Here is a 115343-nt window from a genome sequence, read left to right as displayed (position 1 = left end):
GTACGTCGTCGAACCCGCGGGTGAGCGCGACCTCTGCCAGGCACCGCGCCTCACCGGAATGCCCGCAGATCACCGGATCGGCCCGCACCACGAGGACCAGCCGGCGGCCGGGCGTGGACGGGACGGGTGTCTCGTCGACGGTCATACGTCACCTCCGGTGGTGTGCAGCGGGTCGGATGTGGACGGTGGCCTGATCCGGGTGCCCCAGCCGGAGGGCCGGGGGCCGAGTTCGACGTGCAGGGTGCGGAGCTGCCGCAGTTCGCGCCCGGAGATCCAGGGGCGTTCGAGGGTCCTGCCGTTCGCGGCGATCGACTGGACGTAGTTGACCGGTCCGCCGGCCTCGACCGGCTCGAATCCCGACGTACTGATCGACAGTTCGCCGTCAGGCAGTCGGAGCGTGGACTCCGCCACGGCCGGCGCACTGACCAGGAACAGGTTCTGCCCGGCCACCGGGAACAGCCCGAGCGTCGCCCACACGTACCACGCGGAGAGCCCGCCGGAGTCGTCGTTCCCCGGCAGCCCGCCCCGGCCGGTGCCGAACTGGTTGGCGACCGCGGCGTGCACCACCTCGGCGGTCCGGTCCGGCCGTCCGGCGTAGTGGTAGGCCCACGGCGCCTCGTAGTCGGGTTCGTTGTTCAGCCCTTCGAACCGGCGCAGGTCGTACCCGGCGTCCATCTCGGCCACCGTCGGTGCCACGCCCGGCTGGGTGACCGGTACGGCGTCGTACCCGAAGAACCGGTCGAGCAGCCGGACGAACGCCGTGTCGCCGCCGGCCAGGGCAATCCGGGCGCGCATGTCGTGGAGCAGCCGGAAGGAGTAGTTCCACCGGCCGCCCTCGTAGAACGTGGAGTCGTGCAGCAGACCCGTGCCCGGGTCGTACGCCGCGCGCCAGCCCTGCGCGAGGTCGCGCATCTGCCGGGCCAGCGGCAGGTCGTTGACCTTCTGGGCGATCGCCGCGGTGCAGTGGTAGGCATACGCCAGGTCGAGGGTGTGGCTGATCGGGTGCGCCACGCCGTGCACCAGGTAGTCCTCGCCGTACGTCCGGCGCAGGTCCATCTCCAGGTGCACCATCGCCCAGTCCCAGTCGATCCCGGGCAGATCCAGCTGGCACAGGTCGGCCAGGAAGGTGTGCGCGAGCGCGCTGCCCTGCCGGGAGAACCGGTCGGCGCCCTTGGCCATCCGGTAGCCGATCGGCAGGTTGCCCTCCTGCTCGCAGATCGACAGCATCGCGCCGGCCAGCGCGATCGATCGCTGCGGGAACAGCGTGGTCATCAGCGGCAGCTGGGTGCGGTAGATGTCCCACATCGTGCAGATGTCGAACGCGTACGGGCCGTCGGTGGTCCACGACGGGCTCTCGTCCGGGGCGAAGCACGGCTTGATCAGCGAGTGGTACAGCGCGGTGCCGAAGACGGTCGCCTGGTCGTTCGACCCGGTCCTGATCGCCACCTTGCCGAGGTGATCGCGCCAGGTGGCCGCCGTACGGTCGCAGCGGCCGGCGAAGGCGGTGCCGGTCCGGCCGACGTCGGTGTGCAGGTTGTCGCGGGCCGACGCACAGCCGCGCAGGGAGAACCCGAGCCGGACCTCCACGGTCTGCTCGGCGCGCGCCGGTCCGATGAAGATCAGCCCGAACGGCCGCAGCGTGGTCGGCCGGATGTAGTCGAAGTCGAGGCGGGTGCCGCCGGGCATCAGGCGCCGGTCGTACCACAGCAGCTGCCGCCAGCCGGGAGCGTCGACCTCCAGATGTACGGCCAGCGGCACACCCTCGACGTGGATCTCGCCCTGGGCGACGCCTGGCTCCAGCATCGCCAGGTGCGCCTTCAACGGCACGGTCCGGCTGTGCGGGATGGCCAGGCCGCCGGTCGAGGCGTCGACGACGATCCGGGCGGCGTCGTGCGCGGGGAAGGTGTACCGGTGGACGGCGGACTTCGGTCCGACCGTGAGTTCGCAGCGCACTCCGGAGCTGAGCGTCGCGGCGTAGTAGCCGGGCTCGGCGACCTCGTCGAGCAGACCCCACGTGGTGCCCAGGTCGTCCAGCGGGCCGAGCATCGGCGTGACCCGGAAGTAGTTGTAGTACTTGCGGATCGCGCCGGTGCCGGACTGCTGGAAGTGGGTGAACCCGGACGCGACGGGGCGGTCGTACAACAGGCCGGGCACGCCCTCGGTGTTGAAGTCGTAGAGCCCGTAGCCGGTCGGGTAGGCCCCGGAGTACGGGCAGGCCGAGACCATCCCGAACGGGTGTACGGCGCCGGGGTGGGTGTTGCCGACCTGCGGCTTCGGCCACCACCAGGTCGCGGCCAGGCCCTTGGGTGCGGGCAGGTCGGTGGCGCCGGTCCCGATGAACGGGTCGACGTGCTCGTACATCGGCCTCACCGCCTTCAGCGCGGCTGACGTGGACCCTCACCGTAGGCAGCGTGTGTTTCAGCTGTGTGATCGGACGCGACGCGCAGGTTACGTCGGCCCGCAGCAGAATGTGGTGTCCGGACCGCGCGCCCCCTCTAGGCTCCGAGACATGACTGAGCTCGCGGCGACGTTCCAGCAGGAGGCAGTGGCGCAGGCCTATCAGCATCGGCCGCCGTACCCGGACGAGGTCTTCGACCGGCTCCGGCAGCTGATCACCGACGAGCCGCGCCGGGTGCTCGACATCGGTGCGGGTGAGGGCGCGATCGCCCGGCCGCTCGCGCCGTCGGTCGATCAGGTCGACGCGGTCGACTTCTCGGCGGCGATGGTGGCGGCCGGGAAGCAGCGGCCCGGCGGCGATCGTCCGAACCTCCGCTGGCAGGTCAGCGCGATCGAGACCGCCGACCTCGACGGGCCGTACGCACTCGTCACGGCCGGGGCGAGCATCCACTGGATGCCGTGGGAGGAGACGTTCGCGCGGATCGTGCCACACCTGACGCCGAATGCCCAGCTCGTCGTCGTGGAGCACGGGCCGGTGGACATGCCGTGGTGGGGCGGCGTGGTCGAGGCGATCCAGCGGCATTCGCGGAAGCAGGACCACGACCCGAAGTACCGCGTCGTCGAAGCGATCCGCGAGCGCGGCCTGCTCGACCTGACCGCTACGGCGCGAACCGCACCGGTCACCTACCGCCAGAAGGTCGCCGACTACGTCGAGCAGTTCCACTCGACCTCGAGCCTCGCCCGCGACCTGATGACGGCCGACGAGGCCGCCGATTTCGATGCCCGGGTCGAGGACGCCGTCCGTCCGTACGCCGTCGACGGGTTCCTGCAGCTGACGATCGAAGCCGAACTCAGCTGGGGCCGCCCTGGAAGACTCGCAAACTAGCGGCGCGCGACTGCAGATAACGCTGCTCGGGAACGCTCTCGGTCAGCCGGGCCGCGCGTTCGTACTCTTGGCGCGCGCCGACAGCATCGCCGGACAGTTCGAGCAGGTGCGCACGAACGGCCGCCAGCCGATGGTGCTCGCGCAGCGCCGGATCCACATCCGCCAGCAACGCCAACCCGGCCGCCGGCCCGTGCACCATCGCGACGGCGACGATCCGGTTCAGCGTCACCATCGGCCCCGGTGCGACCGACTCGAGCAGTTCGTACAGCATGAGGATCTCGCGCCAGTCGGTCGCGTCCGCGGTGGCTGCCGCGTCGTGGACGGCGGCGATCGCGGCCTGCAGTTGGTACGGACCGACAGGCGCCGAGCGCAACGCCGCCTCGATCAGCGCGGTGCCCTCGGCGATCGCGGCCGCGTCCCACAGCGAACGGTCCTGCTCCGGCAACGGCACCAGGGCGCCGTCGTCCATCGTCCGTGCCGGCCGTCGCGCATCCGTCAGCAGCATCAACGCGAGCAGCCCGGCCACCTCACCATCCGCCGGCAGCGCTGCATGCAGTTGCCGGGTCAGCCGGATCGCCTCCGCGCTCAGCTCCTCCCGGTGTAGCGACGGACCGGACGATGCGGTGTACCCCTCGTTGAAGACGAGATACAGCACATGCAGTACGGCGGCCAGGCGCGCAGACTGCTCCGCGGCAGGCGGCAACGCGAACTCCGCGCCCCGTAGCTTCGCCTTCGCCCTGCTGATCCGCTGCCCGATCGTTGCCTCCGGCACCAAGAACGCGCGGGCGATCTCCGCGGTCGTCAGCCCGCCGACCGCGCGCAACGTCAGCGCGACCTGTGACTGCGGCGTCAGCTCCGGATGACAACACAGCATCAGCAACGTCAGCGAGTCGTCCTCGCCGGACGCCGGCTCCGGGGGAGTCCACGAGGCCACGGTCTCCTCACGCTGCGCGCGGGCCGCATTCCGCCGCAGTACCTCGATCAGCCGCCGCGACGCGACCGTGACGAGCCAGCCGCGCGGATTCGCCGGCACGCCGTCGGCCGGCCACTGCAGGTACGCCGCGAGCAGTGCCTCCTGTACGGCGTCCTCGCAGGCGTCGAAGTCGCCGTACCGGCGGACCAGCACCCCGAGCACCCGCGGAGCCTGCTCCCGGAGGAGTTCCTCGTAAGTCACATGAACGCGCCGAGGTCGCGGATCGGGCGGACCTCCACGACACTGAACGGCGCCTCCGGGATCTGCGTGGAGATCTCCACCGCACGGTCCATCGAGTCGCATTCCAGCAGATAGAAGCCGGCCAGCTGTTCCTTCACCTCGGCGAACGGTCCGTCCGTCGTCAGCGCCGTACCGTCCCGGACCAGCACCTGCTTGGTGAGCTCCGGGGCGTCCAGCGACTCGGACGCGATCAGTTCCCCGCGCGCGGCCAGCGCCTCGTGCAGCGCGGCGTACCCCGCCATGCCTTCCTTCTTCTGCTCGTCGCTGAGCGAGTCCCACACGGCCCGTGACTCCGGGTTGCCGTAGATCAGTACGAGGAACCTCATCTGCCCAGCGTAAGCAGCCCGCAGAGTCACCGGTCGATATCGATCGGATCACTGCTTCGTCGCAGGCGTAGCGGGCGGGGGATGGCTGCGTTCTCGTAACAGGATCCGGCCGATCGGGAAGGTCGGGGCCTGCCCCGGTACGGCCGGGCGCAAACCTGTCGACGCGCCCCAGTACAGTTACGACGGGTGTCCAGGGTGGAAAGAGGGAGGGGTCGCGTGCCGGACTTGGAAGTGTCCGACCGGGTGTGGACGATCCCGAACGCGCTCAGCTTCCTCAGGTTGCTGGGAGTGCCGCTTTTCCTGTGGCTCGTGCTCGGTCCCCAGGAGGACGGCTGGGCGCTGCTGGTGCTCGCCGTCTCGGGCTTCACCGATTGGGCAGACGGCCAGATCGCCCGGCGGATGAACCAGACGACCCGCCTCGGCCAGATGCTCGACCCGGTCGCCGACCGGCTGTACATCTTCGCCACGGTCCTCGGCCTGGCGTTGCGGGACATCATCCCGTGGTGGCTGGCGATCGCGCTGCCGTTGCGCGACCTGTTGCTCACCCTCACGCTGCCGGCTCTGCACCGGCGCGGCTTCAACGCGCTGCCGGTGCACTTCCTCGGCAAGTCCGCGACCTTCTGCTTGCTGTACGCGTTCCCGCTGCTGCTGCTCGGTGACGGCGACAGCACCCTCAACCTGCTCGCCCGCGTGTTCGGGTGGGCGTTCGCGATCTGGGGTACCGGTCTGTACTACTGGGCCGGCGCGCTGTACTTCGCCCAACTACGGCACCTGGTCCAGACGGTGAAACCGATCAAGGATTCGGCAGGGTGACCCAGCAAGCTCCTCAGCAGCCGTCTCAGCAGCCACCTCCACGGCGCGTCGACGCCTCGATGTCCCTGCTGAACAACCTGATGGCGCACCCGATCGACGAGGGGTACGCGGCCGCGGCGCGGACCCGGTCGACCTCCGGCGGCAAGCAGACCCGGTCCCGGCACCGGATCATGATGGTGGTGGCCGCCGCGGTGCTCGGCTTCCTGCTCGCCGTGGCCGCCGTGCAGAACTATCGCAGCGCCCCCGAGGCGGAGAAGCAGCGCAAGGAGCTGATCGCCCGCATCAACACCGCGGACGGCCGGCTGAACGACCTGCGCAACAACCAGTCGCGGCTCGCCGACGAGGTACGGCGGTTGCAGGCCAGCGGACTGAGCAGCGACAGCGCCGGTGCCGCCCTGCAGCAGAAGGTCGACGACCTGGAGCTGCAGACCGGGGCGATCGCGGTCACCGGCCCGGGGCTCAAGGTGGTGATTGACGACGCCAAGGACGCCGACGCCAAGGAAGGCCGGTTGCTCGACGTCGATCTGCAGCAGCTCGTCAACGGTCTGTGGACAGCCGGCGCGGAGGCGGTCTCGGTGAACGGCCGCCGGATCACCTCGCTGACCGCGATCCGCGGCGCGGGCAGTGCGATCACCGTCGACTACAGTTCGCTGACTCCGCCGTACACGGTGCTGGCGATCGGGGACACCGCGACCATGCCCGCCCGGTTCGCGCAGAGTTCCGGCGGGCAGTGGGTGCAGTACCTGGTGAGCAACTTCGGTGTCCGGATGACGATCACGACGGAGGATTCCTTGCTGGTGCCGGCCGATGCGACCATCGCGTTGCGCTACGCGAAGGTGCGAACGAGATGATCGCCGTACTCGGACTGGTGATCGGGGTCGTCGTCGGTCTGCTGGTCGCGCCCGACGTCCCGGACTGGGCGCAGCCGTACCTGCCGATCGCCGTGGTCGCCGCGCTGGACGCGGTGTTCGGTGCGCTGCGGGCGTTCCTGGACGGGATCTTCGACGACAAGGTGTTCGTTGTCTCGTTCGTGTCCAACGTCCTGATCGCGGCGCTGATCGTCTACCTGGGCGACCAGCTCGGGGTCGGGTCGCAGCTGTCCACCGGTGTGGTCGTCGTGCTCGGCATCCGCATCTTCACCAACATGGCCGCCATCCGGCGGCACATCTTCCGGGCCTGATCATGAGCGACGAGAAAACCCCACAACCGGCCGATCCGCCGGAGCGCCCGACGCCGATGCCGAACAAGCGCGTGCCGAACCCGGCGCTGCGCCGGCTGAAGGCCGGGTTCAAGCCGTCCCGCGGGCAGGCGATCGTCGCGGTCGTGCTCGCGTTGGTCGCCTGCGTCGCGGTCGTCCAGGTGCGGGTGAACCGAGCCGACGACGGCTACCAGAATGCCCGCCGCGAAGACCTGATCGCGATTCTCGACGGCCTCGGGCAGAACACCCGGCGACTGGAGAGCGAGATCGCCGACCTGGAGGAGCGGAAGAACTCGCTGTCCTCGAGCGCGGACAAGGCGCAGACCGCCCGCGAGCAGGCCGAGGCCCAGGTCCGCACACTCGGCATCCTGGCCGGCACGCTGCCCGCGCAGGGACCGGGGGTCCGGATCACGCTGAACGACCCGCAGGGCAAGATGACCTCGGGCAACCTGCTCGACGCGATCGAGGAGCTGCGCGACGCCGGCGCCGAGGCGATCCAGATCAACGGATCGGTCCGGGTGGTGGCCAGCACCGACTTCACCGACGACGCCCCGGGGATCCGGATCGACGGTCAGAAGGTGGTCTCGCCGTACGTGATCGAGGCGATCGGGGAGTCCCACAACCTGGCCGAGGCGGCCAACTTCCCGGGTGGTCTGGTCAGTGAGGTGACCGGTCCGCAGGTGGGCGGAACCGCCGAGGTCACCGAGCTGGAGACGGTCGCGATCACCGCCTTGCACGCTCCGGAAGAGCATCGTTACGCTCGCCCGGCGCCCAGCCCGACCAAGTAAGCCCCCCGTAGAGCTGTCCTTGAGCGAAAGAGGAACGAAGGTGTACCCCGAAGACCTGAAGTACACGGCCGAGCACGAGTGGGTGAAGGCCGGCGAGGACGGCCCGGTGCGGGTCGGTATCACCGACTTCGCGCAGGACCAGCTCGGTGACATCGTGTACGTGCAGCTCCCCGAGGTCGGCAGTACGGTCCGGGCCGGCGACGCCTGCGGCGAGCTGGAGTCGACCAAGAGCGTGAGCGACCTGTTCGCCCCGGTGAACGGCACCGTGACCGCCGTCAACGAGGCGCTCGCCGACCAGCCCGACCTGGTCAACAGCGACCCGTACGGCGAGGGCTGGTTGCTCGACATCGACGTGGAGGACGCCGACGAGGTGTCCGCGCTGATGGACGCCGAGGCGTACCAGGCCCAGCTCGACCAGGGCTGACCGCCGGCTGATAGCGTTACCGGCCTCAACCGCTGGTCGAGGGTTGAGGCCCTTGGCCACACTGTCAACACTGTCAACACGGGGTCTATCGAGACGTCGCCGGACCGCCGGCGAGCGGGAGGATCACAGTATGCCGTTCTGCAACCAGTGCGGGCACGAGAACTCCGAGGGCAGCCGGTTCTGCTCGCAGTGCGGAGCGATGCTGCCTGGCGCGGACCGCCCGGCGGCAGCCCCGGCGACCCCTCAGACGCCACCGACGCCCGGTGTCACCGACACCGCGATGCTCACCCCGATCGGGGCCGAGCCGGAGCCGGAGCAGACCGGTGAGCCGCTGTCGGCCGACGACGCCGCGGCGGTCGGCGCGCTGCCGGCCGGATCCGCCCTGCTGATCGTCCAGCGCGGGCCGAACGCGGGCAGCCGGTTCCTGCTCGACGTGGACGTGGTGACCGCCGGCCGGCACCCGGACAGCGACATTTTCCTGGACGACGTGACCGTGTCGCGCCGGCACGCGGAGTTCCGCCGCGACGCGCACGGCGTCAAGGTCCGCGACGTCGGTAGCCTGAACGGTACGTACGTGAACCGGGACCGGATCGACGAGGTGCAGCTGACCAACGGCGACGAGGTCCAGATCGGCAAGTACCGGCTGGTGTACTACGCCAGTGGCCAAGCCTGACCCCAGCGCCGACGCACCGGCGGGCGGCCGCGGCATCGGCGAGGTGCTGAAGCTGCTGCAGGACGAGTTCGCCGATGTCACGATCTCCAAGATCCGGTTCCTGGAGGCCGAGGGCCTGGTCTCGCCGGCCCGGACGCCGTCCGGTTACCGCAAGTTCAGCGCCGCCGATGTCGAGCGGCTGCGGTACGTGCTGGCGGCCCAGCGCGACCGGTACCTGCCGTTGAAGGTGATCAAGGAACACCTCGACGCGATCGACCGTGGCCTGCGGCCCTCCGCCGCGGGCCCGCCGGTCGCGCCGAGTACGCCGCAAACCCCCGGGCAGCCGGTCGCTGAGGACTTCGGCGCCGCCGCCACCGAGCTGCGGCTGACCCGCGAGGAACTCCGTACGGCGGCGGACGTGTCGCCCGAGCTGCTCGACGAGTTGGAGGGGCACGGTCTGGTCGTGGCCACTGGCAAGCATTATTCGGGCGATGCGATCGTGATCGCCCAGGTCGCCGCCGAGCTGGCGTCGTACGGCATCGAGCCGCGGCACCTGCGTGCCTTCCGGACCGCGGCGGATCGCGAGGTCGGCCTGATCGAGCAGGTCACCGGCCCGCGCCGGACCGAACAGACCGCCGAGCTGGCCGCGCTGACCGTCCGGCTGCACACCGCGCTGGTGCGGTCCAGGCTGCCGCGCCCGTAACCGCTCCACCTTCCGCGCGGAGTAGGCTGAAGACGTGCGCGAAGTCGACGTGGTCGGAGTCCGGGTGGAGATGCCCTCGAGTCAGCCGATCGTGCTGCTCAAGGAGGTCGGCGGGGAGCGGTATCTGCCGATCTGGATCGGCGCTGCCGAGGCGAGTGCGATCGCGTTCGCCCAGCAGGGCATGGAGCCGCCCCGGCCACTGACCCACGACCTGTTCGCGGAGACCATCCGGGTGCTCGGGCACACCCTCAGCCAGGTCCGGATCGTGAACCTGAACGACGGTGTGTTCGAGGCGATCCTGGTGTTCGACGACAAGACCGAGATCTCGGCGCGCCCGTCGGACTCGATCGCGATCGCGCTGCGCACCGGTACGCCGGTGTTCTGCGCCGACGAGATCCTCGCCGAGGCCGGTATCCCGGTCCCGGAGAGCGAGACGAACAGCACGGACGAGGTGCAGGAGGAAGAGGAGGTCGAGCGGTTCCGGGAGTTCCTCGACCAGGTGACTCCCGAGGACTTCGACAAGAGCTGACCTTCCCGGCGCGCCGCGTCGGGTGGCCGGCACAAGTGCGGCTAGGTAACGATTCGTACGGCGGTCGCGACACGCTCGCGGCTCGGTGCGGTTGTCGTTGACCCGCCTCGGGCGGCGGCTTACCGTGAAGGAGTCGTGGGGTGCTGTCACTCCACGCAGATGACTCGTTTCGGTCGGTATCGTTCCAGTCGGTATCCAGGGAGGCTCAGGCGTGACACGCACCGGGGACACGGATCTGACGGCGCAGTCGACGTCCGACGCGCACGCAGAGGCTGTGGCAGCCGCTACCGCCACTGCCGGCGTCCAGGGTCTGCTGTTCGACGACGACCTGCGGCCGATGCCGGAGGACGTCGGTTTCCGGGGGCCGACGGCGTGCGCTGCCGCCGGGATCACCTACCGCCAGCTCGACTACTGGGCCCGCACCGGCCTGGTCTCACCGTCGGTGCGTCCCGCGACCGGCTCCGGCACCCAGCGGTTGTACGGGTTCCGTGACGTTCTGTTGCTGAAGGTGATCAAGCGGCTGCTCGACGCCGGGATCTCGCTGCAGCAGATCCGGACCGCGATCGCGCACCTGAGCAAGCGCGGGTTCGACGACCTGACCCAGATCACGCTGATGAGCGACGGCGCCTCGGTGTACATGTGCACCTCGCCGGACGAGGTCATCGATCTGCTGGCCGGCGGCCAGGGCGTTTTCGGCATCGCGCTCGGCGGTGTCTGGCGTGAGGTCGAGGGTTCGCTGTCCGAGCTGCCGACCGAGCGCGCCGACGGTCACGACGACGAGGACGCCGACCCGCACGCGAACGACGAGCTCGCCGCCCGTCGCCGCGCCCGGATGACCGGCTGACCTGCCGGGCACCTGCAGGCACAGCTCCGGCTTCGTTGCTGGTAGCCTCGTGACAGCCGTTCACAGCACTCGGGAGAGACCCGTGTCATCGGGCGCCGAAGGGGCAATTCCTCCCCGGAACCTCTCAGGCCCAGGGACCGAGTGTCGCAGGCGACTCTGAAGCGTGCAGGGTGCGTGACAGAGGGGGAGGCCACCGGCAGCACAGCCAGCAACGGAGCCTCTTGATGACAACCGAACTCTCTGCGATCTTTGCGGACCGCCACATCGGACCGCGACCCGACGAGGTCGCCCGGATGGTGCAAGTCCTCGGGTACGACGACGTCGACGCGCTCGTGGATGCCGCGGTCCCCGCGTCCATCCGCTCCGCCGAGGCGCTGCGGCTGCCCGAGCCGGCGTCCGAGGTGGACGCGCTCACCGAGCTGCGTCAGCTCGCGGCGCGCAACACCGTCGCTACGTCGATGATCGGCCAGGGGTACTACGGCACGTTCACGCCGTCGGTGATCGTCCGCCGCCTGGTCGAGAACCCGGCGTGGTACACCGCGTACACGCCGTACCAGCCGGAGATCTCCCAGGGCCGGCTCGAGGCGCTGCTGAACTTCCAGACCGTGGTGTCCGACCTGACCGGGTTGCCGACCGCGAACGCGTCGCTGCTGGACGAGGGGACCGCAGCGGCCGAGGCGATGACGCTGGCACACCGCTCGAACAAGAAGAGCAAGTCCGACCGCTTCCTCGTCGACGCCGACTGCTTCGCGCAGACCATCGCCGTGGTGCGCACCCGCGCGGAGGCACTCGGGATCGAGGTTGTCGTCGCCGACACGACCGGCGGTCTGCCCGAGGGCGATTTCTTCGGGTTCCTGGTGCAGTACCCGGGCTCGAGCGGTGTCGTTCGCGACCTGAAGCCGCTGATCGCGGCGGCGCACGACCGCGACACCCTGGTCGCGGTGGCCTCCGACCTGCTCGCGCTGACCGTGCTCGAGGCTCCGGGCGAGGCCGGCGCCGACATTGTGATCGGCTCGTCGCAGCGCTTCGGCGTACCGCTGTTCTACGGCGGTCCGCACGCCGGGTTCATGTCCGTACGCTCCGGTCTCGAGCGGTCGTTGCCCGGTCGCCTTGTCGGCGTCTCGGTCGACGCCGACGGCGCCCCGGCGTACCGGCTGGCGCTGCAGACGCGGGAGCAGCACATCCGGCGCGAGAAGGCGACGTCGAACATCTGTACGGCGCAGGTCCTGCTCGCGGTCGTCGCGTCGATGTACGCCGTCTACCACGGGCCCGACGGACTGCGCGCGATCGCGGAGCGGGTGCACGCGTATGCCGGCAAGCTCGCCGCGTCGCTGCGTGCGGGCGGGGTCGAGGTCGTGCACGACGAGTTCTTCGACACCGTGCTCGCCCGGGTTCCGGGCCGGGCCGCGGACGTGGTCGACGCCGCCCGGCAGAACGGGATCTGGCTGCGGCTCGTCGACGCTGACCAGGTCGGCATCTCCTGCGACGAGAAGACCGACGTCGCCACGTTGACCCGGGTCTGCCAGTCCTTCGGCGTGCAGTACGACGACACGCTCGAGGCCGCGGCGATCGCGGTTCCGCGCATGACGGAGTACCTGACGCACCCGGTCTTCAACACGCACCGGTCCGAGACCAAGATGCTGCGGTACCTGCGCAAGCTGTCCGACAAGGACTACGCGCTGGACCGCGGGATGATCCCGCTCGGCTCGTGCACGATGAAGCTGAACGCGACCACCGAGATGGAGCCGGTCACCTGGCCGGAGTTCGCCGACCTGCACCCGTTCGCGCCGGTCGAGGACGCGGCCGGGTACGTGAAGCTGATCGGTCAGCTGGAGCGCTGGCTGGCCGAGGTGACCGGGTACGCGAAGGTCTCGATCCAGCCGAACGCGGGCTCGCAGGGTGAGCTGGCCGGTCTGCTCGCGATCCGCGGCTACCACCACGCGCGGGGCGACGAGGGCCGCAACGTCTGCCTGATCCCGGCCAGCGCGCACGGCACCAACGCCGCGTCCGCGGTGATGGCCGGCATGAAGGTTGTCGTTGTCAAGGGCAACGACGACGGCACGATCGACCTGGCGGACCTGCGCGCGAAGGCGGCCGAGCACGCCGAGCGGCTGGCCGCGATCATGATCACGTACCCGTCGACGCACGGCGTGTACGAGGAGAGCGTCCGCGAGGTCTGCCAGATCGTCCACGACCACGGCGGTCAGGTGTACGTCGACGGCGCCAACCTGAACGCGCTGCTCGGGCTGGCGAAGCCGGGCGAGTTCGGCGGCGACGTCAGCCACCTGAACCTGCACAAGACGTTCTGCATCCCGCACGGCGGTGGCGGCCCGGGGGTCGGTCCGGTCGCGGTCGCCGCGCACCTGGCGCCGTACCTGCCGAACCACCCGCTGCTCGACCAGGCCGGGCCGGAGTCGGGCGTCGGACCGATCAGCGCGGCGCCGTTCGGATCCGCCGGTGTGCTGGCGATCTCGTGGGCGTACATCCGGATGATGGGCGCGGAGGGCCTGACCGCGGCGACCAAGGCCGCCGTGCTGACCGCGAACTACGTGGCGAAGCGGCTCGAGGGCGCGTTCCCGGTGCTGTACACCGGTGAGAACGGCCTGGTCGCGCACGAGTGCATCCTGGACCTGCGGCCGATGACCAAGGAGACCGGCATCAGCGTCGACGACGTCGCCAAGCGGCTGATCGACTACGGGTTCCACGCCCCGACGATGTCGTTCCCGGTGGCCGGCACGCTGATGGTCGAGCCGACCGAGTCCGAGGACCTCGGCGAGCTGGACCGCTTCTGCGACGCGATGATCGCGATCCGGCACGAGATCGACCGGGTCGCGGCCGGGGAGTGGCCGGCGAACGACAACCCGCTGGTGAACGCGCCGCACACCGCCGAGTCGGTCGTCAACGACAAGTGGGAGCACCCGTACACCCGCGAGGAGGCCGCGTTCCCGCGCTCGGTCGACCGCACCTCGAAGTACTGGCCGCCGGTCCGCCGCATCGACGGCGCGTACGGCGACCGCAACCTGGTCTGCTCCTGCCCGTCCCCGGAGGCCTTTGAGTGACATCCGTACGTCCTGACACCGCCGCAGCGCTCTTCGCCGAGGTTGCGGCGGCGCAGGGGGAGACGAAGGTGCCGTCGCTGGCTGCCGGGGTGGTGCGGGACGGTTCGCTGGTGTGGACCGGGACGCGCGGGCGGTTCGCGACGGCGGACGGGGCGCTACCGGGGACCGACGTGCAGTACCGGATCGGGTCGATCACGAAGACGCTGACCGCGATCCTGGTGCTGCAGTGCCGCGACGAGGGGCTGCTGTCGCTGAACGATGCTGTGGGCAAGCATCTGCCCGGGATCGCCTTCGGGGACAGGACGATCCGGCAGCTGCTCGCGCACAGCGGCGGGATGAACGCCGAACCCGACGGGCCGTGGTGGGAACGCAATCCGGGGGTCTCGTTCGACGAGCTGACCGCGGCGATGAGTGACGCGCACGCGGTCGGCCCGGCGGATCGGCGGCACCACTACTCGAACCTCGGGTATGGCCTGCTCGGCGAGATCGTCGCGCGGCTGCGCGGGCAGTCGTGGAGCGACCTGGTCCAGTCGCGGATCCTGGATCCGTTGCAGATGACGCGGACGACGTACTTCCCGTCGGCTCCCGCGGCCGAGGGGTTCTCGGTGCATCCGTTCAGCGGGCAGCTCGAGCCGGAACCGTCGTACGACTCCCGTGCGATGGCGCCGGCGGGCCAGTTGTGGAGCACGATCGAGGACCTGGCGCGGTACGCCGCGTTCTGGATCGACCCGGTGCACGAGGTGCTGAGCCGCGAGTCGGTCGAGGAGATGGCCACGCCGGTGGCGTCGGATCCGCGCGAGGGGCTGAACGCGTCGTACGGGCTCGGGCTGCGGCTGATCGCGGACGATCCGCATCTGCTCGTCGGGCACACCGGGTCGATGCCTGGTTTCCTGGCCGGTCTGTTCGTGGATCGTGTCCGGCGGGTCGGGGCGGTGACGCTCGGGAACGGTACGTACGGGCGGGTGTCGTCGCTGGCTCCTGAGTTGGTGCGGGTGCTGATGAAGCACGAGCCGCCGGTCACCCAGGAATGGGTCCCTGAGCCGCCGCTGTCGCAGGGCGCCGAACTCCTCGGTCACTGGTACTGGGGCAACACCCCGCTGACCATCACAGCCACCGCCGGCATTCTCCAACTCACCGGCGGCCTCACCACCCGCCTCACCCCGCTCGCGCCCGACCTCTACCAAGGCCGCGACGGCTACCTGGCCGGCGAAAAACTCCACGTGGTCCGCCAAGGCACCACGATCACCCACCTGAACGTCGCCACCTTCGTCCTCACCAGAACCCCCTACGGCCGCTGACCGGCGTGGGGGGGCGTTTTCCCGCAGTCCGCCGTACAGGTGCGCGCGACCGTGACGCGTCCGCGATCGTGAGGATGTTCACGGACTGGGTGGTGGAGTTGACACGGTGAGTGAGGCGGATGGAAAGTTAGGGCTGCCTTAGTAAGGCTTGCCTTACTCGACAACTTTCCGGGAGATCTGGATGTCGCAGCCCGCGCGTCTGACCGCGCTGCCCGCACCCGTTCGTGATCCGTTCGCCGCTCGGTGGCAGCTGGCCTCGACGGTGTCGGACACCGAGCGTGGACCGTTACCGCACGGTTCGCCGGGGGCGGTGCTGCGGCGTACGGCGGAGGTGCTGGGGGAGCCGCGGGTGCCGTCGACCGGGATGGGGGAGTCCGCGGCGCTCGACCTGATCGCGGGGCTGCTGGACGAGTGGGGGATCGACCTCAGCCACCCGCACGCCGCGGCGCACCTGCAGCCGCCGGTGTTGCAGGTCGCGGTGGACGCGGACGCGCTGGCCTCGGCGTCGAACGCGTCGATGGACACCTACGACTCGGGTCCGGCGACGCTGGCGATCGAGCAGTGGGTGGTGAAGGCGCTGGCCGGTCTGGCCGGGTTCGGCCCGCAGGCGGACGGCGTACTGACACCGGGCGGTTCGATCTCGAACCTGCTCGCGGTCCTGATCGCGCGTGACAGTGTGGCCGCGGCCGCCGGGATCGACGTCCGGCGCAACGGCCTGCAGGGCCTCGAGCAGCCGGTCGTGTTCTGCTCCGAGCTCGCGCACTTCTCGGTACAGCGGGCCTGCGCGGCGCTCGGGCTGGGGGAGCAGGCCGCGATCACGATCGGCTCCGACGACAACTTCCGGATGCGGCCCGACCTGCTCGCGGACGAGCTCGCGAAGCCCGGGCGTACACCGGTCGCGGTGATCGCGACGGCCGGTACGACGGACTTCGGATCGGTGGACCCGATCGCGCCGATCGCCGAGCTGGCCCGGCAGTACGGCGCTTGGCTGCACGTCGACGCGGCGTACGGGTTCGGCGCGCTGTTCTCCGATCGGTTGGCGCCGCTGCTGGCGGATGTCGCGCTCGCGGATTCGGTCACGCTGGATCTGCACAAGATTGGCTGGCAGCCGGCCGCGACGAGCGTGCTGCTGGTGGCCGACCGGACGCGGTTCGCGGCGTTCGACCGCTCGGTCGACTACCTGAACCCGTCCGACGACATCGACTCCGGCTTGGACGGGCTGCTCGGGCGCAGCCTGCAGACGACCCGCCGTCCGGATGCGGTGAAGGTCGCGACCACGCTGGCGGCGTACGGGCGGGCCGGACTCGGCGCGATGCTCGACACCTGTCACGAACTCGCGCACGCCGCCGCGGCTCGGGTTGTTGCCGACAGCAACCTCGAACTGCTGGCGCCGGTGACCCTGACGACCGTGCTGTTCCGAGTCGCTGGGCAAGGCCCTGTCGATGCACTCCAAGGTGAGGTACGGCGGCGCCTGCTGGCCTCGGGCCGGGTCCTGATCGGCCGGACGAAGGTCCCGGCACGCAACGGCCGCCCGGCAGCTGTCGCGCTGAAACTCACGCTGCTGAACCCGAACGCGACCGTGGCCGACATCGAGAACCTGCTCGACCAGGTCGTCGAGGTCGGACGGGCAGTCGCCGCCGAAGGAGTCGACGCGCAATGACCGCCCCAGCCGTCGACGCACATCTCAACGCGATCCTGCGCTGCTTCACGCGCGAAACCGCCCTACCGGTCGAGGTCGGCCCGCTGAGCTTCTCCGTCGGCGACTCGACCGTGACCGCACGCGTCGAGCATGCCGCACGCACCGGGCTGCACCGGTTCACCGAGGTCCAGGTGGACGGCGTACCGCCGGCCCCGGAAGACCTCGTGCGGCTGCTGTCCAAAGACGCCGACCCGGCGGAGATCGACGACCTGGCGCAGCGTACGGCGGAGTCGGTGCGGAACGTCGCGCTGTTCGTGGACGAGGCCGGCGGTCCGCGCGGTCCGGGGCGTTTTCTCGAGTTCGAGCAGGCGTTGCTGTTCGGGCATCTGAACCACCCGGCGCCGAAGAGCCGGGACGGGCTGAGCGGTGCCGAGCTGGAGGCGTACTCGCCGGAGCTCGGCGGCAGCTTCGCTGTGCACTGGTTCGAAGCCGACGCCGAGCTGGTGTCGTCGGACCAGGTGGCCGGCGCGCCCTCGCTGCAGGGACTGGACGCTGTGCAGCTGATGGGCGCGCTGGCCGGTATCACTCCATCGGCGGGCCGGGTGCTGATCCCCGCCCACCCGTGGCAGGCAGCGTCGGTCGCGGAGCGGCCGCGGGTCGCGAAGCTGATCCGAGCGGGCCAGGTGAAGGACCTGGGACCGTCCGGTGCGCAGTGGTACCCGACGTCGAGCCTGCGGACGGTCTTTCATCCGGACCTGCCGGTGATGCTGAAGCTGTCGCTCGGCCTGCGGATCACGAACTCGCGGCGCGAGTCGACGCCGACCGAGCTGCGGCGTGGTCTGGAGATCAACCGGCTGCTCGACGCGGCGTACAACGCGGGTACGGCGACGGCGCACCCGCGCTTCACGATCGTCCGCGACCCTGCCTGGGTTGCGCTCGACGAAGGCGGTCCGACGCTGACAGGTCTCGACGTCGCCGTCCGTGAAGTGCCGCCGGACGTCAACAGCTACGCCTGCCTCGCCGGTCTCGTCGCGCCGCGTCCAGGCGGCGTGAGTCGGCTGAGCGAGTTCGCCGCGGACGATCCGGCCGAGTGGGTCGCGGACTACATCGACAACGTCCTGATCCCGATGTTGCACCTGTACGCCGAAACGGGCATCGGACTGGAGGCGCATCAGCAGAACACGCTGGTGCGGCTCGACGGCGCCGGCCGGATCAGGGGTGGTGCGTACCGCGACAACCAGGGTTACTACCTCGCGTCGTCGTACCTGCGTGGTCTGCTCGCCGTCACCGGGCTGCGTGACTCGACCCTGGCGGTCGTGGACGACCCGATCGTCGACGACCGGCTGACCTACTACCTGCTGCACAACCAGGCGCTGGCTGTTGTCGCCTGCCTGGCGTACGACGGCATCGCGGACGAAGGGGATCTGCTCGGAGTGGTCCGCGAACGGCTGACACTCGCGCTGCCGCTGCTGAAGTCCGCCGGCCCGGACGGGGACCGGCTGGCGCGCCGCTGGCTCGAGGCCAAGACGTTGCCGTGCAAGGCGAACATGATGACCCGGTTGCGTGGCATCGACGAGGTGGTTGCGCCGCTGGACGCGCAGTCGGTCTACCTCGACATCCCCAATCCGCTGCGGTGACCTCGTTCGAACTGCGCGTCGCGGACCCGGCCGACGCTCCGCGGATCGCGCTGTGGATGCAGCGGCCGCACATCGTCCGGTGGTGGCAGCAGGACTGGTGCGTCGAGCGCTGGGCGCAGGAGATCGAGCGGCAGGTAGCGGGGGAGCATTCCACGCCGTACGTGGTCGCCGTGGACGGCGAGGAGTTCGCGTACGTCGAGGTGTACCGGGTGCGGCACGACCGGCTCGCGAAGTACTACGTGTACGGCGAGGACGACCGGGGCGTCCACGTGGCGATCGGTGACGTCTCACGGGTTGGCCGGGGTCTCGGCAAACAGCTGCTGCGGTCACTCGCCGAGCAGGTGTTCCTGGCCGAGCCTGCGTGCGCGCAGGTCGTTGCTGAACCGGATATCGACAACGTCCCGTCCGTCCGCGCGTTCACCGCGGCGGGATTCGTCCAGCACGGGGAGCTCCGGCTGCCCGAGAAGACAGCACTACTGATGGTCCGGACCCGGGCCGCGCAGGGAGGCATGACGTGTACGACGTGATCGCGATCGGCTGCGGGCCGTTCAACCTCGGACTGGCCGCATTGGCCGACGGAGTGGACGACGTACAGCTCGCTGTGCTCGACAGCCGGCCCGAGTTCACCTGGCATCGCGGGCTGATGTTCGAGGACGCGATGCTGCAGGTGTCGTTCCTGGCCGACCTGGTCAGTCTGGTCGAGCCGGCGCACCACCTGTCGTTTCTGTCGTACCTGAAGGAGCAGGACCGCCTGTACCAGTTCTACGTCCGCGAGAAGTTCCACCCGACGCGGCGGGAGTACGAGACATACCTGCGGTGGTGTGCCGCGCAGTTGGACTCCCTACATTTCGGGCACCACGTGCGGGAGGCGGCCTGGAACGGGTCGTCGTTCGAGCTCACCGTGGAGCGCGGTGACGGCGTGGAGCACTTCGAGGCTCGTCATCTGGTGGTTGGCGTCGGCACTGAGCCTTTCGTACCTGCTGCGCTGGCCGGTCTACCTGCGGAGCGCTTCACCCACTCTGCGGACTACCTGTTCCGGCGGGACGAATTGCTGCAGGCCGGGCGGGTGACAGTCGTCGGCTCGGGGCAGTCCGGTGCTGAATGCGCGCTGGACCTGCTGCGCGCCAACGGACCCGCTGTGTCCTGGCTGACGCGTACGCCGTCGTTCGCGCCGCTGGACTACTCCAAGTTGGTGCTGGAGATGACGACGCCGTCGTACGTCGACTACTTCCACAGCCTGGACGAGGAGACCCGGGACCGGCTGGTGAAGGAGCAGTGGCGGCACTACAAGGGCATCTCCTCCGAGACGCTGGACGACATCCACGACGTCCTGTACTCGCGGGAGCTCCCGGCGGAGCTGCAGTGCGGTGTGGCCGTCGTGTCCGCCGTCGCGCGCGCAGACGGGGTCGAGCTGACCATGCTGCACGCCGACAGCGGCAAGACGTTTCAGCACACTACTGACGTCGTCGTGGCGGCCACCGGGTACCGGAACCGTCCGCTGCCGTTTCTGACCTCGCTGGAGGACCGGATCCGGCACGACGCGTCGGGCCGCTGGGTCATCAACCGCGACCACAGCGTGCAGACCGACGACGCGCTGGCCGGGCGCATCTTCGTCGCCAACGCGGATCTGCACAGTCATGGCGTTGCTGCGCCGGACCTCGGGATCGGGGCGATCCGCAACGCGACGATCCTGAACAGCGTGGCCGGCCGCGAGGTCTACCGGCTGCCCAAGAACACCGCTTTCACGACGTTTGCGATCCCCGGATGAACGTGTGGACACAGTGCTCGTCCGAGCTGCTGGCCAAGCTGATCTCACAGTTCTGCACCGAGGGGCTGCTGGAGCCTGTCGACGACCGGCTCGATTTCGGTGCGGTCTCCTACACCTTCTCGGCGACGCGAGGGGGATTCGGGAGTTGGCGGGTCGATCCGGCGTCGATCCGGCGTACCACGGCCGGCATCCTCGGCAACGACGAGAGCGAGGTCGCCACCGACCCGATACGGTTCTTCGTCGACGCCGCCTCCGTGCTCGGCGTGGACGGGTCGACAGTGGCCGGCTATGTCGCCGAGTTGACGAGCACGCTCGCGGCCGACGTACGGGTGGCGTCGACTGCCGTGCCTGCTCAACAGTTGCTCGAGTTGCATCACAGTCGGCTGGAAGGGTATCTGACCGGGCATCCGCTGCTGGTCGCGAACAAGGGTCGGCTCGGCTTCTCGGCATCCGACAGCGAGCGGTACGCCCCCGAGGCGCGTACGCCGCTGCACCTGGTGTGGCTCGCCGTACGTCGGGGGCTCGCCGAGTTCCGTGGTACACCGGACCTCTCGGAGCACGCCGTCATCGCCCGTGAACTCGATCCGTCAACGGTGGCCGAGTTCCGCGCGCGGCTGGACGATCCGGACGCGTATGTCTGGTTGCCGTGTCATCCGTGGCAGTTGGACCACGTGATCCGCACACAGTGGGCCCGTGAGCTCGCGTCCGGGGAAATCGTGGTGCTGGGGGACAGCCCCGACGAGTACCTGCCGACGCAGTCGATCCGGACCATGGTCAACATCACCCGGCCGGACCGCTACCAGGTCAAGCTGCCGCTGAAGATCCTCAACACGTCCGTCTACCGCGGCATCCCCGAACACTGCACGTTGGCCGCACCAATGATCACCCAGTGGCTGCGAGGCCTGTGGTCCCGCGACGAGGTGTTCGCCTCGCTGGGCACGGAACTGCTGGGCGAGGTCGCGTCGGTCACCGTGCCGCACCCCGAACTGTCGACGCACGCGGGCATCCCGTACCAGTGGACCGAGACCCTCGGCTGCATCTGGCGCGACCCGATCGATCCTCGGCTGCGAGACGGTGAGACGGTGTGGCCGCTGGCCGCCGTACTGCATCCGGGATTCGCCGAGGCCGCGATCGCGCGCTCCGGCGCCGACGCCTGCACCTGGCTCACCCACCTCAGCGCGGCCCTGCTCCGCCCGCTGCTCCATCTGCTCCACCACTACGGCGTCACCGTCAACCCGCACGGCGAGAACCTCGCGATCATTTGCTCATCTGTCGGCCTGCCCAGTCGCCTGGTCGTCAAGGACCTCGTCGACGACATCAATATCTCCACCGACCCCATCCCCGCCCGCGGGCCCGAACCCGACTCCCACACCCGCGTCCTGCCCCGCAAACCCTGGCCGGTCCTCCGCCAGTACCTCGTCGACGCCCTCCTGCTCGGCGTCCTCAACCCTCTGTCCGCCCGATCCCTCATCCCCGAAAAGACCTTCTGGGCAGTCGTCCGCGCGGAGGTACACCGCTACACCGAAGAACACCCCGAATACACCGACCGGCTGAAAGCGACGGCCCTCACCGGTGAATCCTTCCTGCGTTATCCCTTGAACGGATACCGCCTGACACTCGGCTACACCGACTTGTCCACCCGTCCACCGATACCGGTGACCGGCACCATTCCAAATCCATTGCACACTACCTGAGCGGTGTATTAGGAAATCATCTTGCCAAGGGATTCCAGCAACGCACACAATGCCCAATAATCTTCTGGCGCGTGCCTCGGCTCGCGGTGCGGACCAGTTATCGGGGAGGGCAGTCGTGTCACAGTGTGCGTTGGCAGTCTCGGGTCCACAGACCGGACCGTGGTTTTCCGCCCGCTTCCGCCGGCAGTTGCACGCCTACCGGGCCGCGCTGTCGCTCGAATGGTCCGACTCGACCGTCCATCCGGACTTCATGTCCGATGCCGACCGGCCGGCCTCGGCGGGGCAGTGCGGCGCGACCTCCGCGTGGCTGCTGCACGAGCTGCCCTGGATCCTGCGGGTCCGGGCGCGCTACTGCGTCGGCGACATCGTCGTCGGAGAAAAGACGCTGCCGTTCCACTGCTGGATCGAGATCGGGTCGAGTGCCGAGCGCTGGGTCGTCGACGTGACCTGTGATCAGTTCGAGTCGTTGGCCGATCGCGAGTTCGTCTGCGAGCGGCATTGCCGCCTCAGCAGCCTTGGGATCGAGTATCAGGCCGTGCTGCGGCTCTCCGCGCGCCAACTCCGGTCGGACCCGGTCTGGGAGCGTGCGCAGCTGCTGGCGGCGCGGATGACCAGGTGGTTCGGGCGCGGCCACTGGATCCGCCGCCTGCGCTGACCCGGCCGTTACCGGGTCAGCACCTGGGCGATGTTGTAGAGGCCGAAGCAGAAGACGGCCACCGCGGCGGCCAGCAGGAGCTTCAGCACCTGCTTCCAGAGCGAGGTCAGCAGCACCGCACCGGCGAGCGTCATCAAAGCGGCAAGGATTTGCATGGCGAGTCTCCTTCCCATGATTTCTTTCTGCTTCTATTTCAGTGCACGACAATCGGGTGGCAATACGTAAATTGGCGGCCGTAGCAATGCCAACCGGCGCATTCGGTCTTTTCGTGAAGCCCTATTGGTGGTCGATGCTTGCGGCAACGTGCCAGTTGGCGACGGCCGGCTGCCAAATGGCACGACACGCCGGGGACGCGGCAGCCAAAACACGCGCGGTTCCAGACTTGCCGCATTACCGCGGCAATCCGCTAGCATCCAGCCGTGCAGACGATCGCTGCGGAGCCCCCACGCCGAGTATTGGCAACAGCTTTTCGAATTGAGCACGCGGAACCGACGCCGCGGCTGCTCGGTCTGGCCCGATTGCTGGGGGTCGACCGGCGCGCGCTGGCAGTGCGAACCCGTTTGCATCTACCGCGGCGCGCGAACGAACAAGGGCGCGTCAGCTATCCCGCGGCGGCGGCCACCGTCATCCGTCACGCCGCCCGGCTCCGCAGAGATCAGCGCGCCGTCCGGGATCTCATGCCACGGCGTCCGTACACGCTCCCGGAACTCGAGTTCCGGCAGGTCGGCGCGGACGCCGATCGTGTGTTCGACAGCCTGCACTACCTTCGCAACGCCCGGCGCGGATCGCTCAACTTCGCACTGGTGGACAAGCAGACCGGCACGCCCGTGACCCTGTGCAGCGCTTCACCGCTCGAGTGGCGGCGGGTGGCCGAGCAGGTGACCTTCCTGACCGGAATCCCGCAGGAAGCTGTCTGGGATCTCTCGCGGGTCTACTCCTTCACCGGTGCTCCGGCGAATGCGGTGTCGTACCTCCTCGCGCAAGTGCGCAGGTACTTCCAGCGACGGGACGACGTCCAACTGCTGACGACAGCCGTCGACCCCAACCTGGGCTTCACCGGGTCGAGCTACCTGGCGTCGAACTGGCAGCAATGGATGACTGTCCAGGCGCGCCCCTACCTGTACTACAAGGGCTGCTACATGAGCCTGCGCGAAATGCGGGCCAGCTTTCCGGCGATCCGGAGTATCGATGAGCTCTGCGCGGCGGACCCGCGCGCCGAACGGAGCCGCGTTCCGTTGAAGGACTCACTGATCTTCTGCTGCCGGGTCCGCGGTGCGACCGAGGCGCTGTCGCCCGAGGACCTGGTCCGCATCCTGCGCTGAACCTACAGTTGGCTGGCGTCGAGGAGATCGTCGATACGACGTCGGGTCGGGAGCGAGTTCCGGCGCGGGAAGTCGGACGCTGCGCACGACATCGCCGCGGTCGCCCAGCGGGCCACGTCCTCGGAGAAGGTGTTCTCGTTGTCGATCAGCTGCGCCGCGAGGGCCGCGCAGAAGGCGTCGCGGGCGACCGAGGATTCCTTGTAGATCGCGGGCGGCGCAGCAACCCGGAGGACGTCGCGCATCGGCCGCGAGTACGCCGTACAGCCGCCGGTGACGAGCAAGCACAACGTTTTGACGCCGAAGGCAAGCAGCGTGCGGGCCACGGAGTCAGGGTCGAAGGCCGCGTCGTGACGTGCAAACGGCTCGAGCTCCCACGCGTGCGCGACGAGGTAGTCGATCTGGGCCAGCGTCTCGGCGGACACCTCGTCGTCGCTGTACGGCTGCCCCGGGGTCACGATCACGGTCGGCCGGCTGCCTGACGCATTGTGCGCCATGGCAACGACGTCCTCCAACGTGTCCCGAGGAACCTCGAAGGTGGTCAGTAGCGCGTCGCAGTCGCCGAGCTCCGCGCGATGCTGCACCACGTCGCCCGGGTCCAGGCGAAGCTGCTTCTCGTTTCGCCAGTTGACGGCGATGCTGTCACCGAGCTGCTGCTGGAAGACGCCGGTGAACGGTGTATCCGCGTTCGGCACCCGCTTGATGAGCGAGGTGTCGACGTGCTCCTGCTCGAGGAACTCGACGATCGCGTCCCCGAACCGATCGGTGGCCACCGCCGCGATCAGTGAGGTGTGCAGGCCCAGGCGGGCGCAGGCGACAGCTTGCATCAGGCCTTTGCCGCCTGGAGAAAGGCTGAACGCGAGCGCCTCGGTCGATGTCTCCGGGGCCGGCAGTTGCTTGGTCCTGAACGTTGCGTCCATCACCGCGCCGCCGACCACCACAACCCGGCCCGGGGTCGGTTGTTGCGGAACTACACCGGTCTCCGCGCGGGCGGCGTTCTTCGCGCCGACCGAGTAGATGTCCCGCCGGGTCAGTTGGTAGGCAAGTTCACCGAGAACGGCCAGCTCCGTCGTACCGCGGAGATAGCGGTCGCTGGGAGCCGCGTTCGGTGTGACCGCCAGAGCTCGGTGGAGTGCGTGCCAGGAGCTGAGCAACGTCTCGCGCCGGCGGCCGAGTGCCAGATCGTAGAGCGCGCGGATCACCTGCGTGTCGATGCCGGAGTCCAGGAACGATTGCCGGAAGACGCCGAGCCCGAGCACGGCATCGGCCACGAGCTGCTGGGAGTCGTTGAGATCCTCGCGGACGCAGTCGCAGGTCAGCGCGACGGCGGCGTCGGCCGGATCGAGCTCGTGGACGCTGGCGTAGCGACGGGTGGCGGCCAGGCTCAGTAGTGGTGTCGCAACACCGGATCGGTCCGCGCGCAGCCGTTCGGCGGTGAGACCGCCGTGGGTCCTCAACTTTTCCAGCGAGTTGATGAGGACCCGTACCTTTTCCGATTGGCTGTCGACGCCCTCCAGCATGCGGTTCACCCCGGCCTTCCTCCGCGAACCTCCATTATGCGGGAACAGTCACGGTCGGTCATCGCCTGCGCGTGCCAGCGTCAGCGCAACGGCCGGCCGCCGGAGTACGACTACTCAAGAATCTGACGTAGGCTGCTGCGGTCTGCCGATCGTCCAGAGCGGCGTGACGACCACGGGGAGCACTATGAATACAGGGAAAACTGGACACGTGGAGCTCGCCAGAGCTCAGCAGGAACAGTGGGACTCGGCGTATGCGCGCCGTCCCTGCTTGCACGGGGCGGAGCCCTCGGCCGCGGCGCACCGCGCCGTGCAGCGATTCGGTGCCGCGGGCATCGACGACGTCCTCGAGCTCGGCGCCGGCCACGGCCGCGACGCACTCTTCCTGGCCCGGCAGGGATTCAGTGTGCACGCCACCGATTTCAGCGAGACCGCACTCGACCAACTGCGGCACCAAGCGCAGCGCGAGGGCCTCGACGACCGGGTGACCGCGGCGCTGCACGACGTCCGCGACCCGCTGCCGCCGGCCGACGCGACGGTGAACGCGGTGTTCGCGAACCTGCTGCTGAACATGGCGTTCACCGAGTCCGAGCTGCGCTCACTCGTTGCCGAGGTCCACCGAGTGCTCTGCCCGGGCGGCGTGTTCGTGTACGCCGTGTGGTCGACGGCGGACGACTGCTCGCGGCACTGGCAGCAGCTCGACGACGGATTGTGCATGCACGACGGTTTCGTCGGCCGCTTCTTCGACCAGGACCTGGTCCGTACGCTCGCCGAGCCGTGGCAGCTCGACGAACTCACGCCGTACGACGAAGGACAACGGCGAATGTTGCTGGTGGCGATGACCAAGTTGCCGGCGGCGCAGGTTGCGGTGTGGTCACCAACCGAAATGTCGCATTGACGATCCCGACCTGTTCCGACAGGCTCTCCGCGACTCACCTTCGACCATCGGAGCTACGCAATGCAGTGGTACATCGACGTTCTCAAGAAGTACACGGTGTTCAGCGGGCGGGCCCGGCGCAAAGAGTACTGGATGTTCGTACTCTTCAGCGCCATCATCTCGATCATCCTGTCCATCCTGGACCGGGTGCTCGGGCTGAACTACGGCCCGAACGATTCGTCCGGCTGGCTGCAGACGATCTACGGCCTCGCAGTACTGCTGCCCTCGATCGCGGTGGCGATCCGGCGGATGCACGACACCGACCGTTCCGGCTGGTGGATCCTGATCAACCTGATCCCCTGCATCGGGTTCATCTGGTTCATCGTTCTGGCAGCCCAGGAGGGCACCGCCGGCCAGAACCAGTACGGTCCGGACCCGAAGGCGGCCGAGCGGTTCGGCGGCCCGGGCACGGCGGGTCCGGCGGAGCCGGGTTACCCGACCGTCTGAGATCGAGCGACCGGACGCCCCGCGATGTGCGGGGCGTCCGGCGTCCTTCCCGGCGTCAGCTCGCCTGGCTGACGCTCGACATGTTGAAGTCCGGCACCAGCAGCGGCGGTGTGGCGGTGCGGGACAGGTAGTCGCCCCACTCGCGGGAGAACGACGGTACGGTCGCGCCGGCCGCGGTGAAGCGGGCCAGCAGGTCGACGGGGCTCTCGTTGAAGCGGAAGTTGTTGACCGCGCCGGTGACCTCGCCGTTCTCGACGAGGTAGACGCCGTCCCGGGTGAGGCCGGTGAGCAGCAGCGTCTGCGGGTCGACCATCCGGATGTACCACAGGCAGGTCAGCAACAGACCGTTGTCGAGCCCGGCGACCAGGTCGTCGGTCGAGCCGGTCGCGCCGTCGACCGAGATCACGTAGTTCTCGATGCCCGGCGTCGGGGCCTCGGCTCCGATCAGCTCCGCTGTGTGGCGGCTGGTCATCAGGTTCTGCAGGGTGCCGCCGCGGATCCAGTCCGTCGGTGCGAGCGCGAGGCCGTTGTCGAACACGCTCGACGACCCGCCGGAGGAGCGTGCCACGGCGAACGCGAACGTCTCCAGCCCGGGCAGCGCGGGGTCGGAGTGCAGGCTGACTGGCTGGGACGACAGTGTCTCACCGACGCGGGTGCCGCCGCCGGGCTTGGAAAACACCGTCCGGCCTTCGAACGCGTCGCGGCCGTCGAGCTGCCAGAACAGGTACGTCATCACGTCCGCGACCGCGGCCGGCGGCAGGATCGTCGGGTGCCGGCCGGCGTCGACCGCGACGGACCTGGTCGCCCAGCCGAGCCGGCGGGTGAGCTCGGCGTCGAGCGCGTGCGCGTCGACATCGGTGAAGTCGCGCGTCGCCGTACCGACCCAGGCCGAGTGGCTCAGGTCGGTGTTCTTGCCGGTCGACGACACGTACCCGCGGGGCAGCGCCTGTCGTAGCCGCAGCCCGGTCGACGAGCCCAGGTACAGCGTGACCACCTCATGGTTCGCGAAGCCGTACAGGTTGCGGCCGTCCCCGGCGGCGCGCTGCAGCGTGTCACCGAGCGCCGGCGCGAACTTCTCGTACACGCCGACGGTGGTCTCCTCGGGCTCGAGGTCCCAGTCCGCTCCTGCCGTACCTTCGACCAGCGGGCGGGCGTCCTCGGCCGGTGCCGACGCGCGGGCGGTCGCGATCGCCGCTGTGACGATGTCGCGCAGCGACTCGTCGGTGACCGACGAACGGCCGACGACACCGGCTGCCGTACCTTCACCGGCACCGACCGTGGCGATCACCGTGACGCTCGAACCGCGCATCGCGCCGTTCGTGGTCAGGGTGTTGTTGGCCCAGCGCAGGTTCGTGCTCGAGGTCTCCGCCACCAGGACGACGCAGCCGTCGGCGCCTTCGGCCGCGGCCAGCGCCAGGCCGCGTTCGACGGTGTCCTGCGGGGTGAGTTGAATGCCCGTCACCGGCCGGCCTCCTGAGTGGTGTTGAGAATGCGGACGCCGCGGAAGAGTGCGGACGGGCAACCATGGCTGACGGCGCCGACCTGCCCGGGCTCGGCCTTGCCGCAGTTCAGCGCGCCGCCGAGAACGTACGTCTGCGGACCGCCGACGGCGTCCATCGAGCCCCAGAAGTCGGTCGTGGTGGCCTGGTACGCGACGTCGCGCAACTGGCCGTCGAGCTTGCCGTCGGTGATCTTGCAGAACCGTTGCCCGGTGAACTGGAAGTTGTAGCGCTGCATGTCGATGGACCAGGACTTGTCGCCGACGATGTAGATCCCGTTCTGTACCCGGGAGATGAGCTCCTCGGTGGAGGGGCCGTCCGGCGCGGGCTGCAGCGAGACGTTCGCCATCCGCTGGATCGGGATGTGGCCGGCCGAGTCGGCGTACGCGCACCCGTTGGAGCGCGACGTACCGAGCACGTCCTCGTTCTTCTTCGCCATCCGCCGGTCGACCTGGTAGCCGACCAGGATGCCGTCCTTGACCAGGTCCCACTGCTGACCGGCGACGCCCTCGTCGTCGTACCCGACCGTGGACAGGCCGTGCTCCGCGGTGCGGTCGCCGGTGACGTGCATGATCGGCGAGCCGTACTTCAGCGTGCCGAGCTGGTCGAGCGTGGCGAAGCTGGTGCCGGCGTAGTTCGCCTCGTAGCCGAGGGCACGGTCGAGTTCGGTCGCGTGCCCGATCGACTCGTGGATGGTGAGCCAGAGGTTCGACGGGTCGATGACCAGGTCGTAGGTGCCCGGCTCGACGCTCGGCGCGGCCATCTTCTCGGCCAGCCAGCCCGGGATGCGGGCGAGCTCGTCGTCCCAGTTCCAGCCGGTGCCGGTCAGGTACTCCCAACCGCGGCCGGCCGGCGGCGCGGTCGACGACATCGAGTCGAAGCGGTCCGCGGCGACGGCGTGCGCGGTGATCTCGGGGCCGATCCGGACCCGTTGCTGCGCGTACGACGTCCCGGCGCTGTTCGCGTAGTACTTGCACTCGTGGATCGCGTCCACGTGCACGCTGACGTGCGCGACCCCCTCGGCCTTCAGCAGGCGGTCGCTGTAGTCGGTCAGCAGCGTCACCTTCTCGGCGCGCGGCACGCTGAACGGGTCGATCTCGTACGACGAGACCCAGGTGACGCCGTCGTACACCGGCTCTTCGGCGAGCTCGATCGTCTCGGCGTTGATCGGCCGCGAGACCTGGGCCATGTGCACCGCCTGCTCGGCCAGCGACACCGCCTCGTCGGTGGTCAGCGCGACGCCGGCGGCGAAGCCCCAGGTGCCGTCGTGGATGACGCGCACCGCGAGGCCGAGGTCCTCGTCGTCGGTCGCACTCTCCAGCACGCTGTCGCGCAGCGAGATGGACTCGGACCGGATCCGCTCCAGGCGGAACTCGGCGAACGTGGCCCCGAGGTCCTGCGCTCGCTGCAGGGCGGCGGCCGCCAGCTCCTGCCGGGGCAGAGCGAGAAAGCTTGCGTCGATGTCTGGCACAACCCGACCCTATACACGGGAACCAGTCGATGATCGGCGGTGTAGTGCCAGTGTCCGGAACAAGACAGGATGCCTGAGGAGGGCTTGGCATCACCAGGGACGACGAGGCCGAGATCCTGGCTCGGGTACGCGGAGGGGAGCCGGCCGCGTACGGCGAGCTGGTGCAACGGCATGCGCCGATGGCGCAGCGTACGGCGATCTTCCTGGGCGCCGGTGCGGACGCCGACGATGTGGTGCAGGAGGCGTTCGTCAAGGCGTACCGGAGCCTCGGCAGCTTCCGTGAGGGTGCGGCGTTCCGCCCGTGGCTGCTGCGGATCGTGGCCAACGAGACGAAGAACGCGCTGCGGGCCCGCGGTCGGCGTGCACGCCGTGAGGAGCTGGCTGCGCCGTTGGACGTCGTACTGGATCCGGCTGACGCCGCAGTGTCATTGGAACGCCGTACCGAGCTGCTGGCCGCCGTACGCGCCCTGCCCGAGCAGATGCGGCTGGTGGTGACGTGTAGGTACCTGCTGGACCTGGACGAGCACGAGACGGCAGTAGTACTCGGCTGGCCACGCGGCACGGTGAAGTCACGGCTGCACCGCGCCCTCGGCCGCCTCCGTGAGGCGCTACCTGACAAGGAGGTGCAGCGATGAGCCTTGAAGACGAACTGCGGTCCGCCGGGCGTTCAGTCGTCGTACCTCCCGTGGACGACGGCCTCACCGCCGCAGTGCTTACGCGCGTGGCCGACGTACCGGTGCGGAAGCGGCTGCGGGACAGGTGGCGGGCGTTCCTGGCCGGGTTCCTCGTACTGCTCGCGGGAGCTGCGCTGACGCCGCCGGTGCGTGCGACCGTGGCGGAGTGGCTGCGGATCGGGGGCGTCCAGGCGCAGCCGGTGGGCAGCGGACCTACTACTGCACCGCCGCCTCCCACAGCGACCGGTCACCTGTCTCTGGAAGCCGCTGCGCGGGTCGCCGGCTTCACGCCGAAGCTGCCGCAGGCCCTGGGTGCGCCCTCGGGTGTCGAAGCGTCTGCAGGCTTCCTCGCGGCCAGCTGGGGGAGTGTGCGGCTGGAGCAGTTCCAGTCCGGGCTGGAGCTGCGTTACATCAAGCAGTACTGGGAGGAGCTCGAGTTTATGCCGGAGCTGGACGGCTTCTGGTTCAGTACGCCGCACGAGCTGGTGCTGGTCGACAGCCGCGTCATACGGGTTGCAGGCCCCACGCTGGTCTGGGTGCGCGACGGCATCACGTACCGCCTCGAAGGCGTCGGCAAGGCGCGGGCGATCGAGCTGGCGACGGGAACCTCTTGAGCGGCTGTGGTGTACCAGCAGTGAACCGTTCGAAGGAGAGCTGCCATGGTCCGCCGCATCGTCGTGTTCGTCGTCCTCCTGTTCACCGTGGGTGCGTTGGGCGCGATGCCTGCCCGGGCCGGTGGTCCGACCAGCGTTCTGCTCAGCGCGCCACCGTCGGTCATCGCCTTCGGTTACGAGGACAAGGGGTACGGCGAACTCCAGGAGCTGATCCAGACCGACACCGGCACCGCAACCGGGGGCGATCACGCCAGCGGCCGGTTCGTCCGCGCCGCCTGGCTGGTCCACGACCAGAGGGTCTGGCGGCTCGACACCATTTACCCCGACGCTCCCGGCGGTCCATGGATCGCCACCGAGGAGTACCTGGGTCGCGACGGGGCTGCCGGGACCACGTGGCACCGGCCGTCCGACCCGCAGCGGCTGGTCCAGTTGCTCGGTTCGCTGAAGCTGCTCAATGGCGAAGGCGGACCTGTCAGCGGCTCCAACGAACCGGCGCCGACACAAGAACCCGCCGCATCGACCGCGCCGGCCCAGGTAGCCACCTCGACGAGCGTGTTCACCGGCTGGCGCTGGATCATCCCCGGGGCCCTGCTCGGAGCAGCAGCCGTACTCGCCCTGCGCCTGTTCCCCAAGCGCCGCTGGGAGCTGATCGGCTAGCCGCGTTAGGCCGAGCCGTTGGTGACAGGTCCACGTGTCTCATCGCGACGCGCGTACGACGTTGCGCGGTGGCCGCGGGGTTTCGCGCCGGGTCGGGAGTTCGGTGGGCGCCTCCCTCCTCGGCTGGTTGGATGGTCGTGTCGAGCAGCGCCATGGAGGCTTCGGACAGGTAGCGGCGTCCGGAGACCTGCCATTCGTCGTGGGTCTCGACCAGCACGGAGCCGGCCGGCCGCGTGGGCGGGTCGGACTGGCCGAAGATCGTGCGGATCGCGGCCGCGACCATCTCCGCGTGGCCCTTGGGACCTGGGCGAGCAGGTTGCGCAGGAAGTGGACGGATGAGCGCTGCCAGGCCGCACCCAGCAGGACGGCCTCGATCGCCGCCTTGAGGCCGGCGTGAGCGTCGGAGATGACCAGCCGGACCTCGTGCAGGCCACGGGTCTTCAGGCTGCGCAGGAACGCGGGTCGAGAACGCGGCGTCGGAGTCGCGGACGTCGAGCCCGAGCTCCGCCCAGCGCCCGTCCCGCCGCCACGCTGGTGGCCACCGCCACAGCCTGGGACACGACCCGGTGCTCAACACGGGCCTTGCAGTACGTCGCGTCCAAGAACACATAGCGGAACGGCTGGTCGGCGAACGACCTATCCCGGAATGCGATGACCTCGATGACGAGTTCGGCGCAGATCCTGGACACCTCCGACTTCGAGATCCCGATGTCGGCGCCCAGGGCTTTGACCAGGTCGTCGACCGTCCTCGTGGACGTGCCTGATCGCCCGGCGACGACCTTGGTTGGTTGGTCGGTCGTCCGGGCGATGTGGTGGGCACTGCTCCTAGGGACCGCGGGTTCGGTTGCGGGGGAGTTGGTGTGTGCCGGTGTGGTCGACGATGAACCGGAAGCCGTGGGGGCTGGTCCAGGCGACGGCGCCGGTGGGCAGGCGTCGGTTGTGCCAGCCGCCGAAGGTTTTGGCGCGGTGGTGGAGTCGGCCTTGGGGGATCAGGTTGTCGACACTCGTCTGGCCGGGCTGATCACCTGGTGGTGGTTCTGGATCGGCGCCGTGGTCGCGGGCGCGGGTGTGGTCGTAGGGGGTGATGTGGTCTTGGTCCATGCGTACGGTGGCTTCCGCGCCGCTGAACGGGAACATGTCCACCGGATGCCGCAGGCGGACGCGTTCGCGGATGCGGTCGGGGATCTCGTAGCTGTGGACGCTGACTTGGTCGTGCAGGTCGATGACTGGTTTGACCACGAAGTGGTCGTGGCCGAGCAGTTCGGTCAGCTGGGTGGCGAGTTGGGGTCCGAGTTCCTCGACCCGCAGCACGCCGGTGCCGGTGGCCAGGGTGAGGTCGGTCAGGTGCACGTAGACGGTGTGCCGGGCGCGTCCGCGGCCTGTGGAGCCGGCGCCGAGGCCGGTGCGGTGCGCGTCGTGTTTGATCGCGGCCAGCCGGGCCGTCAGGGTGGCGGCCAGGCCGCGGCGGGTGAACGTGTCCTCGTCCACCGGTGCACCCGCATCAACGGCCCCGCCCGCGCCGACGGGGCCGACGGGGCCGACTTCCCCGTCCGCGTTCGTGTCCTGGTCGGCGTCCCAATCGATGCCCCAGTCGGTGTCGCGGGCGGTGTCGCGGTCACCGGCGTGGCTGGGCTTTTGGGGTGGTGCGGGCTGGGTTGTGGCGAAGGTGTCGTCGAGTGGGGGTTGTCCGGGTGTGTCGGTGGGCGTGGGTTCCCAGCCGTGGGAGTCCATCAGGTACGCCTCTTCGAGGCGGGCGTGCTCCTCATCGAACGGCTCGGCGACGGCGCCCGTGCCGGCCACGCCGCCCGCGCCGGACGCACTGCCCGTGCCCGCCACTTCGCCCGTACTCGAGGCGCCGCCCGTCCTGGACGCGCTGGACGCGCTGCGTGCACCGAACGCGCTGGACGCGCCGCGCGCACCGAACGCGCTGGGCGACGTGGCTGCCGCGCCCGGGTCAGCTCCCGGGGTAGCTCCCGTGTCGGCTCCAGTGTCGGTCCCCGGGGAGGCTGCGGTGTCGTTGCCTGCGGCAGCGCGGGCGGCATCTGAGGGAGTGCTGGTGCCTGGGTGGATGTGGGCGTTGTTCGCGGCGGGACCCGTCGCGGCGGCCGGGATGTGCTCCGCAGCGTCCGCGTCCGGCGCACCGCCCGCGTCGGGTGTAGCTTGCGCGTCCGGCAGGTCCGGCGTACCCGTCACATTTGGGGAAGCCGTGCCCGGCGTACCCGCCGCATCCCGCGCAGGCGTCATGTCCGGCGAACCCGTCACCTTCGGCGTACGGGTCGAGCCCGGGCCACCCGTCGGGCTGCCGTGTCCGACGCGTCCGCCTTGTCTGGGGTGGCTTGGGTGGTGGCCAGGTGACGGGCGACTTCGATCAACTGGTGGGCGGCGGCGGGGTCGGCGATCCAGTCGATCGCTTTCGCGCGGCGCTGGTTCAGTGAGTCGGTGTCACCCAAAGCCTTCAACGCCCGGGCGAGGTCGTCGATGGTGGCGTCGAACCGGATCACCGCGCCGGCGGCGGCGCGCACCCAGATCCGCTTCGTGCCGGCCTCGTCGGACTGCGACACATACACTCCGCGTGCTTTCGCGGCGGCTTCGGCGTCGGCCTGAGCCCGAGCGGGGTCGGCTTGTGCGATCGCGGCAGCGACGAGTTTCTTCAACGCACCCGGCGTGATCGTGTTGATGCGGCCCGCGACACGCCGGTCCACGATCTCGGCCGCCTCCAGCGACAAACCCAGACAGGCATGGGCGATCTTACGGGCCCGCCACACGACCGCGTCCCCACCCAGCACCGCCGCCCACACCCGCGGCAACCGATGCCGCAACGCCAACGCCTCACCGAGCAGATAGGACGCGGCAACACTCGACATCCCCAGCACCGCACCCAGCTCGACCACCGCGAACTCCGCCACCCCAGGACACCCCTCACCCCCATACACCCGCAACCGCTCGCGACCCGGCAGCGGCAACTCACCGGCCTCCTGCCAATCGAGAACCGCGTTCCGGTCGGCGAAAGCCAACGCCGCGCGCAGGATGCCGACCTCGGCCTGTTCACGGATCTGGGCGTACTCGGCCGCCGCGGACAGCAGGTCCGCGTGTCGAGCTCATCCAGACCACAGTCGAACATGTGTTCTAGTGTAGGTCACGAGACGATCACACACAACTCAGCTCCAGGCCCAACAGTCCTTATTTACAAGAGGGTTCGCGGTCCGAAAGCACGCCGATGCCGGCCCAGTCGCAACGCGGTTCGGCACGAGATCGCGGCCGGCGACCACGCTCGGGCGTGTGCACAACCCGATGCGGAGGTTCGTCGGGATACGGAAGCGCCGTGGCGTCATCGCGCCGACCTTCTCAGCCGGAATCCGCAGGCCAGTTCTGGTTGCAACAGGCAAATGTCGGTTGGCGCAGGTGAGTTTCGGGTTGCGCGGGCGCGGCCAGCACGATCCAACTTGGTCCCTGCGGAGTCAGTCGCCTCGGAAGATAGCCAACGCGGTACCGACGGTTATCCAGATGATGAGGGTGGCGTTGAGGAAGAGGGCGAGCCAGGCAAGGGATTTACCTCGTTGGGCGGTCCATCGGATTCGGCGCAGAGCGGTGACGGCCAGGAAGATCGACAGTGGGGCGCAGAAGGGGACCGTGAGGAGGGCGGCAACAGCCTGGCCGCTCAGGCCCGGTGGACCGGAGTTCGGCTGGGCGGCGGAAGACTCAGGCCGCGTCGGCGGTGTGAGAAGGCGGGCGTACTCGGTTCGGCGGGCGGGGTCGGACAGGATGGCGTAGGCGCGGTTCAGCTTGGCTTGCCGGGCTGGGTCTCCGCCCACGTCGGTGTGGTGGTCGCGGGACAGGCGGCGGTAGTTGCGCTTGATTTCGATCACGTCGGCGTCGCGGGAGACGTCGAGCAACTTCCAGGGGTCGGCGCCGTCGAGGTCCCGGAAGTCGCGGCGCGCGTTCATCGGGCGATGTCCGCCTGGTAGCAGATCAGACGCCACGCGGCCTGGTGTGGGGCGGCGCCGGGGGCGAGGCTGCGGTGGCCGGACGCGAACGTGACGGTGCGGTCGCCGGCGAGATAGCACCAGAAGTCGAAGTCGTCTTCGCTGCCGTAGTAGTAATAGCGGTAGTGCTGCACGGCCTGCGACCCAAGGAACGGCGTCTGCAGGCGCTGCTGCGCTTCCAGCGGAAGGTTGCCGAGGACACCGCGCATGTTCTCACTGACCTCCAACTGCGGCGCGGCGGTCGGCGTGGACGACTTCCGGGAGACGAGCGAACGCAGGCCACCACGCGGCCTTGTGGCCTGCTGATGTACGGCGGCGTGCTTGATGCTCGACGGTACGAACGGATCGACGTGCACGCTCTGCGTCCGCTGCCCCTGGGTGTTGACGCGCGGGGTGGTGACAGCGAGACCGTTCGGGCCGAGGACGACGGCGTACGGGCGGTTCTGGTCGCGTTCGTGCCGGTCGGCCCACCATTCGATCGCGGGTCCTACCTTGCGTTCGAGGTGCGCCTTGACGCCGTCGCTGAGCTCCGCCCACCAGTGGAAGCGGTCCGGGCTCTCGACGAACCCGAGCGGACCGGCCTGCAGCGCACCGGGCATCCTCGGCGCGGCGGCCGGTGCACGCTCCACACCACCGCCGGCGGGCCGTTGCGCGGCCGATTGTCCCCGAGACTGCTCGGGCAGATTCTCACGCGCCATACGCGCAACACGGTCGGCCGGCATGCATAGTCGAGAGCTTCCAACACCGCACGCACCCCGGTCAACTGCTATCGGAGACCGGCCAGGTTCTTCGCGCGGAGCAGGACGCTGTCGAGCATTTCCTCGGTCAGCTTGCCGGTGAAGGTGTTCTGCTGGCTGGGGTGGAAGCAGCCCAGGACCTGCACCGGCCCGCCGGGCGTGGCGATCCCGTACTCCACCGCATGACCGAATTTCGGCCGCGGCCGCGGTACATCGGCCCCCAGGGCAACGAGTGCCGCGAGCAATGCGTCGTACGCGAACTTCCCCAAACACACGATCGACCGCACCGAAGGCAGCGTCAGCTCCAGCTCACGCCGGTACCACGGCGCGCAGGTGTCGCGTTCGACCGGCGTCGGCTTGTTGGCGGGCGGGGCGCAGCGGACGGCGGCGATCATGCGCGTGCCGATCAGCTGCAACCCGTCGCCCGCGTGCTCGCTCGTGGGCCGGTTCGCGAGCCCGACGCGATGCAGACTCGCGAACAGCCAGTCACCGGAACGGTCGCCGGTGAACACGCGCCCGGTGCGGTTCCCGCCGTTCGCGGCCGGGGCGAGGCCGACGATCAGGATCCGCGGCTCCGCGACGCCCCAGCCCGGGATCGGCCGGCCCCAGTACGGCTGATCGGCGAACGACTTCCGCTTGCCGACGGCAACTTCTTCGCGCCATTCGACCAGCCGCGGGCACGCCCGGCACACCGACACCCGCGCCTCGAGTTCGGCCAGGTCGTCGGTCGCCGCGAACCGCACGACCTCGGCCGCATCCTGCGCGGCCGGAGTCCGCCGTACGGCGGGATCCTCCGGCCAGCCGGACCCGGGCGGCACCGGGCTGTCGAACAGCTCCCCCGTCAACGGATGCGGCAACTTCATCCGTCCACCCTAGAGCCCGTGACTCAAGCAGCCAGTTCCTCGACAGGCTCCGGCACCGGAGCCGCCGCATGCCGCGCCCTGGGGATGGCCAGCGCGAGGACGACGGCCACCGCCCCGAACGCCGCCATCAGCAGGAACGCATCGGTGAACCCGGCCTCGGCCGGCAACCCGGACGGCTGCAGATGACCGGTGATGATCGAGCTCGCGAGCGCCGTACCGATCGAGCCGCCGATCGTGCGGATGTTGGCGTTCATGCCGGTCGCGGCACCGGTCTGCTCGCGCGGGACGTTCTGCACGATCAGACTGGTCATCGCCGCGTACGCCAATCCGAGTCCGAGGCCGAACAGTGCGGTCGACACCGCCACCTGCCACTGCGTGTCGTGCAGCTCGGCGAACATCAACGCCCCGGCGAGGCCGAGCGCCGATCCGGACACGACCTGCGCCTTCGCGCTGAACCGCGCGGCGAGCCGGCCGCTCAGCGAACCCATCACGGCCATCGTCACCAGCATCGGCAGCATCAGCAGTCCGGCCTGCGTAACGCTCGCACCGAAGCCGAACCCGGCGGCCCGCGGGACCTGCAGGAACTGCGGCACGAACGCGTACATCGCGAACATCGACGCTCCGAACAGCAGCGCCACGAAGTTCGTCGTCCAGACCGCCGGCAGCCGCATCACCCGCATGTCGATCAGCGGATTGCGGGACCGCAGTTCGACCGCGATCCAGCCGGCGAACAGTACGGCGGCCAGCGCGAAGAGCACCGTCGTACGCGCCGAGGCCCAGCCCCACGTCCGGCCGGTGCTCAGCGGGAGCAGGAGCGCGATCAGCCAGCCGGACAGCAGCGTGGCGGCCAGCCAGTCGATCCGGCCGGGTACGCGGTTCGGCGACTCCGGGACGTACCGCCGTACCAGCAGGACCGAGAGCAGAACGACCGCCATCGGGATCCAGAACAGCCAGCGCCAGCCCAGCCACTCCACGATCGGACCGGCCAGGACGATCCCCAGTCCGCCGCCGGCCGCGATGATCGCGGACACCACACCGACCACGGACGGCACCCGCTCGGGCGGGAACTCGTCACGAAGAATGCCGAACGACATCGGGAAGACAGCACCGCCGACACCCTGCAGGACGCGAGCGGCGATCAGTACGCCGACGTTCGGAGCGAGCGCGGCGAGCAAGCAGCCGATCGCGAGGGCGATCAGGGCCAGCAGCAACGTTCGTTCCTTGCCGGCCATGTCGCCGATCCGGCCGAGCAGCGGGGTCGCGACCGACACCGACAGCAGGAGCGCGGTGAACACCCAGGTGACGGTGGCCGGGGTGGTGTGCAGGTCGTGCTGGATGACGGGCAGCGCCGGGCTCACCAGCGACTGCAACATCGAGAACGACGCGACGACCATGGCCAGCACCGCCAGGGTCACGCGCGGGTTTCCAGACCTGATGACAGGCATGCAGAAGTCCTTCACAAGGATTGAGAGCGCGCCGAGACAGGGCGCGAGAATTCCCCGGCCTGGTAAAGTCGAGGTATGCCTCCACTATATCGGAGGGATGCCTCCGGTACCAACTGGTTAAGGTGAACGAATGGCGAGCGAGCAGAACAGGCCGGTGTTGCAGGTCGACGTCCGGCGGCCGCAGCGGGCGGACGCGCGGCGCAACTTCGACGCCCTGCTGGTCGCCGCGCGGGAGGCGTTCGCGAGCAAGGGCGTGAACGCGTCGCTGGAGGACATCGCCCGCCAGGCCGGCGTCGGCATCGGCACCCTCTACCGGAACTTCCCGACCCGGCAGGACCTGCTGCACGCGGTGTACTTCGGCGAGATCGAGGAGCTGTGCATCGCCGCCGAGGACGTCGCCGACCTGCCGCCGTGGGAGGCCCTCACCACTTGGCTGCAGCGCTTCGTCGAGTACGCCGCGACCAAGCGCGCGATCTGGGAGTCACTGAACCGGGAGACCGACGACTTCAAGGCCGCCCGGACGGCGATGTACGACGCCGGCCACCCGCTGTTCGAGCGCGCGCAGGAGGCGGGCGAGGCGCGCAAGGACGTCTCGTTCGACGACCTGCTCCGAATGGTCAGCGGACTGACCGGGGCCGGCTACGTCGACGAGGCCCAGCGTGACCGCGTCCTCGCCATCGCCCTCGACGGCGTCCGCAACCGCTAGGGAACTCAGCCCAGGCTGAGGGCGACGCCGTCCAGGATGTCGTGCTCTGACACGAGCACACTGTCGACGGACAAACGGTCGACGAGGCGTTGGAGAATCAGCGCGCCCGCGCCGATGACGTCGACACGGCCCGGGTGGATCGAGTGCACGGCGGCCCGTGCGGCGCGGGTCGACGTGGTCAGCCAGGTCGTGGTGTCGCGGAGCTGATCGGCCGTCAGGCGGGCGCGGTGGACGGCGTCGCGGTCGTACTCCGGGAGGTTGAGAGCCACCGCAGCCACCGTGGTCGCCGTACCGGCCACTGCGACCACAGCGCGGGCCTCGTCGAGCGGGACCCTGGTTTTGTCGAGCAGTACGTCGATGTCGCGGGTGATCGCGGCGAGCTCGACCGCTGAGGTCGGGTCGGTCGTGACGTGGCGCTCGGTGAGGCGCACGGAGCCGATGTCGAGGGATTCGGCGGCAATGACACCGCCCGCGTCGCCGAGGACGAGTTCCGTGGAGCCGCCGCCGATGTCGGTGACCAGGTACGGCGCCGGCAGGTCGAGTGAGGTGGTGGCGCCGCGGAAACTCAGCTCGGCCTCCTCCTCGCCCGAGATGATCTCCGGGCGGATGCCGACCCGCTCCTCGATGCCGTTCCGGAACACCTCACGATTGCTGACGTCGCGCGCGGCCGAGGTCGCGACGAACCGCATCCGCCCGACACCGGCGGCCCTGATCACCGCGGCGAAGTCGGAAGCGGCCGCGAACACCCGCTCGAGCGCCTCGGGAGCGAACGCGCCGGACGCGTCCACGCCCTGACCGAGGCGGACGATCGTCATCCGCCGATCGACCTCGACCAGCCGCCCGTCCACCAGATCGGCGATCAGCAACCGGATCGAGTTCGTCCCACAGTCGACCGCCGCGACCCGGCCGGCCATCACAGCCGGCACAGCCGGCTCAGACACACGGACCCCGGCGGCCCCAGTCCTCCAGGGCTTCCAGCGCCTCGTCGCCCAGCGGATTCACGCCCGGTCCGGCGGCCAGCGAATGACCGACCAGGACATGCAGGCACTTGACGCGGGTCGGCATCCCGCCCGCGCTGATACCGGCGATCTCCGCGACGTGTTCGATCGACTCGCGATGCGCGAGGTACGCCTCGTGCGCGGCCCGGTAGCGCGCCGCCAGGTCCTCGTCCTCGGCCAGCCGCTCGGTCATTTCCTTCATCATCCCGGACGACTCGAGCGTGCCGATCGCGGACGCGAGCCGTGGGCACGTCACGTAGTACGTCGTCGGGAACGGCGTACCGTCCGGCAGCCGCGGCTCGGTCTCGACCACGTCCGGCAGGCCGCAGCTACAGCGATGTGCGATCGAGCGGATGCCGCGGGCGGTCCGGCCGAGCTGCTTGCTGACTGCTTCCTGGTCATCGGAGCTGACGCTCACCTGGTCACCTCAGGCGTCGGTGAAAGGATCGGCTGCGGAGTCGGCTTCGGAGTGGCCGGGGCCGGTGGTGCCGGCGGTTTGCCCGCGCCTTCGACACTCCCCCACAGCTTCGTGTACCAGGTCGGCTGCTGCGCGTCCGTCGTACCGTCCGAGGGCGCCGCCGGCTCCGGCGGGGCGCCGACCGGCTTCCCGTCCGCGCCGATCACGCGATACCCGACCTCGCCCGGCATCACCCAGCCGAGCCGCTGCCGCGCCTGCGCCTTCACGTACGCGTCGTCGTTCCAGCGGGCAATCTCGTCGTTCAGCTCCGCGACCCGCTTCTCCCGGTCACGGATCTCCTGCTGCAGCGCGCTGATCTGCTGGTGCTGGTCGAACCAGACCCGCAGGCTCTGCGCGTAGGACACGATCAGCGCGCCGAGCACCAGCAGCACGACGGCCGCGCGGCCGGTCAGGTTGCGGGATCCCCGGGTCCGGGGCGGCGGCGGGACGGCCGCCGTCCGGCGTTTCGGCTGGTCGCCCCGCCGGGCCGGTGGACGCGACTGGGTCCGGCTCGACGGACGCGAGCCGGGGCGTGCACCGGATTCCCGACGGGACGGCATTCAGCGAACCTCCGCAGCAGATCAGCCCTGGAACCGCGGGAAGGCCGAGCGACCGGCGTACGTCGCCGCGTCGTCGAGCTCCTCCTCGATCCGGAGCAGCTGGTTGTACTTGGCGGTGCGGTCGGACCGGGCCGGGGCGCCGGACTTGATCTGGCCGCAGTTGGTGGCGACCGCGAGGTCCGCGATCGTGGTGTCCTCGGTCTCGCCGGAGCGGTGGCTCATCATGCAGGTGAAGCCGCTGCGGTGGGCCAGGTCGACGGCGTCCAGGGTCTCGGTCAGCGAGCCGATCTGGTTCACCTTGACCAGCAGGCTGTTCGCCGCCTGCTCGGTGATGCCGCGCTGCAGCCGCTCGACGTTGGTGACGAACAGGTCGTCGCCGACCAGCTGGATCTTGCTGCCGAGCTCACCGGTGATGGCCTTCCAGCCGTCCCAGTCCTCCTCGTTCAGCGGGTCCTCGATCGACACGATCGGGTACGACGCCACCAGGTCGGCGTAGTACGCGATCATCTCGTCGGCGGACTTCTTGCCGCCCTCGAACGCGTACACCCCGTCGGTGAAGAACTCGCTCGCCGCCACGTCCATGGCCAGCGCGATGTCCTTGCCGAGCTCCAGGCCGGCCTTCTCGACCGCGACCGCGATCAGGTCCAGGGCGGCCCGGTTGCTGTCCAGGTTCGGCGCGAAACCGCCCTCGTCGCCGAGGCCGGTGGACAGGCCGCGCTCCTTCAGCACCGCCTTCAGCGCGTGGTAGACACCCGCACCCTGCATCAGCGCCTCGCCGTACGTCGCGGCGCCGATCGGGGCGATCATGAACTCCTGGACGTCGACGTTGCTGTCCGCGTGCGCGCCGCCGTTGAGGATGTTCATCATCGGCACCGGCAGGACGTGCGCGTTCGGGCCGCCGACGTACCGGAACAGCGGCAGGCCGGCGCTGTCCGCCGCGGCCTTCGCCACCGCCAGGCTGACGCCGAGGATGGCGTTCGCGCCCAGCTTGGCCTTGTTCGGGGTGCCGTCCAGGTCCAGCAGGGCCCGGTCGATCAGGCGCTGCTCGTGGACGTCGTACCCGACGATCTCCTTGTCGATGTCCTCGAGGATCGCGGTGACGGCCTTCTGCACGCCCTTGCCGCCGAAGCGGTCCTTGTCCCCGTCGCGCAGCTCGACGGCCTCGAACTGGCCGGTGGACGCGCCCGAGGGAACGGCCGCGCGGGCGATGGTGTCGTCGTCGAGCAGAACCTCGACCTCGACAGTGGGGTTGCCGCGCGAGTCGAGGATCTCGCGCGCGCCGACGGCCTCGATGGTGGCCACATTGACTCCCAAGTTCTCGATGACGAATCGCTGCTGAGCCTAGCCCTCAGACCACCGGACCCAGTGGACCGCGTCGGTCCTAACGATCGCATCCGAAGGTACCTCGCACGTCAGTAACACTCCGTCAAGCGCCCGATAGACCTTCGAAGCGGCGGCGGGCGTCGGCCAGGCCCTTGTCGTTCTCCTCGGGGCCGGAGATGCCGGTGAGGACGTTGTTGGCGATGCGCCAGGCGAAATAGCCGGCCTGGACGGCCCAGCGGACGCGGAGGAACACGTCGAGGCCGCGCTCCACCTCACTTGCCAGGTCGGGACGCTGCCGCAGGTACGCCGGTACGACGTGGTCCGGGCCACCGGCGTACATCACGGTCGACGCCACGTCGTACAAGACCGGGCCCCGCATCGCACCACCCCAGTCGATGAGCGCGATCTGCCCGTCGGGCTGCCGTCGAAAGGCCTCCGCGGCCGCGTCCCCGTGCAACCACGCCCACGTCAGCGGACCGAGCGCGACCGCGTCCGCCACGGCCCCTTCCACCGCCGGCCGGATCCACGGCTCGAGATCAAGGTGCTGCTCGAACGGCATCAGGAACTGCAACCACTCCTCCGTCGCACCCGACGCCAGCGGCGCGGCCGCGTGCACCCGCCCCAGCACGTCCCCCATCACCGCCTGGTCCGCGGCACTGTCGCCCAGCTCCGCACCGTCGATGTACGAGAGCACGGCCACCTGGCGCTCCCCCACGACCTCGGCCAACCGCCCACGCTTACTCGACCACGGACGTCCGGTCGGTACGCCGGCCTCGTCGAGCCGAGCCGCCAGCCGCAACCCCGGCTCGAACGCGATGTCGTCGGCCGCAACCGACTTGAGCACCACCCGCCAGGTGTCCCCCACCGCCAGCCACGCCGCCGAGTTCATCCCACCCGTCAGCACCTCGAGCCGCGACGGCTTCAGATCCCAGTGCACAAAGTGGGGCCGGTTCGGCCGCGAGGCCTCTCGCGCCGCGGGTCGCCCGCTCGTTGTGGGCCGGATTTCCGCCCCTGCGTCAGGACTGTTCGGCGGTGCGGATCTCGGCCGACAACTGCTGGACGGCGACGCGGAGGGCCTGTTCGGCGTCGATTCCGGCGGCTCGGGCGTCGCGGACGACGTCCAGCAGCCGCCCGCCGATGTCGTCGGCCGCGTCCGCGGGCGTCTCGGCGGGCAGGACCTTGGCGGCGCGACCGAGGACCTTGTCGGCCAGGGCCAGCGCGGGCAGTGCGAGCGGGATGCCTTCGAGGACCGAGGAGCGCTGCTTCTCGGCGGCCTTGATGGTCTCCCAGTTGGCTTCGACCGCGGCCGCGTCGGCGGCGTCGACGGTGCCGAACACGTGCGGGTGGCGCCGGATCAGTTTTTCGACGATCCCGCCGGCCACGTCGTCGATCGTGAACCCGTCCTCGGCGTCCTCCGCGACACGGGAGTGAAACACGACCTGCAGCAGCAGATCACCGAGCTCCTCGCGCAGGTGGTCGCGGTCCCCGGTGTCGATCGCCTCGAGCGTCTCGTAGGTCTCCTCGAGCAGGTACTTCGCAAGGCTCTCGTGCGTCTGCTCCTGGTCCCACGGGCAGTTCCGCCGCAAGCGGTCCATCACCCGGACCAGATCGATCAGCCGCGCACCCGGTACGTCGTACGAGCCGTGCAGGATCTCCACGTCGTACGGCGCCTCGGGGGCGCGCGTCCGCTCGTCGGCGACCACGCGCAACAGCCCCGGCTCACCGTCGTCACCGGTCAGCCAGACCACTTGACGGCCGGCCTCCGCGGCGGCGGAGAGCCACGACCAGGCGGCCGCGACACCGCTCTCGACCTGCGTGACCACGAGCCCGGATCCGATCACGGCCTGGACGTCCGGACGGTCCGGCCCGCCGGCCGCGCCGATCTCGTCGGCGGCCTCCAGGACCTGCCAGGTCGCGCGGGTCAGCAGACCGGGCGCGACCCGGGGACTCGTGAGGACGACCTTGATCCCACCGGCGTCAGCCATGCGGCAGTGTCAGCCCTGACCCGGCTGGGCGTTCGCGTTGCGCTGCTCGGCGGTCTGCTTGGACTCCTTGGACAACGAGCCGGAGATCGAGGTGTTCAGCTGACCGTCGGTCCACCGGCCGTAGCGCGGCGACACCGAGACCTCGATGTCCTTCGACTCCTGCTTGACCACGGCGGAACCCTGCTGCAGTTGCTGCTGGACGTCCGCGGTGTCCAGCTTCCCGTTGCCGCCGGCGAGCTTGGCCTGGATCACCGCGCTGGTGGCGATCTGCTGCAAGAACTCGTTGCTGACCGGGTCGGCCTGCAGCTTCTGGGTGACCTGCTCGTTGAACATCAGCGGAACGGCCGCCGCGACCTCGGCGTCGGCGACCGTGATCGACTTCTCCTGCCGGACCTGCTCGGTGAGCACGTCGCTGACCATCTGGTTGACGATCGCCGGGACCGGGACCTGCTCGCCGACCGCGGCCGAGAACGCGCGCGCGGTCTCGTCGACCTGGCTGTTGCTGATCTCCTGCCCGCCGACCACGGCGGCCGCGCCCGGGTGGGTCCCCGCCGCGCATCCACCGGTCAGCAGCGCAACCGTCGCCACCACACCGAGCGCCCGAAGCCGTGTGCTCACCAGATCTCCTTGCCAGTTCTCGTCGTCGTCGGCGGTTTCACGCCGGCACCACAATAGGTTCGGCGATCACGTCGTCGATCAACCGGGTGCACCATTGCAGCAGCTCCTGGTCGCGGAGCGGCTGCCCGCCGACCGGCCGGGTGGCCGGTCGCGGTACCAGAATCGTATGCAGTTGGGGCTTCACCAGACTCTTCGGGTACAGCCTGTTCAGCCGCAGCACCTTCGAATCCGGCAGGTCGACCGGCCCGAACCGGATCGTGGTGCCCTGCAGGGTGACGTCGTGCAGCCCCGCCCGGCGGGCGTGGTTGCGGAACTTCGCCACCTCGATCAGGTTCAGCACCGGCTGCGGGATGTCGCCGTACCGGTCGTGCAACTCCTCGACCAGCTCGGCGATGCCCGCTTCGTCGCGGACTGCGGCCAGCCGCTGGTACATCTCCAGCCGGAGCCGCTGCGACGGGATGTAGTCGTGCGGCAGATGCGCGTCGATCGGCAGCTCGATCTTGACCTCGGGCTCCTCGGCCTGGGTGTCGCCGCGGTACTCCGCGACCGCCTCGCCGACCAGCCGGACGTACAGGTCGAAGCCGACGTCGGCGATGTGCCCGGACTGCTCGCCGCCGAGCAAGTTGCCGGCGCCGCGGATCTCCAGGTCCTTCATCGCGACCGCCATCCCGCCGCCGAGGTCGGCGTGCTGCGCGATCGTCGCCAGCCGGTCGTGCGCGGTCTCGGTCAGCGGCTTCTCCGGCGGGAAGAAGAAGTACGCGTACGCCCGCTCGCGGCCACGGCCGACCCGCCCGCGGAGCTGGTGCAGCTGGGACAGGCCGAGCAGGTCCGCGCGCTCGACGATCATCGTGTTCGCGTTCGAGATGTCGATCCCGGACTCCACGATCGTCGTACACACGATCACGTCCGAGCGCTTCTCCCAGAAGTCCTGGATGACCTGCTCGAGGGTGTGCTCGTTCATCTGGCCGTGCGCCACGCTGACCCGGGCCTCCGGGACCAGCTGGCGGATCCGGGCGGCCGCCTTCTCGATCGTGTTCACCCGGTTGTGGACGACGAAGACCTGACCCTCGCGGAGCAGCTCGCGCCGGATCGCGGCGGTCACCTGGCCTTCGTCGTACGCGCCGACGAAGGTCAGCACCGGGTGCCGTTCCTCGGGCGGGGTGGCGATTGTGGACATCTCGCGGATCCCGGTGATCGACATCTCCAGCGTCCGCGGGATCGGCGTTGCGGACATCGTCAGCACGTCGACCGCGGTCCGCAGCCGCTTCAGCTGCTCCTTGTGCTCGACGCCGAAGCGCTGCTCCTCGTCGACGATGACCAGGCCGAGGTCCTTGAACTGCACCTCGCCGGACAGCAGCCGGTGGGTGCCGATGACCACGTCGATCGAACCGTCGGCGAGGCCGTCCATGGTGGCCTTGGACTCCTTGTCGGTCTGGAACCGCGACAGCGGCGCCACGTTCACCGGGAACGCGGCGTACCGCTCGGCGAAGGTCGCGTAGTGCTGCTGCACGAGCAGCGTGGTCGGCACCAGTACGGCGACCTGCTTGCCGTCCTGCACCGCCTTGAACGCGGCCCGGACGGCGATCTCGGTCTTGCCGTACCCGACGTCGCCGCAGACGATCCGGTCCATCGGCGTGATCCGCTCCATGTCGTGCTTCACGTCGTCGATGGTGGCGAGCTGGTCGGGCGTCTCCACGAACGGGAACGCGTCCTCCAGCTCCCGCTGCCACGGCGTGTCCTTTGCGAACGCGTGGCCCTTGGTCGCCTGGCGGGCGGCGTACAGCTTGATCAGCTCGCCGGCGATCTGCCGAACCGCCTTGCGGGCGCGGCCCTTGCGCTTGGCCCAGTCGCCGCCACCCATCTTGTCCAGGGTCGGCTGCTCGCCGCCGACGTACCGGGTGACCTGGTCGAGCTGGTCGGTCGGCACGTACAACCGGTCGCCGGGCTGGCCGCGCTTGCTCGGCGCGAACTCGATCACGACATACTCGCGGGTGGCCTTCTGCGACCCGGAGCCGACGGTGCGCTGCATCATCTCGACGTACCGGCCGACGCCGTGCTGCTCGTGCACGACGAAGTCGCCGGGCTGCAGCTCGAGCGGGTCGATGGTCTTCTTGCGCCGCGACGGCATCCGTTGCTGCGAACGGCGTTCGGCCGCCGAGCGCTGACCGGCCAGGTCGTTCTCGGTGAGCACCGCGAGCTTGATGCCCTCGGCAATGAAGCCCTGCTCGAGCCGGCCCTGCGAGATCAGCACGACACCGGGCTCGGGGACCTCCTCGATCCCCTCGACCGCGCGGGCCGGCAGCTCGGCGTCGGAGAACACCTCGGCCAGCCGCTGCGCGGGGCCGTGGCCCTCGGTGACGCAGACGACCCGCCAGCCGTCGCGCAGCCAGCCGCGGATGTCCTCGGTCGCCGCACCGGTCTCACCGCGGTACGGGTCGACCTCGCGAGCGGCGAGCGTCCTGCTGACGACCGCACCGGCCTCGGTGTCGATGTCGAACGCGACCCGCTCGCCCATCGCGTCCCGCAGCTCGGGCGCGTCGGACGGCGCGGCCGCGAACGGCGACATGCTCCACCACGCCAGACCGCGGTTGAGCGCGTGCGACCGGACGTCACCGAGCGACATGTACGCCGCCGCGCCCAGGTCGATCGGGGCCTCACCGCCACCGGCGGCCGCCGCCCACGACGCCTCCAGGAACTCCTGGCTGGTCGCGACCAGGTCGTGCGCACGGGCGCGGACCCGCTCGGGGTCGCTGACCACGACATGGGTCCCGGCCGGCATCAGGTCGACCAGCAGCTCCATGTGGTCGACGAGCACCGGAGCCAGCGACTCCATGCCCTCGACCGCGTGCCCCTCGGCGAGCTTCTCGAACAGCTCGGCGAGCTCCGGGTGTTCCTTGGCGAGTACGGCGGCGCGCGAGCGGACCTCGTCGGTCAGCAGCAACTCACGGCACGGCGGCGCCCACAGCCCGTGCTCGGCGATCTCGAGCGAACGCTGGTCGGCGACCGCGAAGTACCGGATCTCCTCGACGTCGTCGCCGAAGAAGTCCACCCGCAGCGGGTGCTCCTCGGTCGGCGGGAACACGTCGATGATGCCGCCGCGGACCGCGAACTCACCGCGCCGCTCGACCAGGTCGACCCGGTGGTAAGCCGCGCCGGCGAGCCGCTCCACGACGTCCTCGAGCTCGACCGTGTCGCCGACGTGCAGCTGGACGGGCTTCAGGTCCGCGAGACCGGCCACCTGCGGCTGCAGGACCGACCGCACCGGCGCGACCAGGATCTTGATCGGACCGGTCGTCTCGTCGGACGGATCCGGGTGCACGAGCCGCCGCAGGACGGCGAGCCGGCGGCCGACCGTGTCCGAGCGCGGGCTGAGCCGCTCGTGCGGGAGCGTCTCCCACGCCGGGTAGTACGCGACCTCGGAGGGCTCGTCGACGAGGCACTGCAGCGCCTCGGTGAGCTCCTCGGCCTCACGGAACGTCGCGGTGACGGCCAGGACCGGCCGGTCCGCGCCTTTGCCGGCGGCGGCGAGCGCGGCCAGCAGGACCGGGCGCACCGGCGTCGGCGCGCTCACGTCGAGCGTCGTGACCTCGCCCGCGCGGGCGTCACGGACGGCCTCGGACACCACCGGATCGGTGATCAGGGTGTCGACCAGACCGCTGAGCTTCACGAGTTGTACTTCCCTTGGGTAGCTTCCAGGCCGTCCGTCAGCAGGCACTCGACCGCGTCGGCCGTCCGGTCCACGGCGAAGGGGAGATCCTTGCGTTCGGTCGAGGAGAACTCGTTCAGGACGAAGTCGGCGGGCGCCTGCCGGCCCGGTGGACGACCCACACCGAACCGCACTCGATAGTACTCACCGGTGCCAAGCGATTTCCGCAGCGATTTCAGCCCGTTGTGTCCGTTGTCCCCGCCGCCGAACTTGCAGCGCAGGACGCCGAAGTCGATGTCCAGCTCGTCGTGCACGACGATCAGGTTCGTCGGGGTGAGCTTGAAGAACTTCAGCAGCCCGGACACCGGCCCGCCGGACTCGTTCATGTACGAGCGGGGCTTGGCCAGGACCGCGCGCAGACCGTTGATCCGGGTCTCGATGAGCTCGGCCTTGACCTGCTTGCTCTGCTTCCACTTCGACCCGGCGCGGGCCGCCAGCTCGTCCGCGACCAGGTGCCCGATGTTGTGCCGGGTCCGGGCATACGAAGGGCCGGGATTCCCCAGTCCGACGACCAACCACACGTCGTCCGCCACGGATCCCGGCCCTCCCGAAGAATTCTGCTGCGGCTGAGATTACTCGGCCGCGGCGGCCACCGGCTCCTCGGCGGTCGGCTCGTCGCGCTCGATTCCCGCCTCGGCCTCGGCCTCGGCCAGCTCGCCCTCGACCTGCTCGGCGGTCGGCTGCGCGGTGACGTTGACGATCAGCGTCTCCGGGTCGATCGCCAGCGTCGAACCGGCCGGCAGCTGCAGGTCGGAGGCGTGGATCTGCGAGCCGATCTCCAGGCCCTCGATCGACACCGTGATGCTCTCCGGGATGTGCGTCGCCTCGGCCTCGACCAGCACGGTGGCGTGCTCGGTGACGACCAGCGCGTCGGAGACGGCCTCGCCCTCGAGGTGCACCGCGACCTCGACCTGGACCTTCTCGCCGCGCTTGACCATGACCAGGTCGACGTGCTCGATGAAGCCCTTCAGCGGGTCGCGCTGGACCTGCTTCGGCAGCGCCAGGTGCGACTCGCCGCCCTCGACCTCGATCAGCAGCAGGGCGTTGGCGGTCTTCAGGGCCAGCATGGTGTCGTGACCGGGCAACGTGATGTGCACGGGGTCACTGCCGTGGCCGTACAGGACAGCGGGGACCTTGTTGTCCCGGCGGATTCGGCGGGCAGCACCCTTGCCGAACTCAGTGCGCGCTTCGGCTTGGATCTTGACCTCGGCCACGAGATGACACTCCTCAAAAGCGTTGCGGTGATCTGTTGACTGGGTGGAACTCGGCTGCGGCCTCAGCGGGCGCCTGCTGACCCCGGAGAAGGCGTCAGGCAACGAACCACCGCGTCGATCACGGAGCCGCGCCCAACAGTTCTCGGGGGGCGTCCCTCGCCGAGGCAACCAAAACAGTCTACCCACGAGCCCGCCCAGACGGGAAATCCGTCCCGCCCGGGCACTTTGCTCCCGGTTCCGAGACCCTCCGGTCACCCGTTTCCAGCCGCGTCCGAGCCAGGGCCAGGGTCAGGTGAGCTTGCTCCAGACCTGCCGGAGGGCTCGGGCGGCGTCTCCCTCGAGGCCTGCGGCGTCGAGGGTCTCGGCGAGTTCGTCGAACTCCGGGCCCCAGCGCCAGGCGACGCTGCGGAGCTGGTCGGGGAGGTCCGGGTCCTGCAGCGAACCGCCGTCCGCCCGCGTCTGCTGAGCGACCAGCGCCTCGGTCACACCGTGCTCGGCCGCGAGCTGGAACGCCAGCACCGCGAGCGCGGCCTTGCCCTTGTTGTACAGGGCGAACGACGACTTCGCCGCGCTCGCCGCACCCGGCTCAGCACCGACCACCATCGGCGTCACCGCCGTACCTGCCCACAACTCGGCCGCCTGATCCGCCGCCGTGCCGGACAGCATCAGGTGCGTCGGGCTTTCGCCGCCGACCGGCGGCGGCCCGACCACACCGGCATCCACGAACGTCGCGTTCGGTACGGCGTCCTGCGCCGCGTGCAACGACTTCGGCGACAGCGGATTCGCCTCCACGTACAGGCCGGTGAAGCCTGCACGCCCGACACTTTCCGCGATCTCGACGGCGCCCTGGGGTGCGCACGAGCACAGAATGACCTCCGCCGTACGGACGGCGTCCGCGAACGGCAGTCCGATCAGACCGGCCTCGTCCGCCCGCGCTTTCGACGCCTCGCTGCGCCCCTGGGGTACCCAACTCACCTGGTGGCCGGCGGTGACCAACTGCGCCGCGAGCTTGGAGCCCATCGCTCCGGGATGAAAGACGGTGATCCGCATCCGGGTGTCCGATCGTCGATCCGGTCAGTTACCGCCCCAACCTATGTCAGTCACCATGCCCGGCGAACCGTTGCCAGCCGCCCCGGCCGGGTGCAGTTTGAAAGGGACAGTGGTTCTCAGGGGGAGGATTGCCATGAGTGAGAACACGATCGGGCGCAGACAGGCGCTCAGGGGTGCGGGAATCGCCGCGGGCGGTGTCGCGGTGGCCGGACTGGCGACGGCCACGCCGGCGGAGGCGGCCAGTGGCAACAGCGTGCTGGGCAGCTGGCTGTGCGTCCGGCAGGACAACGGGTCGAAGGACAGGATCCGCACGATCCTGAGCTTCGCCGCCGGCAACGTGCTGGTGATCCACGACATCAGCCCGGCCGGGCCGCCGTTCACCGGTTCGTGGTCGGTGAAGGGCAAATCGTTCCGGGCGACGGTGTGGTCCGGCTTCCCTGGTGAGCAGGGACCGGAGTCCGTCGGGCCGACGGTTCGCGTGCAGCTGTGGGGCTCGGTGTCGCACGGCAAGCTGACGGCGTCCTACCGGTTCACGGTGTTCGCGCCGAACAGCACGACCCAGGTCATCGAATCCGGCAGCGGAAAGGTGAGTGGACGGCGGCTCCCCGCCTGACGCCGTCCAGCCAACTGCCGCCGAGCCCTGGGGGCCGGCGGCAGTTCGGTGAGCTGGAGCGAGTCTTGTCAGGCGCGGCCGTCGAACAGGCTCGTCACCGAGCCGTCCTCGAAGACCTCGCGGATCGCGCGGCTGATCAGCGGAGCGATCGACAGCTCGGTGAGCTTGTCGAAGCGGCGCTCCTCGGCGATCGGCAGTGTGTTGGTGACGATCACCTCGGTCGCCTGGCAGTTCTTCAGCCGATCCACCGCGGGACCGGACAGAATCGCGTGGGTCGCCGCGATCACCACACCCGCCGCGCCCTCGGCGTACAGCGCGTCGGCGGCCTTGGTGATGGTGCCGGCGGTGTCGATCATGTCGTCGACCAGGATGCAGACCCGGCCGGCGACCTCACCGACGACCCGGTTCGCAACGGTCTCGTTCGGCCGGTCGATGTCGCGAGTCTTGTGGATGAACGCCAGCGGCGCACCACTCAGCCGCGCCGACCACTGCTCGGCCACCTTGATCCGGCCCGCGTCCGGCGACACCACGGCCAACTGCTGGTCGCCGTACTTCTCCGCAACGTACGAGCTCAGGATCGGCAGCGCCATCAAATGGTCCACCGGGCCGTCGAAGAAGCCCTGGATCTGCGAGGTGTGCAGGTCGACGCAGATCAGCCGGTTCGCGCCCGCGGTCTTGAACAGGTCGGCCATCAACCGGGCCGAGATCGGTTCGCGGCCGCGGTGCTTCTTGTCCTGCCGGGCGTAGCCGTAGAACGGCAGCACCACGGTGATCCGCTTCGCCGACGCCCGCTTCAACGCGTCGATCATGATCAACTGCTCCATGATCCACTCGTTGATCGGCGAGGTGTGGCTCTGGATCACGAACGCGTCGCTGCCCCGGACCGACTCCTCGAACCGGACGTAGATCTCGCCGTTGGCGAAGTCGTACGCCTGGGTCGGCACCAGGCCGGACCCGAGCTCCTCGGCCACCTCCTCGGCGAGACCGGGATGCGCCCGGCCGGAGAAAACCATCAGGTTCTTCTCGGTGGTTCGTTTCATCCCGCTCATCGCCCGCGCCTCCCGTTGTTCCGTGCTCAGGACTGCTGCTCGTCCGGCTGGTCGGTCAGCGCCGCCTCGGCCGCGGCGGCGGTCTTGGTACCGGCCCGCTTCCGGGCGACCCAGCCCTTGATGTTGCGCTGCCGGCCGCGCGCGACCGCGATCTCGCCCGGGCCGACGTCCTCGGTGAGCGCCGTACCGGCCGCGAGGTAGGCGCCGTCCGCGATCGTCCGCGGGGCGACCAGCACCGAGTTGCTGCCGATGAACGAGTGCTTGCCGACGTGGGTCGGGTGCTTCGCGACACCGTCGTAGTTCGCGAAGATCGTGCCGGCGCCGATGTTGGCGCCCTCACCGATCGTGGCGTCGCCCGCATAGGTCAGGTGCGGGACCTTCGCGCCGTCGCCGATCGTGGAGTTCTTGGTCTCGACGAAGGTGCCGATCTTGCCCTTCACACCGAGCTTCGTGCCCGGCCGCAGGTACGCGAACGGGCCGACGCTCGCGTTCGGGCCGATCTCCGCGCTCGATCCGTGGGTCCGGATGATCGTCGCGCCGGCGCCGACGGTGACGTCGGTGAGCGTGGTGTCCGGGCCGATCGTGGCGCCCTCGTCGACCGTGGTGGCGCCGTGCAGCTGCGTGTTCGGCAGCAGGGTGACGTCGCGCGCGATCTGGACGGTCCCGTCGACCCAGGTGGTGTTGGGGTCGACGACGGTCACGCCGTCGCGCATCAGCTTGGTGAGGGTCCGGCGGTTGAGCTCGGCGCGCAGCGCGGCCAGCTGGACACGGTCGTTGACGCCTTCGGTCTGCATCGCGTCGTCGATGACGTGCGATGCGACCCGCTTGCCGTCGTTGCGGGCGATCGCGATCACGTCGGTCAGGTACAGCTCGCCCTGGGCGTTGTCGGTGGTGATCCGGCTCAGCCCGTCGCGCAGCGTGGCCGCGTCGAAAACGTAGATGCCCGCGTTGATCTCGTCGATCGCGCGCTGCTCCTCGGTGGCGTCCTTGTGCTCGACGATCGCCGCGATGGTGCCGTCCGGGCCCTGGACGATCCGCCCGTAGCCGGTCGGGTCGGGAACCCGCGCGGTCAGCACGGTGACCGCGTTGCCCTGCTTGTCGTGGTCGGCGACAAGGTCGTGCAGTGTCTCCGCCTCGAGCAGCGGGACGTCGCCGGACGTCACGATCACGGAGCCGTCGAAGTCGGCAGGTACGGCGGTGAGCCCGGCGCGGACCGCGTCACCGGTGCCGAGCTGCTGCTCCTGGACCGCCGTCCGGGCCTCGGGGTCGACCGCCTTCAGGTGTTCCTCGACGAGTTCGCGGCCGTTGCCGACCACGACCACGAGGTGCTCGGGACTCAGCGCCCGGGCGGCGTGCACGGCGTGCCCGACGAGACTGCGCCCGCCGATCTCGTGCAACACCTTCGGGGTCGCCGATTTCATCCGGGTTCCCAGACCGGCGGCCATGATCACGACCGCCGCGGGGCGATGGGAAGTCACGCGGTCTTCTCCTCGGGTTCCCTGCGAGTTCTCTAATCAGTATCAGCATGGGCACCCGAAACGGCGCCCGCGCAAGCCTACTTGCTCCCGGACCCCGCCTCGCACGCGGTGGCCGAGACCGATCTCACGCTGCGGTCCCTGACGCTGGGTTGCTTAGGTGACTGTCCGTAGCTGTCCGTCCAGGTATGCAGAACCCTCGGAAACGGGCCCGACACGCCGTCCGGCGGCCGGTTATGCATACCTGGGCGTCCGCCGATGACGCTGGACCCATGGCTCTACGACTCGGCGCAGTTGTCCTGAACGTCCCGCAGACCGGTCCAGCCGCCGACTTCTGGCGCGAGGCCCTCGGACTGACCCCGGCCGCCAACCCCGACTTCCTGGTGCCGCCGGCCGGCACGCCGCCGACCCGCCTGCACCTCGACGAGACCGACCGCACCCACTTCGACCTGTGGGTCGAGGGCGACTCCAGCGCCGCGGCCGAGATCGAGCGCCTGATCTCCCTCGGCGCCGAGCGGGTCGACTGGAACTATCCCCCGGACGCCGACTTCACCGTCCTGCGCGCTCCCGACGGGACGGTCTTCTGCGTCATCTCCTGAGGAGCGCCGTGACCTCGGGGTGGTCGAACAGCTTCGCCGTCAGCGGTTCATGACTGTCGCGGTCGTACGGATCGTCGTCGTGGGCGTGGGCGATGATCAAGGAGTGGGCGCAGCGGTAGAGAAGCAGGAGCTCGCGGTCATATCCGAGCCTGGCGGCGAACGCCTCGTCGTAGGCCGCCTCGACCTCGCGGACCCTGGGCGACCAGAGATCGATGACACTGGCCGCGGCCGCGGCCTCGAACATCGGGTCTCCTTTCATGGTCAGAAGGCCGAAGTCGAGCAGTGTCACCGGGCGCAGGTCGTCGTCGACGAGGATGTTTCCGGCGGTCACGTCACCGTGGACGAGCCTCGACTCCGGTTCCTCAAGATCGGTGAGTCTCTCGAGCAGCACAGCGATCTTGTCCCCGTCGACCACGGTTCTGTCGAGGCGTTCCGCACGACGCTTGACCAGGCCGACCAGGGCCTCGCTCCACTTCACGCCCTCCGGCCGGAACGGCATTGTCTCGTCCAGAACGGCCGTCCGCCGAAGGACCTCCGGCGGCTTCACCTCCGCTAACGCGGCGACCACGTCCAGCACGCAGTCCCGTCCGCGTTCCCACCCTTGTGCACCGAATATGGGCGCCACCGTGTAGAGCGGCGCGCCGGGCAGTTCCTCCTCGACCGTGACCCAGTACGGCCCGGGGCGGCGCAGCTCGTGGATCCGCGGTGTCCGGTACGGCAGTTGCCCGTCGATCACGTCGTACAGCTCAGCGAGCGTCCGCAGCTCGGCCTCGCCCGCATGGAACCAGATCTTCGCGATCCTCCCCTGGCCGACGCGATATACCGCGCCCTGCATACCGACCGCCAACTGCTCGACGTCTCGATGTCCCAGGGCTGCGAGCTGGTCGTGGAGCAGACTGTCCGTCAGCGGCATGTGGGTGACAGTAGCTGGATGTCCGGTGGGTGTCTGTCGATTTCGGGCTTTGCTGCGCGTCATCGCAGTGACAGAACCTCCTCCGAAGGGAGAGCTTGGTGGCTGACCTGACCCGCTTCCTGATCCTGCTCGCGGAGCCGGACCATTTCGCCCGCTGGGACGCGGCCGACGACGCCGAGCGCGAGCGGGCGTTCGCGGCGTACCGCGCGTTCACGGCCGCGGTCCGCGAACGCGGCCGGTATCTCGGCGGCGAGGCGCTGGTGCATCCGCGCGACGCCCGGACGTTGCGGCCGGACGGCGCGGGTCAGCGAGTGACGGAGGGCCCGTACGCCGAAACCGTTGAGCAACTGGGCGGTTTCTACCTCGTGGAGCTGCCCGATCTGGGGACTGCATTGGAGGTCGCCGCACTGCTTCCCCGCGAGTACGACATCGAGGTCCGCCAGTGCCTCGACGTCGGAGTACCTGACGAATGACGGCACTCGAGTCGGCGATGCGCGACGAGTGGGCGCGGCTGCTGTCCTTGCTCGTCGCGCAGTTCCGTCGGCTCGACCTGGCCGAGGATTCGCTCGCGGCAGCCTTCGAGTCGGCGGCGCGGACGTGGCCGGTCGACGGGGTACCGGCGAACCCGCCGGCCTGGTTGCTGACCGCGGCCCGTCGGCGCGCGCTCGACCAGCTGCGGGCCGAGGCGGTCGCGGCCAGGTCGTTGCCGCTGCTCGCCGTCGACGCCGCGGTCGTCGAGAGCGCGCGACGGGTGCTCGTCAACGCCTCCGACGACATTGGCGCTGTGGACGAGCGGCTGCGGCTCATCCTGTTGTGTGCGCACCCTTCACTCGCGCGGGAGTCTGCTGCCGCGCTGACGCTGCGGCTCGTGCTCGGCGTACCGACTGCGGACATCGCACGGTTGTTCCTTGTTCCGACGGCGACCATGGCTGCGCGGCTGACGCGGGCGCGCCGGCGGTTGGTCGGCAAGCGGTTCAACGTACCTGTGGGGGCCGCGTTGGATGCTCGGGTCGCCGACGTCGCTGATATCGCGTACCTGGCCTTTACGGCGGCGTACGCGCCAGGGTCTGGGGCAGACGTCGTACGGGCCGATGAAGCCGGTGAGGCTGTGCGGCTGGTCCAGGTGCTGCGGTCGTTGGTGCGCTACGACGATCTGGATGCGCTGCTGGCGTTGATGATGTTGCAGCATGCGCGGCGGGATGCGCGGGTGGTGGACGGGCGGTTGGTGCGGCTGTCCGAGCAGGATCGGACGCGGTGGCGGATGTCCGAGATCGCGGATGCCTTGGTGCTGTTGACACCGCTGGCCCGGCGCGCGCCGTCGACGCCGTACGTGCTCCAGGCCCTCATTGCGGCCGAGCACTCCAACCCTCAGGGCACGGACTGGGATCGTGTGTGTGAGTGGTACGCAGAGTTGGAGGCACTGACGGGTTCACCGGTCGTACGTCTCAACCGCGCGGTCGCAATCGCCGAGGCCTCGACGCCTGCGGCCGGTCTGAAGCTGCTCTCAGAGCTTGATCTGCCCGGCCACCGGCTGCACGCGGTCCGGGCCGAACTGCTGCAGCGCGCCGGGCAACTCGCTGAAGCGCGGATCGCCTACGAGGCTGCGATCGCCGCGTGCGAGAACACCGCCGAACGGGATCATCTGGTCATGCAGCTGGGCCGGACTCGTTGATCGGATTTTGTCGGTGGCGGCTGGAAGCCTTTGTTCATGGGTGAATCCTGGGTGGAGGTCGGCGGCGGGGTGACGTTGTTCGTGCGGGAGTTGGGGCAGCGGAGTCACCGGCCTTCGGTGGTGGTGATGCACGGTGGGCCGGACGTCGGGCACGGGTACTTGGTGCCTGGGTTCGAGCCGTTGGCGCTCGACCATCACGTGGTGCTGTTCGACTTCCGTGGGTGCGGGCGGAGCAGTCGCGGGTTGCCTGACGACTTGCTGCAGCCGGAGTATGTCGTCGCGGACACGTCGCGGTTGATCGATCGGCTCGGGCTGGGAGTGGTTGATCTGGTGGGGTTTTCCACCGGTGGCCGGGCTGCGATGGGATTTGTCGACAAACATCCTGATCAGGTCCGGCAGTTGGTGCTCGCATCGACGTCGGCGTACCCGGTTTCCGACGGTGCGCCGTACCTCGTTGACTGGGACGAGTACCAGCGCCGGCAGCGCGCGGAGGACGCGGCGAACGGTGCCCTGCGCAACTCGACCATCTTCGTGTGGGACCTCGCCCGCGCGCCGGAATACCTGCAGCTGTTGGAGTCGCTCGGATCAGACCTCGGCGACTGGTCCGAGGAACGTGCGGCCGCGGGCCTGATGCATCCGTGGTGCCCCCGCGATCCGGAGGAGGTCTTGTCCGGCTTCGGTAAGCCCATCCTGATCCTGCACGGCGAGAAGGACATGGGCTTCCCTGTGCAGCTTGCCCACCGCCTCCACGCAGCTGTCCCCAGCGACCTGGTGGTCATCCCCGACACCGGCCACATGTGCCACTTCGAACAACCCGAAACCTGGTCCCATCACATCCGCACCTTCTTGGACTGACCGTGATCGCGGGCAGGAGGCGTGTCACCATGTATCCCCCATCGCGTCCCCCGTCCGGCAGACTTCGTGGAGCTCGTGGTACGAGGAGCCGAGACCACCTGTGAGGAGCCCGAACGTGTCCGGTCCGCTTGACTCACCTCGCCACCTCTTGCCGCAGACGCGACTCGACCTCGGGCGGATCCACGCGGCGCGGCAGATCATCGACCCGGTGTTCCTGGACAGTCCGCTGTATCGGTGTGAAGCCCTGGAGCCGGTGCTCGGGTGTGCCGTCGACATCAAGCTGGAGACCGCGAACCCGGTGCGCAGCTTCAAGGGTCGCGGTACGGAGGTTGTCGCGACACAGCTTGCCGACGGCAACTCGCCGGCCGTGATCTGCGCGAGCGCGGGCAACCTCGGACAGGCGCTCGCGTGGTCCGGGCGCAGCCGGGATCTCGATGTCACGGTGGTCGCCTCGCGCTTCGCGACCGCGACGAAGCTCGACCGGATCCGCGCCCTTGGCGCCAAACTCGAACTCGTCGACGGCGATCACGAGCTCGCCCGGGTTCGCGCCGCCGAGATCGCCCAGTCCGACGGGATCCGCCTGCTCGAGGACAGCCTCGACCTCGAAACCTGTGAAGGCGCCGCCACCATCGGTCTCGAACTCGCCGCGGCGTCGACCGGCGCCGAGGAGCGTCCCGCCGTACTCATCGCACTCGGCGGCGGCGCGATGGCGACCGGGATCGGGTACGTGCTGAAGACGCTCGCACCACACGTCGAGGTGATCTGCGTCCAGCCGTACGGCGCGCCGGCGTTGACCCGTTCGTGGCACGAGCGGCGCGTCGTCACGACCGACACCATCGACACGATCGCGGACGGCGTCGCCGGGCGGATCCCGATCCCCGAAGTCCTCGACGACCTCCTGGTGGTCGCGGACGACGCCGTACTGGTCTCGGAAACCTCAATCGTCAAAGGCATGCAGTTGCTGCTCGAGTACGCCGGCCTGGTGACCGAGCCGTCCGCCGCGCTGGGAGTCGCCGCGATCCTGGAAGATCGAGAGCGTTTTGCCGGGCGCCACGTCACCACGATCATCTGCGGCAGCAACGTCGACCAGGACAAGTACCGCGGCTGGGTCAACCTCTGATGGCGCGGCTCGCGGTCAAACTTCTGCTGCTGGACGAGGACGACCGCATCCTTCTCATCCACGCGCAAGACCCGCAGACCCACGCCCGGTGCTGGTATCCGGTCGGCGGCGGGGTCGATCCCGGCGAGACGCTGCAGCAGGCTGCGGCGCGCGAGGCGTACGAGGAGACCGGTTTGTGTGATCTATCACCGGGGCGACATGTGTGGACGCGCGACCACACGTACGAGTTCGACGGGCGCACGCTCAACGTCCACGAGGAATGGTTCCTGCATCGCGTTGCCCACTTCACCCCGTCACCGGCCGGGTTGACCGAGTACGAATCGACCACCACGCTCGGCTTCGCCTGGTGGACCGCCGAGGCGCTCCGCACCACCAGCGAAACCGTCTACCCGCCCCAGCTCGCCGGGCTGATCTCGACGAAGGCGCGTCAGTCGCTGTAGCGGGTCTGCCGGGGTCCGTCGAAGCGATGAGTTGCCACTTGCCGGGAGGGTAGGTTTCCGGGCATGGCCGTCTCAGTTGAGGTACTCACACAGGTCACCGACGAGGTCGTGGACGCGTTCGGGCGGTTGCTGCCGCAGTTGTCGCGTTCGGCGCCGCCGATGGACGCGGATGCGCTGACCCGCCTCGTGGCGTACGAGAGCAACACGATCCTGATCGCCCGTACGGCGAACACGATCGTGGGGACGTTGACGCTGGTGGTGTTCTCGATCCCCACCGGCGTACGAGCGCGTATCGAGGACGTCGTCGTGGACGAGAGCGCCCGCGGCCAGGGCATCGGCGCCGTACTGACCGAGAAAGCCATCGCACTGGCAAAGGAAGCCGGCGCCCGCACAGTAGACCTGACCTCCCGCCCGGACCGCACCGCGGCCAACCGCCTGTACCAGCGCCTCGGCTTCCAGCTCCGCGACTCGAACGTCTACCGCTTCACCATTGAGCGGTGAGTAATGACGTGCCGATCAAGCGAGTTCACCCGCACTGCCAGGTGAACAAGGCGTCCGCCGGCTGTTGGGCGTCACGGACAAGGTAGTACAGCTGGCCGAGGTCGCCCCACATCATGTTCGCGGCGTCGTCGGATGCCACCTGCAGCAACAGCTGCCATTCGGAGGTGGCCGACTGCACGCTCGGGTCGCTCCAGTCGAACGGTTCACCGGCGAGGCCGCACCGCAGTTGTTCCACTTCCAGCTCGACCGGCGCCTGCTGCGACCAGGCATGGCCGCCGATCTGATGGGTGTCGTAGCCGGCGTCAGGCAGTTTCCACAATTCGTCGTACAGCCCATCGATCACCGGATCGGCACTCGGTCCCCTCAGCCCATGCTTGCTCCACAGGGCCTCTACCGACAGTGTCTGGTACGACGGCCAGCTCAGCGTTCGTACTGCCGCGAGAGGGACTGCCGGGAACGGGTCAAGACCACGTGGCGCCGGCGTCGCGGCATCGGCTCGAGTGCTTGCTGCCAGGTGCAGCACCCGAAAGCCAGGGCGGGTCGAGGGGTCCCAGGGTCCAACGGTGCTCTCAAACTCGTCCTTGCCATCGAAGTAGAAGAAGGCCAACCGGCCGTCCGTCGGCAGGCCGAGCTCAGGCAACATCGCGGCGACCGGTGCGCAGTCGAAACTGAGCACGTGGTCGAGCGGACCATGTCCTTCCCAGGTCGGCCAGGAACTGGCAGACAACGCAGACACCGTGGGCAATCCGCCAAGCTGCGCGACGACCGGCTCGCCGTCACGCGCGCGAACCAGCCGAAGCGCAGGCCGAAGCATCGCAACGAACTCATCCGCTACATCCGCCGGCAGATACTTTCGCGCCACCGCCGTGACGACACTGCGTCTCTCGTCAGACTCGTCCCGCATGTGAATCGACGGCGCCACCTCCCGCGCCCGCGCCTCCTCCCGCGCCACCCGCCGCGCCGCCACCTCGTCATACCCACCGCCCGGGCCCACACCGTTCACCATGCCCGCAACCTAGATCCCACGACCGACAGTTTTCTGAACCTCACCGCAGTTGTCCGATTGACGTACGTCAGAGCCGCCTGCTCGGATCGTGATCTGCCGCGCCTGGCGTTGGCAGCGGGGCGGCGCTCTTGTTGTCCTCACGACCAGATAGCCGCTCGGGTCGGACGGGGCGCCAGCAGCGCGAACGCTGTCGGTCCACACCGTTTGTTAGCAAATCCGTTAGCAAGTCAGGCCCGCCAGAGGCCGTCCGGGAGATCTGGGGACACGAGCTGCTTGAATCAGCCGCGTGTCTCGTTCGCTCCTAGTCGGCCTATACGTTGTCTGGCCGCTGGTCATCGGCGTCGTAGGTGTGACCGCTCGGGTTCGCCGCCGATTCGTCCTGCTATCGGCGGCGGGGTGGCTTGGTGCGGCAGTGATTGCCACCACGGCCCGGCCGACCGACAGGGCACTCGTCGTCGGCCTGGTGTGCGGAGTCGCCGTCTCGCTGTGCGGATGGCTGGCCACTTCGCGAGGAGTCACCCTTACCTGGGAGCAGGACAAGATCTACTGACCGGACAAGGGGCCGATTCCCACAGGCGAGAAGGTGGCGGCCGTGCTGGTGACCCTGATCGGTCTATTCGGGCTTGTAGTCGGTGTGCTCGCAGCCTGATTGCGCTGCCTGCACATGGCTCGGACCCCGCGTCTTCCCGTCTGCCGTTCAGCCCACGCGTAGCGCGATCAGGAGGCGGCAGAGGGGCAAAGGTGGAGCGCCCCGCTGGACGAACGACCTTGGCCCCTCTGGTGACTCCTGATAGGTCATGACTGGGCTGAGCGGCAGGCGGGAAGACGCACCCCGACCCCACTCCGAACAGCCGGCCAAAATCGTCCCGTCATCCCGGAGTCGTGAGGCTCCGGCTGGGTCGACCGGTACCGCCGGACACCGTCACCAACCTGATGTCCGTGCTCATTCGGCAGTACAACGAGCCTGCGATCCCGGGCACCCGGCGGACGAAGCGGCAGGAGTTGCCTCGACCGCCGAAGCCGCTTCCTCATGCTCGGCTGCACGACCTGCGACATGTTCACGCCACCCTGCTCCTGACGGCTGGTGTCCCGGTTCATGTCGTGGCGGAGCGGCTCGGGCACGCCGATCCCGCGATCACTCTCCGCGTGTACGCGCACGTCATCCGCCAGCACGCGGACGAGGTTGCTAACACCTTCGCCGCTGCCGTCGACGGCGACACCGAAGCGGCGGCCACGGACCCCGACGAGGACGACCCGGACGCCCCGGTGCCAGTGGCCTGTTAGCAAATCCGTTAGCAAAACCCCGGCTCAGAGGGTCCCGAGCCGGGGTTTTGCGCTGCTCCCCCGCCAGGTTTCGATCCTGGTCTTCGAGATTCAAAGTCTCGCGGGCTGCCGATTACCCCACGGGGGATCGTGGTTGCCGGGACAGTTTGCCATGGATGGGGTGGAGGACACGCTGAGGGGTTCCTAACCTACGGCTCCGTAGGTTACGGTGGCGTAGGTAAGGACTTCCGACGCGAGAGATGAAAAGCTATGACTCCACCCGCCGTTGCCACCCCGGATGCGCCCACCCGTGCCGTACCGGTCGACGAGGAGGTGCACACCGGAACGCTCGGCGGTGAGCAGAAGAAGATCTGGGAACAGGTCGCGCTGGCGCTGTTCATCGGCGTGCCGTTCCTGGCGGTGCTGGCTGCCGTACCGATCGCCTGGGGCGGGTTCCTCGGGTGGCGGGACGTGATTCTCGCGGTGGTGTTCTACACGGTCGCCGGCCACGGGATCTCGATCGGTTTCCACCGGCTGTTCACGCACAAGTCGTTCAAGCCGAACCGGCCGCTGAAGATCGCGCTGGCGGTCGCGGGTTCGCTGGCGATCGAGGGGCCGGTGATCCGCTGGGTCGCCGACCACCGCAAACACCACAAGTTCTCCGACCGCGACGGCGACCCGCACAGCCCGTGGAAGTACGGCAACACGCTGGGCGCGCTCACCAAGGGCTTCTTCCACGCGCACATCGGCTGGCTGTTCGACACCGAGCAGACCCCGCAGCGGCAGTACGCACCTGACCTGCTGCGGGACAAGGACATCGTCAAGCTCTCCCGGATGTTCCCGCTGTTCGTGCTGATCAGCGTGCTGGCGCCGGCGATCATCGGCGGTCTGTGGTCCTGGTCGTGGACGGGCGCGTTGACCGCGTTCTTCTGGGCCAGCCTGGTCCGGATCGCGCTGCTGCACCACGTGACCTGGTCGATCAACTCGATCTGCCACACGATCGGCGACCGGCCGTTCAAGAGCCGCGACAAGTCCGGCAACGTGTGGTGGCTGGCGATCCTGAGCCAGGGCGAGTCGTGGCACAACCTGCACCACTCGGACCCGACCTGCGCGCGGCACGGCGTGCTCAAGGGACAGCTCGACACGTCCGCCCGCTGCATCTGGTTCTTCGAGAAGCGCGGCTGGGTCTCCGACGTCCGCTGGCCGGTCAAGGAGCGCCTCGAGGCACGCCGTACGGGCAACCCGCGGCGTACGCTGAAAGCGGCCTGACCCGTAAACCACCCACCCGGCAACACCGAAGTACGGCATGATGCTGACGTGATCACGACGTGACGGAACCCAAACCGCGGCGGTCCGGCCGGATCCGGATGACCAGTGCCGAACGTCGCGAGCAGCTCATCACCATCGCCCGCGGCCTGTTCGCGCAGAAGGGGTACGAGGCGACCTCGGTGGAGGAGATCGCGGCCCGGGCCGAGGTCTCCAAGCCGGTCGTGTACGAACACTTCGGCGGCAAGGAAGGCCTGTACGCCGTTGTCGTGGACCGTGAGGTACGGGCGTTGCTCGACGGTGTGACGCAGTCGCTGACGGCCGGCCGGGCGCACGAACTGGTCGAACAGGCCGCCCTGGCACTGCTCGACTACATCGAGAACAACTCCGACGGGTTCCGGATCCTGGTCCGGGACTCACCGGTCGGGTCGTCGTCCGGCTCGTTCATCTCGATCCTGAGCGACGTCGCGACCCGGGTCGAGCACATCCTCGCGGAGAACTTCAAGCGCCGTGGCCTGGACCCGAAGAACGCCCCGATGTACGCGCAGATGCTGGTCGGCATGGTCGCGCTCACCGGCCAGTGGTGGCTGGACGCCCGCAAGCCGAAGAAGCCGGACGTCGCCGCTCACCTGGTCAACCTGGCCTGGAACGGCCTGTCCGGGCTCGAAGCCAAGCCGACGCTCTCGACCAGGCCGCACAAGTAACCCAGCCCGCGGTCGTACGGCGACATCCGTCCGGAGAATGACCCGTCGCCGCGACGCTCCCCGTACCCTGGCCACCATGACGGGGATGTTGACCGCGCGGCCGGTGCCTGCCCGGAGCAAGGCGTTCGACCTGCTGCTGGCCGGCGGTCTGTGCATGGTGTTCGGGTTCCTGTCGCTCGCCCAGGCCCAGTTCGCCGGGATCCTCGCCTTCGGCATGCTGGTGCCGCTGATCTGGCGCCGGACGCACCCGGAGCTGGTGTTCTTCGCCGTCTGCTCGGTCGCCCTGCTGCAGTGGCTGGCCGGCATCGAGCTGATGGCCGGCAACATCGGCCTGCTGGTCGCGCTGTACGCGATCTCGGTGTACGGCGACGTACGGCTGAGCCGGATCGCGCTCGGGATCGGCGGGCTCGGCGTCCTGATGGCGGTGTCCCGCTACTGGGCGAACTCGGACTGGAAGCAGCAGGTCACGATGATGGTCGCGCTCGGCGCGGTCGTCTTCGGCGTGTGGGCGTTCGGCGAGCGCCGCCGCACCCGCGGCCTGTACGTCGCTCAGCTCGAGGAGCGGGCCGCCCAACTCGAACGCGACCGCGACCGCGAGGCGAAGCTCGCCGTGAGCAACGAGCGGACCCGGATCGCCCGCGAGATCCACGACGTGGTCGCGCACGGGCTGTCGATCATGATCGTCCAGGCCGACGGCGGGCTGTACGCCGCGGACCAGTCCCCTGAGGCAGCGAAGAAGGCCCTGGCCACGATCGGCGACACAGGCCGCGCGAGCCTGAGCGAGATGCGCAAGATGCTCGGCCTGCTGAAACAGGACGAGCAACTCGAACTCGACCCGAACCAGCCGCGCCCGCAGCCGGGTGTCGACAGCCTCCCCGAGCTGATCGACAATGTCCGCGACGCCGGTCTCGCGGTCACCTACGAGGTCACCGGGGAGCCGCGGGAACTGCCCGCGCTGCTCGGACTGACGGCGTACCGGATCGTGCAGGAGGGTCTGACCAACACGCTGAAACACGCCGGGCCGGGAGCGCGGACCTCCGTGACCTTGGACTTCGGGCGCGAGATGCTGACCGTGGTGGTCACCGACGACGGCCGCGGCGCCGGCGTCGCGCCGAGCACGGACCCGGGGCACGGCCTGGTCGGGATGCGGCAACGCGCCTCGGTGTCGGGCGGTACGGTGAACGCCGGACCGAGGGCGGGCGGCGGTTACGAGGTGATCGCCAAACTGCCGTACAACCTGCCGACTGGAGAGTAATGGACGACGACGCGATCCGGGTGTTCCTTGTCGACGATCAGGAGCTCGTCCGGGCCGGGTTCACGATGCTGGTCGACTCGCAGGCGGACATGCGGGTGGTCGGCCAGGCCGGCGACGGCGGCGAGGCGGTGGAGAAGATCCAGGTCACCGCGTGCGACGTCGTCCTGATGGACGTCCGGATGCCCCGGCTGGACGGCGTCGAGGCGACCCGCCGGCTCCAGTCGTTGCCGCAGGCACCGAAGGTGATCGTGCTGACCACGTTCGACCTGGACGAGTACGCCTTCGCCGCGATCAAGGCCGGCGCGGCCGGCTTCCTGCTCAAGAACACTCCGCCCGCGGACCTGCTGAACGCGATCCGCCAGGTGCACTCCGGTGACGCCGTGGTCTCCCCGAGTACGACCAAGCGCCTGCTCGAGCACTTCGCCGGTTCGCTGCCCGACGAGCAGACCGAGCGGCCGGACCTGGCCGAGCTGACCGCCCGGGAGCGCGAGGTCCTGGTCGAAGTCGCCCGCGGCCTGTCGAACGCGGAGATCGCCAAGCTGTTCACGTTGTCCGAGGCAACGGTCAAGACGCACATCGGCCGCATCCTGGCCAAGACCGGGCTCCGCGACCGGGTTGCGCTCGTCGTCCTGGGGTACGAAACCGGCCTCGTCCGGCCCAGCAAGTAATACCCAGGTCGTACAGGGAGTCCAGTCTCCGGTCCGACGAGATCGAGGCCGCCGCTCACTACCTTCTTGACCAACGTTCCAGTTGAGTTGAGGAGTGACATGAGCTTGCAGACCGGGCAACTGCCGGCCGGGCGGTTGCCGCAGGACGAAGAACCGCGGACCGCGATCCGGGCGCACGAGCTGCGCAAGGTGTACGGGCAGGGCGACACGGCGGTCGCCGCGCTCGACGGCGTCTCGGTCGACTTCGGGGTCGGCCGGTTCACCGCGATCATGGGTCCGTCCGGCTCCGGCAAGTCGACGCTGATGCACTGCCTGGCGGGTCTCGACACCCCGACCAGCGGGCAGGTGCTGCTCGGCGAGACCGAGCTGACCCGCCTGCCGGACGCCGAGCTGACCAAGATCCGCCGGGACCGGATCGGGTTCGTGTTCCAGTCGTTCAATCTGCTGCCGATGCTGTCCGCGAACGACAACATCCTGCTCCCGCTCGAGCTCGGCAACCGCAAACCCGACCGGCAGTGGCTGGACACCCTGGTCGACGTCCTCGGCCTCCAGGACCGGCTGACGCACCGCCCGTCGGAGCTGTCCGGCGGTCAGCAGCAGCGGGTCGCGGTGGCGCGCGCCCTGGTCGGCCGACCGGAGGTCGTGTTCGCCGACGAGCCGACCGGCAACCTGGACTCCCGCTCCGGCGCCGAGGTGCTCGGCTTCCTGCGCCGCTCGGTGCGCGAGTTCGGTCAGACGGTGGTGATGGTGACCCACGATCCGCTCGCGGCGTCGTACGCGGACCGCGTCGTGATGCTTGCCGACGGCAAGCTGGCCGGCGAGCTGCAGCAGCCGACCCCGGAGAGCGTTCTCGACGCGCTGCGTCAGCTGGGGGCGTGACGTGCGCCGCTCGCTGCTTTCCTCGCTCCGCGCCCACGTGGGCCGGCTGGTCGCCGCCTGTCTGGCGATCGTTCTCGGGGTCGGATTCGGCTCGCTGGCGATGATCGTGCACGCGTCCGCGTCGCACGGCGTCGACGAGACGATCGGCGCGCAGTACCGGGGCGTCGACGCCGTGGTCACCCCGAACAACGCGACCATCTCCCCCGCCGACATCACGAAGGCCCAGAAGCTTCCCGAGGCCGCGTCGGTCGTCACGCTCACCACGGCGTACCTACGGGCCTCGTTCCCGGACCTGGTCCGGCCGACCACGATCCCGATCGACGCGCGCTACGAGAGCACGGAGATCGCCGGCCCCGGTACCTCGTCCGGCCGGTTGCCGACCGCAACGAACGAGATCGCGCTCCCGGCCCGGATGGCCGCCAAGCACCACGTCGCGATCGGCAACACGCTGCGGATCAGCTCGTACGACGACAAGTCGTGGACGGTCAAGGTGGTCGGCCTGGTCGACGACTCCAAGTACGTCGGGTCCGCGGCGGCGGTCGCCACGCCGGAAGCGGTCCGGATCTTCGAGCCCGAGGCGTTCACCCGGGCGATCGCGCTCGCGGGGAAGCCCGGCGTCAGCCAGCAGCAGCTCGCCGACGCGGCGCAGGCGGTGGTCGCGTCCGGCCTGCAGACCTTCACCGGCGAAGCCTTTATCCAGCACGAGGTCGAGAGCTGGACCAACGGCATCGACGTCCTCGGCGGCGTGTTCGGGATGTTCGCGGTGATCGCGTTGTTCGTCGCCTGTCTGGTGATCGGCAACACGTTCACGATAGTCATCGCCCAGCGCACCCGTGAGATGGCGCTGCTGCGCTGCGTCGGCGCCTCCCGCCGGCAGGTGTTCTCCTCGGTGCTCGCGGAAGCCACCGTGGTGGGCGCGATCGCGTCGGCGATCGGCGTCGTGTTCGGAGTCGCGCTGTCCGCGCTGGGCCTGGCGTTGTCGCGCGAGTTCGACTGGGGTATCCCGCCGCTGCCGCTGCACCTCAGCCCGGTGGCGCTCCTCGCCCCACTGCTCGTGGGCATCGCGGTCACCGTACTGGCGGCCGTCGTACCGGCGCGGCGGGCGACCAAGGTGGCGCCGCTGGCCGCGCTCCGCCCCGAGACCGCTCCGACTGCATCGACGAGGGCCGGCGTACTGCGGTTGATCCTCGGCTTCCTGCTCCTCCTCGGAGGCGGTGGGCTCCTCGCGGGCGGTGCGCTGCTGAACGACGTACTGATCGGTGTCGCGGGCGGTGCGATCTCGTTCCTCGGCGTACTCGCGGTCGGATCGTTGGTGGTGCCGGCACTGATCCGGCTGATCGGCGCACTGCCCGCACGCGGCGGCGTACCGGCCCGGATCGCCGTCGCGAATGCGGTCCGCAACCCACGCCGTACGGCGGCCACCACGTCGGCGCTACTCATCGGCGTCACGCTGATCAGCCTCACCTGCGTCGGGATCGCGTCGGTGCAGAAGACGTTCGACGTGTCGATGGACGGGCAGTACCCGGTCGATCTGATGGTGCAGACCTACCAGGAGAAGATGCCGCCGAGCGCCGAGCAGCAGCTGCGTGACATCAAAGGCATCACCCAGGTCGTCCCGATCAGCAAGGTGCTGGTGAAGTCCGGCGATCAGGAGGTCGAGATCACCGGGATCGACCCGGCCGCGGCCGGTTCGGTGATCCACAACCCGTCGCTGGCCGAGCAGCTCAAGCCGGGCACGGCGCTGCTCGATCCGCCGACGATGCGGATGCTGGAACTCCAGCCGGGGAGCCCGGTGACGATCGTGTCCGGGCGGCACAAGCTGACCCTGACCGCCCAGCGCGGCAACGGCCTCGATCCGGTCACCGTCGCGAAGACCGACCTGGCGAAGCTGGCGCCGAACGCGCCGGTGACCGGGTTCTGGCTGGCGTCCGACCCGGACGCGGACGGCTCGGCGGTGATCGATGCGGTCGAGCAGTCGATCCCGACCGTCAAGGAACTGTCCGTCCAGGGCGGACTGGCGGAGCGGACCAGCTACACGAAGGTCTTCAACGTCCTGCTGATCGTCGCGGTCGGGCTGCTCGGGGTCTCGGTGCTGATCGCGCTGGTCGGCGTCGGCAACACGCTCAGCCTGTCAGTGCTGGAGCGGACCCGGGAGAACGCACTGCTGCGGGCGATGGGCCTGTCCCGCCGCCAGTTGCGCCGGATGCTCGCGGTCGAGTCGCTGCTGATGGCGCTGGTCGCGGCCGGCCTCGGGATCGCGCTCGGCCTGATCTACGGCTGGACCGGGACCAGCGCCCTGATGGGCGGCCAGACGGCCGACGGCGTCGTCGAGTACGCAGTCCCCGGGACGCTACTGATCGTCATCGCCGCCGTCGCCGCGGTGGCCGGGCTGCTCGCCTCGCTGCTGCCCGCCCGCCGCGCGGCCAAGGTCGCACCGGCCGGCGCCCTCGCGACCGAATGAGCCGCTAGGTGTGCCCTTTCGACAGGACGTGTCCGTCAGATCGCCGGGGCGAGGTGCTCGGGTGAGCGTGAGCGCGGTGCTCGGGAAGGGACACGTCCTGTCGAAAGGGCCCGCGGTCAGACGATCTCGACGCGATTCCCGTGGCCGTCGGCGGTGTGGAACCGCCGGCGGCCCGGGATCGTCTCGTTGTCCCAGGTCACCGGGTACCCCAGATCGATCAGCTTGGCGGCCAGCGCGTCCAGGTCGTCGACCGCCAGCGCCGGATGTGCCTTCTTCGCCGGTGTGAACCCCTCCTCCACGCCGACATGGATTTCCGCCGCGCCGGCCCGGAACCAGCACCCGCCGCGCGACTTCAGCAGCTCCGGCTTCGCCACCTCCGTCATCCCGAGCGCGTCCCGGTAGAACGCCCGCGCCACGTCCTCGCCACCGCGCGGACACGACACCTGCACATGGTCGAGTCGCATTCTCATCCCCTCTTCTGAGCAACCGCGAAGATCCGGCGGAACGGCAGCAGCGTCCCGTACTCCTTCTGTGGGTACGCCGCCGCCAGCCGCGCGCCGTACTCCGCCTCGAACCGCACCCGCAGGTCGTCCGGCAGCGACTGCAGAACCGGCCGCGCGCCGGTGCCCTTCACCCATTCGAGGACGGCGTTGTCGCCGGACAGCAGATGGAAGTACGTCGTCTCCCAGGCGTCCACCACGCACCCTTCCGCACTGAGTGCATCGACGTACTCCGCCGGACCCGGTACGTCAGGGCGCAGCGAGGCGTCCTTCGCGTACTCGGCGTACGGCGGGGTGCCCGCGAGCTCGCGGAGGATCGCGTGCGACGGCGCATCGCCGTTGCCGGGAATCTGGATCGCCAGCCACCCGCCGGGGCGCAGCGCCCGGACGAACCCGGGCAGCAGGTCGAGCTGCTCCGGCACCCACTGCAGGGTCGCGTTGGTGACGATCACGTCGGCGTCGGACCCGGTCCACTCGCGGACGTCGCCGAGCTCGAACGTCAGGTGGTCGTCGGCGTACTGCGCGGCGGCCTCGAGCATCTGCGGTGAGCTGTCGATCCCGCGGATCATCGCCTCCGGCCAGACCTCGCGCAGCGTCGCGGTCAAGGCGCCCGGGCCGCACCCGAGGTCGACGACGGACCGTACGTCGGTCGCGTGGACGCGCTCGACCAGATCCCGGAACGGCCGCGCGCGCTCGTCGGCGTACGTGCCGTACTGCTGGGGACTCCACACCGGTGACGTGCGCATCGATCTTCACCTCTCTGAGCAATTTATCTTGATGTCGAGATACTCTAACCACCGGAGTTGTCTTGATGTCAAGAGTCTTGATGAGTACCCTCGAGCCATGGAGGACGAGGTCGATCGGCTGATCGAGGCGTGGCGGCGGGAGCGGCCCGACCTCGACGTGGCGCCGATGGAGGTGCTGTCCCGGGTCAGCCGGCTGGCGCGGCACCTCGACCGCGCACGCAGTCAGGCGTTCGACACCCACGGCCTCGAGTCGTGGGAGTTCGACGTACTGGCCGCGCTCCGGCGGGCGGGCGCGCCGTACCAACTGTCCCCCGGCAAACTGCTCAAGGAAACCCTCGTCACCTCCGGCACCATGACGAATCGGGTCGATCGATTGGCCGCGCGCGGCCTGGTCGAGCGCCTGCCGGACCCGCACGACCGCCGCGGTGTGCTGGTGCAACTGACCCCCGCCGGCCGGGACAAGGTGGACGCCGCGATGGCCGATCTGCTCACCCACGAGCGCACCCTTCTCGGCGGCGTCAGTGAGCGCGACCAACAGAAGATCGCCAAGATCCTGCGCGAACTGGTCCGCCCGTTCGACCTCGAAAAGCACTGACCAAATCCACGGTCGAGCCGCGCGGGAAAGCGCTGCGCCGACCCGGTCAAAGCACCGGCGGAAATGCCGCGGAATTATCCGAAAAGACGACCCGTCACTTCTCCCCCGATCCGATCGTTGCTAGTTGCAACGAGATCGTGAGATTGCTGTAGCGGTCGACTATCGACACCGGATCGGACCACTACTAGGGTCGTCACCGTCGGTGGTTGATCGACTACAAATCGTCAGAGAACGGTGACTTTCGGCGGCAAGAGGTGGTCCGCCGAATGCGGCCGCGCGGTGTCCGGGGCTCGGGGCCCGAACAACGCCGGCCGGCACGGGGCCCGCTCACCCAGGAGCTCGGTGTCCCCTCCGAATCACAGGGGATCGGAGGGGACGCCGAGACTCACCGATCAGGTCACCCCTTCGGCTTGCACGGCTTCAGCCCTTGCCCGTCAGGCTTCCGCGCGCTCGGCCGCTTCGAACCAGGCCATCTCCAGCTCGCCGCGCTCGTCGGCGAGCTTGCGCAATTCGGCGTCGAGCTCGGCGAGCCGCTCGTAGTTGCTCGCGTTCGCGGCCAGCTGATCGTGCAGCTTCGCCTCGGCCTCGGTGAGCTTCGCGAGCTGCCGCTCGATCCGGTTCAGGTCCTTCTTCGCCGCGCGGGCCGCTGCCGCGTCAACGGTCGGACGTTCAACCACTTCGCCATTTCCGGAATCACCGGACACCTCGGCGGTCGTCGGCGGTACGGCGGTATTCGTTGCGCGCCGGGGAATTCCGGTGGCGAGTTCCTCGAGATACTGGTCGACGCCGCGCGGCAGGTGACGCACGTGGGCGTCGCCCATGATCGCGTAAACCATGTCGCTCACGCGCTCCAGGAAGTAGCGGTCGTGGGTGACCGTGACGACCACGCCCGGCCAGCTGTCGAGGAAATCCTCGAGCACGGTCAGCGTCTCGACGTCCAGGTCGTTGGTCGGCTCGTCCAGGATCAGCACATTCGGCTCGTCGAGCAGGATGCGCAGCAGTTGCAGCCGCCGCCGCTCGCCGCCGGACAGGTCCGAGATCCGCGTGGTCAGCTTGTCCCCGGTGAACCCGAACCGCTCGAGCAGCTGCGACGCGGTCAGCTCACCACCCCGGCCGGCGAGCGCCGCCGTACGGCGGATCGCGGTGATGTGGTCGAGCACCGTCACCGTGCCGTCGACCTCGTCGAGGGTCTGCGACAGGTTCGCGATCCGGACCGTCTTGCCCAGCTTGACCCGCCCGCGATCCGGGGCGAGCTGGCCGGTGAGGACCTTGAGGAACGTGGTCTTGCCGGCGCCGTTCGGACCGAGCAGCCCGATCCGGTCGGCCGGGCCGAGCCGGAACGTGACGTGCGACAGCATCGGCCGGTCGCCGAAGCTCAGGCTGACGTCCTCGGCATCGATGACGTCCTTGCCGAGCCGCGCGGTCGCCAGCTGAGACAGCGCGAGCTGGTCACGCGGCGGCGGCTCGTTCGCGATCAGGGCGTTCGCGGCCTCGATCCGGAACTTCGGTTTGCTGGTCCGGGCCGGGGCGCCCCGACGCAGCCAGGCAAGCTCCTTCTGCAGGAGGTTCTGCCGCTTCGTCTCGGTCACCTGGGCGGTCCGGGCGCGTTCGGCCTTGGCCAGGACGTACGCCGCGTAGCCACCGTCGTACGACGTGACGCGCCCGCCCTGCACCTCCCAGGTGTCGGTGCAGACCGCGTCCAGGAACCAGCGGTCGTGGGTCACGACGATCAATGCGCCCGCCCGGTCCACGACGTGCTCGGCGAGCCAGCTGACCGCCTCGATGTCGAGGTGGTTGGTCGGCTCGTCCAGGATCAGCAGGTCGACGTCGGTCAGCAGCAGCCTCGCCAGCGACGCCCGGCGGCGCTCACCACCACTCAGGCTGCTGACCGGCGCATTGTGGTCGACCTCGCCGAGCAGGTGCTCCATCACCGAGCGTGCGCGTGGATCGGCCGCCCAGGTGTAGGTCTCGACGTCGCCGAGCACCGCGTGCAGCACGGTCTGCTCGGGGTCGAGCTCGTCGCTCTGCCCGAGGTAGCCGAGCCGGAGGTCACGGTTGTGGGTGATCCGGCCACTGTCGGGCTCCTCCCGCCGGGCCAGGACCTGCAACAGCGTCGATTTGCCGTCGCCGTTGCGCCCGACCACGCCGATGCGCTCACCACGGCCTACGCCGAGACTGACCGAATCGAGGAGGGTGCGGGTCCCGAAGCCTTTGGAGACAGCTTCCAGATTGACCAAGTTAGATACCGCCATAACGCGCCCCAGGGTATCCGACGCCGGCCCCCGTGCCAGGATCGTCCAGGTGCTGACCTCGCCTACCCCTGCTTCAGGTGGAGGACGTACTGCTTCTCGTTGAGCGGGTTGCCGTCGGTGCGGTGGCGGGCGGGCGTCGGACCGGGGACCTCCGCGTAGGAATGGAAGGTGGTCGCGAGCAGTCCCTCGCCGTGGGTCAGGGTCGGGAGCAGGGACTCGAAGGGGTGCGTGGTCGCCGCGGGGATCGTGCCCTCCAGGTGGGTGTCGGTCGCCTGGGTGACGACGCCGCGGTGTTCGGCGACGTGGGCGAGCACACGAGAGATGCTGTCCGGCGGAAGGTCGAGCTCGAAGTGGTTCACCGGCTCGAGCACCGTCGTACCGGCCTCGGCGATCGCCTGCATCAGCACGAGCGGCACCAACCGACGGAAGTCACCCGCGACCGTGCCGGCGCTGTCGTACCACGTATGCGTGACCTCGACCCGTAGGTCGGGAATCTCCCATCCGTACAGCCCCTGCCGCAGCGCCTGCCGGACCGTCTCCTCGATCGCGGTGTGGAACGCGCGCGGCAGCCCACCGAGCTCCACCTGCAGCTCGTACGACAGACCCTCTGCGGCCGGCGAGACGCGAAACCCGACTCCGGCCAGCCACGGACTCTCCCCCTGGTCGCGCATCGCCGAGCCGACGCCGTTCAACCGCTCGACGTGGATCGGCGTGGTCTCGCTGAAGGTGACCTCGACGCCGTACTCCGATTCGAGCAGCGACGCGATCACCTCCTTCTGCACCTCGCCGTACAGGCTCACCGTGATCTCATCGGCCTTCTGGACCCGGATCAGCGGATCCTGTTCGGCGAGCTGCGTCAGCGCCTGGTACAGCTTCATCCGGTCCCGCGCACTCACCACCGTCTCCAGCGTCGGCGGCGCGAACAGCCGACCCACCTGCGCCGTCCGGACGCCGAGTTGATCGCCGATGCGGATGCTCTTCAGCCCGCGCAGCGCGATGATCTGCCCGGCCTCGACGCGCTCGGCGCGCACCCGAGCTCCGTCCGCGAACACCTCCAAACCACTCGGGCGCACCTGGTACTCGGCGCCGTCCACCGGATGCACCGTCACCGGAGTACGCGCGGTCAACGCGCCGCCGACCACCCGCGCGGACGCGATCTTCTGCCCGGCCGCGCCGCGCTCGACTTTGAAAACCCTTGCCTGCAGGGGATCCTCCGATGATCCGGTTGCGCGTGGCAACCACAGGCGGATCGCGTCGATCAGCTCCGGTACGCCGGTACCGGTCATCGCCGACCCGAAGTACACCGGATGGACCTGCGCGGCGGCGACCTGGCGACGCAGCTCAGACGCCTGGTCGACGTCCGGGTCGTCCAGGTACCGCTCGAGGAAGTCGTCGTTGTGCTCGGCAAGCACCTCGGCCAGGTCCTGGGTCGCCGGCGCGGAAACGTAGCGGGCCGCCCGGGTTCCGAGACCCGTCACCGTTCCCATCGGTACGGCGGCGGGCGTGAGCAGGCGGCGGATGTCGGCGAGCAGGTCGGCGTACCGCGCGCCGACCCGGTCGATCTTGTTCACGAACAACAGCGTCGGGATCTGCAGCTGGGTCAGCGTGCGCATCAGCAGGCGTGTCTGCGGTTGCACACCCTCGACCGCGGACAGCACCAGCACGGCGCCGTCGAGGACGGAAAGAGCACGCTCGACCTCGGCGATGAAGTCGGAGTGCCCGGGAGTGTCGATCAGGTTGACCGGCAGGTCGCCGAGCCGGAACGCCACGACCGCCGAACGGATCGTGATGCCCCGTTTCCGCTCGAGGTCCATCGAGTCGGTCTGCGTGTTCCCGTCGTCGACCCGGCCGACCCGGTCGATCACACCGGCGGCGTACAGCAGCCGCTCGGTCAGGCTGGTCTTACCGGCGTCGACATGCGCCACAATGCCCATCGTCAGGGAGTTCAAGAGTCCTCGCGAATGCGTCGAAGCGATCAGTACCCATGGGGTGGATCGATCCGCGGCGCATCCCGGTCTCCTGTCTGCTCACTGATCTCTGGTCATCGGACGGACTACAAGCGCGAAGTTGGCACCGCCCGCCACCGATGGCGAACGGTTTTCCGGCAGCCGGGCGAGCTACCGGCTGATGATGGCCGGCAGGATCCGGGCTCCGGGGACGGGGCCTTCGGCCTGGCGAACCATGCGGCAACGGCCGGATTCGGCCAGTTCGACGGCCAGGTCGACGGCACTGCGGCTGTCGGCAGCGAGAAACACGCAGGTCGGGCCCGACCCGGAGATCTGCGCGGCCAGTGCGCCCTGGTCGAGGCCGAACTGGAGCGTCTCGGCGAGCTCCGGCCGCAGCGACAGCGCGGCCTGCTGCAGGTCGTTGCTGAGCGCAACTGCCAGCGCACCGGGCTGCCCGGTCAGCAGGGCCGACAGCAGCTCCGGACGGACCTCCGGCGGCTCGACGCGCCGCAGCGGGCGCAGCCGGTCCAGCTCGGCGTAGACCTCGGGGGTCGACAACCCGCCGTCGGCGATCGCGAACACCCAGTGGAACGTCCCGCGGGACATGACCTCGGTGACCTGTTCGCCGCGCCCCTGTCCGAGCGCCGTGTGCCCGACCAGGCAGAACGGTACGTCGCTGCCGAGCTCCGCCGCGTGATGCTGCAGCTCGGTCTGGGTCAGCTGCAGCCCCCAGAGCCGGTTGCACGCCACCAGCGTCGCCGCCGCGTCGGTCGACCCGCCGGCCAGCCCGCCGGCCACCGGGATCGTCTTGCGGATGGTCAGGTCGACGCCCTCGTCGACGTCGTACTCGGCCTGCAGCAGCTGTGCCGCCCGCACCGCGAGGTTCGTCTCGTCGGTCGGAACGTCGTCTGCGAAGTCACCGACGACCTCCACCGACACGTCGCCGTCGTCGCTGCGCAGTACGGCGGTGACGTCGTCGTACAGGGCAACGGCCTGGTACACCGTGGCGAGCGGGTGGAACCCGTCGGGGCGCGGCGGACCGACGGACAGACCCAGGTTGATCTTGGCCGGTGCCCGCACCGTGACCTCAGCAGAAGGTGGCACGTCGGACAGGCTATGGCATGCCGAGGTGCCTCACGCAGTGCGCGCGGCTCCCGCAAGCGCGGCGAACTCGGTGATCCCGAGCACCTCGCCGCGCACCCGCGGGTCGATCCCCGCCGCCTCGAGCACCGCGTCGAGGCGGGCACGGTCCGGGATCCAGCGCGCCAGCGCCGACCGGATCGTCTTGCGGCGCTGCGAGAACGCCGCCTCGATCACCGCGAACACCTCTTCCCGGTTGGCCGCCGTCTCCGGCGGGTCCCGGCGCTCGAACGCCACCAGCCCGGAGTCCACGTTCGGTGCCGGCCAGAAGACGTTCCGTCCGATCGGCCCGGCGCGACGCACCTCGGCGTACCACGCGGCCTTCGCCGACGGTACGCCGTACGTCCGCGACCCCGGCCCGGCGGCCAGCCGATCCGCGACCTCGGACTGCACCATCACCAGCCCGTGCCGCAGTGAGTCCGAGACCTCGAGCAGGTGCAGCAGCACGGGTACGGCGACGTTGTACGGCAGATTGGCCACGCACGCGGTCGGCGTACCGATCTCGGCCGGGCCCACGTCCATCGCGTCGGCCTCGACGACGGTCAGACTGCCCGCCTGCTCCGGGGCGTACGACGCGATTGTGGACGGCAGCGCCTGCGCGAGCAGCGGGTCGATCTCGACCGCAGTGACCTGGTGCCCGTCCGCGAGCAGCGCCAGCGTCAGCGAACCCAGCCCGGGACCGATCTCCAGCACGGTCTCGCCGGGCGCCAGGTCGGCGGCCCGCACGATCCGGCGGACGGTGTTCGGGTCGATGACGAAGTTCTGCCCGCGCTGCTTGGTCGGGCGCACCCCGAGCGATGCGGCCAGTGAACGCACATCAGCCGGACCGAGAAGTCTCGGTCCGGCTGCTGTGGGTGAATCGGACGAGGTCACCTCGTCAGTCTCGCAGGCGAGCGACGGGTTCCGCCGCACCGCCCCGGATCAGGCGCGCTTGCCGCAGACCGGCCACGCGCCGTAGCCGCCGCGATCGGCCCGAACCTTTTCGGCGATCGCGATCTGCTGGGCCTTGCTCGCCTGGTGGGCGTTGTACGCATACGCCGTACCGCCGTAGGCGGCCCAGGTGCCGTGGTCGAACTGCAGACCGCCGTAGTACCCGTTGCCGGTGTTGATCGACCAGTTGCCGCCCGACTCGCACTCGGCGATCCGGTCCCAGGCGCTGGTGTCGCCGACCTTCGGGTCCGGGGTGTCGGTGGTGGTCGTCGTGGTGGTCGTTTCCTTCGGCTTCGGCTTGGTGCCGATCACGACCTGCTCGTCGACCGCCTTGCTCACGACCTTCGCCGACACCACCTTGGTGGTCGTCAGCTTGCCGTCGAGGTAGGTGTACAGGTACGTGACGGCCTTCGTGCCGTCGGTGCCCTTCACCGTGGTTTTCTCGGTGCCCTCGAGCAGCGTCGCCGACTTCGTCTCGGCGGTGCCGTGCGGGACGGCCACGGTCTTGGTGACCGACTTGGTCTCGACCTGCACGAAGCCGATCTTGTTGACGCCGACCTTCAGCGGGGTCGCGGCGGCCGGGGTGATCCGGTCGTCCTTGTCCCATCGCAGCTTGGCCTCGGTCAGCGCCTGACCGACGGTCGGCGCGAGCGACTGGATCGTCACGGTCTTACCGCGGTGCACGATCTGCACGGTCTTCGGCGTGGTGACGGTCAGCTCCAGGCCCTGACGGCCCAGCGGCGCGCTCCGGCTGGTGGACAGCTTGGCGCCGTCGTACCGCAGCCCCAGGTCGGCCAGCGCCTCGTGCACGCTGTCGGCCGTGGTCCAGTAGGACTTCTTGGTGCCGTCGGCGTTCACGGTCAGCTGGCGGCCGAACTGGACGGCGATCTCCTGGCCGTCCTTCAGCTTCGCGTCGGCGCTCGGCGCGACGACGTCGTGCTCACCGACCTGAACTTTCTCAGCCTTCAGGGCGTCTGCCACGGTGGAGCCGAAGGTGTGTACCTTCCGCACCTCGCCGTCGACGGAAAGGCTGACTGTCTTGCTCTTCGCGGCATAGGCCACGGAGCCGCCCACGACGGCGAACGCAGCCGTCGCACCGACGGCCGCGATGATGGACTTACGCACTAACGCTCCCAGGTAGAGCTACCCGGGCACGGGGTGGGACAGCACAGGCACCGGCCGGCGGCCCCGTGCTGGCGGCACGGAGGCACTGGTCAACGCCGAGGGGCGTGCTGTCCGGAATCTTCCCCGATCCCGGCCAACATCACGGGACCATAACGAACATGATGCGGAAGCGCCAATCCTCTGGTCGGCGAGTCGCAAAATGGTGTAGTGAACCGCTTACTCGGTGTGATGGCCCCACTGGCCCCGATGGACCACTTCGGCGGTCGTCCGGCGACCCCTTTTCAGCGACGGCGAAGGCTTGTCCGCGGCCCGGTACCCGACCGACAGCACCCCCACCAGATCGAACCCCTCAGGGACCCCGAACTCCTTGAGCACTCGGCCCACCTTGTCCGCAGGAGCCCCGAAAAAGCAGGCGCCCAGGCCCTCGTCGACCACGGTCTGCAGCATCAGCAGGACGGCCATTCCGGTGTCGACGTACCAGTACGGCGCGGTCCAGCGCGCCTCGTCGCGATCGGTCCAGCCCTTGTCCGGTTCGGAGTACCGATCGAGGTACGCGTTCTTGTGCGCGAAGGCCAGAATCAGCAGCGGCGCGCGGCGCAGGCCTGTGATCCATTCAACATACTTCTCGTCCGGGTTCTCGGCCGCGATCCGCCAGTACCGCTCGCGATCGTCGCCCTCCAGCGTCAGGAACGCCCACCCCTGGCTGAACCCGCCCGACGGCGCCCGCAGACCGTTGCCGAGGATCCGCTCCCGGACGTCCGGCGGCACCTCCCGCCCCGCCTCGAAGTTCCGCACCATCCGCCGCCGCCGCACAACCTCCTGGAACTCCATACCGCCTGTCTACCAGGTGCCTCCCGGCGCTCTACGGCCCGGACAACCCGCGATCACCCTGCCGGTGCCGGGGTCCTTTGGTACGCGGCCCCCTCGCTGCCGGATCCGTCTGCCCCTTGACCGCCTCGCCCGCCGGTGCCGACCCGCCTGTGACGGCCCGCAATTGCTGCAACTCCGGCGACAGCTGCGCCCCTTGATTCTCGGCGTCCAGGGCGTGCTGCCGGGATCGCTGGGCCAAGCCGGTGCGGTACCGGCGCTCGACCCGGTCGAGCGCGGCATCGAGGCCCGCGATCGCGTGCTGAGCGGCCTCCGACGATGCCAGAGACTTCTCGTCGTCCTCGAGCAGGTCGCTCGACTCGACCGCCTCCAACCCGCTCATTGCCTGACGCAACGGTGCGACAAGTTCCCGCCGCACGTCGTCGCGATCTCTCTCGGGCATCAGCCCCGGCTTCACGAGCCGAGCATCGATGACCAGATCCACCGCCACGTTCCACCGCTGGGCGTCGTCCGCCAGCAAGAGCTTCTGCGTGACCTGCTCGCTGGTCAGTCCACTCCGCTCTGCCAACGCCTGGTCGATGGCGCGAACAGCGGGGGTGTAGGCGGGGTAGGCATCGATGGTGGTCTGTGACTGCACAGCGTCGACGACATGGTCCAGTCCGGCGTCCGGGAAGACATCGAGGATCACGTCGTCCAGGTTGAGGTGGGTCCAGTACTCCGTACGCCCCTCGTTATCGGCTTCCGCGGCCGAGTCGTACGGATAGGCGTCCGGTGCTGTCGCATCGCCGAACTCGGTCATCAAGTGCACCGCTTCGTGCGTCAACGTGCCGATTGCATCGCGAAGTTCGATCGCCTCGCCCACGGTCAGCGGTCGGTCGAGATCCCTGGCTCTGCGCAATGGCTCGAGGACGTTGACCACCGACACAGAGATGCTGCCGTCGTCGCCCGCCGTCCCGAGGAAGCCCGGGTCGGGCTCCTCGAGCAATATGCCGGTCCAGCGGGTGATGGGTTTGGCCGCGGTACCACCGAACCGTTGGTCGACGGCGATCACGACCGCGGCGACCAGCCGGTACTCCCAGGAATCCGGCGAGATCTCGACGTCGGTCACGCCTCGCGGTCCGCACTTTCACGCCGACGGCGCTCGATCAGGCGCTTCAGCGTCGAGTTCATCCGCAGGATCGTGCCCCGCTCCCGCTGCGGTGCCTGGCGAGCGAGCTCGCCGATCTCGGTGATCGCGCGCTCCGCATGCTCGACCTGTTCTGCCGGTGTGCCCTGGTCGTTGACGACCTGCGTCACGAGGTTCGCAGCCCGCCGGTACTGCGGGCTGTTGCCCGGCTGAGGGCCACGGACCAGGTCGGGGAGCTTCCGCACCCTGATCAGCGCCAGCGCGCGTGATCGCTCGTCCGGGATTTGCTCGGCCAACCCCTCCAACCGCTCGACCTCCGCGGTGATCGTGGCTTCGTCGGCACCTTGCAGCGATTCGGCGAGCCTACGAACCTGCTCTTTCACCTCGTCGTACCCGACGGTCACCAGGGGCCTCCGAAGGCTTCGTTGGCGTTGGTGTTGAGGGCTTCGCAGAGCTCGGCGACGGAGATGTTCAGGACGTCGGCCATTTTGCGGACGGTGTGCGGGATCAGGTACGACGCGTTCGGCTTGCCGCGGTACGGCGACGGCGTCAGGTACGGCGCGTCGGTCTCGACGAGGATGCGGTCGAGGGGCGTGACGGCGAGGGCGTCGCGCAACGATTGGGCGTTCTTGAACGTGACCACGCCCGCGAAGCTCAGGTACGCGCCGCGGTTCACGCATTCGCGCGCGAACTCGGTGTCGCCGGAGAAGCAGTGCATCACCAGCCGGTCCGGTACACCCTCGCGGTCCAGGGTGCGCAGGATGTCGTCGTGCGCGACGCGGTCGTGGATCATCAGCGTCTTGCCGAGCCGCTTCGCCAGCTCGATGTGCGCCGCGAACGACTCGTGCTGCGCGGCGCGCCCGTCCTCGCCGGTCCGGAAGTAGTCGAGCCCGGTCTCCCCCACGACCCGTACCTTCTCCGAGCTGTTCGCGAGCCGCTCGATCTCGGCCAGTGCGCTGTCCAGTTCGCCGGCGGCCTTCAGTTTCGGCGCCTCGTTCGGATGCAGGGCGACGCCGGCGATCACGTTCGGGTACTGCGCGGCTGCCGCGACGGCCCACTCCGCGCCAGGCAGATCGCAACCGACCTGGACGATCCGCGTCACGCCCACCGACGAGGCGAGCCGAATCGCCTCCGCCGGGTCGAGCCACGCCCCGTCCTCGCCGTCGGCGATGTCGAGATGGCAGTGCGCGTCGACCACGCTCATCGGCAACGGATCCGGTACCGCCGGCCTGCTCCGATCCCGCGACCGTCCGTCTTCCGACACCGCAGCCCGCTCCCGAGTCGGCCGCTGTACCTCCACGCCATCACCAGCCATGTGCCCAGCCTACTAACGGCTACTTTCACCCCTGGCGGGTTGTACGACGGCATCGGCGACACAACCCGCCAGCGCGCCTTTCCACAGGCTGGATTTGGCTGCCGCGGCGGGCTTCGGTTCGCGGCATCTTCTTGGGCATGAACAGGAAATTGGAAATGACGGCAGCGCGACGGGGCGGGTGGTTCGCGCGGGGAGACGCGCTCGGCGCGGGGTACTGCGACGCCGATCTCCGGCGGCACGTGGCGTCCGGGCAGTGGGTGCGCCTCACCCGTGGTGCGTACGCCGCCCGCGGCCCGGACGTGGCTGCGCTGCCTCCATGGGACCGGGCCATCTGGCTGCACACCCGCACAGCGCGAGCGGTCTACCACCGGCTGCGCGGGCGAGCCGTGGTGAGTCATCAGTCGGCACTGGTGTTGCACGGTGTCCGGGTCTCCGAGCTCGACCTCCAGCGGGTGCACGTCACCAGGCGGGCCGGCGCGGGGCGCTCCGATCGGTCGGTGTGCCAGCACGCCGCCAGTCCGCCGGTCGACGCGATCGCGGAACTGGGCGGCGTGCGCACGACCGCGCCCGCCCGGGCCGTGGTCGAGACGACTCGCGCGACGGGTTATCCGACAGCCGTTGCCGTCGTCGACCAGTCGCTGCGGCTGGGCATCGCCACCCCACCGGAGCTTGCTGACGCGCTCGAAAGGTTCGCCCGACGTTCCGGCATCCGGACGGCGCAGCGTGCGGTCGAATTCGCCGACGGCCGGGCCGAGTCCGTCGGGGAGTCATGGCTGCGCGTGACACTGTCAGAGCTCGGTCTGTCGGGGCTCGGACTGTCGGCACCACTCCTGCAGGACGAGATCTACGACGAGAACGGCACGTTCGTCGCGCGAGTGGACTTCCTGTTCGTGCGGTTCGGGCTGATCGTCGAGTTCGACGGCGCCGTCAAGTACGGCGACGCCCCGCGAGGCACTGATCGCGGAGAAGATCCGCGAGGACCGCCTCCGCGACCTCGGCTATCAAGTGGTCCGCGTCACCTGGCACACCATGGCGAACCCAGCCGCGCTCCTCACCAGCATTCGCCGAGCCGTCGTCCGCTCAGGACCAGTAGCGGGTTCTTTCACCGCTACCGCCCGATAACCCGTCAGCAGTCACACAAACCATCGCCCGGATGGGCGTTGCTGAACACGCCAGCCGGATTGTGCAGGAAGTCAGCAGGTGCGGACATGTTCGCGCCGGTCCGGAGCGCAGTACGTTGCGTTGCGGTTTCGCCCGATGACAGGAGCAGCCGATGAGCAGGAAGTTCCGCCTGACAACGCTTCTGGCCGCGCTCGGCCTGGTGGTGGGGCCCCGCGCTGCCCAGCCAGACCGCCGCCACACCACCACCGGAAGCCCTCGCGCCACAACCGATTGCCGCCGCGCCACAACCGGCAGCGGCCCTGATACCGGCACCGGGATGCCGCGCTACCACCCGGACGTGCCGGACTTCCCGACACTGACCCGCGGCTGGACCTCGACGGACTGCGTCGAGATCCCGGCCGGGGTGAACTTCGTGGAGCGCTGGGATCCACGCGCTGAGGCGTCAGGCCTGGGCTTCGGCGGTCTGCTTGAGCTTGGCGAGGAGTTGGTTCCACATCTGTTCGGAGTGGGTGGCCTCGTCCTCGCTGGTGTTGTTGTCCTGTTCGAGTTTCAGGTGGGTGTTGCCGGTCAGCGTGTAGGTGAGGGTGTGGTAGTTCTCGGGTACGTCGGGTTGGCCGGTGAGCGGGCTGAAATGGGTCAGCTTGAGCAGGCGGTGCGGCTCGACCTGGAGGATCTCGCCTTTGTCCTGGTAGGGCTTGCCCTCCCATTCGCCGCTCCAGGTGATCGGGCTGCCCTGCTGCCAGTCCGTCTTCACCTCGGCCCCGAACCAGAGCTCCTTGAGCGATTCAGGTTCCGTCAGGGCGTCCCACACCCGGGACGGCGGCGCGTCGATGTCGATCTCGGCCACGGCTACATACCGCGTCATCGTGATCACCTCTCTCACGACGACAGTACGCCGACCACCCCCGTCCACGTTTGTAGAAAAACGTCAACAGACCGGCTCGTACGGCACACCGGGGAGGTACTTGGTCCACTCGTCCGCGGACACCGGGTCGCCACCGGCGGCGCAGGTGAGTTCGGCGGCCCGCGCCGGATCCGTTTCCCACAGCCGTACCGTGCGGTCCGAGCCACCGGTGACGACCGTATGCCCGTCCGGACTGAAACCGATCGCCCAGACGGCAGCTTTCGACGCCGAAAGGATCGCGACCGTCGTCGGACGGGCCGGCGTGCCGATGTCCCAGAACCAGACCTGGCCACTGCGCGCGCTCGCCGCGAGCGTGTGACCGTCCGGGCCGAACGCCACCGCGGTGACGGTGCCGTCCGGCCCCTGCAATGCGGCACCGATCGGTTTCAGCGCCGCCGGGTCCGTGACATCCCAGAGCTGCACCGTGCCGTCGGCGCTCCCGGTCGCGAGCACCCTGCCGTCGCGGCTGAACGCAACCGAGAACAACAGGTCAGGAGAGCCCTTCACCGAGGGGAACTCGCGCAGCCGCCGTGGATCGCGGATGTCCCAGAGCCGGATCATGCCGTCGGCCGTCACCCCGACCAGGGTCGTCCCGTCCGGGCTGACGGCCACCATGTACACATAGTTGCCGTCGGCACCTGGTGCGACCCCGAGTGCAGTTGCACGCGCCGGATCACTGACATCCCACAGGTGCACCTTTCCGTCGTCGGCACCTGCGATCAGGACGGTGCCGTCGGGTGTGAACGTCAGCGACTCCACCACCGCGGCCGGACCCTTCAGCGGCGGCCCGAGGGCCTTCGGCCGCACCGGATTGCTGACGTCCCACAGCAGGACAGAGTTCACCGTGGTCCCGGCCGCAACGGTCTTCCCGTCCGGGCTCAGCGCGCCGGCGCCGGCCAGTGGTTCGTCCGGCAACGGCGAGGTCAGGCCGGGCGCCCAGGCGACCGGCGTCCGGGACTGCGTGACGTTCATCAGGAAGGCTGCTCCACCGAAGGCAGCCAGCATCTGCCCGTCCGGAGTGAACGCGGTCGTCGCAACGGTTGCCGTCGGCCCCGAAATCACCGGCCCGGGAATCGACCAGAGCCGAGCGACACCGTCGGATCCGGAGGTCACCACGGTGCGCCCGGCGTCGATGAAGGCCACCGAGGACACCGGCTCGGCGTGCGGCAGGGTCGCGATCAGCTGAGCGCCGTTCGACACGTCCCATACCTGCGCGACGTTGTCCGAGCTGCCGACGGCGACGCGTCGACCGTCCGGACTGATGGCAACCGAGTTCACCCAGTTGTCCGGCACCGCTAGCTGCAACGGCAGCTTGGTCGGTGCATGCGGCTTGCTCACGTTCCAGTGCTGGAACAGACCTTTCGTGCCACCGATCATCAACTCGCGCTTCCGCGGTACGAAACTCACGACGTTGATCTGGTCGGAACCGGCCTGGGTCCGGCTCAGCAGCCGCGGACGTGCAGGGTCGGCGACATCCCACAAGGACAGCCCGCCGGTCGCATCGCCCGCTGCGAGCAGACCCGTACCGTCGGAGGCGACGCTCTGCACGTAGCCGTTCAAGGCCGGCAACGTGGTCAACAGGACAGGTTTCGCCGGATCGTCCACCCTCCACAGCCGCACCACCCGTCCAGAACTGCCCGCGGCGAGCGTCCGCCCGTCCGGCGCGAACGCCAGCGAGTAGACCGTACCGGCCGGACCTCCGGGCAGTACGCCGAGCGCGACCGGAGCCAGCGGGTCGGAAACGTCCCACAGGCGCACTGTCTGGTCGCGACCGCCGGTCGCGAGAGTGCGTCCGTCGGGACTGACCGCCGTACCGAACACCGGCAGCGTATGACCGGTCAGCGGCGGGCCGACCAGCCGCGGATGGGCCCGCTCGCTCAGATTCCACGCCAGCACGGTGGTGTCACTCGGACCGGTGCCGGCGGCATACATCGTCCGCCCGTCCGGGCTGAGGACGATGTTCTGCGCACCCTTCGACGGACGCACAATCCTCGTCACCGCAGGCGATCCGGTCGCGTCGAGCAGGCTCGACCGCGCCTCGACCGTCGGAGCGATGCGGTACGCCGCCAGCGACAGCCGGGCCGCGAGCGCCGGGTCGGTCGCGCGCAATCGATCCGCTGTCATGGCGACCTGCCGCGACATCGCCAGATCCCGCTCGCGGTCGGCGGTACGACGCTTCCAGAGCGCATACCCGGCCAACCCCGCCGCGACCACAGCGAGCGCGGTCAGCGCCGCGATCAACTCCTGCAACCGGCGGGTGCGGCGCCGGCCGGCCCGCTGCGCCGAACGCTCCGCCTCCAGACTCGCGGTGAGGAATTCGGTCTCGAGCGCGTTCAGGTGCCGGCCGATCGCCACGGCGCCGTCGGGACTCACCCAGTCGCGGACACCCTGCAGTCGTCCACCCCGGTAGAGCGAATCCGGATCCCGATCGAGGTCGCGCCACTGGACGGCGGCATCGGCGAGCCGGCGGTGCCGGACGATCCCGTCGCGGTCGCTGTCGATCCACTCGTGCAGCCGTGGCCACGCGGTGATCAGTGCCTCGTGGCTGATCTCGACGGTGTCCGCGTCCCGGGTGAGCAGCCGGGCCGCGACGAAGTACTCGATCAGGTCGTCCAGCTCACCGCTGCCCTCGAGGTCGGCACGGACGACCTTGCGACGGCTGACCGTGGCGTCGTCGCCGAGATTCACCAACCGCGCGAACATCCGCCGCGCGAGGGCCTGCTGCTCCGGCGTCAGCTCGCCGTACACCGCCTCCGCGGTCTCCGCGACGGCCCCCCGGATCCCGCCGGTCGCCAGGTATCCGCGCGTCGTCATCCGGCCGCGCTCCGAGCGCTGCCAGGTGCTGAGCAAGGCATGGGACAGCAACGGCAGTGCGCTCGCCTGCCACGCGGCGACTCCCGGCGGTGCCGATCCCGCGGCGGCATCCCTGACCAGCAATTCGAGCAAGCCGTGATCGAACTGCAGGCTCGCGCGCAGCGCGGGCTCCGCGATCACGCGCCGCAATTCGCGCTCGGTCAGCGGACCGACCACCACCTGGGCGCTCTGCAACGCGGCCGCGAGCTCGGGATGGCGCAACGCCTGCGGGTAGAAGTCGGCCCGCAGGCCCAGCACGACGACGGTCGCGACCAGCGCCGACAGCGACGGCTCGTGCGGCAGCACCGGCCGCCGCGCAGCCGCGGCGAGCGCGGTGACGAAGGTACGGCGTTCCGCTTCGTCCGCGCACATCGTGAACAGTTCCTCGAACTGGTCGACCACGATCAGCAGCCGATCCGGTGCCGGAACCGGAACCCCGCGTCCCGGCGACACGGTGCGCGCCGCGCTGACGAACATCGCGACCTGATCGGCGAGACCGGTCGCCGGATCGGACCGGATCCGCTCGGCGACCTCGCTCGCAGCGACCCGCGTCCCGGCGGCGAGCGCCGTCGCCAGTTGCTGGACCGGCGTCGCCCCCGGAGTCAGCAAAACGACCGGCCAGGCCGGTCGTCCAGGTGCGGCATCGGTGCTCACCGCGGGTATCACCCCGGCCCGCAGCAACGACGACTTCCCGGATCCCGACGCACCGACGACGGTCCGCAGTCCGCCACCGTCCGCGTGCCGGGCGATGATCTCGCCGACGATCTGCTCGGTCAGTGCCTCCCGTCCGAAGAACCACTCCGCATCCTCCGGCTGGAAAGCCATCAGCCCGCGGTACGGCGTCGTACCGCCTTTCGGACCGGGCAGTTGCCGAATCCGGCGGCGCGCGTCGAGCCAGCGCTCGATCTCCTCGTCGGACGTGACGCCGCAGGCGCGCAGCACCTCGACGTACAGCGCCTGCGAGCTGTTCGACGGCACACTGCGACCGGCGAACCATTCGCCGATCGTGCTGTGCGGCTGCAAATGATTGATGGCCCTGGAGATGTCCCGCACGGTCAGTCCCGCGCGCATTCGCAGTGCCGTGAGCTCGTCGGCCAACTGACCCCGGGTCTGGATGTGATCCGGTGAAGCTTTCCGCGGCTCGATCAAACGATCGTCCCCCATCGCGGCCCCCCTCAAAGCCACACTCCCACTGGGAGTGATCACGACGTTACCTGACGCCGGGCGCGGACGGTATGGCCGCCGTACGGGTTTGTACGAACATCTGCCCGGATTCCTCCGCGCGGCACACGCGCCGGACGATCGGACCGGACAGGTCATTGTTCGGAGGGGGATCAATGAACAGGACACCAGGACGACCGCCGGAGCCCACAGGCAGCCGGCCGCGTCGCTACCCGGGCGCCTACCGCAGCCCGGTGCCGGTACGTCCGGCAGCCCAGCATCGTTCGGCAGTTCAGCATCGTTCGGCAGTTCAGCATCGTTCGGCAGATCAGCATCGTCCGGCAGCGCAGGATCTTCCGGTCGGACCGGAGATCCGGCTCGTGGTCGGACCGCTGCCGATCAGGATCATGCGTGCGGTCTGGGGCGCCGTACGACGACTCTTCACCGTCCCGGCCGTACCGCCGCCACTGAACGGGCCGGTCTCGAAACCGCGCTGCCTGCACTGCAAGGTCCCGATGACGGCGCGCCGGTGGGAACTGCCGCAGCCGCAAGGGGTCTGGGGCTTGTTCGGCTGCGACTTCGGCCGCTGCTCGATCTGTTACGGGCCCTGCCGGAACCAAGCCCGGATGTTCCTGCCGGCCCATTGGGAGACCGGTCTGCCGGGCGCGATCACTCGGCTCTGAACAACCGCGACGGGGTGCGGCGGATCAGCCGCACCCCGTCGCAGCTCAGCTTTCCTCGAGGCGGGGGAAAAGTGCCTCGCCCTTGGTCAGGACGGCGCCGGCCGGGAGCTGGCCCCAGCCGGCGGCGTCCTGGATGCGCTGGTCCTTCAGGGCGCCGAGCTTCGGCTCGGCGCCGAGCAGCGTCCACAGCTTCGCGGACGTCTTCGGCATCGTCGGGTTGTGCAGTACGGCGACCGCACGCAGCACCTCGGCGGCGCTGTAGAGGATCGTCGCGAGGCGGTCGCGGCGGGCCTCGTCCTTCGCGACTTTCCACGGCTCCTGCTCGGTGACGTACCCGTTCACGGCGCCGACCAGGTCGTTGATCGCGGCCAGCGCGTCGTGGAACGCGAGCGTGTCGAGCGCCTTGTCCGCGGTCGCCACGGTCTGCGCGAGCTTGTCGGCCAGCGCCTGCTCCGCGGGCCCGTGGTCGGTCGGCTCCGGCAGCGCGCCGTCGAAGTACTTGCCGACCATCGCCGCGATCCGGCTGGCCAGGTTGCCGAGGCCATTGGCGAGCTCGGAGGTGTAGACCGCGCTCAGGTGCTCCCACGAGAACGAGCCGTCGGACCCGAACTGGATCGTCCGCAGGAAGTAGTACCGGAAGGCGTCGGAGCCGAAGTGGTCGGTGATCTCCTTCGGCGCGATCGCGGTCAGCTTGGATTTGCTCATCTTCTCGCCGCCGACCAGCAGCCAGCCGTGCGCGAAGACCTGCTTCGGGACGGCGAGCCCGGCCGCCATCAGCATCGCCGGCCAGATCACCGCGTGGAACCGCAGGATGTCCTTGCCGACCAGGTGCACGTCCGCCGGCCACAGCTGCTCGAACCGTTCCGGGTCGGTGCCGTAGCCCGCGGCGGTCACGTAGTTCAGCAGGGCGTCGATCCACACGTACAGCACGTGGTCCTCGTCCCACGGGACCGGGATGCCCCAGTCGAACGTGGACCGGGTGATCGACAGGTCCTGCAGGCCCTGCTTGACGAACGCGATCACCTCGTTGCGGGCGCTGGCCGGCGCGACGAAGTCGGGCTGCTCCGAGTACAGCTCGAGCAGCTTGTCGGCGTACGCCGAGAGCCGGAAGAAGTAGTTGGTCTCCGAGACGGTCTCGAGCTCGGTGCCGTGGATCATGCAGCGCTGGGTGCCGTCGTCGTCGGTGCGGATGTCCGCGGGCAGCTTGAACTCCTCGCAGCCGACGCAGTACAGGCCCTCGTACTCGCCCTTGTAGACGTCGCCCTTGTCGTACAGCGTCTGCCAGAACTCGCGGACCCGCTCGGTGTGCCGCTGCTCGGTGGTCCGGATGAAGTCGTCGTAGGCGATGTCGACGTCCACCCAGGCCGGCTTCCAGGCCTCCTCGACGAGCTTGTCGGTCCACTCCTTCGGCGTCATGCCCTGGGCCTGCGCGCTGCGCATCACCTTCTCGCCGTGCTCGTCGGTACCCGTCAGGTACCACTTGCGCTCGCCGCGCTGGGCGTGCCAGCGGGTCAGGACGTCCCCGGCCACCGTCGTGTACGCGCTGCCGATGTGCGGCGCGGCCGTGACGTAGTAGATCGGGGTGGTGACGTAATAGGCCTTCTCGGACATGGTTAAAGGGTAGTGGCGCGCGCCAGTGCTATTGACCGGGGTCCCGAGCGGCGAGTACGGCGTCGTACACGGTCCGTTTCGGGACGTTGAAGCGCTTCGCGACGTCGGCGATCGCCTGTTTGCGCGGCGTGCCCGCTTCCTCGTCCACGGCCACCTCCCGGGCCAGGTCCGCGGGCGTCATCACCTGGTGCGGGTCGGCCCCGGCCACGACCACGGTGATCTCGCCGCGGACACCCTCCTTCGACCAGGTCACGAGCTCGTCGATCGGTCCGCGCTTCACCTCTTCGTACGTCTTGGTCAGCTCGCGGCACACCGCCGTACGCCGGTCCGCGCCGAACGCCTCGGCCATCGCCTCCAGCGACTGGGTCAGCCGGTGCGGCGCCTCGAAGAACACCATCGTCCGCGGCTCGTCCTTCAGCTCCGCGAGCCGCCGGCCGCGCTCACCCGGCTTCCGCGGCAGGAACCCCTCGAACGTGAACCGGTCCACCGGCAGCCCGCTCAGCGCCAGCGCCGTCAGTACGGCGGACGGGCCCGGTACGGCGGTCACCGGGATGTCGGCGTCGATCGCGGCCGCCACCAGCCGGTACCCGGGGTCGGACACGCTCGGCATGCCGGCGTCCGTCACCACCACCACGGTCTGCCCGTCCAGCAGCGCCTGCAGCAGCTCCGGCGTCCGCTCCCGCTCGTTCCCCTCGAAGTAGCTGACGACCCGCCCGCTCAGCTGGATCCCCAACTCCCCCGTCAACCGCCGCAACCGCCGCGTATCCTCCGCCGCGACCACATCGGCCCCCGCGAGCACCCGCCCCAACCGAGCCGACGCATCCCCGACATCCCCAATCGGAGTCCCCGCCAACACCAGTCGCCCGCTCATCGAGCCATCATCCCAGGCGCCTGCACGGGCTCGGAGAGGCGGTGGGACCGGGGCGTCCGTACGATGGCGGGCGTGGCTGCTGTGATCGAGGACGGGACGGCTCGGCGGAGTGACGTCGGCGTGGAGCGGGAGACGCTCGGGCGCGACGTGCTCGGACGGCGGCTGCCACCGCTCAAGGAGCGCTTGTACCCGCCGATGCCGCGGGACTTCGACGGCGGGTGGATCGCCACCCTGGCGATCACGCTGGTGGCCGGTGTGCTGCGGTTCTGGAACCTGAGCAACCCGGTGAAGTTCGTCTTCGACGAGACGTACTACGCCAAGGACGCCTACAGCCTGCTCAGGTTCGGCTACGCACGGCAGTTCATCGACCAGCCCGAGGGGGCCGCCGACAAGGCGATCCTGGCGGGCAACCTGGACGTCTTCAAGGACACCCCGAGCCTGACCGTGCACCCCGAGGTCGGCAAGTGGATGATCGCGGCCGGTGAGCAGCTGTTCGGGATGACGCCGTTCGGCTGGCGGTTCATGCCGGCGTTGTTCGGCACGCTGACCGTGCTGCTGCTGATCCGGACGGTCCGCCGGATGACCCGCTCGACGCTGATCGGCTGTATCGCGGGCCTGCTGCTCGCGTTCGACGGCCTGCACTTCGTGATGTCGCGGGTCGCGCTGCTCGACATCTTCCTCGCGTTCTGGCTGGTCGCGGCGGTTTCCTGCCTGGTCGCGGACCGGGACTGGACCCGCCGCCGGCACGCCGAGACGCTCGACCAGCCGCTCACCGACGGTGCCCGGCGGACGCTCGGCCGCTGGCTGCTGGTCCGCCCGTGGCGGCTCGCCGCCGGCGTCTGCTTCGGCCTCGCGCTCGGCACCAAGTGGTCGGCGATCTGGGTGCTCGCCGCGTTCGGCGTGATGACGTTCCTCTGGGACCTGGGCGCCCGCCGCGCGCTCGGCGTACGGCATGCGTTCGTGAAGTCGGCGCTGGTCGACGGCATCCCCGCGTTCGTCAGCCTGGTGCTGGTCGCGGCCGTCACGTACGTCGCGACGTGGACCGGCTGGCTGCTGCACGACAACGCCTACGACCACAACTGGGCGGCCGACCACCCGGCGCACGGCGTGATGAAGGTGGTTCCGGACGACTTCCGGTCGCTGCTGTACTACCACCAGGAAGTGCTCGCGTTCCACACCGGCGACTACATCAAGAACGCCACCCATCCGTACGCCTCGAACCCGGCCGGCTGGCCGATCATCGCGCGGCCGATCGGCTTCGACGCGGTCAACGACATCAAACCCGGTACGCCGGGCTGCAACGCCCCGGCCGGGACGAACTGCCTGTCGGTGATCTCCGCCCTCGGTACGCCGCTGCTGTGGTGGGGCGGGGCGCTGGCGCTGATCGCCGCGCTCGTGCTGTGGATCGGGTCCCGCGACTGGCGGTTCGGCGTACCGATCATCGGCTACGTGACGTGCTGGGTGCCGTGGTTCGCGTTCGACGACCGGCCGATCTTCTTCTTCTACGCGGTCACGATGATCCCCTTCACCGTGATGGCGCTGGCGCTGGCGCTCGGCAAGATCCTCGGCCCGGCGCGGGACGTGCTGGGGTCGAGCACGGACGTCTCCAGGCCGGGTACGGCGAGCACGCGCCGACTGATCGGCAGCGCGGTGGTCGGCGCGTTCGTCGTCCTGGTCGTGCTGAACTTCGCCTACATCTGGCCGATCCTGACCGACAAGGTCCTCCCGCACCCGGACTGGCTCAACCGCATGTGGTTCAAGTCCTGGATCTAGGCGATCAGTGGCCCAGGCCGTGGTGCCGGTTGCGCTTCTTGCCGTGGCGCTTCGAGGAGGTCTGGCCGCCGACGCCGCCGAACAGGGCGAGGCCGCGGACCACGACGGTCGGCGCGTTCGGGTCCGGGTCGCTGCCGCCGCGGGCGCCGAAGCCGCCGAAGATGCCGATGCCTTCGCTGCGGACCGTGACCGCGTCCGGGACCGTGATGTCGATCCCGCCGAACACCGCGAACGCGTAGACGGTCACCTCGCGGCCCTCGAAGACCGCGTCGGTCATGTCGATGTCGTGCCCGCCGAAGACCGCGAACGCGTTCGTCCGCCGCTTCACCCGCCAGCGGCCGGTCCGCTCACCGCCGCCGAAGATCGCCACCATGGTGTCCTGGCTGCGAGACGGGTCGGCCGGCTCCTCGATCGGCACCGGACTCGACGACGCGGCCGACTGGACCGACGGCACCGCCGGCGCACCCTGCGGCGGGACGATCAGGTCGCGAGTGATCGGCTCGAGCTCGCCGAGGGTCTTGGCCGCCAGGGTCTGTTCGAGCCGTTCGGCGTGCTCCTCCTGCGTCAGCCGGCCTGACATCAGGGCCTCCCGCAGGACGTCGACCACCTGGTCACGGTCGATGTCGGACGCGCGCAGATGGGCGTGCGGATGCGGGCGGTCGGGCAGGTTTTCCATAGCAGGGAACGATATATCGCCAGAGGCTCGGTGAGGACCCTCAACCAGCCCGGAAAACTGCCGGCATCAGGTGGCCGGCGGGCGGTGGTGAATGCGCAGGGCGAGCGTGACAGCGACCAGAGTGATCGCGGCGAAGACGACCGCCGCGCCCGGGTAGCCGCCGAGGCCCAACCCGACCCCGCCGACCGCTGCGCCGAGGAACGTCCCGAGGCTCATCCCGGCCGCGTTCACACTGAGCGCCGAGCCGCGCAGGTCCCCGCCGCGCCGCACCAGCAACGTGGTGACACAGGCCGCGACCGTGGCGTGACTCGCACCCATCACTGCCGTCAGCAGCAACGTCAGCGGCAGCGTCGGGGAGAAGTAGAACGCCGACACCGCGATCAGCGCGACCGTGATGCCGCCCACGAGCAGCCGCTCGGGAGTGAGCCACGGGCGGTCGGTCGCGAGGTACCGCCCGGCGAACAGGTTGCCGAGGAAGAACGACGCCCCGCTGAGCGACCACACCAGCGCGAACCAGCCTGGTGCGAGGTCGAACCGCTGGTCGTAGAACGCTGCCAGGTACGCGAGGTACCCCATGAACGCGGCCGTCCTGAGCATCGCGACCGCCAGCAGCGGCAGCGCACCAGGCACCCGGGCCAACGCCCGGTACGTCGCGAGGTAGCTGACCCGCTCCTTACCGGCGAGCGGCGCCCGTCGACCACGGCCCCGCCACGCAAAGGCCGCCGCCAACGCCAGCGAGACCGCCGACGCCGCCAGCAGGTTGCCGCGCCATCCCCACAGCAGTCCCGGTACGGCGAGCACGGGCGCGGCAAGCATCGCCATCGCGGACGTCGTCGCGGACACCAGCGTCGCCGCACGCCCCGCCGCGGCCGGCGACCGGAACCGATCCGCCGCGGCCGCGCCGACCGACGGACCGAGGATCGAGGTCGAGGCCCCGATCAGCAGACAGAACACCGCCAGCGCCAAGACGTTGCCCACAGCCCCCAACGCCGCCGAGACACCGAGCAGCGCGAGCCCGCCCGCAGCGACCAACTCCCGCGGGACGCGGTCCATCAGCGGCGCCAGCAGGACTCCGACCGCGAGCGCGGCGAGTCCGCCGAGCCCGCGCAGCCCGCCGATCTCCGCGACGCTGCCGCCGGCGGCGTCGGCGATCGGCACCAGGTACATCCCGAACACCGTGAACGGGATCAGGCTCACGGTCGAGGCGAGCAGGAACGGCCAGAGCCGCCGCGCCATCCGAAGGTCGCCCGGGACTTCCGCGGCCGGCGCGGAAAGGTTCTGCTGGGTGCTCATGTATCCGTCCTGTAGCGGTAGAGGCTGCTCGGGCGGGAGCTGAACTGGGAGAAGGGAAAGGGCTCGGCCGACAGCGCGGTCACCCCCGCGCCGAGGAACGCGCGGACCACTGCGCTACCGGTCTGAGCGTAGACCGCGAGCGGCTTCGATTGCTCACGGCAACGAGCCAGGAGCAGGTCGAAGCTGCCGTTGGACAAGGTCATCCCGGTGGCGACCACCGCGTCGGCGGCCTCGACGACCTCGGTCATGTCCTTGGCGACCGCGAGTCCGGAGGCGGTCACGTCGAGGTTGAAGTCGCACGGCAGGCAGGTCCCGCCGCGCGCCGTGATCGCGTCGACGAGCGGATTCACCACACCGATCAGCGCAACTTTGGTGCCTTCGGCAACCTCGAGCAATCCTGCGACGGCGGCATCACGAGCCCGCGCGCGAACGTCCGGCGTCCCCGCGGGCAGCACGACCTCCTCGGCGTACGGCGTGGTGTGATGCGGCTGGACCGCCGCCAGGTACGCGTCGAGCGCCGCGATCCGCACCGGCAGCGGGTCGTCCTCACCGGTCAGGATGTCGGCGAGCGTACGACCCGACGTGTCGGCGCAGTACGCCGGATCCAACTCGCCGGCCTCGAACGAGCACGCGCCGAACACCTCGCCTACCCGCAGCAACACGTAGTAGTTGCGGTAGGTCACGTCGGCGCCCGGTAGTCGCGTGGTGTGATGCAGCCAGAACGCACTGACGACATCGAACTCCGCCGGCGACGGACCGCGTTTCCCGGCCAGGACCTCATCGATCAGGTCAGCCACAGGTGCACTCATGAAAGGCCTTTCGAGATCTACTGCTGGGCGGACAGTGGGGAGCGGCACCTTCCTGGGCACAACTCCAGACTAATGCGACGGAGTCGCAGATGGAAGCTCTGCGCGCTGGTGTGCCGCCGACTCGCGGCGGTCCCAGGACATCGCCGACCACGGCACCGCGAGGTCGTCCAGCGAGTCGATCTCGCGCGGCCGCATCGACGCCATCGGCCGCGCCTCGGCATGCCGGGCGAACGCACTCTCGACGTACCGCGTGCCGGTGTCCGCGGCCAGAAACACGTGTTTGCGATCGCTGTCGCAGTTGTGCTCCCACAGCGCGGACAGGTACGCCGCACCCGCCGACAACCCCGCGAAGACACCCGACGTCCGGAGCAGGTCGACCGCCGCCGACATCGCGTAGTCGAACGAGACCCAGTGCAGCCGGTCGTACAGTTCGTGCCGGACGTTGCGGAACTCGATCGAGCTGCCGATGCCGGCGATGATCATTTCCGGGTCCTGCGTATGCCCGGCGCCGAACGTGATGCTGCCGAACGGCTGCACGCCGACCAGGTTCACGTCGCGACCCCGTTCCCGCAGGTACGCCGCGATCGCACCGGTGGACGCCCCGGTGCCGACACCACCCACCAGACACAACGGTCCGGACGGCACCAGACGATCCACGAGATCGGCGACGGCGCCGTACCCGAGGTAGTGGATGTCGTCGTGGTACTGCTGCATCCAGTGGTAGGTCGGGTTGTCGCGGAGGATCTCTCCGATCCGGCGGACCCGGAGGTTCTGGTCGAGCTGCAGGTTGTTCGACGACGGCACCTGCTCGACGGTCGCACCGAGGATCTCGAGTTGGATCTTCAGCGTCCGGTCGACGGTGGTCGAGCCGACGATGTGGCACTTCATCCCGTAGCGGTGACAGGCGAGCGCCAGCGCGTGCGCGTAGATCCCGCTCGAGCTGTCGATCAGCGTGTCGCCCGGCCGGATCCGCCCGGTTTCCAGCAGGTGGCGTACGGCGCCGAGCGCGGAGTACACCTTCATGGTCTCGAACCGCAAGCAGATCAGATCGTTGTCACCTGATCCGGAACGGACCCGGATCGGGTCGGGGTCCTTGATGGCCTCCGCCAGGTGGTCGTGCAGTCGCGTCATCGGCGCGGTTCGCTCCTCGAGTTGATGGTTGTCACGGGCGGAGCTTCACTGAGCACGGCAGCTTCAACGGGCTCCCTCTCGCCGGTACTCCCGGCGTCGAGGTGAGCGGCGGCCACCAGATGCTGAGTCAGGGGATGGTGTGGCGCGGTCGTGATCGACGCCGGCGAGCCTTGCTCGACGACTCGGCCGGCGTCGAGAACCAGGACGTCGTCCGCGACAGCGCCGACCAGGCGCAGGTCGTGACCGATCCAGATCAACGCCGTGCCGCGGTCTCTCAGCTCGTACAGCAGGTCCAGGACGAGCGTCGTACCGCGTTCGTCGAGCGCGGTGGTGATCTCGTCGCAGATCAGGACGTCGGGGTCGGCGAGCACCGCCCGGGCGAGGGCGGCGCGCTGCAGTTCACCGCCGGACAGGCGGCTGGGCGGACGCGCGGCCGTGGCTGCGGCGACACCCAGGCGAGCGAGCGTGGCGACGGCCTCGTCGTGCGCCTGGTCCGGCGAGACACCGCGCAGGCGCTGCGCCGTACGGGCGACCTGATGGTCCACGGGACGCCGCTCGTCGAAGGAACCGCGAACCTCCTGCCAGACGTACTGCACCCGCCGATGCTGCTCGCGACTGCGCCTGCGCAGCACCGGCAGCGGTTCGTCGTCCAGCAGGATCGTCCCGGTGTACCGCTCGTGCAGCCCGGCCAAGCAGCGGGCCAACGTGGTCTTCCCGCTGCCGGACCGCCCGACGATCCCGAGGCAGCCGCCGGCCCGCACGGCGAGGCCGACGTCGTGCAGGACGACCTCGCGGCCTCGACGACGCACCGCAGCAGACAGGTTCATTGCCTTCAGCAACGGTTGGCCCGGCTCCTTGGTTCCCGGTTCCTTGGTTTCCGGCTCCGAAAGCTGTTGAGTCTCCGGGAGTACGTCGGGCCCGCCTGCCGCGATCACCCGCCCCGCATCCAGCACGACGACGCGCGCGGCCAGCGCACGAACCAGCGCCAGATCGTGACTCAGCAGCAGAATGCCCAGCCCGTCGGACGCGAGGGTCTGCAGTTCGTGCACCAACTGAAACCGGGTGATGGAGTCCAGCCCGGTGCTGGGCTCGTCCAGGACCAGCACCCTCGGTCGGCAGGCGAGGGTCTGCGCGAGCGCGACCCGCTGCCGCTGACCGCCGGAGAACTGATGCGGAAAACGTTTTACTGTCCGTGGGTCGGCCGGCAACTGCGCCGCCCGGATCGCCTCGTCGACATCGCCGCCGTGCAGCTTCGCGAGTTCGCGCAGCGTCGCCCCGATCCTGCGCGCCGGGTTCAGCGCGCTGCCTGGATGCTGCGGCATGTAGGCAACCACTCGCCCCCGCATCCCGGACGCTGCAGCGCACACTCCATTGCCGTCGACAACCAACTGCCCGGCGATCTCGATCCGCCCGGTCAGCCGCACGCCGTCCCCGTGCTCACCGAGCAACGCCAAGGCCGAGGTTGTCTTCCCGGAACCGGAAGCACCGACCAACGCGGTCACCGCACCCGCCGCGACCTCGAACGAGATGTCGTCCACCAGCACCGCCGCCCCCGCCGTGGCCGACAATCCGCGGACACTCACCAGAGCCGTCATCGCGCCACCTCGACGAGCCGCCGTGACCGATGGACCAGCCGATCGGCGAGCAGGTTGAACCCGAGCGTGAAGGAGACGAGCAGCAACGCGGGTGCAAGCACCGACCACGGCTGCAGCAGCAAACCCTCACGGTTGCGCGAAACGCTCACCGCCCAATCCGGCGCGGTCGGACTGAGACCGAGTCCGAGGAAGTTGACCGAGGCAACGAGAAACACCGCCAACGTGATCCGGGTGCCGAGATCCGCCGCGGCCGGACCGAGGACCGAGCGGCCGACGTACCCGAGTTGAATGACGAACCACGACTCCCGTTGCATCCGCAGCGCCTCGACCACAGGCCCACTGGCCGCATCCAACGCGGCTGCCCGGACGAGGCGGGCGACCGTCGGTACGTTGACCATCGCGACGGCCACGGTGATGGCCGGCGCGGACGCCTGCCAGCCGACGGCGACCACGCTGATCACCAGGAGGGACGGCAGCGGCAGCAATACGTCGAGGGGCCGCATCAGCCCTTCGTCCACCCATCGGTGCCGCGTCGACGCCGCGGTCAGCCCGATCAACCCGCCGACGAGGTACGCCAGCGCAACCGCGCCGAACGCCATCCCCAACGCCGTCCGACCGCCGACGAGCAACAGACTCAGGACATCCCGACCCAGTCCGTCCGTTCCGAGCGGTCCTTCGGACGAGTACGGCAGCCCACCGCCGGCATCGTCGTACGGCAGGAACGGTCCCAGCACCGCCACCGTCAGCGGTACGACGACCAGCGCGGCCGCGACCGTGAGCGACACGGATCGCCTGCTCATCGGAAGGCCTCGGTGCGCGGCACGAGCCGATTGCACACCAGGTCCGCCCCGAGGTTGATCAGCAGCGCGGCAACCGCCAGCACCAACGTGAGGCCCTGCACGGTCGGGACGTCCCGCGTCTCCACGCCGTCCACGAGCGCCGTCGCGAAGCCCGGGATCGCGAAGATCGCCTCGACGACCAGCACTCCCCCGAGCAGGGTGTCGCCGGTCCTCGCCAGCTCCTGCACTCCGGGTACGGCGGCGTTCGGGAGCACGTGACGCAACAACAGCTGCCGTCGCGGAACACCAAGCCGGCGCGCCTGCGTCACGTACTCGGCGTTCAACGCGGCGACCGTTCCGGCGCGGACCTGACGCGACAAGAGACAGACGGTCCGTCCGAGCAGTACGCCGATCGGGAGGATCAGCAGCGCCGGTGTGGCCAGCAGATCGCCGCCCACCCACGTCGCGGGCAACCAGCCGAGCTTCAGTGCGAACACCGCCACCAGCACCACGGCGATCACGAAGTCCGGAATCGCGGACATCGCCAGCGTGACCGAGGTGATCGCGCGATCGATCCGTCCGTTCTCCCGGGTGCCCATCACGATGCCGAGGGCAACAGCCAGCGGTACGACGACCGCCAGGGTTGCCACTGTCAGCACGAGCGTCGCGCCGATCGAGTCCCGGACGATGCCGGCCACCGGACCGCCGCTGATCAGCGACGTGCCGAGATCGCCGGTCACCACATTGCCCAACCAGTGCACGAACCGCTCCGGCGCCGAACGGTCCAGACCGAGCTCGCTCCGCAGTGCCGCGACCTGTTCGGGCGTCAACCGCTCGTCGAACCGCAGGTCGGCGGCATCCCCCGGAAGCAGCGACGTCAGCCCGAACACGAGCACCGACAGCACAGCCAGCTGGAAGATCGCGAGGCCCGCCCGCTGAACGGCGTACGACCGCATTCAGGCCAGCCACACCTTGTCGAACCGGCCCTGGTCCAGGGTGTTCGGCGGCACCGCCTGCACTCCCTGCACACTCGCCGACACCGCGATCAGGTAGTCCGGCAGACCCCACGCGAGGATCCCGCCGTCGGCACGCAGCGTCTTCTGCAGTACGCCGTACTTCGCCGACCGCTCCTCCTCGGACGGCATCGCCCGCGCGGCCGCGAACGCCGCGTCGAACGCGGGCCGCCGCCAATGCGTCACGTTGAACGGCGAGTTCGACAGCAGCCGGTCCGTGACGTACTGCGGGATCGGCATCGCGCCCGACCGATGGTTGCCGATGACACCTTTCGACAGCAGGTCCTTCGCGTACGTCTGCGGACTGCCGGTCGACACCTTCAGCCGCACGCCGGCCTCGGCGACCTGCTCCGCGAACACCGTCGCCGCCTCCACAAAACCGGCCGACGCGTCCGCGGTGAAGATCTCGATCTCCTTGCCGGCCAGCCCGGCCTTCGCGAGCAGCGCCTTCGCCTGATCGACATCCCGCTCCACCTGCGGCAGATCGGCCGGGTAGTACTGGTATCCCTTGCCGAACAGGTCGTTGCCCACCTCACCGCGCCCGGCGAGGACGACGTCCACCAGCCGCTGCCGGTCCGCGACCAGCTTGAACGCGCGCCGTACGTCGGGATTGTCGAACGGCGGTTGGTCGACCTTCATCACGAACGCCTGCATCGTGCTGGCCTTGGCGGCCACGATGCGCACCGTGCGCCCGGCTTCGGCGGTCCGCGCGAAAGTGGCGGTCATGTCGTTCGCGTACTCGGCCTGCCCACCCTGTACGGCGTTGGCGCGCGCTTCGGCGTCCGCGGACAGGATGTGCAACTCCTCGATCCAGGCGGGCTCGTCCCAGTAGTCGTCGTACCGCGACGCGACCAGTGAGCGACCGGCTTGGAAGGACACGTGGCGAAACGGTCCGGTGCCGATCGCTGCGGCCGGATCCTTGAATCCGTCGCGGACGATCTGCGTGCCGATGCCGGCCAGCAACGCGGGGAACTCGGCGTTCGGTCGACTCAGCACGAGCTCGACCGTCGAGGCGCCGATCGCCTTGCTGCGCTTGAGATCCAGCGTCGCCAGCGAGGATTGCGCGACCCGGTCCGGTACGGCGGGGTCCGCGATCCGGCTGAGACTGTAGAGGACATCGTCGGGTGCGAGTTTCGCGCCGTCGTGGAAGGTCGCGTCGCGGAGCGTGAACCGCCAAGTGGTCGCCGTACCGTCGTGTTCCCACTGCGATGCCAGACGCGGGACCGGCTTCAGATCCGGGCCGAGCTCCACCAGCTTCTCGTAGATCGCCTTGTGCCGCGCGATGTCGACGAACAGGCTCTGCACATGCGGGTCGAGCACCTCCTTCGCCCCGCCGCCGGCGTACACCGCGCGTAACCTGCCGCCCGGCTTGGGCTGCGCCGACCCGCCGCCAGACCCGCCGGCATTGCCACTGTCAGCCCCACAACCGGTGAACGCCGCCAGACCGGCAGCCCCCGCGATCCCCAGAAACCCACGCCTGTTCAAAGCCTCGGACACGCGCCACATCCTCACCTTAGTGAAAACGATTGTCAATCCCAGCGCGCATCCGGAATCCGACGTGACCATTCTTTCCGGGCACCATCGGACCCGCCCGCCGTAACGGCGTGTCACCAAACCAACCGTCTCCGGACGGCCGGTGGGGTGTCAGTCGCAGTCGGACTCAGGGGTGGTGCAGGTGGCCGGAATGCCGGTGGCGACGCGACTCAGCAGGGTGGCCAGTTGGGACTGTTCGGCCGGGCTCAAGCGGTCCAAGAAGTAGGTCCGGACAGCGTCGACATGGTCGGGGGCGGCGGCCTCGATCGCTTTTCGGCCCAGCGGGGTCAGGCGGACCATCGAGCCGCGGGCGTCGGACGTGCACTCCTCACGGCAGACCAGGCCACGCTTCTCCATCCGGCTGACCTGATGGGACAGGCGGCTACGTTCCCAACCGACGGAGCGGCCGAGGTCGCGGGTGCGGAGGACGCCGTCCTCGGCCTCGGACAGCGGATGCAGCAGCGCGTAGTCGGCCCCGGAGAGACCCGAGTTCGCGATCATCCGCGCCTCGAGGGCACGCATCAACTCACGATGCGTCTCGCGATAGGACTGCCAGAGTGCGGCCTCCTGCTCGCTCAGCCGGCGAGGTTCCACCATGCGCCCATTGTACGGACATAAGTTGACATGTCACCGACTAGCAGGCTGTCGTGACTGATGAATGGGTGGGACGAGAGTGCAGTTGCGGTGCACGCCGTCAACTGTTCAGGTGTCCGAGCCGGACGCTGACGCACGCCCCCGCACGGTGGGTTCACCCATCGTGTTGTGGGGTTCCTGACCCGTGTGTACGGTGCGGAACCCACAACACCGTGGGTGAACCCACCGTGGGGCGGAACCCCGGAACCCCTACGACCACACCACGCCACGACACGACACGGCACGGCACAGCACAGCACCGTGCCGCACCATCCCGCGTGCCACCACGCCACCACGCCACGCCGCGCCATCACCGCGTGCCGAACACCGCCGAGGAGACCACCACCGACCAGACCACCGCCGACCAGACCACCGCGACCAGATCACCGCCGGCTGATCCACAGCACCGCATACGAACGGATAACCCCGCGAATTGGGGGTTCTTCGTCGGTACACGAGCAGAGAACCCCCAACTCGCGCGGATATCCGCTCGTACGAGATCGGCCACGCCGGCCGGCGCGGGCCGAAGACGCGGGCCGAAGACGCGGGCTTGAACAGGTCGGCGTGGGTGTGGACAGGTCGGCGTGGGTGTGGACAGGTTATTGCTTGTCCAAGGTCCCGGGATCGGGTGCACGGTCCCGCGCGGGTGTGCAAGGTTTCAGGCGGGTGTGCACCGCCGCGGGCGGGTGTGCACGCCCCCGGGCGGGTGCGCACGCCCCCGGACGGATGTGCACGGCCCAAGACGGATGTGCACGGCCCAAGACGGATGTGCACGGCCCCGGATGGGTGTGCACGGTCCCCGGCCACCACCACGCCTCCGCCGGCAGAACCCGACCCACACATCAGGCAGAAGGCCCGACCAGCACCTACGGCGTCCGCGCCAACGCGACGGCCAGCCCGACAGTCGCGGCCATGACCAGCAGTTCGACGACGGCAAACCGTCGGAACACGGCCGGATCACCACCGGCGAGCTCAGGCAGGGCCCTCCGCCGGTGCCACCACCCCGCCGCGACCAGGGCCACGAACGCCACCGCCTTCGCAAACACGAGAGCGCCGTACCCGGTCGTCACCCACTGCGTGATCAACCCCCACCCGCCCTGCCGTCCGTCGAGGTGGATCTCCGCGGTGAGCAGCCCGGTGATGCCCATCGTCACCGCACACCCGAGCGCCAACGTGCTGAACACCTCGACAGCTTCCCGCGAACGGGCATACCGCAGTACCGCGCCGAGCCCGCCGATCCACGCAACCGCAGCGACAACATGGACGACGAGAGACGTCGTTGCGAGCAAGGACCACAAGCTCGTCGCGTCGATCGCACCATGCCCCGTGAGCAACGGCCCCGTCAGGGCAGCGACCGTGAGTACGGCGGCCATCCAAGCGCCCCGAAGCGTCTTCGTACCACTGAGAACTACGGCGAGTACGGCGGTCAACGCAACGGCCACGGCAAGCGCCCGGACCTGACTCAACTGACCGGCCGGCTCTGCGTGCTCAGCGAGATGCGACAACGGGATGCCCAGAATCACCGCCGCCGTCGCCACCGAACCACCGATGCTCGCGAGGGCCCAAGCCCCTGCTGCCACAGCGGCATCCTGACAAGCGCGGATCGCCTTCGCGCCGAGCTTCCCGTCCTTCGCCGGCAAGAACAGCACCACCGCGACCACGGCACCACCTGTCGCCACCGCCGCCGCATCGGCCACGAACCGCAGTACCGGAACCGCCCAGGACACCCCGGGGCCGGCGCCGAGCAGACCATCGGCGGGCTTCGCCGGTGCCCCGCCGGCGGCCAGCAGCGCGACCACCATCACAACGATGCCAACGGCAACCATCGCTGCGACGACCAGCGGCGTCCGCCGGGCCGGCGCAGCGGTCATCACGCGGCCGGACGGCGCCGTACGATCACGACCGCCAACGCCACCACGACCAGCATCACCAGGCACATCGCGACGATCGTCACGACGTTGGAGTTGCCCTGGGCCTGCGCGGGCGCGCCGGCCGGCTCCGTCGCGGGATGCCCGATATGAGTGACGGTGAACGAACCGGACACCTCGATGGGGTGCCCGTCGTCCGAGACCACCCGCGCCTCGACCGTGTACCGACCGGCTTCGATCATCGCGCCGACCGGCTGCGTGACGGTGTTGTCGGCGATCTGGGCAGCGCCGTTCGCGACGTTCTTCCCGGTCGGCGACTTCACCAGGACCTGTGTGCCGTTCGGGCCGACCGGCTCGGTGAATGTCAGGACCACCTTGGTCGGCGGCGCGGCCATCGACGACCCGTCGGCCGGCGTCATCGACTCGAGCTTGGCGTGCGCCGACGCTACACCGGCCGCGCCGACGACGGCGGCCAGGGCGATCGTCAGTACTGCAACAACCCTCAGGGCGAATCTGTTGGGCATGTGGGACCTTCCAAGACATCCAAGAACACCGACGACCGCGCGGACCGGCTGGATCGGGCGCAACACCGGCACCTCCGGCAGCAGTCGCGCGAACACCCGCCGTACCCGATCGAGCAGCCGGCAGACCCCGGCCGGCGCCGCCAGCGGCGGCAGAACGCCGAGCGGTACGCCGGCACCGACCAGCGCACGACCGCCCACCACCACCGCGACGCTCAGCGCCGCGACGACGGACGTCGTCCCGCTTCCGATCGGCATCGGTCTCCCCTCGCTCCACGTCACTGTACGGACAAAGCCCGGCGGCTGCGATGATGTGCGAATGGACGTAGCTGTGCTGGAGGTCGGGGGAAGCCACGTCACGGCGGCCGTGGTGGCGCCCGCGACGTGGACGGTGACCGAGGTGGACCGGGCGAAACTGGAGTCCCAAGCGGCGCCCGAGGAGGTGGTCGCACAGCTCGCCGAGGCGGCCCGGAAGTTGCCACTGGCAAACGGTCTCGCGGTCGCGCTGCCCGGTCCGTTCGACTTCGCCACCGGCGTCGCGTGGTACCGCGGGCAGGGCAAGTTCGACCGGCTGTACGGGTTCAACCTGGGCGCCGCGCTGACCGAGGCGCTGGGCATCCGGTTGATGTTCATGAACGATGCGGAGGCCTTCGCGGTCGGCGAGTGGACCGCCGGCGAGGTCCGCGGCGTCGAGCGCTGCGTCGGCGTCACGATCGGTACCGGCATCGGTACGGCGTTCCTCGCCGACGGGCACGTGGTGCGCGAGGGCGACACCGTTCCGCCGGGGGGTGAGCTGTACAAGACGTCGTACGCCGGCCGGCCGCTCGAGGACACGATCTCCGCCCGCGCGATCCTGCGCCGGCACACCGAGGCGACCGGCGTCCAGGCACCCGGGGTCAAGGAGATCGCCGACCAGGCGCGGGCCGGCGACGCGGCCGCGAAGGGCGTCCTTCGGGAGTGCTTCGCCGACCTCGGGAGCGCGCTGAAGCCGTGGCTGGAGCGGTTCGGCGTCACCCGGACGGTCCTCGGCGGCTCGATCTCGGGCGCGTTCGACCTGGTGGAGTCGGTCCTGGACTTCCCCGCGTCCGCGACGAAAGACACCGAGCACTCCGCCCTGATCGGCGCCGCCGCACACTACCTTCGCTCCTGAAGCGGACCTGCACCACTCACCAACTCCTCCCGCAGGCCCTCCCGGTCCCCGACGTGAGCGTGCGGCACGCGCCGAGCGGCAGGTTGATGAGTGGTGCACGTCCGCCGTTGTCGGACGTCGCGGCTACGGTCGAGAACGTGAAGATCGCCGCGCCACGCCTACGGACCCAGCTCGAAGCCGCCGCTCCCGAGGTCGTCGAGGACGAGGAGCGCCTGACCGACCTGGACCTGGCGGACGTGGACCTCAGTGATCTCGAGGCCGAGCACGTCGAGATCAGCGGGTGCCGGCTGAGCCGGAGCAAGCTCGCGGGCTCGGACCTGGACAAGCTGATCGTGGTCGACACCGAGCTCACGCAGTGCGACCTCGCCAACTCCCGGTGGTCGGACGTGGCGCTGACCCGGGTGGCGATCTCGGGGTCGCGGATGATCGGGTTCGCCGGGCCGGGCGCGGTTCTGCAGCACGTCACGATCCGCGACACCGTGCTGGACTTCGCCTCGTTCCGGTTCGCGAAGTTCGTCAAGGTCGAGCTCGCCGACTGCCGGTTGCAGAGCGCCGACCTGGTCTCGGCCGACCTGACCGGGACCGTGTTCCGCCGCTGCGACCTGTCCGGCGTCGAGTTCTCGCAGGTCAAGGCGGCGAAGGCGGTGTTCGTCGACTGCACCTGGGACGGCGCGAAAGGCCTGGCCTCGCTGGCCGGAGCGACCGTGGCGGCGTCCTCCCCGATCGACACGCTGACCTTCACCAGCGCGGTCACGGTCGCCGCCGGTATCACCCTGGCCCATCCGGACGACCTGGAGTGACCCTGAAGTGACGTGGTCCGAGCGTGATCCGGCCCACGTAACGGTCCACCGTCCGCCGGATAAGGTGGGCCCGTGACTGACTCGACGATCATCTACACCCACACCGACGAGGCTCCGGCGCTCGCCACGTACTCGTTCCTCCCTGTCGTCCAGGCGTACGCCGGCCAGGCCGGTGTCGGCGTGGAGACCCGGGACATCTCACTCGCGGGCCGGATCCTGGCCCTCTTCCCGGAGTACCTCCAGGAGGACCAGCGGGTCCCGGACGCGCTGAGCGAGCTCGGTGAGCTGGCCCGGACCCCCGAGGCGAACATCATCAAGCTGCCGAACGTCTCGGCCTCGATCCCGCAGTTGAAGGCCGCGATCGCCGAGTTGCAGTCCCAGGGCTACGCGCTGCCGGACTACCCGGACGAGCCGAAGACCGACGAGGACCGGGAGATCCGGGCCCGCTACGACAAGGTCAAGGGCTCCGCGGTGAACCCGGTGCTGCGCGAGGGCAACTCCGACCGCCGCGCGCCGGCCTCGGTGAAGAACTACGCGAAGACCCATCCGCACCGGATGGGCGCCTGGACGCCGGACTCGAAGACCAACGTCGCCACGATGGAGGCCGACGACTTCCGCGCCACCGAGAAGTCCGCGGTGATCGAGGCCGACGGCGCGCTGCGGATCGAGCTGGTCGGGGACGACGGCACCACCACCGTGCTGCGCGAGTCGGTTCCGGTGCTCGCCGGTGAGGTCGTCGACGCCTCGGTCCTGCACGTGGCCGCGCTGCGCGAGTTCCTGACCGCGCAGGTCGCCCGGGCGAAGGCCGAGGACGTGCTGTTCTCGGTGCACCTGAAGGCCACCATGATGAAGGTGTCCGACCCGATCATCTTCGGGCACACCGTCCGCGCGTTCTTCCCGAAGACCTTCGCGCAGTACGGCGACGTGCTCGCCAAGGCCGGCCTCTCGCCGAACGACGGTCTCGGCGCCATCCTGAACGGGATCGCGTCGCTGCCCGAGGGCGCCGAGATCAAGGCTTCGTTCGAGGCCGAGCTCGCCGACGGCCCGAAGCTCGCGATGGTCGACTCCGACAAGGGCATCACGAACCTGCACGTGCCGTCGGACGTGATCGTGGACGCGTCGATGCCGGCCATGATCCGTACCTCCGGCCACATGTGGGGCCCGGACGGCGAGGAGGCCGACACCCTCGCGGTGCTGCCGGACCACAGCTACTCGGGCATCTACCAGGTCGTCATCGACGACTGCCGCGCGAACGGCGCGTTCGACCCGGCCACCATGGGTTCGGTGCCGAACGTCGGCCTGATGGCGCAGAAGGCCGAGGAGTACGGCTCGCACGACAAGACCTTCGAGGTACAGACCACCGGCACCGTCCGGCTGGTGAACGAGGCCGGCGACGTCGTCCTCGAGCAGACCGTGTCGGCCGGTGACATCTTCCGCGCCTGCCAGACCAAGGACGCCCCGATCCAGGACTGGGTCAAACTGGCCGTCAACCGGGCCCGGGCGACCGGCGACCCGGCGATCTTCTGGCTCGACGAGACCCGCGCCCACGACGCCGTGCTGATCACCAAGGTGCAGAAGTACCTGTCCGACCACGACACCGAGGGCCTGGACATCCGGATCCTCGCGCCGGAAGCGGCGATCCAGGTGTCGCTGGAGCGGATCCGCCGCGGCGAGAACACCATTTCGGTGACCGGCAACGTGCTGCGTGACTACCTCACCGACCTGTTCCCGATCCTCGAGCTCGGCACCAGCGCGAAGATGCTGTCGATCGTGCCGCTGATGGCCGGCGGCGGTCTGTTCGAGACCGGCGCGGGCGGCTCGGCGCCGAAGCATGTGCAGCAGCTGGTCAAGGAGAACTACCTGCGCTGGGACAGCCTGGGCGAGTTCTTCGCGCTGGCGGCGAGCTTCGAGCACCTCGCGCAGGTGACCGGGAACGCGCGGGCGCAGATCCTCGCCGACACCCTGGACCGGGCCACGGCCACGTTCCTGAACGAGGACAAGTCCCCGACCCGTCGAGTCGGCGGCATCGACAACCGCGGCAGCCACTTCTACCTGTCGCTGTACTGGGCGCAGGAGCTGGCCCAGCAGACCGACGACACCGACCTGGCGAAGGCGTTCGCGCCGCTCGCCGAGACGCTGGCGGCCAACGAGCGGAAGATCGTCGACGAGCTGATCTCGGTACAGGGCAACCCCGTCGACCTCGGCGGGTACTACCGGCCCGACCCGGCCAAGGCGGCCGCCGTGATGCGTCCGTCGAAGACCTGGAACGACGCGCTCGCGACGCTCTGATCGCTTCGTCAGCAGCTCCCGGTGCCGCGGGCACCGGGAGCTGTTGCGTTGTGCGGACCTGAAGCGGCCTGGTGCGGCGGCCGGAATTGCGTCGCCGGGACAGGGGGTTTGTTCCTAGACTCAGGACGCATGACAGCTTCCCGATCCGTGATCGCCACTCAGGCGGCGGACTTTCCCCGATGGTTCCAGGACGTGATCGCCAAGGCCGAGCTCGCCGACAACGGGCCGGTCCGGGGGACCATGGTCGTGCGACCGTACGGGTACGGGATCTGGGAACTGTTGCAGGAGGCAATGAATCGGCGGATCAAGGCGACCGGCGCGCAGAACGCGTACTTCCCGCTGCTGATCCCGGAGAGCTACCTGCAGCGCGAGGCCGATCATGTCGAAGGTTTCAGCCCCGAGCTGGCCGTCGTGACGCATGCCGGGGGCAAGCAACTCGAGGAGCCCGCGGTGGTCCGGCCGACGTCGGAGACCGTGATCGGTGAGTACCTGGCGAAATGGGTGCAGAGCTACCGCGACCTCCCGCTGCTGCTGAACCAGTGGGCGAATGTGGTCCGCTGGGAGCTGCGTCCGCGGCTGTTCCTGCGGACGACGGAGTTCCTCTGGCAGGAGGGCCATTCCGCGCACGCCACCGCCGAGGACGCCCGCGCCTTCGCGACCCGGATCCTGTACGACGTGTACCGCGCGACGATGGTCGACGTACTGGCGGTCCCGGTGGTCGTCGGCCGGAAGACCCGACGTGAACGGTTCGCCGGCGCGATCAACACGATGACGCTCGAGGCGATGACCGGTGACGGCAAGGCCCTGCAGATGGGGACGTCGCACGAGCTCGGTCAGAACTTCGCGCACGCTTTCGACATCACCTATCTGTCGCGCGAAGGTCGCCGCGAGCTCGCCTGGACGACCTCCTGGGGCAGCAGCACGCGGATGGTCGGCGGACTGATCATGGTCCACGGCGACGACGCCGGTCTGCGCGTACCGCCCGCGGTCGCGCCGGTGCAGGTCGTCGTCCTCGCGGTGAAGGAGGAGGCGATCGAGGCCGCCCGCCGGATCGGCACCGAACTCGAGGAAGCCGGCGTTCGGGTCACCGTGGACGACCGCACCGATCAGCCATTCGGACGGCGCGCGGTGAACTGGGAGCTCAAGGGTGTCCCGATCCGTATTGAAGTCGGTCCGCGGGACCTCGACGCCGGCAGCGCCACCGTCGTACGGCGGTTGCGCGACTCGGCGAAGACCGCCGTCGACCTGTCCGCGCTGACATCGACGGTGGTTACTGCGCTCGAGGCGGATCAGGCGTACCTGCTCGACGAGGCCACGCGGCGACAGGCGGACCGGATCACGACCGTCGCGACGATCGACGAGGCGATCGAGGCGGCCGCGGACGGCTGGGCTCGGCTGCCGTACGACGTTGTCGGTGAGGAGGGCGAGGATCGGCTGGGCGAGGCCGGCATCACCGTCCGTTGCCTGCAGCGAGCCGACGGGTCACTGCCGCTGTCGGACGACGAGCCGGGTTTGGTCGCCTTCGTGGCCCGCTCTTACTAGTGGTGCCTGGCCCGCTGACGTTCAGCGGGCCAGGTACTTGCGGACGTCGTCGGCCACCTGGGAGCGGCTGCGGAAGCCGTACTTGCGCAGGATCGCGCTCAGGTGCGTCTTCACGGTGTTGAGGCTGACCCCGAGCTCGGCCGCCAGCTGGTCGTTGTCGAGACCGTCGGCCAGCAGTAGTGCGACCGCTTGCTGTGCCTTCGTGAGGCTGGTGAACCGGCGCTCGGGCGCCTCGTCGGTGTCCATCAGCATCTCGATGAGCTCGGACTGGATGTGCTCGGCGGCGTCGACGATCCGGTCCAGGTGGGTCTGCACGGCGGTGCTGACGTCTGGTTCACCGAGCGCTTCGACGGCGGTCTCCCGGATCGCGGCGACCCGGTGCGTCAGGTACTCCATGACGTGGTCGGACGTCAGCAGGTTCGGCCCCACATCACCCGCCGGCAGCCGGCGCAGCGCCTCGCGGTCCTCGCCCTCGCGGGTCAGCACCCGCTGCACCACCTCACACAACCACTCGAAAGCCCGCACCGCGTTGTCGTCGTACGAGTTCGGGGTGTAGCTCTGCATCGACAGCATCCCGAACAGCTGGTCCGGCCCGTCCTTGGCCGGCCGGAAGATCGGTACGGTGACCGCGTCCTTCGACCGTCGGCCGGCGTCGCCGAGCGGTATGCCGGCATGCAGCGTCGCGCCGTTGTCGTAGGCGAACCGATACGTGTGCCGATGCTTGAGCAGCCAGGCGGTCTGCCCTTCCGGGCCGAAAATGTGGGTGTCGGGTGTCACGTACTGTGCGTCGTCGTATCCGTACGGGTACCGCACCCGGCTGCTGCCCTGCAGGAAGCCGACGAAGAACGCGTCGACATGCGCGATCTTCCCGGCCACGACGCGGACGTAGTCGTACAGACCGTAGTGGTCGGAGCGGAACAGCGCCTCGATCTTGTGGTACGCCTCGCGCAGGATGATCGCCGTCTCCGCGTCAACCCGCAGCGGGGCGGCCTTGTCAGTCTCCACGCGACGACTCCCCACCGAATCGTGCGGCATCGATCCCACGACTATGCGCCGTCCGTGGCAGGCGATCAAGGGGCATGCAGAGGTCGCGGGTGGTGGATGCCGGTCCCCGAGTCGCCCTCCCAAGCCTCGGCCGGACCTTGCAACCACCACCCGCGACCGCGAGCAGGACACCGGTAACTGTGTGAGCCCCCGCGTCGATCGGACCCGCTGCCCCCAGCGAGATCGCCGACCCCCCGACGGATGGTCCGGTGCCCTTCCTCCCCCTGTTGACTACAAAGTGCCACCGATCGCCGTCTGTGACCATCGCCCGGCGTATGAAATTTCCATGCCCGCCGTCTCATCCTCGGGATGAGACCAGCTGTAGACGATTACAGCCAGCTGGTGTCGAGTGGCTTGCCCTCCGCGTACCCGGCGGCCGTCTGCAGTCCGATGACGGCGCGCTCGTGGAACTCGGCCAAGTTGGCGGCGCCGACGTACGTGCAGGAGCTCCGGATCCCGGAGACGATCGAGTCGAGCAGGTCCTCGACGCTCGGGCGCTCCGGGTCCAGGTACATCCGGGCGGTCGAGATGCCTTCCTCGAAGATGCTCTTGCGGGCCCGCTGGAACGCGGAGTCCTCGGCGGTCCGCGACCGGACGGCGCGCGCCGACGCCATCCCGAAGCTCTCCTTGTAGATCCGGCCCTCGCTGTCGCGGTGCGGGTCGCCGGGCGATTCGTACGTACCGGCGAACCACGAACCGATCATCACACTCGACGCCCCCGCGGCGAGAGCGAGCGCGACGTCCCGCGGATGCCGTACGCCGCCGTCCGCCCAGACGTGCTTACCGAGCTCACGCGCCCGCGTCGCGCACTCGAGGACGGCGGAGAACTGGGGACGGCCGACCGCGGTCTGCATCCGCGTCGTGCACATCGCGCCCGGGCCGACCCCGACCTTCACGATGTCCGCGCCGGCGTTGACCAGGTCCGTGACCCCTTCGGCGGTCACCACGTTGCCGGCCACGATCGGCACCTGCGGGCCGAGGGCACGGACCCGCTCGACCACCTCGAGCATCCGCTCCTGGTGACCGTGCGCGGTGTCGACGACCAGCACATCGATACCGACCTCGAGCAACGCCTTCGCCTTCTGCTCGGCGTCGCGGTTGATCCCGATCGCGGCCGCGATCCGGAGCTTGCCGTTCGCGTCGAGCGCCGGCTCGTACAGCGTGGCGCGGAGGGCGCGCTGCCGGGTCAGGATGCCGACGATCTCGTTGTTCTCGTCCACGACCGGGGCGAGGCGGTGCCGGCCGTCGTGCAACTGCTCGAACGCCGCTTCCGGATCGATCCCCTTCGGCACCGTCAGCAACTCGCGCGACATCACCGCGTCGAGCTGCGTGAACCGGTCCACTCCGGAGCAGTCGGCCTCCGTCACCACGCCCACCGGACGGCCCCGATCGACCACCACCACGGCGCCGTGGTTGCGCTTGGGCAGCAGGTTCAGCGCCTCGCCGACGGTCCCGGTCGGCGGCAACGTCAGCGCGGTGTCGTGCACCGGGTCGCGTTCCTTGATCCAGGCAACGACCTCGGACACCACGTCCACCGGGATGTCCTGCGGAATCACCGCCAGACCGCCGCACCGCGCGATCGTCTCCGCCATCCGCCGCCCCGACACCGCGGTCATGTTCGCGGCGACCACCGGAATCGACGCACCCGTCCCGTCACTCGTCGACAGATCCACGTCCAACCGCGACGCCACCCGGGACCGGTTCGGCACCAGAAAAACATCACTGAACGTCAGGTCCCCCGCCGGCTCCCGATCATGATGAAACCGCATCTCAGACCCCTTCCGCCCAAGTCCAAACCCAGCCAGCGTCCCACTCCGCCATCCAAAACAAAAGCAACCCCAGCAACGCGGACGACCCAACCCAGGGTGTTCGCCGACGGCCGCCGCAACAACCCGAGCGTTCAACGCGCCCACACAGCAACCCGCGGTTGCCATCGACGGACGCTGCCGCAACAACCCGGGCGACAGCGATCAAGCCGCCCACGCAGCGCCCGCGGTGTCCATCGACATCGCCCCGTCGCCCTTCCTGGCGAACCCTAGTCACGCCGGGGCACAACCCTCCAGTTGAATGGGCTACCCCTCAACTGGAGGGTTGCCCACTCAAAATTTGAAGGGGCAACCCCAATGCCGCTTAGTTAGTACGGCAGCCGGACTTCGTGATTGTGGGCGTGGTGGCGCGACATGGGGCGGCCACCGCGTGATCATCCCGGAGTTGTGTGGAAACCAGAACATCGTGCGGTGGCCGCGGGCCACAGCATAGACCTTGATCGTTGGCAGACGGAGTTCGACGGCCTGCTGGCGCGGATCGCGGGCCGGTTCGCTCGGGTGGAGTCTCGGCGGCTGGCGCGTGATGCGGTGCTGGGGTTGATGTCGGATCTGCCGGTGAAGAACTGCTGGACACTGGCCGAGCACGCTGGCCATGACTCGCCCGATCGGCTGCAACACCTGCTGGGTAAGGCGAAATGGGACGACGACGCGGTGCGTGATGAGCTGCGCGGCTACGTCGTCGACCGACTCGGCAGCCGTGCCCCGGTGTTGGTCGTGGACGAGACTGGGGACGTCAAGAAGGGCACGCATACCGTTGGTGTGCAGCGTCAGTACACCGGCACCGCGGGCCGGATCGAGAACGCTCAGGTCGCCGTCTACCTGACGTATGCCACCGGTGCGGGTCACGCGTTGATCGACCGCGAGCTCTACCTACCGAAGGTCTGGGCCGACGACGCCGACCGGCGCAGCCAGGCAGGCGTACCGGCCGACGTGGAGTTCGCGACCAAGCCTGCGCTGGCGACCAAGATGATCATTCGTGCGCTGGACGCGGGCGTTACCGCGGGCTGGGTGACAGGCGATGAGGTCTACGGCGGTGACCCGAAGCTGCGGCAGACCTTGGAGGACCGCGGTATCGGCTATGTGCTGGCGGTCGCGTGCAGCCACCAGATCCACACCCAGGCTGGCAAGATCCGCGCCGACGCGCTCGCCGCGCGTCTGCCTCGCAAGGCGTGGCAGAGGGTCTCGGCAGGCGACGGCTCCAAAGGCCCCCGCTTCTACGACTGGGCCTGGATCAGCATCGAACCCGACCGCGACGCTGCCGGGCAGCGCCGGCTGCTGATCCGCCGCAACAACACCAGCGGCGAACTGGCCTACTACC

107 protein-coding genes, 1 tRNA gene, 2 pseudogenes and 1 riboswitch (1 of these 111 running past the window's edge) are annotated in these 115343 nt (G+C 69.4%); of the genes and pseudogenes, 51 read left to right on the top strand and 59 right to left on the bottom strand.

Annotation, left to right across the window (positions count from 1 at the left end; genetic code table 11):
• Together AB0B82_RS04780 and AB0B82_RS04775 are read right to left on the bottom strand one after the other, a co-directional pair.
• On the bottom strand, window positions 1–145 hold the 5' end (the start) of the coding sequence (locus AB0B82_RS04780; protein ID WP_360162516.1) for a glycosyltransferase. It extends 1163 nt beyond the left edge of the window; 145 of the gene's 1308 nt are visible here — the first part of the coding sequence; its start codon is at window positions 143–145; its stop codon lies beyond the left edge, outside the window.
• The gene (locus AB0B82_RS04775) at window positions 142–2361 is read right to left on the bottom strand and encodes a glycoside hydrolase domain-containing protein (protein WP_360162514.1); all 2220 of its coding nucleotides are present in this window, start codon (window positions 2359–2361) and stop codon (window positions 142–144) included. The genes AB0B82_RS04780 and AB0B82_RS04775 overlap by 4 nt, the downstream gene beginning before the upstream one ends.
• Window positions 2362–2509: 148 nt before the next feature.
• On the opposite strand from AB0B82_RS04775, the gene AB0B82_RS04770 reads away from it, so the two are divergent.
• Entirely contained in the window at window positions 2510–3283 is a 774-nt protein-coding gene (locus AB0B82_RS04770) for a class I SAM-dependent methyltransferase (RefSeq protein WP_360162512.1), read from the top strand.
• Here AB0B82_RS04770 and AB0B82_RS04765 read toward each other — a convergent pair.
• Together AB0B82_RS04765 and AB0B82_RS04760 are read right to left on the bottom strand one after the other, a co-directional pair.
• Window positions 3249–4457, bottom strand: a complete 1209-nt coding sequence (locus AB0B82_RS04765) for a sigma-70 family RNA polymerase sigma factor (protein WP_360162510.1) — start codon at window positions 4455–4457, stop codon at window positions 3249–3251. The genes AB0B82_RS04770 and AB0B82_RS04765 overlap by 35 nt on opposite strands.
• Window positions 4454–4822, bottom strand: a complete 369-nt coding sequence (locus tag AB0B82_RS04760; RefSeq protein ID WP_360162508.1) for a YciI family protein — start codon at window positions 4820–4822, stop codon at window positions 4454–4456. The genes AB0B82_RS04765 and AB0B82_RS04760 overlap by 4 nt, the downstream gene beginning before the upstream one ends.
• Before the next feature lie 216 nt (window positions 4823–5038).
• Between AB0B82_RS04760 and AB0B82_RS04755 the strand changes: the two genes are divergently transcribed.
• The 17 genes from AB0B82_RS04755 to AB0B82_RS04675 all read left to right on the top strand — a co-directional run bounded on the left by AB0B82_RS04755 (window position 5039) and on the right by AB0B82_RS04675 (window position 22523).
• Window positions 5039–5635, top strand: a complete 597-nt coding sequence (locus AB0B82_RS04755; protein WP_360162506.1) for a CDP-alcohol phosphatidyltransferase family protein — start codon at window positions 5039–5041, stop codon at window positions 5633–5635.
• The gene (locus AB0B82_RS04750; RefSeq protein ID WP_360162504.1) at window positions 5632–6486 is read left to right on the top strand and encodes a DUF881 domain-containing protein; all 855 of its coding nucleotides are present in this window, start codon (window positions 5632–5634) and stop codon (window positions 6484–6486) included. Before AB0B82_RS04755 ends, AB0B82_RS04750 begins: the two co-directional genes overlap by 4 nt.
• The gene (locus tag AB0B82_RS04745) at window positions 6483–6815 is read left to right on the top strand and encodes a small basic family protein (RefSeq protein WP_130379362.1); all 333 of its coding nucleotides are present in this window, start codon (window positions 6483–6485) and stop codon (window positions 6813–6815) included. The genes AB0B82_RS04750 and AB0B82_RS04745 overlap by 4 nt, the downstream gene beginning before the upstream one ends.
• A gap of 2 nt (window positions 6816–6817) precedes the next feature.
• The gene (locus AB0B82_RS04740) at window positions 6818–7621 is read left to right on the top strand and encodes a DUF881 domain-containing protein (RefSeq protein ID WP_360162501.1); all 804 of its coding nucleotides are present in this window, start codon (window positions 6818–6820) and stop codon (window positions 7619–7621) included.
• Between the two features lie 40 nt (window positions 7622–7661).
• Window positions 7662–8045: a glycine cleavage system protein GcvH gene (gene gcvH, locus AB0B82_RS04735; protein WP_360162499.1), complete on the top strand. Its 384-nt coding sequence runs from the start codon at window positions 7662–7664 to the stop codon at window positions 8043–8045.
• Window positions 8046–8175: 130 nt separating this feature from the next.
• Window positions 8176–8718: an FHA domain-containing protein gene (locus AB0B82_RS04730; protein WP_360162497.1), complete on the top strand. Its 543-nt coding sequence runs from the start codon at window positions 8176–8178 to the stop codon at window positions 8716–8718.
• Entirely contained in the window at window positions 8705–9400 is a 696-nt protein-coding gene (locus AB0B82_RS04725) for a MerR family transcriptional regulator (protein ID WP_360162495.1), read from the top strand. The genes AB0B82_RS04730 and AB0B82_RS04725 overlap by 14 nt, the downstream gene beginning before the upstream one ends.
• A gap of 34 nt (window positions 9401–9434) precedes the next feature.
• On the top strand, window positions 9435–9929 hold the full coding sequence (locus AB0B82_RS04720; RefSeq protein WP_360162493.1) for a bifunctional nuclease family protein: 495 nt from the start codon (window positions 9435–9437) through the stop codon (window positions 9927–9929).
• 274 nt (window positions 9930–10203) lie between these two features.
• The gene (locus AB0B82_RS04715) at window positions 10204–10773 is read left to right on the top strand and encodes a MerR family transcriptional regulator (RefSeq protein WP_360162644.1); all 570 of its coding nucleotides are present in this window, start codon (window positions 10204–10206) and stop codon (window positions 10771–10773) included.
• Window positions 10774–10833: 60 nt separating this feature from the next.
• Window positions 10834–10923, top strand: a riboswitch (glycine riboswitch).
• Between the two features lie 74 nt (window positions 10924–10997).
• Window positions 10998–13832: an aminomethyl-transferring glycine dehydrogenase gene (gcvP, locus tag AB0B82_RS04710; protein ID WP_360162491.1), complete on the top strand. Its 2835-nt coding sequence runs from the start codon at window positions 10998–11000 to the stop codon at window positions 13830–13832.
• Entirely contained in the window at window positions 13829–15130 is a 1302-nt protein-coding gene (locus AB0B82_RS04705) for a serine hydrolase domain-containing protein (RefSeq protein ID WP_360162489.1), read from the top strand. Before gcvP ends, AB0B82_RS04705 begins: the two co-directional genes overlap by 4 nt.
• Before the next feature lie 181 nt (window positions 15131–15311).
• Window positions 15312–16790, top strand: a complete 1479-nt coding sequence (locus tag AB0B82_RS04700; RefSeq protein ID WP_360162487.1) for a pyridoxal-dependent decarboxylase — start codon at window positions 15312–15314, stop codon at window positions 16788–16790.
• Window positions 16787–18406 (top strand): IucA/IucC family protein, encoded by a 1620-nt coding sequence (locus tag AB0B82_RS04695; RefSeq protein ID WP_360162485.1) that lies wholly within the window; start codon window positions 16787–16789, stop codon window positions 18404–18406. Before AB0B82_RS04700 ends, AB0B82_RS04695 begins: the two co-directional genes overlap by 4 nt.
• Window positions 18403–18933 (top strand): GNAT family N-acetyltransferase, encoded by a 531-nt coding sequence (locus AB0B82_RS04690; RefSeq protein WP_360162483.1) that lies wholly within the window; start codon window positions 18403–18405, stop codon window positions 18931–18933. The genes AB0B82_RS04695 and AB0B82_RS04690 overlap by 4 nt, the downstream gene beginning before the upstream one ends.
• Complete coding sequence (locus AB0B82_RS04685) at window positions 18921–20174, top strand: SidA/IucD/PvdA family monooxygenase (RefSeq protein ID WP_360162481.1); 1254 nt, start codon at window positions 18921–18923, stop codon at window positions 20172–20174. The genes AB0B82_RS04690 and AB0B82_RS04685 overlap by 13 nt, the downstream gene beginning before the upstream one ends.
• Window positions 20171–21868 (top strand): IucA/IucC family protein, encoded by a 1698-nt coding sequence (locus AB0B82_RS04680; RefSeq protein ID WP_360162479.1) that lies wholly within the window; start codon window positions 20171–20173, stop codon window positions 21866–21868. Before AB0B82_RS04685 ends, AB0B82_RS04680 begins: the two co-directional genes overlap by 4 nt.
• A 115-nt stretch (window positions 21869–21983) precedes the next feature.
• Window positions 21984–22523, top strand: coding sequence for a hypothetical protein (locus tag AB0B82_RS04675; protein WP_360162477.1), 540 nt, complete (start codon window positions 21984–21986; stop codon window positions 22521–22523).
• A gap of 8 nt (window positions 22524–22531) precedes the next feature.
• Here AB0B82_RS04675 and AB0B82_RS04670 read toward each other — a convergent pair whose 3' ends face one another.
• A complete protein-coding gene (locus AB0B82_RS04670) occupies window positions 22532–22678 on the bottom strand; it encodes a hypothetical protein (RefSeq protein WP_360162475.1) in 147 nt (48 codons plus the stop codon).
• A 522-nt stretch (window positions 22679–23200) separates the two neighbouring features.
• On the opposite strand from AB0B82_RS04670, the gene AB0B82_RS04665 reads away from it, so the two are divergent.
• A complete protein-coding gene (locus AB0B82_RS04665) occupies window positions 23201–23845 on the top strand; it encodes a hypothetical protein (protein ID WP_360162473.1) in 645 nt (214 codons plus the stop codon).
• Between the two features lie 2 nt (window positions 23846–23847).
• Here the strand turns inward: AB0B82_RS04665 and AB0B82_RS04660 are convergent, their stop codons facing one another.
• Entirely contained in the window at window positions 23848–25362 is a 1515-nt protein-coding gene (locus tag AB0B82_RS04660; RefSeq protein ID WP_360162642.1) for a PfkB family carbohydrate kinase, read from the bottom strand.
• A gap of 208 nt (window positions 25363–25570) precedes the next feature.
• On the opposite strand from AB0B82_RS04660, the gene AB0B82_RS04655 reads away from it, so the two are divergent.
• Window positions 25571–26257 (top strand): class I SAM-dependent methyltransferase, encoded by a 687-nt coding sequence (locus AB0B82_RS04655; RefSeq protein WP_360162471.1) that lies wholly within the window; start codon window positions 25571–25573, stop codon window positions 26255–26257.
• Between the two features lie 60 nt (window positions 26258–26317).
• The gene (locus tag AB0B82_RS04650; RefSeq protein ID WP_360162469.1) at window positions 26318–26743 is read left to right on the top strand and encodes a DUF805 domain-containing protein; all 426 of its coding nucleotides are present in this window, start codon (window positions 26318–26320) and stop codon (window positions 26741–26743) included.
• Between the two features lie 55 nt (window positions 26744–26798).
• Here the strand turns inward: AB0B82_RS04650 and AB0B82_RS04645 are convergent, their stop codons facing one another.
• Together AB0B82_RS04645 and AB0B82_RS04640 are read right to left on the bottom strand one after the other, a co-directional pair.
• Entirely contained in the window at window positions 26799–28205 is a 1407-nt protein-coding gene (locus AB0B82_RS04645; protein WP_360162467.1) for a metallopeptidase TldD-related protein, read from the bottom strand.
• Window positions 28202–29713 carry a TldD/PmbA family protein gene (locus AB0B82_RS04640; RefSeq protein WP_360162465.1) on the bottom strand — a complete coding sequence of 504 codons (1512 nt, stop codon included), beginning with the start codon at window positions 29711–29713 and terminating at the stop codon, window positions 28202–28204. The genes AB0B82_RS04645 and AB0B82_RS04640 overlap by 4 nt, the downstream gene beginning before the upstream one ends.
• Before the next feature lie 89 nt (window positions 29714–29802).
• Here AB0B82_RS04640 and AB0B82_RS04635 point away from each other — a divergent pair, with 89 nt between their 5' ends.
• The 3 genes from AB0B82_RS04635 to AB0B82_RS04625 are packed head-to-tail and all read left to right on the top strand — an operon-like array spanning window position 29803 to window position 31658.
• On the top strand, window positions 29803–30348 hold the full coding sequence (locus tag AB0B82_RS04635; RefSeq protein ID WP_360162640.1) for a sigma-70 family RNA polymerase sigma factor: 546 nt from the start codon (window positions 29803–29805) through the stop codon (window positions 30346–30348).
• On the top strand, window positions 30345–31001 hold the full coding sequence (locus AB0B82_RS04630) for a hypothetical protein (protein ID WP_360162463.1): 657 nt from the start codon (window positions 30345–30347) through the stop codon (window positions 30999–31001). Before AB0B82_RS04635 ends, AB0B82_RS04630 begins: the two co-directional genes overlap by 4 nt.
• Window positions 31002–31046: 45 nt before the next feature.
• Complete coding sequence (locus tag AB0B82_RS04625) at window positions 31047–31658, top strand: hypothetical protein (protein WP_360162461.1); 612 nt, start codon at window positions 31047–31049, stop codon at window positions 31656–31658.
• A gap of 142 nt (window positions 31659–31800) precedes the next feature.
• Here AB0B82_RS04625 and AB0B82_RS04620 read toward each other — a convergent pair.
• The 7 genes and pseudogenes from AB0B82_RS04620 to AB0B82_RS04590 form a co-directional block, all read right to left on the bottom strand.
• Window positions 31801–32419 (bottom strand): annotated as a pseudogene (locus AB0B82_RS04620) (transposase); the annotation flags it as partial.
• A gap of 64 nt (window positions 32420–32483) precedes the next feature.
• Window positions 32484–33902 carry a hypothetical protein gene (locus tag AB0B82_RS04615; protein ID WP_360162459.1) on the bottom strand — a complete coding sequence of 473 codons (1419 nt, stop codon included), beginning with the start codon at window positions 33900–33902 and terminating at the stop codon, window positions 32484–32486.
• 14 nt (window positions 33903–33916) lie between these two features.
• Window positions 33917–34564, bottom strand: a complete 648-nt coding sequence (locus tag AB0B82_RS04610) for a DUF222 domain-containing protein (protein WP_360162457.1) — start codon at window positions 34562–34564, stop codon at window positions 33917–33919.
• Window positions 34565–35116: 552 nt separating this feature from the next.
• The gene (locus AB0B82_RS04605; protein ID WP_360162455.1) at window positions 35117–35602 is read right to left on the bottom strand and encodes a DnaJ domain-containing protein; all 486 of its coding nucleotides are present in this window, start codon (window positions 35600–35602) and stop codon (window positions 35117–35119) included.
• The gene (locus AB0B82_RS04600) at window positions 35599–36339 is read right to left on the bottom strand and encodes a hypothetical protein (RefSeq protein WP_360162453.1); all 741 of its coding nucleotides are present in this window, start codon (window positions 36337–36339) and stop codon (window positions 35599–35601) included. The genes AB0B82_RS04605 and AB0B82_RS04600 overlap by 4 nt, the downstream gene beginning before the upstream one ends.
• Before the next feature lie 68 nt (window positions 36340–36407).
• Window positions 36408–37241 carry a uracil-DNA glycosylase gene (locus AB0B82_RS04595; protein WP_360162451.1) on the bottom strand — a complete coding sequence of 278 codons (834 nt, stop codon included), beginning with the start codon at window positions 37239–37241 and terminating at the stop codon, window positions 36408–36410.
• A 23-nt stretch (window positions 37242–37264) separates the two neighbouring features.
• Entirely contained in the window at window positions 37265–38686 is a 1422-nt protein-coding gene (locus AB0B82_RS04590) for an MFS transporter (RefSeq protein WP_360162449.1), read from the bottom strand.
• A gap of 130 nt (window positions 38687–38816) precedes the next feature.
• On the opposite strand from AB0B82_RS04590, the gene AB0B82_RS04585 reads away from it, so the two are divergent.
• Complete coding sequence (locus AB0B82_RS04585) at window positions 38817–39392, top strand: helix-turn-helix domain-containing protein (protein ID WP_360162447.1); 576 nt, start codon at window positions 38817–38819, stop codon at window positions 39390–39392.
• 5 nt (window positions 39393–39397) lie between these two features.
• Here the strand turns inward: AB0B82_RS04585 and AB0B82_RS04580 are convergent, their stop codons facing one another.
• From AB0B82_RS04580 to AB0B82_RS04530, 11 genes are all read right to left on the bottom strand, one after another.
• Entirely contained in the window at window positions 39398–40306 is a 909-nt protein-coding gene (locus AB0B82_RS04580; protein WP_360162638.1) for a Ppx/GppA phosphatase family protein, read from the bottom strand.
• Window positions 40307–40325: 19 nt separating this feature from the next.
• The gene (locus AB0B82_RS04575; RefSeq protein WP_360162445.1) at window positions 40326–40808 is read right to left on the bottom strand and encodes a DUF501 domain-containing protein; all 483 of its coding nucleotides are present in this window, start codon (window positions 40806–40808) and stop codon (window positions 40326–40328) included.
• Entirely contained in the window at window positions 40805–41407 is a 603-nt protein-coding gene (locus AB0B82_RS04570) for a septum formation initiator family protein (RefSeq protein WP_360162443.1), read from the bottom strand. Before AB0B82_RS04570 ends, AB0B82_RS04575 begins: the two co-directional genes overlap by 4 nt.
• Window positions 41408–41428: 21 nt before the next feature.
• Window positions 41429–42709: a phosphopyruvate hydratase gene (gene eno / locus AB0B82_RS04565; RefSeq protein ID WP_360162441.1), complete on the bottom strand. Its 1281-nt coding sequence runs from the start codon at window positions 42707–42709 to the stop codon at window positions 41429–41431.
• A gap of 124 nt (window positions 42710–42833) precedes the next feature.
• Window positions 42834–43667 (bottom strand): phosphotransferase, encoded by an 834-nt coding sequence (locus AB0B82_RS04560; RefSeq protein WP_360162439.1) that lies wholly within the window; start codon window positions 43665–43667, stop codon window positions 42834–42836.
• A 79-nt stretch (window positions 43668–43746) separates the two neighbouring features.
• Window positions 43747–44715 (bottom strand): MazG family protein, encoded by a 969-nt coding sequence (locus AB0B82_RS04555; RefSeq protein ID WP_360162437.1) that lies wholly within the window; start codon window positions 44713–44715, stop codon window positions 43747–43749.
• 9 nt (window positions 44716–44724) lie between these two features.
• Window positions 44725–45333 (bottom strand): hypothetical protein, encoded by a 609-nt coding sequence (locus tag AB0B82_RS04550; RefSeq protein ID WP_360162435.1) that lies wholly within the window; start codon window positions 45331–45333, stop codon window positions 44725–44727.
• A gap of 37 nt (window positions 45334–45370) precedes the next feature.
• Window positions 45371–49000, bottom strand: a complete 3630-nt coding sequence (mfd, locus tag AB0B82_RS04545) for a transcription-repair coupling factor (RefSeq protein WP_360162433.1) — start codon at window positions 48998–49000, stop codon at window positions 45371–45373.
• A complete protein-coding gene (gene pth / locus AB0B82_RS04540) occupies window positions 48997–49572 on the bottom strand; it encodes an aminoacyl-tRNA hydrolase (RefSeq protein WP_360162431.1) in 576 nt (191 codons plus the stop codon). Before pth ends, mfd begins: the two co-directional genes overlap by 4 nt.
• A gap of 39 nt (window positions 49573–49611) precedes the next feature.
• Window positions 49612–50253 carry a 50S ribosomal protein L25/general stress protein Ctc gene (locus AB0B82_RS04535; protein WP_360162429.1) on the bottom strand — a complete coding sequence of 214 codons (642 nt, stop codon included), beginning with the start codon at window positions 50251–50253 and terminating at the stop codon, window positions 49612–49614.
• A 288-nt stretch (window positions 50254–50541) separates the two neighbouring features.
• The gene (locus tag AB0B82_RS04530) at window positions 50542–51303 is read right to left on the bottom strand and encodes an NAD(P)-binding domain-containing protein (protein ID WP_360162427.1); all 762 of its coding nucleotides are present in this window, start codon (window positions 51301–51303) and stop codon (window positions 50542–50544) included.
• Window positions 51304–51436: 133 nt separating this feature from the next.
• On the opposite strand from AB0B82_RS04530, the gene AB0B82_RS04525 reads away from it, so the two are divergent.
• Window positions 51437–51916 (top strand): hypothetical protein, encoded by a 480-nt coding sequence (locus tag AB0B82_RS04525; protein WP_360162425.1) that lies wholly within the window; start codon window positions 51437–51439, stop codon window positions 51914–51916.
• A 68-nt stretch (window positions 51917–51984) separates the two neighbouring features.
• Here the strand turns inward: AB0B82_RS04525 and AB0B82_RS04520 are convergent, their stop codons facing one another.
• Entirely contained in the window at window positions 51985–52965 is a 981-nt protein-coding gene (locus AB0B82_RS04520; RefSeq protein ID WP_360162423.1) for a ribose-phosphate diphosphokinase, read from the bottom strand.
• Window positions 52966–52991: 26 nt separating this feature from the next.
• Complete coding sequence (gene glmU / locus AB0B82_RS04515; RefSeq protein WP_360162421.1) at window positions 52992–54443, bottom strand: bifunctional UDP-N-acetylglucosamine diphosphorylase/glucosamine-1-phosphate N-acetyltransferase GlmU; 1452 nt, start codon at window positions 54441–54443, stop codon at window positions 52992–52994.
• Between the two features lie 269 nt (window positions 54444–54712).
• Here glmU and AB0B82_RS04510 point away from each other — a divergent pair, with 269 nt between their 5' ends.
• On the top strand, window positions 54713–55039 hold the full coding sequence (locus AB0B82_RS04510; protein ID WP_360162419.1) for a VOC family protein: 327 nt from the start codon (window positions 54713–54715) through the stop codon (window positions 55037–55039).
• Here the strand turns inward: AB0B82_RS04510 and AB0B82_RS04505 are convergent.
• Complete coding sequence (locus tag AB0B82_RS04505) at window positions 55029–55952, bottom strand: phosphotransferase (RefSeq protein WP_360162417.1); 924 nt, start codon at window positions 55950–55952, stop codon at window positions 55029–55031. The genes AB0B82_RS04510 and AB0B82_RS04505 overlap by 11 nt on opposite strands.
• Before the next feature lie 98 nt (window positions 55953–56050).
• On the opposite strand from AB0B82_RS04505, the gene AB0B82_RS04500 reads away from it, so the two are divergent.
• The 6 genes from AB0B82_RS04500 to AB0B82_RS04475 all read left to right on the top strand — a co-directional run bounded on the left by AB0B82_RS04500 (window position 56051) and on the right by AB0B82_RS04475 (window position 60540).
• Window positions 56051–56425, top strand: a complete 375-nt coding sequence (locus tag AB0B82_RS04500) for a YciI family protein (protein WP_360162415.1) — start codon at window positions 56051–56053, stop codon at window positions 56423–56425.
• Window positions 56422–57624 carry a DUF6596 domain-containing protein gene (locus AB0B82_RS04495; protein ID WP_360162413.1) on the top strand — a complete coding sequence of 401 codons (1203 nt, stop codon included), beginning with the start codon at window positions 56422–56424 and terminating at the stop codon, window positions 57622–57624. The genes AB0B82_RS04500 and AB0B82_RS04495 overlap by 4 nt, the downstream gene beginning before the upstream one ends.
• Before the next feature lie 36 nt (window positions 57625–57660).
• A complete protein-coding gene (locus tag AB0B82_RS04490) occupies window positions 57661–58479 on the top strand; it encodes an alpha/beta hydrolase (protein ID WP_360162411.1) in 819 nt (272 codons plus the stop codon).
• Between the two features lie 115 nt (window positions 58480–58594).
• On the top strand, window positions 58595–59599 hold the full coding sequence (locus AB0B82_RS04485) for a pyridoxal-phosphate dependent enzyme (protein WP_360162409.1): 1005 nt from the start codon (window positions 58595–58597) through the stop codon (window positions 59597–59599).
• Entirely contained in the window at window positions 59599–60039 is a 441-nt protein-coding gene (locus AB0B82_RS04480; RefSeq protein ID WP_360162407.1) for an NUDIX domain-containing protein, read from the top strand. The genes AB0B82_RS04485 and AB0B82_RS04480 overlap by 1 nt, the downstream gene beginning before the upstream one ends.
• A 63-nt stretch (window positions 60040–60102) precedes the next feature.
• Window positions 60103–60540, top strand: a complete 438-nt coding sequence (locus AB0B82_RS04475; RefSeq protein WP_360162405.1) for a GNAT family N-acetyltransferase — start codon at window positions 60103–60105, stop codon at window positions 60538–60540.
• A 25-nt stretch (window positions 60541–60565) separates the two neighbouring features.
• On the opposite strand, the gene AB0B82_RS04470 is transcribed toward AB0B82_RS04475, so the two are convergent.
• On the bottom strand, window positions 60566–61546 hold the full coding sequence (locus AB0B82_RS04470; protein ID WP_360162403.1) for a DUF1963 domain-containing protein: 981 nt from the start codon (window positions 61544–61546) through the stop codon (window positions 60566–60568).
• 412 nt (window positions 61547–61958) lie between these two features.
• On the opposite strand from AB0B82_RS04470, the gene AB0B82_RS04465 reads away from it, so the two are divergent.
• Window positions 61959–62096 (top strand): hypothetical protein, encoded by a 138-nt coding sequence (locus AB0B82_RS04465; protein ID WP_360162401.1) that lies wholly within the window; start codon window positions 61959–61961, stop codon window positions 62094–62096.
• Between the two features lie 383 nt (window positions 62097–62479).
• Window positions 62480–62830 (top strand): tyrosine-type recombinase/integrase, encoded by a 351-nt coding sequence (locus AB0B82_RS04460; protein ID WP_360162399.1) that lies wholly within the window; start codon window positions 62480–62482, stop codon window positions 62828–62830.
• A 55-nt stretch (window positions 62831–62885) separates the two neighbouring features.
• On the opposite strand, the gene AB0B82_RS04455 is transcribed toward AB0B82_RS04460, so the two are convergent.
• A tRNA-Gln gene (locus AB0B82_RS04455) sits at window positions 62886–62957 on the bottom strand.
• 122 nt (window positions 62958–63079) lie between these two features.
• Between AB0B82_RS04455 and AB0B82_RS04450 the strand changes: the two genes are divergently transcribed.
• The 6 genes from AB0B82_RS04450 to AB0B82_RS04425 all read left to right on the top strand — a co-directional run bounded on the left by AB0B82_RS04450 (window position 63080) and on the right by AB0B82_RS04425 (window position 70042).
• Window positions 63080–64078 (top strand): fatty acid desaturase, encoded by a 999-nt coding sequence (locus AB0B82_RS04450; protein ID WP_360162397.1) that lies wholly within the window; start codon window positions 63080–63082, stop codon window positions 64076–64078.
• Between the two features lie 59 nt (window positions 64079–64137).
• Window positions 64138–64779, top strand: coding sequence for a TetR/AcrR family transcriptional regulator (locus tag AB0B82_RS04445; protein ID WP_360162395.1), 642 nt, complete (start codon window positions 64138–64140; stop codon window positions 64777–64779).
• A gap of 76 nt (window positions 64780–64855) precedes the next feature.
• A complete protein-coding gene (locus AB0B82_RS04440; protein ID WP_360162393.1) occupies window positions 64856–66034 on the top strand; it encodes a histidine kinase in 1179 nt (392 codons plus the stop codon).
• Window positions 66034–66702, top strand: coding sequence for a response regulator transcription factor (locus tag AB0B82_RS04435; RefSeq protein WP_360162391.1), 669 nt, complete (start codon window positions 66034–66036; stop codon window positions 66700–66702). The genes AB0B82_RS04440 and AB0B82_RS04435 overlap by 1 nt, the downstream gene beginning before the upstream one ends.
• A 99-nt stretch (window positions 66703–66801) precedes the next feature.
• A complete protein-coding gene (locus AB0B82_RS04430) occupies window positions 66802–67581 on the top strand; it encodes an ABC transporter ATP-binding protein (protein WP_360162389.1) in 780 nt (259 codons plus the stop codon).
• Window position 67582: 1 nt separating this feature from the next.
• Window positions 67583–70042, top strand: a complete 2460-nt coding sequence (locus AB0B82_RS04425) for an ABC transporter permease (RefSeq protein WP_360162387.1) — start codon at window positions 67583–67585, stop codon at window positions 70040–70042.
• A gap of 116 nt (window positions 70043–70158) precedes the next feature.
• Here AB0B82_RS04425 and AB0B82_RS04420 read toward each other — a convergent pair whose 3' ends face one another.
• Window positions 70159–70506 carry a VOC family protein gene (locus AB0B82_RS04420; RefSeq protein ID WP_360162385.1) on the bottom strand — a complete coding sequence of 116 codons (348 nt, stop codon included), beginning with the start codon at window positions 70504–70506 and terminating at the stop codon, window positions 70159–70161.
• Between the two features lie 2 nt (window positions 70507–70508).
• Window positions 70509–71288, bottom strand: a complete 780-nt coding sequence (locus AB0B82_RS04415) for a methyltransferase domain-containing protein (RefSeq protein ID WP_360162383.1) — start codon at window positions 71286–71288, stop codon at window positions 70509–70511.
• Window positions 71289–71385: 97 nt separating this feature from the next.
• Here AB0B82_RS04415 and AB0B82_RS04410 point away from each other — a divergent pair, with 97 nt between their 5' ends.
• On the top strand, window positions 71386–71883 hold the full coding sequence (locus AB0B82_RS04410) for a MarR family transcriptional regulator (RefSeq protein WP_360162381.1): 498 nt from the start codon (window positions 71386–71388) through the stop codon (window positions 71881–71883).
• Window positions 71884–72317: 434 nt separating this feature from the next.
• Here AB0B82_RS04410 and AB0B82_RS04405 read toward each other — a convergent pair whose 3' ends face one another.
• From AB0B82_RS04405 to AB0B82_RS04365, 9 genes are all read right to left on the bottom strand, one after another.
• Window positions 72318–74135 carry an ABC-F family ATP-binding cassette domain-containing protein gene (locus tag AB0B82_RS04405; protein ID WP_360162379.1) on the bottom strand — a complete coding sequence of 606 codons (1818 nt, stop codon included), beginning with the start codon at window positions 74133–74135 and terminating at the stop codon, window positions 72318–72320.
• Window positions 74136–74197: 62 nt separating this feature from the next.
• Window positions 74198–76069, bottom strand: coding sequence for a translation factor GTPase family protein (locus AB0B82_RS04400; protein ID WP_360162636.1), 1872 nt, complete (start codon window positions 76067–76069; stop codon window positions 74198–74200).
• Between the two features lie 183 nt (window positions 76070–76252).
• Window positions 76253–77185 carry a 4-(cytidine 5'-diphospho)-2-C-methyl-D-erythritol kinase gene (locus AB0B82_RS04395; RefSeq protein WP_360162377.1) on the bottom strand — a complete coding sequence of 311 codons (933 nt, stop codon included), beginning with the start codon at window positions 77183–77185 and terminating at the stop codon, window positions 76253–76255.
• Between the two features lie 30 nt (window positions 77186–77215).
• Entirely contained in the window at window positions 77216–78094 is an 879-nt protein-coding gene (rsmA, locus tag AB0B82_RS04390) for a 16S rRNA (adenine(1518)-N(6)/adenine(1519)-N(6))-dimethyltransferase RsmA (RefSeq protein ID WP_360162375.1), read from the bottom strand.
• 48 nt (window positions 78095–78142) lie between these two features.
• Entirely contained in the window at window positions 78143–79276 is a 1134-nt protein-coding gene (locus AB0B82_RS04385) for a transglycosylase family protein (protein WP_360162373.1), read from the bottom strand.
• Between the two features lie 216 nt (window positions 79277–79492).
• Entirely contained in the window at window positions 79493–80107 is a 615-nt protein-coding gene (locus AB0B82_RS04380) for a nitroreductase family protein (protein ID WP_360162371.1), read from the bottom strand.
• A gap of 31 nt (window positions 80108–80138) precedes the next feature.
• Entirely contained in the window at window positions 80139–81155 is a 1017-nt protein-coding gene (locus AB0B82_RS04375; RefSeq protein WP_360162369.1) for a hypothetical protein, read from the bottom strand.
• A 53-nt stretch (window positions 81156–81208) separates the two neighbouring features.
• A complete protein-coding gene (locus AB0B82_RS04370) occupies window positions 81209–81634 on the bottom strand; it encodes a hypothetical protein (protein WP_360162367.1) in 426 nt (141 codons plus the stop codon).
• Window positions 81631–82545, bottom strand: a complete 915-nt coding sequence (locus AB0B82_RS04365; RefSeq protein ID WP_360162365.1) for a TatD family hydrolase — start codon at window positions 82543–82545, stop codon at window positions 81631–81633. The genes AB0B82_RS04370 and AB0B82_RS04365 overlap by 4 nt, the downstream gene beginning before the upstream one ends.
• Before the next feature lie 137 nt (window positions 82546–82682).
• On the opposite strand from AB0B82_RS04365, the pseudogene AB0B82_RS04360 reads away from it, so the two are divergent.
• Both AB0B82_RS04360 and AB0B82_RS04355 read left to right on the top strand, forming a co-directional pair.
• A pseudogene (locus AB0B82_RS04360) lies at window positions 82683–82769 on the top strand (hypothetical protein); the annotation flags it as partial.
• Between the two features lie 162 nt (window positions 82770–82931).
• Complete coding sequence (locus tag AB0B82_RS04355; protein ID WP_360162646.1) at window positions 82932–83822, top strand: hypothetical protein; 891 nt, start codon at window positions 82932–82934, stop codon at window positions 83820–83822.
• Between the two features lie 287 nt (window positions 83823–84109).
• Here the strand turns inward: AB0B82_RS04355 and AB0B82_RS04350 are convergent, their stop codons facing one another.
• On the bottom strand, window positions 84110–84532 hold the full coding sequence (locus AB0B82_RS04350; RefSeq protein ID WP_360162363.1) for an SRPBCC domain-containing protein: 423 nt from the start codon (window positions 84530–84532) through the stop codon (window positions 84110–84112).
• Between the two features lie 63 nt (window positions 84533–84595).
• Window positions 84596–88588 (bottom strand): hypothetical protein, encoded by a 3993-nt coding sequence (locus tag AB0B82_RS04345; protein ID WP_360162361.1) that lies wholly within the window; start codon window positions 88586–88588, stop codon window positions 84596–84598.
• Between the two features lie 404 nt (window positions 88589–88992).
• On the opposite strand from AB0B82_RS04345, the gene AB0B82_RS04340 reads away from it, so the two are divergent.
• Window positions 88993–89268 carry a hypothetical protein gene (locus AB0B82_RS04340; RefSeq protein WP_360162359.1) on the top strand — a complete coding sequence of 92 codons (276 nt, stop codon included), beginning with the start codon at window positions 88993–88995 and terminating at the stop codon, window positions 89266–89268.
• Between the two features lie 45 nt (window positions 89269–89313).
• Here the strand turns inward: AB0B82_RS04340 and metG are convergent, their stop codons facing one another.
• Both metG and rsmI read right to left on the bottom strand, forming a co-directional pair.
• The gene (metG, locus tag AB0B82_RS04335) at window positions 89314–90879 is read right to left on the bottom strand and encodes a methionine--tRNA ligase (protein WP_360162357.1); all 1566 of its coding nucleotides are present in this window, start codon (window positions 90877–90879) and stop codon (window positions 89314–89316) included.
• Window positions 90880–90907: 28 nt separating this feature from the next.
• Entirely contained in the window at window positions 90908–91750 is an 843-nt protein-coding gene (rsmI, locus tag AB0B82_RS04330; protein ID WP_360162355.1) for a 16S rRNA (cytidine(1402)-2'-O)-methyltransferase, read from the bottom strand.
• A 195-nt stretch (window positions 91751–91945) separates the two neighbouring features.
• Between rsmI and AB0B82_RS04325 the strand changes: the two genes are divergently transcribed.
• Window positions 91946–93523: a phospholipid carrier-dependent glycosyltransferase gene (locus tag AB0B82_RS04325; RefSeq protein ID WP_360162634.1), complete on the top strand. Its 1578-nt coding sequence runs from the start codon at window positions 91946–91948 to the stop codon at window positions 93521–93523.
• A gap of 4 nt (window positions 93524–93527) precedes the next feature.
• On the opposite strand, the gene AB0B82_RS04320 is transcribed toward AB0B82_RS04325, so the two are convergent.
• The 11 genes from AB0B82_RS04320 to AB0B82_RS04270 all read right to left on the bottom strand — a co-directional run bounded on the left by AB0B82_RS04320 (window position 93528) and on the right by AB0B82_RS04270 (window position 105632).
• Window positions 93528–94199 carry a DUF1707 domain-containing protein gene (locus AB0B82_RS04320; RefSeq protein ID WP_360162353.1) on the bottom strand — a complete coding sequence of 224 codons (672 nt, stop codon included), beginning with the start codon at window positions 94197–94199 and terminating at the stop codon, window positions 93528–93530.
• 66 nt (window positions 94200–94265) lie between these two features.
• Window positions 94266–95492 carry an MFS transporter gene (locus AB0B82_RS04315; RefSeq protein ID WP_360162351.1) on the bottom strand — a complete coding sequence of 409 codons (1227 nt, stop codon included), beginning with the start codon at window positions 95490–95492 and terminating at the stop codon, window positions 94266–94268.
• Complete coding sequence (locus AB0B82_RS04310) at window positions 95489–96301, bottom strand: DUF364 domain-containing protein (protein ID WP_360162349.1); 813 nt, start codon at window positions 96299–96301, stop codon at window positions 95489–95491. Before AB0B82_RS04310 ends, AB0B82_RS04315 begins: the two co-directional genes overlap by 4 nt.
• Window positions 96302–96370: 69 nt before the next feature.
• Entirely contained in the window at window positions 96371–97432 is a 1062-nt protein-coding gene (locus tag AB0B82_RS04305; RefSeq protein ID WP_360162347.1) for a pyridoxal-phosphate dependent enzyme, read from the bottom strand.
• Window positions 97429–99027: an ATP-binding cassette domain-containing protein gene (locus tag AB0B82_RS04300; RefSeq protein WP_360162345.1), complete on the bottom strand. Its 1599-nt coding sequence runs from the start codon at window positions 99025–99027 to the stop codon at window positions 97429–97431. The genes AB0B82_RS04305 and AB0B82_RS04300 overlap by 4 nt, the downstream gene beginning before the upstream one ends.
• Window positions 99024–99827: an ABC transporter permease subunit gene (locus AB0B82_RS04295; protein WP_360162343.1), complete on the bottom strand. Its 804-nt coding sequence runs from the start codon at window positions 99825–99827 to the stop codon at window positions 99024–99026. The genes AB0B82_RS04300 and AB0B82_RS04295 overlap by 4 nt, the downstream gene beginning before the upstream one ends.
• Window positions 99824–100762, bottom strand: coding sequence for an ABC transporter permease (locus AB0B82_RS04290; RefSeq protein ID WP_360162341.1), 939 nt, complete (start codon window positions 100760–100762; stop codon window positions 99824–99826). The genes AB0B82_RS04295 and AB0B82_RS04290 overlap by 4 nt, the downstream gene beginning before the upstream one ends.
• Window positions 100763–102166, bottom strand: coding sequence for an ABC transporter substrate-binding protein (locus tag AB0B82_RS04285; protein WP_360162339.1), 1404 nt, complete (start codon window positions 102164–102166; stop codon window positions 100763–100765). It abuts the gene before it with no gap.
• A 297-nt stretch (window positions 102167–102463) separates the two neighbouring features.
• On the bottom strand, window positions 102464–102949 hold the full coding sequence (locus AB0B82_RS04280; protein WP_360162337.1) for a MarR family winged helix-turn-helix transcriptional regulator: 486 nt from the start codon (window positions 102947–102949) through the stop codon (window positions 102464–102466).
• Between the two features lie 902 nt (window positions 102950–103851).
• Window positions 103852–104856, bottom strand: coding sequence for a CopD family protein (locus AB0B82_RS04275; RefSeq protein ID WP_360162335.1), 1005 nt, complete (start codon window positions 104854–104856; stop codon window positions 103852–103854).
• Entirely contained in the window at window positions 104856–105632 is a 777-nt protein-coding gene (locus AB0B82_RS04270; protein WP_360162333.1) for a copper resistance CopC family protein, read from the bottom strand. Before AB0B82_RS04270 ends, AB0B82_RS04275 begins: the two co-directional genes overlap by 1 nt.
• Before the next feature lie 61 nt (window positions 105633–105693).
• On the opposite strand from AB0B82_RS04270, the gene AB0B82_RS04265 reads away from it, so the two are divergent.
• From AB0B82_RS04265 to proS, 4 genes are all read left to right on the top strand, one after another.
• On the top strand, window positions 105694–106524 hold the full coding sequence (locus AB0B82_RS04265; RefSeq protein ID WP_360162331.1) for an ROK family protein: 831 nt from the start codon (window positions 105694–105696) through the stop codon (window positions 106522–106524).
• A gap of 86 nt (window positions 106525–106610) precedes the next feature.
• A complete protein-coding gene (locus tag AB0B82_RS04260; protein ID WP_360162329.1) occupies window positions 106611–107324 on the top strand; it encodes a pentapeptide repeat-containing protein in 714 nt (237 codons plus the stop codon).
• 72 nt (window positions 107325–107396) lie between these two features.
• A complete protein-coding gene (locus AB0B82_RS04255) occupies window positions 107397–109613 on the top strand; it encodes an NADP-dependent isocitrate dehydrogenase (RefSeq protein WP_360162327.1) in 2217 nt (738 codons plus the stop codon).
• 129 nt (window positions 109614–109742) lie between these two features.
• Complete coding sequence (gene proS, locus AB0B82_RS04250) at window positions 109743–111155, top strand: proline--tRNA ligase (protein WP_360162325.1); 1413 nt, start codon at window positions 109743–109745, stop codon at window positions 111153–111155.
• Window positions 111156–111176: 21 nt separating this feature from the next.
• Here proS and AB0B82_RS04245 read toward each other — a convergent pair whose 3' ends face one another.
• Window positions 111177–112160 carry a LuxR C-terminal-related transcriptional regulator gene (locus tag AB0B82_RS04245; protein WP_360162323.1) on the bottom strand — a complete coding sequence of 328 codons (984 nt, stop codon included), beginning with the start codon at window positions 112158–112160 and terminating at the stop codon, window positions 111177–111179.
• A 368-nt stretch (window positions 112161–112528) separates the two neighbouring features.
• The gene (locus AB0B82_RS04240) at window positions 112529–113968 is read right to left on the bottom strand and encodes a GuaB1 family IMP dehydrogenase-related protein (protein ID WP_360162321.1); all 1440 of its coding nucleotides are present in this window, start codon (window positions 113966–113968) and stop codon (window positions 112529–112531) included.
• 525 nt (window positions 113969–114493) lie between these two features.
• On the opposite strand from AB0B82_RS04240, the gene AB0B82_RS04235 reads away from it, so the two are divergent.
• Window positions 114494–115343, top strand: an 850-nt coding sequence (locus AB0B82_RS04235) for an IS701 family transposase (RefSeq protein ID WP_360162632.1), incomplete at its 3' end; no start/stop codon positions are given.

The sequence above is a fragment of the Kribbella sp. NPDC048915 genome (genome assembly GCF_040649595.1).
Classification (GTDB): Bacteria; Actinomycetota; Actinomycetes; order Propionibacteriales; family Kribbellaceae; genus Kribbella.
The sequence above is the reverse complement of the archived record's forward strand: the minus strand, read 5'-3'. Positions and strand labels throughout refer to the sequence as shown.

Bases quoted from the DNA above. Each gene is read 5' to 3' on its own strand.
- AB0B82_RS04530 (WP_360162427.1), bottom strand. From the start codon at position 51,303: ATGCGGATCACCGTCTTTCATCCCGGAGCGATGGGCTCCAAGCTCGCG.
- AB0B82_RS04420 (WP_360162385.1), bottom strand. From the start codon at position 70,506: ATGCGACTCGACCATGTGCAGGTGTCGTGTCCGCGCGGTGGCGAGGAC.
- AB0B82_RS04570 (WP_360162443.1), bottom strand. From the start codon at position 41,407: ATGCCGTCCCGTCGGGAATCCGGTGCACGCCCCGGCTCGCGTCCGTCG.
- AB0B82_RS04450 (WP_360162397.1), top strand. From the start codon at position 63,080: ATGACTCCACCCGCCGTTGCCACCCCGGATGCGCCCACCCGTGCCGTA.
- AB0B82_RS04770 (WP_360162512.1), top strand. From the start codon at position 2,510: ATGACTGAGCTCGCGGCGACGTTCCAGCAGGAGGCAGTGGCGCAGGCC.
- AB0B82_RS04555 (WP_360162437.1), bottom strand. From the start codon at position 44,715: ATGGCTGACGCCGGTGGGATCAAGGTCGTCCTCACGAGTCCCCGGGTC.
- AB0B82_RS04470 (WP_360162403.1), bottom strand. From the start codon at position 61,546: ATGGTGAACGGTGTGGGCCCGGGCGGTGGGTATGACGAGGTGGCGGCG.
- AB0B82_RS04615 (WP_360162459.1), bottom strand. From the start codon at position 33,902: ATGACGCCTGCGCGGGATGCGGCGGGTACGCCGGGCACGGCTTCCCCA.
- AB0B82_RS04300 (WP_360162345.1), bottom strand. From the start codon at position 99,027: ATGACGGCTCTGGTGAGTGTCCGCGGATTGTCGGCCACGGCGGGGGCG.
- AB0B82_RS04595 (WP_360162451.1), bottom strand. From the start codon at position 37,241: ATGAAGTTGCCGCATCCGTTGACGGGGGAGCTGTTCGACAGCCCGGTG.
- AB0B82_RS04365 (WP_360162365.1), bottom strand. From the start codon at position 82,545: ATGGCTGGTGATGGCGTGGAGGTACAGCGGCCGACTCGGGAGCGGGCT.
- AB0B82_RS04265 (WP_360162331.1), top strand. From the start codon at position 105,694: ATGGACGTAGCTGTGCTGGAGGTCGGGGGAAGCCACGTCACGGCGGCC.
- AB0B82_RS04310 (WP_360162349.1), bottom strand. From the start codon at position 96,301: ATGAGTGCACCTGTGGCTGACCTGATCGATGAGGTCCTGGCCGGGAAA.
- AB0B82_RS04665 (WP_360162473.1), top strand. From the start codon at position 23,201: ATGCCACGGCGTCCGTACACGCTCCCGGAACTCGAGTTCCGGCAGGTC.
- AB0B82_RS04475 (WP_360162405.1), top strand. From the start codon at position 60,103: ATGGCCGTCTCAGTTGAGGTACTCACACAGGTCACCGACGAGGTCGTG.
- AB0B82_RS04760 (WP_360162508.1), bottom strand. From the start codon at position 4,822: ATGAGGTTCCTCGTACTGATCTACGGCAACCCGGAGTCACGGGCCGTG.
- AB0B82_RS04340 (WP_360162359.1), top strand. From the start codon at position 88,993: ATGCGTGCGGTCTGGGGCGCCGTACGACGACTCTTCACCGTCCCGGCC.
- AB0B82_RS04460 (WP_360162399.1), top strand. From the start codon at position 62,480: ATGTCCGTGCTCATTCGGCAGTACAACGAGCCTGCGATCCCGGGCACC.
- AB0B82_RS04600 (WP_360162453.1), bottom strand. From the start codon at position 36,339: ATGGCGCGTGAGAATCTGCCCGAGCAGTCTCGGGGACAATCGGCCGCG.
- AB0B82_RS04660 (WP_360162642.1), bottom strand. From the start codon at position 25,362: ATGCTGGAGGGCGTCGACAGCCAATCGGAAAAGGTACGGGTCCTCATC.
- AB0B82_RS04670 (WP_360162475.1), bottom strand. From the start codon at position 22,678: ATGCAAATCCTTGCCGCTTTGATGACGCTCGCCGGTGCGGTGCTGCTG.
- AB0B82_RS04405 (WP_360162379.1), bottom strand. From the start codon at position 74,135: ATGGCGGTATCTAACTTGGTCAATCTGGAAGCTGTCTCCAAAGGCTTC.
- AB0B82_RS04585 (WP_360162447.1), top strand. From the start codon at position 38,817: ATGGCGAGCGAGCAGAACAGGCCGGTGTTGCAGGTCGACGTCCGGCGG.
- AB0B82_RS04510 (WP_360162419.1), top strand. From the start codon at position 54,713: ATGGCTCTACGACTCGGCGCAGTTGTCCTGAACGTCCCGCAGACCGGT.
- gcvP (WP_360162491.1), top strand. From the start codon at position 10,998: ATGACAACCGAACTCTCTGCGATCTTTGCGGACCGCCACATCGGACCG.
- AB0B82_RS04650 (WP_360162469.1), top strand. From the start codon at position 26,318: ATGCAGTGGTACATCGACGTTCTCAAGAAGTACACGGTGTTCAGCGGG.
- AB0B82_RS04400 (WP_360162636.1), bottom strand. From the start codon at position 76,069: ATGGGCATTGTGGCGCATGTCGACGCCGGTAAGACCAGCCTGACCGAG.
- AB0B82_RS04740 (WP_360162501.1), top strand. From the start codon at position 6,818: ATGAGCGACGAGAAAACCCCACAACCGGCCGATCCGCCGGAGCGCCCG.
- AB0B82_RS04350 (WP_360162363.1), bottom strand. From the start codon at position 84,532: ATGACGCGGTATGTAGCCGTGGCCGAGATCGACATCGACGCGCCGCCG.
- AB0B82_RS04410 (WP_360162381.1), top strand. From the start codon at position 71,386: ATGGAGGACGAGGTCGATCGGCTGATCGAGGCGTGGCGGCGGGAGCGG.
- AB0B82_RS04490 (WP_360162411.1), top strand. From the start codon at position 57,661: ATGGGTGAATCCTGGGTGGAGGTCGGCGGCGGGGTGACGTTGTTCGTG.
- AB0B82_RS04315 (WP_360162351.1), bottom strand. From the start codon at position 95,492: ATGAGCACCCAGCAGAACCTTTCCGCGCCGGCCGCGGAAGTCCCGGGC.
- AB0B82_RS04240 (WP_360162321.1), bottom strand. From the start codon at position 113,968: ATGCGGTTTCATCATGATCGGGAGCCGGCGGGGGACCTGACGTTCAGT.
- AB0B82_RS04305 (WP_360162347.1), bottom strand. From the start codon at position 97,432: ATGACGCGACTGCACGACCACCTGGCGGAGGCCATCAAGGACCCCGAC.
- AB0B82_RS04280 (WP_360162337.1), bottom strand. From the start codon at position 102,949: ATGGTGGAACCTCGCCGGCTGAGCGAGCAGGAGGCCGCACTCTGGCAG.
- AB0B82_RS04430 (WP_360162389.1), top strand. From the start codon at position 66,802: ATGAGCTTGCAGACCGGGCAACTGCCGGCCGGGCGGTTGCCGCAGGAC.
- AB0B82_RS04480 (WP_360162407.1), top strand. From the start codon at position 59,599: ATGGCGCGGCTCGCGGTCAAACTTCTGCTGCTGGACGAGGACGACCGC.
- AB0B82_RS04275 (WP_360162335.1), bottom strand. From the start codon at position 104,856: ATGACCGCTGCGCCGGCCCGGCGGACGCCGCTGGTCGTCGCAGCGATG.
- AB0B82_RS04625 (WP_360162461.1), top strand. From the start codon at position 31,047: ATGGTCCGCCGCATCGTCGTGTTCGTCGTCCTCCTGTTCACCGTGGGT.
- proS (WP_360162325.1), top strand. From the start codon at position 109,743: ATGACAGCTTCCCGATCCGTGATCGCCACTCAGGCGGCGGACTTTCCC.
- AB0B82_RS04680 (WP_360162479.1), top strand. From the start codon at position 20,171: ATGAACGTGTGGACACAGTGCTCGTCCGAGCTGCTGGCCAAGCTGATC.
- AB0B82_RS04290 (WP_360162341.1), bottom strand. From the start codon at position 100,762: ATGCGGTCGTACGCCGTTCAGCGGGCGGGCCTCGCGATCTTCCAGCTG.
- AB0B82_RS04435 (WP_360162391.1), top strand. From the start codon at position 66,034: ATGGACGACGACGCGATCCGGGTGTTCCTTGTCGACGATCAGGAGCTC.
- AB0B82_RS04415 (WP_360162383.1), bottom strand. From the start codon at position 71,288: ATGCGCACGTCACCGGTGTGGAGTCCCCAGCAGTACGGCACGTACGCC.
- AB0B82_RS04590 (WP_360162449.1), bottom strand. From the start codon at position 38,686: ATGCCTGTCATCAGGTCTGGAAACCCGCGCGTGACCCTGGCGGTGCTG.
- AB0B82_RS04630 (WP_360162463.1), top strand. From the start codon at position 30,345: ATGAGCCTTGAAGACGAACTGCGGTCCGCCGGGCGTTCAGTCGTCGTA.
- AB0B82_RS04345 (WP_360162361.1), bottom strand. From the start codon at position 88,588: ATGGGGGACGATCGTTTGATCGAGCCGCGGAAAGCTTCACCGGATCAC.
- AB0B82_RS04525 (WP_360162425.1), top strand. From the start codon at position 51,437: ATGAGTGAGAACACGATCGGGCGCAGACAGGCGCTCAGGGGTGCGGGA.
- rsmI (WP_360162355.1), bottom strand. From the start codon at position 91,750: ATGAGCGGGCGACTGGTGTTGGCGGGGACTCCGATTGGGGATGTCGGG.
- AB0B82_RS04700 (WP_360162487.1), top strand. From the start codon at position 15,312: ATGTCGCAGCCCGCGCGTCTGACCGCGCTGCCCGCACCCGTTCGTGAT.
- AB0B82_RS04505 (WP_360162417.1), bottom strand. From the start codon at position 55,952: ATGCCGCTGACGGACAGTCTGCTCCACGACCAGCTCGCAGCCCTGGGA.
- AB0B82_RS04745 (WP_130379362.1), top strand. From the start codon at position 6,483: ATGATCGCCGTACTCGGACTGGTGATCGGGGTCGTCGTCGGTCTGCTG.
- AB0B82_RS04695 (WP_360162485.1), top strand. From the start codon at position 16,787: ATGACCGCCCCAGCCGTCGACGCACATCTCAACGCGATCCTGCGCTGC.
- AB0B82_RS04775 (WP_360162514.1), bottom strand. From the start codon at position 2,361: ATGTACGAGCACGTCGACCCGTTCATCGGGACCGGCGCCACCGACCTG.
- AB0B82_RS04320 (WP_360162353.1), bottom strand. From the start codon at position 94,199: ATGGAAAACCTGCCCGACCGCCCGCATCCGCACGCCCATCTGCGCGCG.
- AB0B82_RS04325 (WP_360162634.1), top strand. From the start codon at position 91,946: ATGCCGCGGGACTTCGACGGCGGGTGGATCGCCACCCTGGCGATCACG.
- AB0B82_RS04270 (WP_360162333.1), bottom strand. From the start codon at position 105,632: ATGCCGATCGGAAGCGGGACGACGTCCGTCGTCGCGGCGCTGAGCGTC.
- AB0B82_RS04495 (WP_360162413.1), top strand. From the start codon at position 56,422: ATGACGGCACTCGAGTCGGCGATGCGCGACGAGTGGGCGCGGCTGCTG.
- AB0B82_RS04440 (WP_360162393.1), top strand. From the start codon at position 64,856: ATGACGGGGATGTTGACCGCGCGGCCGGTGCCTGCCCGGAGCAAGGCG.
- AB0B82_RS04380 (WP_360162371.1), bottom strand. From the start codon at position 80,107: ATGGAGTTCCAGGAGGTTGTGCGGCGGCGGCGGATGGTGCGGAACTTC.
- AB0B82_RS04580 (WP_360162638.1), bottom strand. From the start codon at position 40,306: ATGGCCGGCCGGGTCGCGGCGGTCGACTGTGGGACGAACTCGATCCGG.
- AB0B82_RS04260 (WP_360162329.1), top strand. From the start codon at position 106,611: ATGAGTGGTGCACGTCCGCCGTTGTCGGACGTCGCGGCTACGGTCGAG.
- AB0B82_RS04295 (WP_360162343.1), bottom strand. From the start codon at position 99,827: ATGAGCAGGCGATCCGTGTCGCTCACGGTCGCGGCCGCGCTGGTCGTC.
- metG (WP_360162357.1), bottom strand. From the start codon at position 90,879: ATGTCCGAGAAGGCCTATTACGTCACCACCCCGATCTACTACGTCACG.
- AB0B82_RS04730 (WP_360162497.1), top strand. From the start codon at position 8,176: ATGCCGTTCTGCAACCAGTGCGGGCACGAGAACTCCGAGGGCAGCCGG.
- AB0B82_RS04520 (WP_360162423.1), bottom strand. From the start codon at position 52,965: ATGAGCGGGATGAAACGAACCACCGAGAAGAACCTGATGGTTTTCTCC.
- AB0B82_RS04605 (WP_360162455.1), bottom strand. From the start codon at position 35,602: ATGAACGCGCGCCGCGACTTCCGGGACCTCGACGGCGCCGACCCCTGG.